This window comes from Microbacterium lemovicicum, assembly GCF_003991875.1.
Lineage (GTDB): Bacteria > Actinomycetota > Actinomycetes > Actinomycetales > Microbacteriaceae > Microbacterium > Microbacterium lemovicicum.
Genome location: NZ_CP031423.1, coordinates 1,601,822 through 1,714,268 on the forward strand (window position 1 = coordinate 1,601,822; position 112,447 = coordinate 1,714,268).

Here is a 112,447-nt window from a genome sequence, read left to right on the forward strand (position 1 = left end):
TCCAGCACGTCCTGCGGCACCTCGACGCTCTCGACGTGGTTCATGCCGTTGTACTTCGCGATGTAGGCGTCGAGCTCGGGGCCCGAGGTCCACGACGTGATGAGGCAGTAGCGCGGGTCGGTGCCGACGTGTGTCGCGGCGTGCCACAGGCGCTGGGTGTCGATGATCAGCTGCGCACCGGCCGGCAGGGCGATGCGCACCTCACCCTCGGGGTCGGTGCGGTTCTCGCGCAGCACGAAGAAGCTCTCCGTGTCGTCCGTGAGGTTGAAGAAGCCGCGGACGACCCAGCCCGTCCCATCCGGGTTCAGGCGGTTGTTGTCGTCCTGGTGGAGGTTGTAGAGGCATTCGCCGTACGGCGTCGGCTGCAGCTCGATCACGCGGCAGCGACCGACGTTGGAGCCGGGCTCCATGGCGCGACGCGTGAGGTTCGGAGCCTTCTCGACCTGCGAGTCGATCCAGACGCCGTCCTTGTCGGTGCGCGGCGGCTTGTGGTTCCAGAACCCGTTGCACTCGATCTCGCCGAAGGCGCTGGCCAGCGGCGCGAAGCGGGTGTCTCCGGAGGACTTCCAGTCGTTGTACTCGATGTCCAGCCACTCTTTCGGATCGAGCTCCTGGTTGTAGCGGTCGAGGACGACGTAGCCGGTCTCTGCGAGAGCGGCTGAGGTGATGTATGCCATGAGGTGAGTCATGCCTTTCGTAGAGGGCCAGCACGTTTTAACAGGCCCGACTTAGGCAAGCCTACCTCGGGGTGTTTTCGCATCTTCGGAACGCCGGGCGCACGCCCGGTGCCGCCCGGAGGCGTCGGTTAGAGTGAGGCGTCCGCCGGACCCGTCGGGTCGCTGGGCGGGCGGACGGCGACACGGAACGAGAGCATGGGCACGGCCACGAACATCGATGCGACCGCGGTCAACACCATCTCGTGGCTGGCGGCGGCGGAGACCACCATCGTCGTCCCGGTCTACCAGCGCCAGTACCGCTGGGACATCGGCGCCTGCGAGCAGCTGCTCTCCGACATCCGCGACGTGGCGGACTCGGATGACCGCCACATGCACTTCATCGGGTCGATCCTCTCGTCGGCGAGCGTGTCCGACGGCGAATCGGAACTCGTGCTCATCGACGGCCAGCAGCGCATCACCACGCTCATGCTGCTGATCGCCGCTCTGCACCACACGGTCGCCGACAGCGACCCTCTGCTCGCCGCGCAGCTGCACACGGTGCTCGTGCGCTCGTCGGATCCGGAGCGTACGAAGCTCCGCCCGCACCGGGCATGGGCAGAGGTGTTCGAGGACGTGGTGCTCGCGCGCCGACCGGCCGATGCGGCCGCCGGCGGCTCGAGGTTCGACGACAACTACGCGTTCTTCCGCAGCCAGGTCTCACGCGAGGAGGTGTCACGCATCTGGGGCGGACTGCAGCGCCTGGAGCACGTCGCCATCACCCTCGGCGCGGGGGCGGACGCGCAGCAGATCTTCGAAAGCCTCAACAGCACCGGAGAGCCGCTGCGTGACCACGAGCTGATCCACAATTACGTGCTGATGGGCTTGTCGCACCGGGAGCAGACGCTCATCGAGGACGAGTTCTGGTCGGTGATCGAGCGCAGCACCGGGGAGAGCATCGGCGGCTTCTGGCGCCATTACCTGGTGCTCCGCACGGGCCGCGAGGTGGTCGCCGCGGGCGGCCGCGACGTGTACGAGGCCTTCCGGCACGAGTTCCCGCGGCTCACCCCCGAGACGCTGCGGGCGTCCGCGCGGGAGTGGCGTGCCTACGCGGAGATCTACGCCGTGCTCCTCGATCCCTCGCGCGAAGCCGACGCGGACGTCGCGCGACGGCTGGTGCACCTCAACACCTTCGGCCGCGACGCGTATCCGCTGGTGATGAAGGCGTGCCGCGATCACGCCGAGGGCGACCTCGATCGTGCGGGCCTCCTTCAGGTCCTCGATGACGTGCAGTCACTCCTCCTCCGTCGCACCCTCGTCGGCCTGCCCGTCGACCGTCTCGTGGCGCGCCTGTGCCGCGCGCAGGCGCTGGGCCCGCAGGCGCTCACCCAGGCGATCGCCCGCATCATGCCCTCCGACGAGCGCGTGCGCGCGGCGCTGAAGTTCGCCCCGCTCCCCCACGCGGCCTTCGTCCTGGGCCGGATCGCGGGCGACGTGGACGTCGCAGAGTTCGGCGTCGACCACATCGTGCCGCTCACACCTCCCGACACGTGGACGGGCGACGGGGTACGCCCGTGGTCGGAGTACTCCGAGGACGAGCAGAACAGCCACCGCGCCCTCGCGGAGACGATCGGCAACCTCGCGCTGCTCGAGGACGAGTCGGCGATCGCGGTCGCGGACCGGTCCTTCCCCGAGAAGCGCGACGGCGCCTACGCGCGCAGCGCCGTGCCCGAGACGCGGGCGCTGTCGTCGGTCGACGCGTGGAGCACCGCATCGATCTCGCACCGCACCGCCGAGCTCGGCCGGCGGTTCGTGGAGGTCTGGCGGCGACCCCTGGTCACGGGGATCGACGACGACGGATTGACTCCCATCCTCGACGCGCAGCGTCGACGCGGCTGGCCACGGGGCTGGGAGCGGGAGTTCGCCTACGTCGAATACCGCGGCGAGCACTGGGAGGTCTACGACGTCAAGTACCTCTTCAACCGCATCTTCCGCCGGCTCTGGGTCGACTCGCCGGAGAGCGTCATCGCCTTCAGCCGCCGGCGCGGCGGGCCGATCTACCCGGCTCCGTCCTGGAACGGACAGTGGGACCGCCTCGACGACGACAACCACCTCTACATGGGCTGGGACGCGAAGTACATGCTGACGGCGCTGCAGGAGGCGCTCGAGGAGGCCGGAACGGCATCAGAGGTCTTCGTCAAGTACTCCTACCTCGCGGAGCACATGGCCACCTGAGCCCCGACGTCCGTCGCACGCACGAAGGGCCGCCCGGAGGCGGCCCTTCGTCGCGTAGGGCGGGTGGGACTTGAACCCACGATCGTCGGGTTATGAGCCCGCTGCCTTGACCAGCTTGGCCACCGCCCCCTGCATGGCGAGTGTACCGGGGACGCGTCCCCGGCTCAGTGGCGCGGCGGACGGTCGTCGTCGACGGGCGGGTTCGGCCACACCTTCGCCACGGCCTCGTCGAAGCGCGGCGTCGTCGATTTCGGCTTCGCGGCAGGCGGCTCATCCGCATCGCTGCCGCGGGTGATCGGGAGCCCGCCGCTGTCGCTCTTGATCTGCGGGTGGTTGCGCGCCAGGTCGTAGACGCCGATCACCGCGATCACCCCCGCGATGCCGAAGCCGATGTACGCCCACAGCGGCGCGTTCTGGGCCTCGCCGAGCACCAGCAGGCCGATGAGGATCGCGACAATCGGGTCGATCACCGTGAGGCCCGCGATCACCAGGTCGGGCGGACCGGAGGAGTACGCGGTCTGCACGAAGTAGGACCCGATGCCCGCAGCGAGGAGGAGCGAGACGATGCACAGGACGGTGAACCACTCGACGTCGCCGGTCTGGATGCGGCTGATGACGACCTTCGCCAGCGTGGCGACGAACCCGAACATGACGCCGGCGGCCACGATGTAGAACAGCGCGCCGATGCGCGAGCGCAACCAGAACCACAGTGCGGCCAGCACGACCGTGACGACGCCCAGGATGATGAGCACCGTGACCAGCTGGGGGGTGGTGACGGGCTCGTCGGTGGCGACGAGGGCGGCGATCGTCACGAAGATGAAGATGCCGCCGACGCATTCGATGATCGCGCGGATGGAGCGCTTCGTCGGATTGAGGCCGCTGATGCGGGCGTTCAGCAGCGTCGTGATCACGAGCGCGATGGCGCCGAGCGGCTGGACGACGATGAGGGGCGCGAACGAGAGCGCGCCCAGCTGGCAGACGATCGCGAGGCCGAGCATGACCGTCCCCAGCACCCAGGACGGGCGGGTCACGAGACGGCCGAGCTGGGTCAGCGACAGACCGCCGGAGGCGGCTCCCCCGGACATCGCCTCGACCTTGGTGACGCCGCGGTGCTGGTACTGGGCGCCGAACGACATGAACACCGCGCCCAGCAGGGCCAGCGGGATGCCGATCAGCAGCGAGGGATTGTCGAAGACGCCGACCAGGGCGTCACGGACGTCGCCGAGATTGTCGATGTCGCCGCGCACCCAGATCACGCTCCGACACTAACCGCACAGTGCGCTGGATAGGCTCAAGGCATGGCCGTTCTGCCGATTCGCATCATGGGAGATCCCGCCCTCCACTCCCACGCCGCCCCCGTCGAGGAGATCACCGCCGAGGTGCGGGCGCTGGTGGCCGACATGTTCGAGACGATGGATGCCGCGCCCGGCGTGGGCCTCGCGGCCCCGCAGGTGGGGGTGTCGCTGCGGCTCTACACGTACAGCTATGCGGACGACGACGGCCTCCCCTGGCGTGGGGTGATGATCAACCCCGAGCTCTGGATGACGCCGCCCGAGCCGGGCGACCCCGACCCCGACGACGAGTCGGAGGGCTGCCTCTCCTTTCCCGGCGAGCGCTTCCCGCTGCGTCGCTCCGACCGCGTCCGCGTGACGGGGACGGATCTTGACGGGGCTCCGGTCACCATCGACGTCGACGGATGGCGCGCCCGCATCATGCAGCACGAGTTCGACCACCTCGACGGCATCCTCTACATCGACCGTCTCGACGACGGCGACTGGAAGACCGTGCAGAAGATCGCCCGCAAGCGCGGCTGGGGGCGCCCGGGTCAGGCCTGGATGCCGGGCGTCGACGACATCGACGCCTGACCGCCCACCGCCGGCGCATGTCCCCCGGAAATGAGGAACGGCCCCGGGGTGGAGCCCAGGGCCGTTCGCTCCCCGGCTTGGACTCGAACCAAGAACCTATCGGTTAACAGCCGATTGCTCTGCCAATTGAGCTACCGAGGAAGAGCCCGGCTGACGCCGGGCAACCACACCATGTTAGCAAACGCCGACGGGTGCTTCTGACATCAGGAGGCGATGAGGCGGTGTCCGGCGTCGGCGCTGGGCGACCACATGAGGTCGGTCGCCGTCGGACCGTAGGCGATCGGATGCCCGGCCCGCAGCACCAGGACGGCGGCGCCCAGCTCGACCGCGACATCCTTCTCGTTCGTCACCACGAGCGTCGACATGCCGTAGGCGTCGCGGCGGCGGATGATCGCCTCACGCGCCGCCGTGCGCACCTCGACGTCCATGTTCGAGAACGGCTCGTCCGCGATGAGGACGCGCGGCTGCAGCACGAGTGCGCGCGCGAACGCGACGCGCTGCCGCATGCCGGCGCTCAGCTCGTAGGGGTACTTCGCCGCGGCTCCGAGCGGGAGCTGCATCTCGTCGAGGAGCGTGGCGACGCGGACGGCCAGGGCCCGCGCGTTCACGCGCCGGTCGCGGCTCGTGATCGGTTCGGAGATGACCTCCGAGACCGTCTGGCGGGCGGGGAGGTGCGCGCCGGCCGATTGCGCGAGATAGCCGGTCACGTAGGTGAGGGTGCGGTGCGCGCGTCCCGGGCGCCGCACGGGGATGCCCTCGACGTGTGCCTCGCCGCCGACGACGGCGAGTCCCGGCTCGTCGGCCCCGGCCAGGACCGCCGCCAGGCTCGACTTGCCGGCGCCCGTCGGTCCCATCACGGCGAGCGAGGCGGCGTGGGGCAGCTCGAACGAGACGCCGTCGACGACCCGAGCGGTGGAGCCGCCGCGGCCGGATGCGCGCGCGACCGACAGATCGGTGCTGCGGATGGCGACGTCGGCATCTTTCTGGCGTGACACCTGTTCATCCTGCCCCGTGGGGTGCGCCGGGCGCTACTCCGCGTCGATGATGGCCTGGCGCTCCAGGTCGATCTCGCGGAGGCGCAGCCGCACCGTGCGGCCCTCTTCCGAGTCGGGCGCCACACGCTGGATGTGCCCGAGAAGCTCGCGCTTCTTCCCCTCGAGCTCCCGCATGATCAGGCCCTTCGCGAGAGAGGTCGTCGAGGCCACGGCGTGCTCGTCGTCGCGCGCGGGGAACGACGCCGTGAGCAGCTCGGCGCCGAGCGAGCGGAACGGCTCCCGGACGGCGGTGACGGCGGCTGCGGCCCATCCGGGGCGCGACATGTCGGCAGCGACGATGCTCTGACGGACGGCCTCGAGGGCGGGGTGGCGGAACGGCAGCCCGAGCGCCCGGGTCAGGAGCGTCCCGTCGATGCGGTGCCCGAACTGGAGGAAGCCCATCAGCGCATCCCGCTCGAGCGCGGCGTCGGCCGAGCGCGGCAGGGTCGCGATGGTGACGCGGAGCAGGCTCTCCCCGGGCGTCTCATCCGGCGAGGCCGCGTCGGAACGGCGGTCGGAGGATGACGCGCCGGTGCGTGCGTCCGCGGTGGCGGCCTCCTTGCGGTCGCGTCCGGCGGCGGCGCGAGCCGCCTGCTGCACCGCCTTGTCGACTTCGGGGAGGTCGAGCCCGAGACGGCGGGCGAGCACGCGGGTGTACCCGGGGCGCAGCGCGGGGTCGCGGATGTCGGCGACGATGGGCGCCGCCGAGCGCAGTCCACCGGCGCGGCCCTCCACCGAGGCCAGGTCGAAGCCCTTCAGCCGCTGGTCGATGACGAACTCGAACATGGGCACCTTGGTGTCCATGAGGGTGCGCACCGCGCCGTCGCCGCGCTGGAGGCGCAGGTCGCACGGGTCGAGACCTCCCGGCGCCACGGCGACGTACGTCTGCGCCGCGAAGCGCTTCTCGTCGGCGAAGGCGCGCAGCGCCGCCTTCTGGCCCGCGGCATCCGGGTCGAAGGTGAAGACGACCTCGCCCGCGGCCGTGTCATCGCCCATGACGCGCCGCAGCACCGTGATGTGGTCGGAGCCGAAGGCGGTGCCGCACGTGGCGATGGCGGTCGTGATGCCCGCCAGGTGGCAGGCCATGACGTCGGTGTAGCCCTCCACCACGACGACACGGTGCTCGCGGGAGATCTCGCGCTTGGCGAGGTCGAGCCCGTAGAGCACCTGCGCCTTCTTATAGATGGCCGTCTCGGGCGTGTTCAGGTACTTCGGGCCGTTGTCGTCGTCGAAGAGCCGGCGGGCTCCGAACCCGATGACCTGCCCGGTCACGTCGCGGATGGGCCAGACGAGCCGCCCGCGGAACCGGTCGTAGACGCCGCGCTGACCGGAGGAGACGAGTCCGGCGGCCATCAGCTCATCGCGGGTGAAGCCCTGCGGGAGGAGGGCGTCGGTGAGTCCCTGCCACCCCTTCGGCGCGTAGCCGACGCCGAAGTGCGCGGCCGCGCCGGCGTCGAATCCCCGCTCCCCCAGGAACGAGCGCGCGACGCCCGCCTCGGGGGCGAGCAGCTGCGCGCGGTAGAACTCGGCGGCCGCGGCGTTCGCGGCGTAGAGGCGCGCGCGCCCGGCCGTCTCGGGCGCGGAGCCGCCGTCCTCGTAGTGCAGCGTGAACCCGATGCGCCCGGCGAGGGACTCGACCGCCTCGGTGAACGAGACGTGGTCCATGGCCCGCAGGAACGAGTAGACGTCGCCCGACTCGCCGCAGCCGAAGCAGTGGTAGAAGCCGACCTGCGGACGCACGTTGAAGCTGGGGCTGCGCTCGTCGTGGAAGGGGCAGAGGCCCTTGAGCGAGCCCACGCCGGCCGTCTTCAGGGCGACGCGCTCCCCGATGATGTCGCCGATGTTGGTGCGGGCCTTGACCTCGTCGACGTCGGCCTGACGGATGCGCCCCGCCATCAGCCGGCGTCCGTCCGCACGGGCGGCCGCGAGCCCGGGGCCCAGATGCCGAGGGACGCCGCATCCACGTCGCCCACGAGGCGCCCGTGCCACGCGATGGCGTGCTGGTCGGTGAGGCTGGCGACCTGGTCGACGACGACGCGGCGCTTCGCGGCCTCGGTGCCGGCGGCCGCGTAGTCGGCGGCGTGGATGCCGTCCAGCGCCTCGGGGCGCTCCCACAGCGCCGACGCGAGGCGCTTCAGCACGGTGCGCTGCTCCTTGTAGAGCGCCTTCCGTCCATCGATCGACACGACGAAGGCGCCGATGATGCCCTTCAGCACGGCCATCTCGGCCTCCACGACCCGCGGTACGACGACGTGCGCACGGTAGCGCGTGAGGACGGTCGCCGGGTAGGCCTCGCGCGTCGCCGTGGTCGCCGCGCGGGCGAAGCGGCCGATCAGGTCGGAGGTGAGGTTCTTGAGCCGGGCGAGCGAGGTGCGCGTGCCGTCGAAGCCGTCGAGCCACTCGGGCAGCCGCATCACCCGGAAGAGGGCGTCGGCCAGCTCGTCGCGCGCGAAGTCGAACCCGACCCACGTCTGGATGGCGTTGAGGAGGGAATCGTGCTCGGCCGGGTCGGCCAGCCGCGCCGGGTCGAGGTAGCCGTTGACGATGGCGTCCTCGAAGTCGTGCACCGAGTAGGCGATGTCGTCGGAGAGGTCCATGACCTCCGCCTCGATGCAGCGCACGCGACCGGGTGCGCCCTCGCGCATCCAGCGGAAGACCGGCTCATCGTCGGGATACACGCCGAACTTCAACCGTCCACCCGGATCGGGCACCGGGTTCTCGGCGGTCCAGGGGTACTTGCACGTCGCGTCGAGGCTGGCGCGGGTGAGGTTCAGACCGAAGCTCCGGCCCTCGGCATCGTGCACCTTCGGCTCGAGGCGCGTGACGATGCGCAGCGTCTGGGCGTTGCCCTCGAAGCCGCCGATGGACTCGGCCCAGTCGTTCAGCGCGCGCTCCCCGTTGTGACCGAACGGAGGATGCCCCAGGTCGTGGTTGAGGCAGGCGGTGTCGACCACGTCGGGCGACAGCTGAAGCGCCGTCGCGAGCTCCCGTCCCACCTGGGCGACCTCGAGCGAATGCGTGAGGCGGTTGCGGGCGAAGTCGGCCGGGCTGGCGGGCGAGAGCACCTGCGTCTTGGCGGCCAGGCGGCGCAGCGCGGCCGAGTGGAGCACCCGCGCGCGGTCGCGCGCGAAATCGTCGCGCTGCGAGCGGTGCTGCTCGCGGTGGAAGCGGGCCGCGTCGGCCTCCCCGTAGCCCGCGGGGCGCCCGGGGAGTGCGCCGACCGCCGAGCCGTCAGCCGCCACTGTGGTCGAGTTCCGCGTCGGCGAGGGCGGTGGATGCCGCGGCACCCAGATCACGGGAGTCCAGCCACCCGTCGGGCAGAGCGGGACGCTTCGGCGTGCCTGCACGGCCACGCTGTCCTTCCGCGGCGGCACCGGGATAGGGCGCGTCGAGGTCGAGGGTGGCCAGGAGCGCGTCGATCTCCTCCAGCGTCGACACCGTGGCCAGCGCCGCGCGGGTGTCGCCGCCGACGGGGTAGCCCTTGAAGTACCAGGCGACGTGCTTGCGGATGTCGCGGCATCCGCGGCCCTCGTCCTCGAAGAACTCGACGAGCAGCTCGGCGTGACGGCGGAAGGCGTCGGCGACGAAGCCGAGAGTGGCGTCGACCACCGGGGTGGCGGCGGCCTCCGGGCCGCCCAGGGCGCGGGCGAGGTCGCCGAAGAGCCAGGGTCGTCCGAGGCAGCCGCGGCCGACGACGACGCCGTCGCACCCGGTCTCGGCCATCATCCGCACGGCGTCGTCGGCCGACCAGATGTCGCCGTTGCCGAGCACGGGCACGTCGGTGACGGCCTCCTTGAGCGCGGCGATCGCCGACCAGTCGGCGGTGCCGGAGTAGAACTCCGACGCGGTGCGGGCGTGGAGGGCCATGGCCGCGACCCCGGCGTCCTGGGCGATGCGGCCCGCGTCGAGGTAGGTCAGGTGGTCGGAGTCGATGCCTTTGCGCATCTTCACGGTGAGGGGCACGTCGCCGGCGGCCTTCACGGCGCCCTCGACGATGTCGCGGAACAGGCCGAGCTTCCACGGGAGCGCGGCGCCGCCGCCCTTGCGCGTGACCTTGGGCACGGGGCATCCGAAGTTCAGGTCGATATGGTCGGCGTGGTCTTCGGCGACCAGGATGCGCACGGCCTCCGACATGGTGTGCGGGTCGACGCCGTAGAGCTGGATGGACCGCGGCGTCTCGGACTCGTGGTGGCGGATGAGGCGCATCGTGGTGTCGTTGCGCTCGACGAGCGCGCGCGAGGTGATCATCTCGCTCACGTAGAGGCCGGCGCCGTACTCGCGGCACAGACGGCGGAAGGCCGTGTTGGTGATCCCGGCCATCGGTGCCAGGACCACGGGCGCGTCGAGGCCGAGGGGCCCGATGCGCAGCGCGGGGGCGGGAGACAGGACGGTGGTCATCCCTTCATTCTCCCAGATGCGGGGCGCCGTCCGCCCGCCGTGACCGGCTCCGTGCGCGGGCGTCTCCGCGGCGTCGCCGGGGAGGCGTCGATGTGACCGCGGAGCCGTCCGACGCGGAGCCCGCCCCGAAGATGCGGTCGTAGGATCGCCCCATGACCGCCCCCGCTCAGACCTCGCTCCGTGACATCCCCTTCACCACCTCCGACGGCGCCCAGGCGTCGCTCGCCGACTACGACGAGAAGGTGGTCCTGATCGTCAACGTGGCCTCGCGGTGCGGCCTCGCGCCGCAGTACGAGCAGCTCGAAGAGCTGCAGCGCACGTACGGCGACCGCGGCTTCACGGTGCTCGGCTTCCCCTGCAACCAGTTCATGGGTCAGGAGCCGGGGTCGATGGAGGAGATCCTCGAGTACTGCTCCGCCACCTGGGGCGTGAGCTTCCCGATCGCCGACAAGGTGAAGGTCAACGGTCCGGGGGCCGCGGAGCTCTACAAGGCCCTCAAGAAGGCCAAGGACGAGGAGGGCAAGAAAGGCCCGATCCTCTGGAACTTCGAGAAGTTCGTCCTCACGCCGGGCGGAGCCGTGCATCGCTTCCGCCCGACCACGAAGCCCGACGACCCCGCGGTCGTCGCCGTGATCGAGGAGAACCTCCCGCGCTGACGGCGGCCCTCCCCCGCTGATGCCGGGGCTCAGGCGACGGCGTCTGCGTCGGCGTCCGCGTGCCGCTCGGCCCACACCTGGCGGGTGATCTGCGTGAACGCCTCGGCGGGCTGCGCGCCGCTGACGCCGTAGCGCCCGTCGATCACGAAGAACGGCACCCCGGTGATTCCGTACGACGTGGCCTGGGCCTGGTCTGCGCGCACCGCGTCGAGGTACCGACCCGAGCGGAGAGCCTCCTCCGCCTCCGCGGAGTCGAGTCCGGCATCGGCGGCGAGGGCTGCGAGCTCCTCGATCCTGCCGAGGTGGCGTCCTTCGGTGAAGTAGGCCGACATGAGGCGCTCCGCGAGTTCGAGCTGGCGGCCCTTCTCCTTCGCGAAGTGCAGCAGCTCGTGCGCCTTGACGGTGTTGGTGTGCTGCAGCAGGTCGAAGCGGTACTGCAGCCCTGCCTCGGCCGCGACGCCGGTCACGCGCTCGAGCATCTGCCGGGCCTGGTCGGGGGTGATGCCCTTGTGCTGCGCGAGGTAGTCGTACTCGCCGCCCTCGAAGTCGACCGGGGTGTCGGGCGACAGCTCGTAGGAGTGGTAGGTCACCTCGACGACGGGGGCGTCCTCGTCACCGGATGCCGCGGCGAGCCCCGTCTCCAGGTTCCGCTTGCCGATGTAGCACCAGGGGCAGGCGATGTCGCTCCACACGTCGATCTTGATGGCATCCGTCATATCCCCTGCAACCGCCGAGGAGGCGCGGTCTATTCCGGATGCGCCGAGCGGGCTCAGCCGGCGACGTCGGGGAGGAAGCGATAGCGGATGCGGACGTCCTGGTCGTCGGGGATTACCAGCGTCGACGCGTCGGGCGACCAGACGTCGGGCACGAGGTACAGGGCGCCGTCGCCCCGAACGAGGAGTCGGAGTCCGCTGTACCGGTAGCGATGCGTCGTCTCCGCGGGCACCGACGGCTCCTCTGCGCCCGCCGGCGGCGTGGTCGGCGCGAGATCCTGGAAGCCGATGGCGTCGTTTCCCGGATAGAGCCGTTCCTGCGAGTCGAGCACGACGGCCGGAAGAGATCGCAGATCGGCCGCGAGGGTGCGGGCCTCCCCGCGCCCCCACCACTGCGCCACCGTGGCGGTCGTCCAGAAGGTCGCGGCGACCATCACCAGGACGAGGAGGACGGCCACGGCGCGCCCGTCGCGCCGGCCGGCCAGGACGCGCGCCGTACTCACCGCGTAGGCGGCCAGTCCCGCGCCGGCCGCGAGTGCCAGCGGTGCGACCAGCGGCCACGGGCCGCCGTCGTCGAGCGCCGGCAGCAGAACGGCGAAGACGAGACCGCCGCCCGTGAGCGCGACCCCGGCGCCGGCGAAGGCGGCGACGACGCGGCGTCGAGCGCCCGACGTCGACCGCAGGAGGGCGACCCTCAGCATCCGGTGTCCGATCAGGAGGGCGGCGGTGGCCAGGAGGAGCGCCGTCACCGGGACGAACAGGGCGCCGGGACTGCGCATCACGAACTGCTGCGAGCTGAACCCGAGGATGTCGACGTCGATGCCGAAGGAGCGGAAGTACTCCCGCGACGAGACGTAGCCGAAGTAGAACAGCAGCGTCGTCACGAGCGTCAGCGGCGCGACGAACGAGGTGAGCAGTCCCAGCCACCGCTCGAAGCCGAGACCGGCCGGTGCGGCCTCATCGGTGGGCGCGGGCGCAGCGGCGTCCTGCGCGACCGGGGCGGTGCGGCGGCTCATGACGCGGGTTCCGGGGTGGTGACGAGGATCGGAGCGCTCGGATCATGGGTCCGTGCCGCGACGGCGTCGCACGCCTCGGCGCGGAGACACCGCAGGGTGCCCGACAGGGCGACGGCCGTCCCCTCGACGAAGTCCGCCCCGGGTCGGAGCACGAGGCTGCAGAAGAGGCCGGTGTCGTCGGCGGCGACCACGAGTCCGAGGCACGAGCGATCCGCGCCGCGCGTGCCGCAGACTCCCCCGTCGACGGCGAGGCCGGGGGCGTCGGCGGTCGCCGCGTCGACGGTGAAGGTCACGTCCGCGGGGATCGGCGCATCACCGCCCCAGAACACCGCGAGCGTGTCGCACCAGATCCCCGGTCCGGTCTCCTCGATGCCCTGGTCGCCGTAGGCGGGTCCGCCGTACAGCGCGATCGGTCCGGTGCGGACGGTCGATTGGGACGCGTCCGCCTCGCCGTCGCTGGTGGGAACCGATGAGGGCGCGCGGTCGGCGGTCGCCGTCGCGGTGCGCGTCGACGACGGCGCGCTCGCGGCCGGCGCCCCGGACGGAGCAGAGGGAAGGCAGGCCGCGGTGAAGCCGACGACGGCGACGCAGAGCGCGAAGACCGGGATGCCGCGGCGGACGCGGTGCGGATGATGACGGCGCGTGCGCATGGGCCGGCGCTCCCCTCTGGATCACAGCGCACGTCGCGCCCGGTCCGGGAGCGACGTGCGTGCTCACCAGGGAAGAGGCGACGGTGGCGCGGGTGATACGTCCGGCGGCGATCGGATGCGCCGCCGGGCCCCGGAACACCCCTCGGTCAGAGCGCCGGCGGCTCGGGGGTGTCGACGGCACCGCCGAAGCGGCGATCGCGGTCGAGGTAGATGCCGATCGCGTTCCACAGATCGGCGCGGGTGAAGTCTGGCCAGAGGGTGTCGAGGAAGACGAACTCGGCGTACGCCGACTCCCAGAGCAGGAAGTTCGACGTGCGCTGCTCGCCGCTGGAGCGGACGAACAGGTCGACGTCCGGCATGTCCGGCTGGTACAGGCGGCGCTGGATGAGCTTCTCCGACACGGCGGACGGCCGCAGGCGCCCGGCCGCGACGTCGTCGGCGATGGAGCGGACCGCGTCGGCGATCTCGACCCGTCCGCCGTAGTTGACGCACATGGTCAGGGTGAGCACGTCGTTGCCCTCGGTGAGCTTCTCGGCGTACTGCAGCTCCTTGATGACCGAGTTCCACAGGCGCGGCTTGCGTCCCGACCAGCGGATGCGCACGCCCCACTCGTTGAGCTGATCGCGCCGCCGGTGGAGCACGTCGCGGTTGAAGCCCATGAGGAAGCGCACCTCCTCGGGCGAGCGCGCCCAGTTCTCGGTGGAGAACGCGTACACCGACAGGTGCGTCACGCCGGCCTGGATCGCGCCGGCGACGACGTCCAGGAGCGCGGCCTCCCCCGCCTTGTGACCTTCGATGCGGGTCTGGCTGCGCCGGTTGGCCCAGCGCCCGTTGCCGTCCATCACGATCGCGACGTGTCGGGGCACACCCCCGCGCGGGAAGGCGGGCGGATACACGCCGGTCCAGTCGAGCGGCCGGTAGGGGACGGCGTCGCGATGCGTGTACGGACGGGGGCTCATCGCAGACCCTCCACGTGTTCGAGCGAGCGGATGCCGCGCTCCAGGTGCCACTGGGCGTAGGCCGCGATGAGACCGGATGCCGCGGCCTCCGCCCCGGGCGGTGCGGCGTCGACGTCGTCCCAGTCCCCCGCCATCAGCGCGTTCAGCAGGCCGATGGTGGTGCCGTCCAGGCGGGCGGCTCCGGTGGGCGCGCAGGACGAGCAGACGATGCCGCCGAGCTGCGCGACGAACGCGTCGTGGGGTCCGGGGGCGCCGCAGCGGGCGCAGTCCGCCAGGCCCGGGGCCCACCCCGACAGCGCCATCGCGCGGAGGAGATAGGAGTCCAGGATGCTGCGCGACGCGTGCTCGCCGCGCGACAGCGCTCGCAGCCCGCCGACGAGCAGCAGGTACTGCTCAGGGGTGGACTCCGCCTCGTTCAGCCGGTCGGCCGTCTCCACCATGGCGCTCGCGGAGGTGTAGCGGTCATAGTGCACGGCGATGTCGGCGCCGTACGCGCCGAGCGACTCCGCCTGCTGCACGATGTCGAGGTTGCGACCCTGATACAGCTGCACGTCGGCGACCATGAACGGCTCGAGGCGCGCGCCGAAGCGCGAGGAGGTGCGCCGGACGCCTTTCGCGACGGCACGGATCTTGCCGTTCCGTCGGCTGAGCAGGGTGAGGATCCGGTCCGCCTCACCCAGCTTGTGGGTGCGCAGCACCACGACCTCGTCGCGGTAGGTGGGCACGTTCCATTATCTCTCGCCGACCCTCCTCCCGGCCGGTGGCGTGCCGTGTCCGACCGAGCGGGAACGCCTCTCGCGCGGCGTCCTGTGCCGCGGCGCGCGGGCGGCCACAATGGTGGGGTGGACGGACAAGGGCTCATCATCCCGCTCTGGGCGGACCTGATCGCCGTCGGGCTGGGCGGGGTGCAGGGCGCGCTGTTCGCCTCCGGTTTCCGAGGAGAGGACAGGCGGCTCGACCTCCTCGGCGTCGCCATCATCGGCATCGTGATGGGCATGGGCGGCGGCCTCATCCGCGACCTGCTGCTCAACGTCCCCGCGGCGACGCTGCAGAGCAACTGGTACCTGCTGACCGCCACGGGCGCCGCGCTGATCGGGATGCTGCTGGCCGGGCTGTTCCAGCGGCTCAACGCCGCGATCGTCGGCCTCGATGCCGTCGTCATCGGGCTCTTCGGCGCCTTCGGCACCACCAAGGCCCTCACGCTCGGGCTTCCCGTCGTGCCCGCGATCTTCGTCGGCGTCTGCTCGGCGGTCGGCGGCGGCATCCTGCGCGACATGATCATGGGGCTCCCCGTCGCCATCATGCACGTCGGGTCGCTGTACGCCGTCGCCGCACTCGTCGGCTGCGCAGTGCTGGCCGGGGCGCAGTCGGCCGGCGCGCCGTCGCTCGCCGCGTCGCTGATCGCCATCGTGGTGACGGCCGTCATCCGGCTGCTCGCGGTCGTGTTCGACATCTCGCTTCCCGAGCAGCGCGCCCTGCACAGGCGGAAGGTGGCCGTGGAGACCTCGGCCATCCCGATCATCAAGCCGTAGCATCCGTCAACGTCGGACCCGCGTTCGCGCGAGACTCGCGCGTTCCCGCGAGACTGCAAGGGCACGACGAGACAGCGGGTCAAGCCCTACGTCTCGCCGTGCCGCTGCAGTCTCGCGGGTCCTGTCGCCGTGCTCAGCCGGTCGCGATGATCTCTCCGTGCGGCAGGAGGATCCAGGCGTCCGGGTCGGCCGCCCACGTGCGCCAGGCCGCCGAGATCCGCTCGAGCGTCGCCGCGTCGGCCACATTCAGGCGCACGGCGTGCGCGGCGAAGTCGGACGACACGGCGCGGTCGGCCCACATGCCGCCCCACCACTCCCGCTTGTCCTCGGTCTCGAAGAGCCACACGCTGGCCGACGAGATGACCGACGTGAAGCCGGCCTGCCGCGCCCAGTGCTTGAGGCGGCGTCCGGCATCCGGCTCGCCGGAGACGCCGCGGTGCACGGCGAGGTAGATCGTGATCCACTCGTCGAGCTCGGGCAGCCTCGGATACCAGATCACTCCCCCGTAGTCGACGTCGCGGGCGGCGACGAGTCCGTCCGGGCCTGCCACGCGCCGGAACTCGCGCAGCGCCGCGACGGGCCGTTCGAGATGCTGGAGCACCTGGTGCGCGTGGACGACGTCGAACGAGCCGTCGGGCTCGTCCAGGGCGTACGCGTCGCCGACACGGAAGGCGAGGTTGCCGCGCTCGCCCGCGATCGACTCCGCCCGCGCGACGACATCGGGTGAGGCATCCACGCCGACGACCTGCCCGGGCTGGACGCGGTCGGCGAGGTCGACCGTGATGGTGCCGGGGCCGGCGCCCACATCGAGGATGCGGACGCCGGGCCGGAGGTGCGGGATGAGATAGGCCGCGGAGTCGGCGACCGAGCGTGCGGCGTGCGACCGCAGCACGCTCTCGTGGTGACCGTGAGCGTAGGCCATGGCCGTGCTCAGACGGACGCGAGGGCGCCGCGGCGCGTGCGGATGGCGCGGTTGACGCCCGACACGATGGCCTTGAGGCTGGCCGTCGAGATGTCGCCGTCGATGCCGACGCCCCACAGGCGGTCGCCGTCGACCTGCAGCTCGACGTAGGCCGCAGCCTGCGCGTCGCCGCCGGCGCTGAGCGCGTGCTCGACGTAGTCGTAGACCGTGACGTCGAAACCGTGCTGGGCGAGGATGTCGACGAACGCGGCGACGGGTCCGTTGCCGCGGCCGGTCGCGGGCGCGGAGGCCTCGCCGTCACGCAGGGTCACCGACAGCTCGATATCGCCGGACATGTCGCTCGACGTGCGCGTGGAGAGCAGCTCGAAGCGTCCCCAGCGCTCGTCCTCCACAGGGGACGGCAGGTACTCGTCGGTGAAGATGTCCCAGATCTGGCTGCTGGTGACCTCTCCGCCCTCGGCGTCGGTCTTGCCCTGCACGACGCCGGAGAACTCGATCTGCAGCTTGCGCGGCAGGTCGAGGGCGTGGTCGCTCTTCAGCAGGTACGCCACCCCGCCCTTGCCAGACTGCGAGTTGACGCGGATGACCGCCTCGTACGAGCGGCCCAGGTCCTTCGGGTCGACCGGCAGGTAGGGCACGGCCCACTCGATCTCGTCGACCGACACGCCTTCGGCGGCGGCGCGGGCCTCCATGGCTTCGAAGCCCTTCTTGATGGCGTCCTGGTGGGAGCCGCTGAAGGCCGTGAAGACGAGGTCGCCGGCCCAGGGGCTGCGCTCGTGCACCGGCAGCTGGTTGCAGTACTCGGCAGTGCGCTTGACCTGGTCGATGTCGCTGAAGTCGATCTGGGGGTCGATCCCCTGCGTCAGCATGTTGATGCCCAGGGCGACGATGTCGACGTTGCCGGTGCGCTCGCCGTTGCCGAAGAGGCATCCCTCGATGCGGTCGGCCCCGGCCATGTAGCCGAGCTCGGCCGCTGCGATCGCCGTGCCGCGGTCGTTGTGCGGGTGCAGCGAGATGATGACGTTCTCGCGGTGGTCCAGGTGCCGCGACATCCACTCGATCGAGTCGGCGTAGACGTTCGGGGTCGCCATCTCGACGGTGGCGGGCAGGTTCAGGATGACCTTGCGCTCCGCCGTCGGGACGAAGATCTCCATGACCTTGTTGCACACCTCGGCGGCGAACTCGAGCTCGGTGCCGGTGTAGCTCTCGGGCGAGTACTCGTAGTACACGGCGGTCTCGGGGACCGTCTCCTCGTACTGCTTGCACCAGCGGGCGCCCTGCTGGGCGATGTCGATGATGCCCTGCTTGTCGGTGCGGAAGACGACCTCGCGCTGCAGCACGCTCGTGGAGTTGTAGAGGTGCACGATCGCCTGCTTGGCGCCGCGGATCGACTCGAACGTGCGGGCGATGAGCTCCTCGCGGGCCTGCACCAGCACCTGGATCGTGACGTCGTCGGGGATGACGTCCTCTTCGATCAGGTGGCGCACGAAGTCGAAGTCGGTCTGGCTGGCCGACGGGAAGCCGACCTCGATCTCCTTGTAGCCCATGCCGACCAGCAGGTCGAACATGATGCGCTTGCGCTCGGGGCTCATCGGGTCGATCAGGGCCTGGTTGCCGTCGCGGAGGTCGACGGCGCACCAGCGCGGGGCCGCGGTGATGCGGGCGTCGGGCCAGGTGCGGTCGGGCAGATCGACCCGCAGCTGCTCGTGGTACGGACGGTACTTGTGGATCGGCATGCCGGACGGCTGCTGGGTGTTCTTCATGATTCGTCGCTTCTTTCATCGCCCGATCGGGCTGGCAGAGTGCCTGAGGATGGCGGGCCGAACGACGAGCTCCGCGACGAGGGAGGCCCTAGAACGAGGACTCGTCGCGGCAGCTAAGAAGGAGCGAGGCCGCACGCATGGCTCGATGGTAGCAGGATGCCGCGGCCCGGTCAGGTCGCGCCGGCATCACGTGACGGGTGCCGGCGTGGCGTCCGCTCCGCTCCCGGCGAAGCTCGTTGCGGCATCCGGTCGGCGTCTGCGTGTTCAGCTGACGGCTGTCGTGGCATCCAGTCGGCGTCTGCGTGTTCGGGTGACGCTTGTCGCGGCATGCAGCCGGCGTCTGCGTGTTCAGGTGACGGTTGACGCGGCATCCGCCGGCCCGTTGCCGCATAAGCCGTCGACCGAATGGCCGGCGACCCGGATGCCGCGGACACCGGACACATCGGTGCGCAACTCCACGCGATCGCGCAGAAGCGGAGCCGCAGCATCCCCCACCGGCGCATACCGCTCCAATCCGTGGAGTTGCGCACGTGCGGATGCTGCGGCCGGCTCGGGCCGGTCGGGCGTCACCTCGCGGGAGCCGGGGTGGCATCCGGTCGCTTCAGGTGACGCGTGCTGCGGCATCCGGCGCTTCAGGTGACGCGTGCTGCGGCATCTGGTCGCTTCAGGTGACGGCTGTCGCGGCATCCGGTCGCTTCAGGTGACGCGTGCTGCGGCATCCGCCGGCTCATTCCCGCCGCAGCCGTCGACCGAGTCCCACGCGAGAACGGCGGGGCGGCGAGACAGCCGCGTCGGCGATGTCGCGCCTCTCGCGGCGCGTCGCTGCGCGACTCGGCATGCTCGGGTGACGCGGGCTGCGGCATCCGCCGGCCCGATTCCGCAGAAGCCGTCAGTCCAACCTGCCGGCGGGTGGACGAACACCCGCGGTCGCGCCTGCGCGGCGCGCGCGCCACTCGTCGGCGAGGATCGCCGTGTCGACCTCGTCGGCCCACCGCCCGTTGAACCAGGAGGCCTGGATGAGGTGCGCCTCCTCGCGCATGCCGACGCGTGCGGCCAGGGCTCGCGAGGCGGTGTTGTCCCCGTCGATCCTCGCCACCAGCCGCCGCAGGCCGTAGACCTCGAAGGCGGCGTCGATGAGGGCGGTGACCGCCTCGGTGGCGAGGCCGTGGCCCCGCGCCGCGGGGTGGGTCACCCAGCCGAGCTCGGCGGTGCCGGAGTCGGCGTCGAGGTGGAAGAGCACGAGGTCGCCGATGAGCACGTCGTCCGCTGCACGGACGACGGCCAGTGCCACGCCGCCGCGCTCTCCGTCCAGGGCGGTGCTGCCGAGGAGGTGGCCGATCCGCCCGCGGATGTCGTCCGCGCTCTGCGGATCGAACGGCAGGAAGCGGCACACCTCGGGGTCGCCGCGGTACGCGGTCATGGCGGGGATGTCCGCCTCCTCGAGGAGGCGGAGCACCAGGCGCGGGGTCTCGAGGCGCAGCGCCGACGGCGCGGGCGGCAGCGTGAAGGGTGTCGTGGCCATGACCGCCGGCCGTCAGAAGCCGAGGCGTCCGAGCTGCTTCGGGTCGCGCTGCCACTCCTTGGCGACGCGCACGTGCAGCGAGAGGAACACCCGCGTGCCGAGCAGCGGCTCGATCTCCGCGCGGGAGCGACGCCCGACGTCGGCGAGACGCGAGCCCTTCCGGCCGATGATGATCGCCTTCTGGCTGTCGCGCTCCACGACGATGTTCGCGAAGACGTCGGTGAGGTCGGAGTCCTCACGCGGCGAGATGTCCTCGATGGTCACGGCGATCGAGTGCGGCAGCTCGTCGCGCACACCCTCGAGCGCGGCCTCGCGGATCATCTCCGCGATGCGGTCCTCGGTCGACTCGTCCGTCACGACGTCCTCGCCGTACAGCGCGGGACCCGTGGGCATGAGGCGGAGCAGCTCGTCCGTCAGCACGTCGAGCTGCTCGGCGGTGAGGGCGGAGATCGGGATGACCGCGGCCCAGTCCTCGCGGAGGGCGTCCACCTCGAGCAGCCGCTCGCCGATCTGGTCGCGCGAGGCGGCATCGGTCTTGGTGACGATCGCGACCTTCTTCGCGCGGCCGTAGCCGTCGAGCGACTGGGCGATGCGCCGGTCTCCCGGGCCGATCTTCTCGGTCGCGGGCACGCAGAAGCCGATGACGTCGACATCGCCGAGCACCTGCTCGACGAGGCTGTTCAGCCGCTCGCCGAGGAGGGTCCGCGGCTTGTGGATGCCGGGGGTGTCCACGATGACGAGCTGGCCGGCCGGGCGATTGAGGATGCCGCGGATCGCCCGCCGCGTGGTCTGCGGCTTGTCGCTGGTGATCGCCACCTTCTCGCCGACGAGCGCGTTCGTCAGCGTGGACTTGCCGACGTTCGGCCGCCCCACGAAGGTGACGAAACCGGACCGGTGGTCCTCGGGGGTGTCAGACATGGGCGTCGCCCTTCCTGGAGAGCTGGATCTCGCCGGTCCGAGGACCGCGCGAGCGGGTGGAGACGTCATCGTCCTCGTCGTCGACGCCGGGCGTCTCGGCGCGCTCGACGATGACGGTGGAGATGCCGCGTCCGCGACCGCGCGAGGCGCCGCCGGTCATCAGCAGACCGGCGTACTCCGTCGTCGCGCCGGGCTGCGGCACGCGGCCGAGCGCTTTGCCGAGGAGCCCGCCGATCGAGTCGACGTCCTCGTCCTCGATGTCGAGGCCGAAGAGGTCGCCGACCTCGTCGAGGGCGAGGCGCGCGCTCACGCGGTACTTGCCGTCCGCGAGCTCGGCCACCTCGTCGGCGCGCGGGTCGTACTCGTCGGCGATCTCGCCCACGAGCTCCTCGATGAGGTCCTCGAGGGTCACGAGGCCCGATACGCCGCCGTATTCGTCCACGACGAGGCACACGTGCACCGCGTCCCGCTTCATCTGCTGCAGGAGCGTCTCGGCCTTCATCGACTCGGGCACGAACACGGCCGGCCGGGCGACGCGGGTGAGGGGCGCATCGCGCCACCCGGCCTCGTCGCTGAACCCGAACTGCACGAGATCCTTGAGGTACAGCATCCCGGTCACGTCGTCGGCCTCGTCGTCCACGATCGGGATGCGCGACACGCCTTTGTCGAGGAAGATCGCCATCGCCTCGCGGGTGCGTGCCGAGGAGTCGACCGTCACCATGTCGGTGCGCGGCACCATGACGGCGCGGACGAACGTGTCGGTGAAGTCGAACACCGAGTGGATGAGCTCCCGGTCGTCCTCCTCGATGAGGTCCTGCGAGGCGGCCTCGTCGACCATGCTCAGCAGCTGCTCCTCCGAGGCGAACCCGGTGCCCCGCGCGACACCGGGCGTCACGCGGTTGCCCAGCGCGACCAGACCGTGCGCGAGCGGGCCGAGGATGAGCCGCACGAAGCGGATCGTCGGAGCCGAACCGCGCAGCAGGCCCTTGGCGTGCTGCCGGCCCACGGTGCGGGGGCTCGCCCCGACGACGACGAACGAGATCCCCGACATCAGCACGGCCGCGGCGAGCACCGCCCAGCCGATGCTGTCGAACAGGAGCATGAACGCGACCGTCACCAGCACCGCGGCGGCGGTCTCGGCGACGATGCGGATGAACACCACGGCGTTCTCGTGCACGTCGGGATCGGCGGCGATCCGCGTCAGCGAGCCGGCGTTGCGTCCCTCTTCGCCGAGCTCGGCGAGGTCCGCGCGGGAGGTGACCCCGAGCGCGGCGTCGATCGCCGCCATGAGGCCCCCGAAGGCCACGAGCAGCAGCGCGGCGATCAGGAGCAGGGTCGCGGTCATGCTCTGCGTCGTCGGCGTTCGGAGTGCTGGAACCCGATGATGAGGTCGCGCTGCAGGGCGAACATCTCCTTCTCGTCGTCCGGCTCGGCGTGATCGAAGCCCAGCAGGTGCAGCAGACCGTGGGTGGTGAGCATGATGAGCTCGTCCATCATGGAGTGCTGCGCGGCGGCCGCCTGGGTCTCGGCGACCTGGGGGCACAGCACGATGTCGCCCAGCAGACCCGCGGGGGTGGGCATCTCCTCGGTGCCGGGACGCAGCTCGTCCATCGGGAAGCTCAGCACGTCGGTCGGACCGGGCTCGTCCATCCACTGCACGTGCAGCGCCTCCATGGCGCCCTCGTCGACGAGCACGATGGCGACGTCGGCGTCGGGGCTGACGTGCAGCTCGGCGAGATCGTGCTCCACCAGCCGCAGCAACACCGTCTCGTCGATGGCGATGGCGGACTCGTTGTTGATCTCGATCGTCATGAACGTGCCTGCTTCGGGAAGTGGTCGCGCGGACCGCCGCTGCGGGGCGGACCGCCACGGCGCTCGGTGCGGTTGGCGAACTCGGCCGCCTCGTCGCGTTCGCGACGGGCGACGAGCCGGCGCTCGTCATACTCGCTGTAGGCGTCGACGATGCGCCCCACGAGGTTGTGCCGCACGACGTCCTCGCTCGTGAGGTACGAGAAGTGGATGTCGTCGATGTGGTCGAGCACCCGTGTGACCAGGCGGAGGCCCGACGCGCCCTGCGGCAGGTCGATCTGCGTGATGTCGCCCGTGACGACCATCCGCGTGCCGAAGCCGAGACGGGTGAGGAACATCTTCATCTGCTCGGGCGTGGTGTTCTGGGCCTCGTCGAGCACGACGAACGAGTCGTTCAGGGTGCGGCCGCGCATGTAGGCGAGCGGCGCGACCTCGATGGTGCCCGTCGCCATGAGCTTCGGCACCAGCTCGGGGTCCATCATCTCGTTGAGCGCGTCGTAGAGCGGGCGGAGGTACGGGTCGATCTTGTCGGTCAGCGTGCCGGGCAGGAAGCCGAGTCGCTCGCCCGCCTCGACGGCGGGCCGCGTCAGGATGATGCGACTCACGTCTTTGCGCTGCAGCGCCTGCACGGCCTTCGCCATGGCGAGGTAGGTCTTGCCCGTTCCCGCCGGCCCGATGCCGAAGACGATCGTCGACTCCTCGATCGCGTCGACGTAGGCCTTCTGTCCCAGCGTCTTGGGGCGGATGACCTTGCCGCGCGACTGCAGGATGGCCTCGCCGAGCACCTCGGAGGGACGGGGACCGCCGCCGGCGTCCGCGGAGCGGCGCAGGATGCGGTTCGAGCTCGTGACGTCGGCGGGGTCGAGCCCCTGGCCGGCACGGGTCATCGCGAGGAGCTCCTCCACCAGCGAGCGGGCCGCGGCCACCGCGGCGGCCTCGCCGGTGAGGGTGATCTCGTTGCCGCGCACATGCACATCGACGCCGGGGTGCTCCTTCTCCACGACCCGCAGCAGGCGGTCCTGCGGACCCAGCACCTGCACCATCGCGACACCGTCGGCGTAAATGCGTTCGGTCACCGACTCCCCTCGTGCGGACTCGTCGTGGCGATCAGGCACCTGTGCTCTTTTCCTCGAGGCTCCCCGCGAGCACATGGGCGTGCACGTGGAAGACGGTCTGACCCGCGTTCGGGCCGGTGTTGAAGACGAGCCGGAAGTCGCCGTCGGCGTGCTCCCGGGCCATCCGGCCGGCGAGGGCCACGATCTCGGCGAGCAACGCGGGGTCTCCCTCGGCGAGCTCGACGACCGTGCGGTACTGCGGGGTCTTCGGAATGACGAGGAGATGCACCGGCGCCTGCGGCGCGATGTCGCGGATGACGAACGCGTTCGGCGTCTCCGCGACGATCTCGGCGGGGATCTCGCCCTCCAGGATGCGCGTGAACACGCTCGGCTCGTTCATGCCGCCATTCTATCGAGCGACCCGGTCGCCGGGTCGGCGACGGCGGCGGAACGACGGGCCGCTCGAAGACCCGGGCGGCTACCAGCGACCGAGGGCGGCGCTGACGACGGCGATCGCCGCCGGCCCCGCCGTCGACGTGCGCAGCACCGTGTCGCCGAGCCGCACCTCCTGCGCACCCGCCGCCCGCAGGGCGGCGAGCTCGGACGGGTCGATCCCGCCCTCGGGGCCGACGACGAGCACGACGTCGAGGGTGTCGGCGGCATCGAGCTCCACCCCGGTGAGGGCGAGCTCCGCGGTGGGCTCGAGCACCAGCATCCGGGATGCTGCGGCCCGTGCCGTGAGGCCGCTCGTCGTCTCGACCGGCTCGACCTCGGGCAGCCACGCGCGGTGGGCCTGCTTGGCGGCCTCCCGGGCGATCGTCGCCCAGCGCGTGCGGCCCTTCTCCGCCTTGGCGGCGTCCCAGCGGGAGACGCTGCGGGCGGCCCGCCAGGGGACGATCGCGTCGACGCCCAGCTCGGTGGCGGCCTGGACGGCGAGCTCGTCGCGGTCGCCCTTGGCTAGCGCCTGCACGAGCACGATGCGCGGCGCGGGGGCCGCGGCATCCGTCCGCTCGGCGACGCGCACGACGACCTCGCGCGGCGACACGCTCTCGCACGTTCCTCGGAGCCAGGCGCCGCGGCCGTCGCCGAGAGTCACCTCTTCGCCGACGCGCACGCGCCGGACGACGGCGGCGTGGTGGGCCTCGGTGCCGGAGAGCGTCACCGTGTCACCGGGCCGGGCCTCCCCCGCCTCGTCGACGAGGAAGTGCAGCGCCACGGATCAGCCGTTCCGGAAGCGGTCGCGCAGCTTGGAGAAGAGTCCCTGGTGGAACTCCGACAGGTGCGGCGCCGGCGCCTTCATCTTCTTCGCGAGGTCTTCGACGAGCGCGCGCTCCCGGCCGTCGAGCCGCGTGGGCGTCACCACCTGCACGCCGACGCGGAGGTCGCCGCGCTGCGAGCCGCGGAGCGGGGTGATGCCGCGGCCCTTGATGGTCAGCACGTCGCCGGCCTGCACTCCCGGGCGCACCTCGAGCTCCACCGGTCCGTCGAGCGACTCGATCGTGGTGCGCGTGCCGAGGATGGCGTCGGGCATCGACACCTCGAGGGTGGCGAGCAGGTCGTCGCCGTCGCGGCTGAACCTGTCGTGCGAGGTCACGGTGACCTCGAGGTACAGGTCGCCGTTCGGGCCTCCCGCCGGTCCGACCTCGCCGGAGCCGGGGAGCTGCAGGCGCAGCCCGGTCTCGACGCCGGCGGGGATGTCGAGCGAGACGGTGCGGCGGGCGCGCACGCGACCCTGACCCTGACAGGTGCCGCAGGGGTACGGGATCGTGGTGCCGTAGCCCTGGCAGACGTTGCAGGGCTGGTTGGTGACCACGTTGCCCAGCAGGCTCCGCACGGTGCGCTGCACCTGGCCGGAGCCGTGGCAGATGTCGCAGGTGACGGGTGACGTGCCCGGCTGGCAGCACGAGCCCTCGCAGGTCTCGCACAGCACGGCCGTGTCGACCTCGAGGTCGCGGTGCACGCCGAAGACGACGTCCTTGAGATCGAGCGTGACGCGCACGAGGGCGTCCTGACCGCGCTCGGCGCGCGAGCGCGGACGGCCCGCGCGCTGGCCGCCGCCCGCGCCGAAGAAGGTCTCGAAGATGTCGCCGAAGCCGCCGAACCCGGCGCCGCCCCCGCCGCCGAAGGGCGAGTCGCTGCCGCCCATGTCGTAGCGGCGGCGCTGCTCGGCGTCGCTCAGCACGTCGTAGGCGTGGGTGACGAGCTTGAAGCGCTCGGATGCCTCTTCGCCCGGGTTGACGTCGGGGTGCAGCTCGCGCGCGAGTCGCCGGTACGCCTTCTTGATCTCGTCGGGGGTCGCCTCGCGCGAGACGCCGAGGACCTCGTAGTGGTCAGCCACAATCGCCTTCCTGCCCGCGGTGGCCGCGGGGATCGTTCGTGACGGATGCCGTCGGCGCCGCTCAGTGAGCGGCGTCGTCGTCTTCGAGCATCCGGGTGAGATAACGCGCGACGGCTCGCACCGCCGCGAGGTTCTGGGGGTAGTCCATGCGGGTCGGGCCGAGGACGCCGACGCGCGCGCGGGCGCGGGTGGCGTCGTAGTCGCTCGCGAGCACCGACGCCTCGGACAGGCCGAACGGCTCGTTCTCGCGGCCGATGCTCGTCGCCAGACCGTGCTCGTCGGCGACCATCTCGCTCATGAGGCGCAGCAGCGTCACCTGCTCCTCGATGGCCTCCAGCAGCGGGTAGATGCTGCCGCGGAAGTCGGACTCGCGCCGCGCGAGGTTCGCGGTGCCGGCGAGCAGCATCCGGTCCTGACGGAACTCGTCGAGCTCCTCCGAGATGACGGCGGCGATGGTGCGGACGGCGTCGGACTCGCCGGGGCGGGCGTCGACCGGTGGCCCGGCGATCATCTCCGCGACACGGGCGACGGCGGTCTTGACGGACAGGCCGACGACGAGCGCCGACAGCCGCGTGCGGATGCGGGCGACGGCCTCGTCGTCGAACTCGCGGCCGACGACGGCGATCCGCTGCGACACGCGGCCGGTGTCGGTCACGACGATGACCAGCATCCGTCCCGAGCCGAGGCTCACCAGCTCGACGTGCGTCACGGAGGCACGCGCGAAGGAGGGGTACTGCACGATCGCCACCTGGCCGGTCAGCTGGGTGAGCGCGCGGACGGTGCGCGCCAGCACGTCGTCGAGGTCGGCCGGTCCGTCGAGGAAGGCCGAGATCGCGGTGCGCTGCGCCGGGGTCAGCGGCCGCAGCTCGGCGAGGTGGTCGACGAACACGCGGTAGCCCTTGTCGGTGGGCACCCGACCCGACGACGTGTGCGGAGCGGCGATGAGCTCCTCGTCCTCGAGCAGGGCCATGTCATTGCGGATCGTCGCGGCCGACACCCCGAAGGCGTGACGCTCGACGATGGTCTTGCTGCCGACGGGCTCGTGGGTGTCGACGTAGTCCTGCACGATCGCTCGCAGCACCTGCAGTCCGCGCTCGGTGACCATGTCGACTCCTCCCCACGGTCTGGCACTCGTTGGTCTGGAGTGCCAATTCTACCGGATGCCACGGCTGCCAGCCGGGAGCGCGGTCAGGGTGTCAGCGCCCGCACGACGGCGTCGGCCAGCAGCCGTCCGCGAAGGGTCAGCACCACCCGGCCCTGGAAGGCCGCCGGCCCGTCGACGAGACCGTCGGTGATGAGGGCGGCGATCGCGTGCCGGCCCTCGCCGAGGAGCTCCGACACGGGCAGGCCGTCGCGGATGCGGCTGCGCAGCAGCACGTCCTCCAGGCGCCGGGCCTCGGCGTCGGGACGCTCGCGTCCGGCCGCGGGCGACTGCCCGGCGTGCAGCCGCTGGGCGTACGCCGCCGGGTGCTTGACGTTCCAGAACCGGAGGCCGTCGATGTGGCTGTGCGCCCCCGGGCCGAAGCCCCACCAATCCGAGCCCCGCCAGTACGCGAGGTTGTGGCGGGAGCGGTGGGCCGGACTCCGCGACCAGTTCGACACCTCGTACCAGTCGAACCCGGCGGCATCCATCCGTGCGTCGGCGAGCTCGTACATGTCGGCCTGCAGGTCGTCGTCGGGAGCGGTGACCTCGCCGCGGCGGATGCGGCGGGCGAGCTTCGTGCCCTCCTCGATGATGAGCGCGTAGGCCGAGACGTGGTCGGGCTCGAGGGCCAGCACCGTCTCGAGCGAGCGCCGCCAGTCGTCGAGCGACTCCCCCGGCGCGCCGTAGATGAGGTCGAGGCTCACCTCGAGGCCGGCCGCACGTGCGGCGGCGACCGCCGTGTCGACGTTGCGGGGATCGTGCGTGCGGTCCAGCACGGCGAGCACATGCGGCACGGCGGACTGCATGCCGATCGACATCCGCGTGACCCCGGCCTCGGCCAGCTCGGCGGCCGCGGCATCCGTCACGGTGTCGGGGTTCGCCTCGACGGTGATCTCCGCACCGGGGGCGAGGCCGAAGGCGTCGCGCACCCCCTGCAGCATGCGGCCGAGGTCGCCGGGCGGCAGGAGGGTCGGCGTGCCGCCGCCGAAGAACACCGTCGCGGCCGGTCGCAGGGAACCGGCCTGGGACAGGATGCCGCGGGCCAGGGCGACCTCGTCGAGCAGGGTGTCGGCGTACTGGTCCTGGCGCGCGCCGCGCAGTTCGTCGGACGTGTAGGTGTTGAAGTCGCAGTAGCCGCAGCGCACGCGGCAGAACGGCACGTGCAGGTAGACCGAGAAGTCCGTCTCGGGACGGGCGCGGACGTCGTCCGGCAGCCGGCCGTCGAGGGGTGCGGGATCGCCGAGCGGAAGGGCCGCGCCCATCAGGACGTGTACAGCGGCGAGATGGCCCGCAGGTACCGCTGGAAGAGGGCCTTGCGGCGGCGCCGCACGAGGGCGGGGAACACCCGGTAGGCGAGGGCGACGGGCGCGTCGAACGCGCGGACGGTGAACCACACCTCGTCGTTCGGGTACCACTCGATGAGGAAGGACTCCTCGCCGCTGACGACCGAGCTGCCGACCGTGCCGAGCGCGAAGCCCACACGCCGGGCCTCCTCGATGGCGAAGATCACGCGCAGCTCCGCGTCGGCGTTCATGCCGTCGACGCGTCCGTGCAGGCGGATGGTCGTGCCGGGGCCGACGTACGGCGTGCCGTCGGTGTCGAAGCGCTGGTCGGCCTCCAGCCGGCTCGGCGAGACGGCGTTGCCCTCCTCGTCGAAGCTGACGCCGGAGTACATGGGGCCCGCCGCGGGGCGCACGTCGCTCAGCCGGAGGTCGCCGCCGCGCTGCGCGGACCACGACAGCAGGGCCTCCCCGGCGGTCTCGAAGCGCGCCTGCCCGCTGCCGATCCGCCATGACTCCTCGGCCGGGATGCTGCGCTCCGGCGGGTACTGCATGAGGTCGCTGGCCTGCGTGCCGCCGACGGCGGCATAGTCGACGGTCTCGTCCCTGAACGTCCCACGGCGCATGCCATCAGCCTACCGATCCGCCCTGTGTGACTTCTCGGGACGTGTCGCCGGTGCGTGCGAGACTGCGCGCATGCGCGCCTCCGACTTCCGCCAGCAGCCCGTGGTCGCCGTGCACGCGCGGCCGCCGGCCGACCTGCAGGACAGCCGCCCCGACCCGCAGCGGTGGCCCGTCACCATCCCCGCCGTCGCACAGCTGCTGTCCGACGGCCTCGAGCTCGATCCCGGCGTGACGTTCCTCGTGGGCGAGAACGGCTCGGGCAAGTCGACGGTGCTCGAGGCGATCGCCATCGCCTACGGCTTCGGCGCCGAGGGCGGCTCCGCCTCCTCGCAGCACCGCACACGCGTGTCGGAGTCCGACCTGTCGAGGTGGCTGCGACTCCAGCGCGGGGTCGGCGCGCCGCGGTGGGGCTACTTCCTGCGCGCCGAGACGATGCACTCGTTCTACACCTACCTCGAGCAGAACCCCTCGTCCGTACCCGAGCCGAGGTTCCACGAGATGAGCCATGGCGAGTCGTTCCTCGCGATGTTCCAGTCCCGCTTCGACTCCCCCGGCTTCTACTGCCTCGACGAGCCCGAGGCCGCGCTCTCGTTCTCCTCGACGCTGGCGCTCATCTCGACGCTCACGGGCATCGTCGCCGACGGCGGACAGGTGCTGTGCGCGACGCACTCGCCGATCCTGGCGTCGCTGCCGGGCGCTCGCATCCTCGAACTCGGGCCGTGGGGCCTGCGCCCGGCGCACTGGGACGACCTCGAGCTCGTCGCCCACTGGCGGTCCTATCTCGCCGGTCCGCAGCGCTACCTGCGGCACCTGCTGTCGGACTGAGCGGATGCTGCGGCCCGCGGCATCCGGCTACTTCTTCTCTTTGCCCTCGACGTCGCCGGAGAGCGCGGCGATGAAGGCCTCCTGGGGGACCTCGACGCGGCCGACCATCTTCATGCGCTTCTTGCCCTCCTTCTGCTTCTCCAGCAGCTTGCGCTTGCGGGTGATGTCACCGCCGTAGCACTTGGCCAGGACGTCCTTGCGCATGGCGCGGATCGACTCGCGCGCGATGATGCGGGCGCCGATCGCGGCCTGGATGGGCACCTCGAACTGCTGGCGCGGGATGAGCTTGCGCAGTCGCTCGGTCATCATCGTGCCGTAGGCGTAGGCCTTGTCGCGGTGGACGATCGAGCTGAACGCGTCGACCTTGTCGCCCTGGAGCAGGATGTCGACCTTCACCAGATCGGCCTCCTGCTGGCCCGAGGGTTCGTAGTCGAGGCTGGCGTAGCCCTGGGTCTTGGACTTCAGCTGATCGAAGAAGTCGAAGACGATCTCGCCGAGCGGCATGTTGTAGCGCAGCTCCACGCGCTCCTCGCTGAAGTACTCCATGCCGAGCAGCGCGCCGCGGCGCGACTGGCACAGCTCCATGACGGTGCCCACGTAGTCCTTGGGCAGCAGGATCGCGGCCTTCACCATCGGCTCGGTCACCGAGGCCACGCGGCCGTCGGGGTACTCGCTCGGGTTGGTGACGGTGACGTGGGCGCCCGTGTCGGTGGTGACCTCGTAGATCACGCTGGGCGCGGTGGTGATGAGGTCGAGGTCGAACTCGCGGGCGAGGCGCTCGGTGATGATCTCGAGGTGGAGGAGACCGAGGAACCCGCAGCGGAAGCCGAAGCCGAGCGCCACCGACGTCTCGGGCTCGTACTGGAGGGCGGCGTCGGACAGCTTGAGCTTGTCGAGCGCCTCGCGCAGCACCGAGAAGTCGCTGCCGTCGATCGGGTAGATGCCCGAGAACACCATCGGCTTCGGGTCGGTGTAGCCCGGGAGTGCCTCGGTCGCCGGCTTCCGCAGGTTCGTGACGGTGTCGCCGACCTTCGACTGGCGCACGTCCTTCACACCCGTGATCAGGTAGCCGACCTCGCCGACGCCGAGGCCCTTGGTGGGCGTGGGCTCGGGGTTGGAGACGCCGATCTCGAGGAGTTCGTGCGTCGCCTTGGTCGACATCATCTGGATGCGCTCGCGCGGCTCCAGCTTCCCGTCGATCATGCGGACGTAGGTGACGACGCCGCGGTACGCGTCGTACACCGAGTCGAAGATCATCGCGCGCGAGGGTGCGTCGGGATCGCCGGTGGGGGCGGGGATGTCGCGGACGATCCGGTCCAGCAGCTCCTCGACGCCCATCCCGGTCTTGCCCGAGACCCGCAGCACATCGGCGGGGTCGCCGCCGATGAGGTTCGCCAGCTCGGCCGCGTACTTGTCGGGGTCGGCGGCGGGCAGGTCGATCTTGTTGAGCACCGGGATGATGTGCAGGTCGTTCTCGAGCGCCAGGTAGAGGTTCGCCAGCGTCTGCGCCTCGATGCCCTGAGCGGCGTCGACGAGGAGGATCGCCCCCTCGCACGCGGCCAGTGACCGGCTCACCTCGTAGGTGAAGTCGACGTGACCCGGGGTGTCGATCATGTTGAGGGCGAACGTCTGGTCGCCGGCCGCCCACGGCATGCGCACGGCCTGGCTCTTGATCGTGATGCCGCGTTCGCGCTCGATGTCCATGCGGTCGAGGTATTGCGCGCGCATGTCGCGGTCGGACACGACGCCGGTGATCTGCAGCATGCGGTCGGCCAGCGTCGACTTGCCGTGGTCGATGTGGGCGATGATGCAGAAGTTGCGCAGCTGTGCAGGAGCCGTCGCGGCGGGCTGCAGGGGCGTGGAGGCACGAGGTGACATGTCCCCTCGATCCTACGCGGCCGGTCCGTGCGGCTCCTGCGCGCGGATCAGCCGGGGCCGCGGCATCCGTCATCCCGGATTCACCCGCCGTTCGCCCGGCGGCCTTGTCATGACGGATGCCGCGGGGCAGGGTGGAAGGCGGGGAAGCACCATCGGGGACCGTACGCCATCGACCGACGCACGACACGATCAAGGAGTCCACCCTCGTGAACCCTCCCGACGGCGCCACGCGCGCCCGCCGCATCCGCACCAGATCCGCGCTCGCGGCGATGACCGCCGCAGCCGTGGCGATCACCGGCTTCGTCCTCCCGACGGCCGCCTCCGCCGCCCAGCCCGCGACGATCCGTCCCGCGGCGGTGTCGCCCGACGCGGCCGTCGTCATCACGGAGGTCTACGGGGGCGGCGGCAACAACGGCGCGGCCTACAACCGCGACTTCGTCGAGCTGCGCAACGTCGGGACGACCCCGGCAGACCTGGGCACCTGGAGCGTGCAGTACGGCCCCGCGTCGTTCGGCGCCTCCACCGCGTGGGCGATCACTCCGCTTACCGGCGTCGTCGTCGCCCCGGGTGACGCGCTGCTCATCGGACAGGCCACGGGCGCCAACACGACCCTCCCGTCGTTCACCGCCGACGTCGACGGGCGGATCGCGATGAGCGGCACCGGCGGCCGCGTCGCCCTCGTCGCCGACCAGACCGCGCTCCCCGGAGGAGCAGCCGGCACCGGCATCGCCGCACTCCCCCAGGTGATCGACTACGTCGGCTGGGGTGCCGCCACCGATTTCGCCGGCTCCGCCGCCGCTCCCGCCACCACGAACGCGACCTCCGTCTCCCGTTCGGCGACCGCAGCGAACACGGGCGACAACCGCGCCGACTTCACAGCCGGAGCCCCGACGCCCGTCGGCAGCGCCGACCCGGGACCCGACCCGGATCCCGACCCGGAGCCCGAGCCCCAGGATCCGATCGTCATCGCGACCATCCAGGGCACGGGCGCCGCTTCGACGTACCTGGGCCAGACCGTCACCACCACGGGAGTCGTGACCGCGTCATACCCGACCGGCGGTCTCAACGGCTACGTCCTTCAGACGCCGGGCACCGGCGGCGCGCTCGACCTCGCCGTCCACACCGCGTCCGACGCGATCTTCGTCTACGCGCCCGCCGCGGCCGGTGAGGTCGCCCTCGGCGACACCGTCCAGGCGACGGGAGTGGTCGGCGAGTTCAACGGACTGACGCAGCTCTCGGTCTCACCCGGCGCCGCGACGAAGATCGCGGACGCGCCGGCGCCGAGCCCGGCATCCGTCTCCTGGCCCTCCTCCGAGAGCCAGCGCGAGAGCCTCGAGTCGATGCTGGTCGCCCCGCAGGGCACGTACACGGTCAGCAACACGTACTCCACCAACCAGTACGGCGAGGTGGGGCTCGCGCTCGGCGACGAGCCGCTGCGCCAGCCGACGGATGCGGCGCGCCCGGGTTCGCCGGAGGCGGCGGCCATCGCCGCCGACAACGCGGCCCGTGCCGTGGTGCTCGACGACGGAGCGACGACGAACTACCTCAATGCGGCCAACAGCGCGCTGACGCCCCCGTACGTCTCGCTGGTCGAGCCGATCGTGGTCGGCGCGACGGCGACCTTCACGGCACCGCTCATCGTCGACTGGCGCAACAACGCCTGGAAGCTCAACCCGACCGCCCCGCTGACCGGTGACGGCTCGGGCGTGGACGAGGTGCAGTTCTCCAACCCGCGCACGGCGGCCCCGGCCGCGGTCGGCGGCGACGTGAAGGTGGCGTCGTTCAACGTCCTCAACTACTTCACGACGCTCGGCACCGACACGGCGACCTGCGTGGCGTTCCCCGATCGGACGGGCGACGGCAACACGGTGCGCGACGGCTGCGGGCAGCGCGGAGCGTGGGACGCGCAGGACCTCGCCCGCCAGCAGGCGAAGATCGTCGCGGCGATCTCCACCCTCGACGCGGACGTGGTCGGTTTGATGGAGATCGAGAACAGCGCGGCGCTGGGCGAGACGCCCGACGAGGCGACGGCGACGCTCGTGGCGGCGCTGAACGCGGCGGCGGGCGAGCAGCGCTGGGCCTACGTGCCGTCATCGACCGAGCTGCCCGACCCGGCGGAGCAGGACGTCATCACCAACGCGATCATCTACCAGCCCGCGGCCGTCACGCCCGTCGGCGCCTCCCGGGCGCTGGGCACGCAGTCCGGTGACGACCAGGCCTTCGGCAACGCCCGCGAGCCCCTCGCGCAGGTCTTCCGTCCCGCCGCCGGCGGCGAGCGCTTCCTGTTCGGCGTGAACCACTTCAAGTCGAAGGGATCGGCGGGCCCCTGGCCCGGAGACGCCGACACCGGCGACGGCCAGGGTGCGTCGAACGAGTCGCGCGTGCGTCAGGCGACGGCCCTCCGCGACTGGATCACGTCGATCCAGGGCGACGTGGACTCGGTCTATCTGGTCGGCGACTTCAACTCCTACGGCGAGGAGGATCCGCTGCAGGTGCTCTTCGAGGCGGGATACGTCGACGCCGAGAAGGCGCTGGGCATCGACTCGTCGTCGTACTCCTTCTCGGGTCTGTCGGGATCGCTCGACCACATCCTGATGAGCGGAGCGGCGCGCGAGCGCGCCGTGGGCGGCGACATCTGGAACATCAACTCCGGGGAGTCGGTCGCGCTGGAGTACAGCCGCTACAACGTGCACGGCACGCTGTTCTCCGTGCCCGACCCGTTCCGCTCCTCCGATCACGACCCCGTGCTGGTGGGCATCACCGCCGGCGCCGATGAGCGGGTCGTCACGCGCACGGGCCTGATCGCTCTGCCGCCGGTGCACATCAACCGGGTGCTCCCGGCCACGCTGCTCGCCACGGTGAGCGGCACGAGCGGCGTCGCCGGCACGGTCGAGTTCCGTGAGGGTGCCACGGTCGTCGGCACGGCTTCGGTGAAGGGCGGCTACGCGACGCTCCGTCTGCCGTCGACGCTGAGCCGCGGCATCCATCGCTACACGGTGGTGTTCGTGCCGGCCGACCCCGAGACCGCCCTCGGGTCGACCAGCCGCACCGCGGCGGTCGCCGTGCTGTTCTGACCGACAGCCGACCTCGGGCGACGGGGCGCCGCACGGGAGACCGTGCGGCGCCCCGTCGTATTCTGAGGGCGTGACGGTTCAGGTCGTGCTCGTGCACGGCATCCGCACGTCCGCGAGCATGTGGCGAGCGCAGGTCGAGCACCTCCGGGCCCGCGACATCCCCGTCACCGCGGTCGATCTGCCCGGCCACGGCACGCGGATGGCGGAGACCTTCGCGCTCGATGGCGCCTTCGCCACGATCGACGGAGCCGTCCGGGCCGCCGCCGAGCGCGGACCGGTGCTGCTGGCATCGCACTCGATGGGCGGGCTGCTCTCGATCGAGTACGTCGGCCGCGACGACCCGCCGCCCGTGGCGGGGTTCATCGCGGCATCCTGCACCTCGATCCCCCGCGGCGTCGGACTCGCCACCTACCGCGTGCTGGCGGGCGGCTTCAACCGTCTGCCCGGGCGGGGGCAGCGCATCACGGATGCCGTACTCGACCGCACCCTGCCGCCCGAGACGCGCGCCGACTTCGGCGCCGGCGGCTATGCCTACGACGCGCAGGACACCGCCCTGCGGAGCCTGTCCGTGCTCGACCTGCTCACGGCGCTGCACCGCATCGATGTGCCGCTGTGGTTCATCAACGGCCAGTACGACCAGCTCCGCGCCAACGAGCGGCTCTTCCTGCAGGTCGCGCGCGATGCCGAGCTGATCGTCGTGCCGCGCACCTCCCACCTCGTCACGGCGATGCGCCCGCGGGTCTTCAACGCCCTGCTCGACGTCGCCGTCGCGACCGTCACGGCGCGCGCATCAGCGGACGACGGCGCCCCGGGGCCCGCGATCACGGCACCCGGGGCGACCTGATAGACTCATGAGTCGACCTGCGTGCCGGGTCCCACCCCTGCACGACGTCGCGAGCGGCCCCTCTACCCGTAACGCGGCACGTCCATCGAATCCTCCGAACGAAAGATACGTCGAACGTGGCGAACATCAAGTCGCAGATCAAGCGCAACAAGACCAACGACAAGGCGCACGAGCGCAACAAGGCCGTCAAGAGCCAGCTCAAGACCGAGGTGCGTCGCACCCGCGAGGCCGTTGCCTCCGGCGACAAGGCCGCGGCTGAGAAGGCTCTCCTGACCGCGTCCAAGAAGCTGGACAAGGCCGTCAGCAAGGGCGTCATCCACCAGAACCAGGCGGCGAACCGCAAGTCGGCCATCGCCAAGCAGGTCGCAGCTCTCTGAGCTTCACCTTCTCTCGAATGCCCGTCCCTTCTCGGGGCGGGCATTCGGCATTTCCGGGCCCGGGCACGGCGGGGTGATGTGCGGCAGTGACCGGATGCTGCGGCTCAGCGCTGCGGTCGCTCGGCGCCGACGGCTCAGCGGTGCGGTCGCTGGGCGCCGAACGGGGCCTTCGTCGCGATGACGGTGATGAGGCGCTCGAGGGCGAACACCGGATCGCGGGATGCGCCCTTCACCTCTGCGTCTGCGCGGGCTGTCGCCTGGATCGCCATCCCGAGGGTGAGGTCGGACCAGCCGACGAGGTCGCGTCGCGCGCGGTCGACCTGCCAGTCCTTCATGCCGAGCCGCGCCGCGAGGGCGCCGGAGGACTCGCGCGTGCCCGCCACCTTCGCCATGGAGCGCAGCTTCGACGCGATGGCGGCCACCAGCGGCACGGGGTCGGATCCGGATGCCAGGGCGTGGCGGAGGGCGATGAGGGCGTCGCCGTAGCGCCCGGCGATGGCGGTGTCGGCCACGGTGAATGCGCTCGTCTCCACCCGCCCGCCGTAGTACCGCTCCACCACCTGATCGGTGATGTCGCCGGGGACGTCGGAGATCAGCTGCTGGCACGCGGCGGCGAGTTCGGTCAGGTCGTCGGCGAAGGCCGAGACGAGTGTGCGCAGCGCGGACGGGGCGATCCGCTTCTTCGCCGCGGAGAACTCCCCCGAGGCGAAATCGAAGCGGTCGGAGTCGCGCTTGACCGCCGCGCAGGGCACCTCCACCCCGCCGCCGGTTCCGGCGCGCACCGCGTCGAGGAGCTTCTTGCCGCGGACGCTCGCGCCGGTGTGCCGCAGGATCACGGTTGCGCCGTCCTGCGGGTTGTCGAGGTAGGAGACGGCCTCGGCGAGGAACGCGTCGCTGCACTTCTCGACGCCGGTGACGCGCACGAGCCGCGGCTCGCCGAAGAGCGAGGGCGACGTGAGCGCGAGCAGTGTGCCGGCGGCGTAGTCATCGGCGCGGACGTCGGAGACCTCGAGGCTCGGGTCCTCCGCCCTCAGGTATTCGCGGATGGCGGCGGTCGCCCGCTCGGCCAGCACGTCCTCCGGGCCGGAGATCAGCACAACGGGCGCCGGCTGCGGCGTGCGCCACGACAGCTGCGGGATGCTGGGCCGCTTCGCGGGTGCGCGGCGTGCGGTCGTGGCCATCACCCCAGACTACCGAGCGGGTGGGACGTCGCCCGGCGGGTCCGTCTCCTCGCCGGTGGTCCGGCACCCGTCGCGGGGCCGGACGCGGGGAGACCGCGCCGAGCGCGCTCCCGTCACCCGCCGCGCTCGCGCCAGACCTGGAGCACGCCGTCGGCACTCCAGACGCAGATCATCCCGTTCCGATCGCTGCGTGCGACGGCCATGCGCGTGTCGGACAGAATGGCCAGCGTCTCGGCCCGGGGATGCCCGTAGTCGTTGTCGAGCCCCACCGGGATCAGCGCGACGGCGGCGCCGAGCGTCCGGTAGAGAGCCGGGTCCTGGTCGCCGCTGCCGTGGTGGGCCACCTTCACGACCTCATAGGGCGTGTCGAGCGTGCCGGCCCGCGCGAGGGCGCGCTGCGCGAGTCCGGAGAGATCGGCGAGGAAGAGCGACGTGGGCACGCCGCCGCCGCGGATATCGACCACCACGCCCGCGTCGTTGCCCGGCGGGAACGCCTTGCTGCCCGCTCGCGGCCACAGCACCCTCCACATCGCGCCGCCCAGCACGCCGCGGGATCCGGCGTGGACCTCGCTGACGACCGCTCCTCCGCCGCGCAGATCGGTGAGCAGCCGGGAGTCCGCCGCATCGGCCGGCGGGCCGTGCACGACCAGGCCCACCCGTCCGGCCAGCGACGCCGCCCCGCCCGCATGGTCGAGATCGAAGTGGGTGAGCACCAGGAGGTCGATACGGGCGATGCCGAGGCGGTCGAGGCAGACGGCGAGCGGCGTCGGGTCGGGCCCGGTGTCGATGAGGGCGGTCGCCTCATGCGATCGGACCACGACGGCGTCTCCCTGTCCGACGTCGCAGACCGCGATCGCCCAGGCTGCCGGCACGGTGAGACCGCCCACCGGCCCGCTGAGAGCCGCGCCCCCGGCGGTGGTGCCGACCACGACGGCGAGAGAGGTCGCGGAGAGCGCGCTCACGATGCGATGCCACCGTGCGGCATCCGTCCGTCGTCCGACGATGACGATCCCGAGAGCGAGCCCGAGGAGGGCGAGGGCCGCCACCCCGGCCCAGCCGCCGAGCCAGGGCACGGCGTTGCCGGGGAGGGCGGCGAAGGTCTGAGCGGTGCCGGCGATCCAGGCGGCGGGCAGCCACGCGAGGGCGGCGAGCCCGGACTGCACGAGGGGCAGGGGTGCGCTCAGGCACGCCGCCAGGCCGATCACGGTCGCGAGCGGCGCGGCCGGCGCGGCGAGGAGGTTGGCCACAACGCCGTAGAGCGGCACCACGGGAGTGATGAGCACGAGGAGCGGTCCGCACGCGAGCTGGGCCGCCAGCGGCACGGACAGGGCGAGAGCCACGGGCCGCGGCATCCATCGTCCGAGACCCGTCGCGAGCGGGCGCGCGAACAGCAGCAGCGACGCCGTCGCCACCGTCGACAGGGCGAAACCCAGCGAGCCGGCCAGCCAGGGGTCGAGCACGAGGATGATCGCGACGGCCAGCGACACCACGGCGGTGCCGGCACCCGTGCGCCCGACGAGCACCGCGATCATCGCCACGGCCGCCATGGCTGCGGCCCGCACCACGCTGGGCTCGGGGGTGACGAGCAGCACGAAGCCGGCCAGCACGGAGAGCCCGGCCGCCACTCGCAGACCGCGCCGCAGACCCAGTGCGGACGCCGCGGCGAAGGCCAGGCCGACGACGAGCGCGCAGTTGGCGCCGGATACCGCGGTGAGGTGCGACAGGCTCGACGCCTTCATCGCGACGTCGAGATCGGCGTCGACGGCGGAGGTGTCGCCGACGGCGAGGCCGGGGAGGAGCCCCGCACCGGGCGGGGGCAGCCCGTCGGCCGCAGCGACCAGCGAGGTCCGCAGGTCGGCCGCCGCGCCGACGGCACCCTCGGGCGGGGAGCGCACCTCCAGCGGCCCGGCGGCCGTTACGTCCAGGACCGCCCGGTCGCCGGGATCGGCGGGTCGCACCGTGCCGCCCACCTCGACCACGGCCCCCACGTCGGTCAGCCCGCCCGGATCGAGGTCGTCCGCCGCCAGGATCACGGCGACCGGCACGTCGACCGCGAACCGCTGCGCGCCGATGGCGACGCGCTGCGCCTGCGCGTCGAACGCGAGGCGGTCGCTCCCCCAGCGCTCCACCTTCCCGGTGACGGTCACGAGCACGCTGACCGCGCGTCCGCCCGAGATCGGCAGCGCGGCCGCCGCGTCGCGCGCGGGCTGCGCGAGCACGACGGAGGATGCTGCGGCGGCAGCGGTGCTCAGAGTCACCACGACGAGGACGACGGCGATCCGGCGTCGTCGCTCCCCCGCCGAGTCGATGACGTCCCGGTCGCCCCGCGGCCTGCGGGCGATACGCAGCGCCAGAACCCCGAGGGCCACCAGCGCCGACGCCCACAGCGTCAGGGCCACCCCGGGCCCTGCAGCGGGCTCGATCGTCGTCCAGCCCGCGACCGCCCACGTCGTCAGCGCCACCGGGGCCGTGCGCAGCGCCCGCAGCGTCCGCCGACGACCACGGGCCACGGCCGGGACGGCGTGCGCAGGCGTCGTCACACCGTCACCAGCTCACGCAGGCTCTCGAGCATCTTCTCGCCGATCCCCGGCACGGCGAGGAGGTCCTCGACGCTCGTGAAGCGCCCGTTGTCGTCGCGCCATCGGATGATGCGCTGCGCCATCGCCGGCCCGATGCGCGGCAGGGTGTCGAGCGCCGCCTCGTCCGCGGTGTTGAGGTTCACCCGCCCATCGCCCGGCGCTCCGGCACCCGCGCCCCCGGAGCCGCCGCCCGACCCGACCACGCCCGTCCCGCCGGCGGCGGGCACCTCCCCCACCGCGGGAATCCTCAGCTGCTCGCCGTCGCTCAGCGGTCGCGCCAGGTTCACCCCCGTGCGGTCGGCCGTCGGGAGGAACCCGGATGCCGCGGCCACCGCATCCACGACCCGGCTCCCCGCCGGCAGCACGAACAGTCCCGGCTGCCCGACGGCTCCCAGGACGTGCACGTACAGCGAGCCGGTCATGACGTCAGCGCCGACCGCAGCCGGGCCGTCTTCGACGATCGCCACCGTCTCGATGGGCGCACCGGCCGCGCGCAGGATGCCGATGCCCACGGTGGCGGCGAGCGCCACGAGGACGATGACGACGGCCGCCCCCACGCCGAGCCGGCGCCGCGCGGCGGCGCGGGGCGGCTCGGCGGGGGTGCTCACCGATCCAGGCTAGGAATGCCCGGACGATCAGCTCCTCGGCGCCGAGGCGATCAGCGCGCTGGCCCCCGAAGGCAGGCCCTGGGGAGGAGCGTCACCGCGCGGGCAGCCTGGAGACGGAGGTCGCCGTTCAAGCCGGAGACGGAGGTCGCCGCCCGCGCAGGCCGCGGCCGGGGTCAGCGTGTGCTGAGGCTGACGACCTTCGGCGGTCGCACGACGGCGCGGACGACTTCGCGGTCGCCGAGCGACCGCTGCACGCGCGCATCCCCGCGGGCGAGACGCTCGAGCTCCGCCGCGTCGATGCGCGCCGACACCTCGAGGGTCGCGCGCACCTTGCCGTCGATCTGCACGACGGCGGTCACGGTGTCCTCGACCAGCAGGGTCGGGTCGGCGGCACGCCACGGCACGAGGCCGACGAACGGCTTGTAGCCGAGGATCTCCCACATCTCCTCCGCGGTGTGCGGGGCGAAGAGGTCGAGCACCATGGCGGTCACCTCGGCGGCCTCGCGCACGGCGGGGTCGGCGGGGCCGGCGCCGGAGTCGATGGTCTTGCGGGTGGCGTTGACCAGCTCCATCAGACGCGCCAGGACGACGTTGAACTTCGTCTGCTCGACCAGGCCCGGGGCGTCGGCGAGCAGACGGTGCGTGACACGGCGGAGCGCAGCATCCCCCTCCGCCCAGATCACGTCGGGGTGGCTGGTGACGTCCGAGGCGACGCGCCACGCGCGGGCCAGGAACTTCTGCGCACCGGTGGTCGAGACGTCCTCCCACTGGATGTCGTCTTCGACGGGACCGGCGAAGGCGATCGCGACGCGCACGGCGTCGGCACCCGGGTCCTTCATGCTCGCGGCGAACTCGACGAGGTTGCCCTTGCTCTTGGACATCTTCGAGCCGTCCAGCAGCACCATGCCCTGGTTGATCAGGCTCGAGAAGGGCTCGGTGAACTCGATCAGCCCCATGTCGAACAGCACCTTGGTGATGAAGCGCGCGTACAGCAGGTGCAGGATCGCGTGCTCGACGCCGCCGATGTACGAGTCGACCGGAGCCCACTTGTCGGCCTCACGGGGCGGGAAGGCCTGATCGGCGCTCCGAGGCGCCAGGAAGCGCAGGAAGTACCAGGAGCTGTCGACGAACGTGTCCATCGTGTCCGCGTCGCGCAGCGCCGGCTCGCCCGTCTCGGGGTCGACCGTCTCGACCCACTCGGTGGCTGCCCCCAGGGGCGACGTGCCCCGCGGCGCGAGGTCGAGGCCCTGCGCGTCGGGCAGCATCAGCGGCAGCTGGTCGTCGGGCACCGGCACGATGCGGCCGTCCTCGGTGTGGATCATCGGGATCGGCGTGCCCCAGAACCGCTGACGCGAGATCAGCCAGTCGCGGAGGCGGTACGTCTTCGAGGCGCGCCCGGCGCCCTTGGACTGCAGCTGCTCGATGATCCGCGTGATCGCGTTGCGCTTGGAGAGTCCGTCCAGCGACCCCGAATTGATCATGCGACCCTCGCCCGTGAGGGCGATCCCGGTGCGGGCGGGGTTCAGATCGTCGATGGATGCGTCGTCCCCGTCCGTCGGATCGATGGGGTCGCCGTTCTCGTCCAGTTCGATGACGGGGATCGCCCCAGTGATCGGAGCCGTCGTGTCGACCACCACACGGACCGGCAGGTCGAAGGCGCGCGCGAAGTCGAGGTCGCGCTGGTCGTGGGCGGGGACCGCCATGACCGCGCCGTGGCCGTAGTCGGCCAGCACGTAGTCGGCCGCCCAGATCGGCAGCCGCTCGCCGTTGATGGGGTTGACGGCGAAGCGGTCCAGGAACACGCCGGTCTTCGGGCGGTCGGTCGCCTGACGGGCGATGTCGGTCTCGCGCTGCACGCCCTCCAGGTAGGTCTGGAAGCGTGCCTGCACCTCCGGCGTGGAGCCCTCGGCGAGCTCGGCGGCCAGGTCGCTGTCGGGGGCGACCACCATGAACGTGGCGCCGTACAGCGTGTCGGGGCGGGTGGAGAAGACGGTGATCTTCTCGTCGCGGCCCTCGATCTCGAAGTCGATGTCGGCTCCGACCGAGCGGCCGATCCAGTTGCGCTGCATCCGGATGACCTTCTGCGGCCACGAGCCCTCGAGCTGGTTCAGGTCGTCCAGCAGGCGGTCGGCGTAGTCGGTGATCTTGAAGTACCACTGGGTGAGCTTCTTCTTCACGACCTCGGCGCCGCACCGCTCGCAGTGGCCGTCGACGACCTGCTCGTTGGCGAGCACCGTCTGGTCGTTCGGGCACCAGTTGACCGGGCTCTCCTTGCGGTAGGCCAGGCCCCGCTCGTACAGCTTCTGGAACAGCCACTGGTTCCAGCGGTAGTACTCGGGGTCGCTGGTGTGCAGCACCCGGCTCCAGTCGTACGACGTGCCGAAGTTGCCCAGGCTCTCGCGCTGCTGGGCGATGTTCGCGTAGGTCCACTCGCGCGGATCGGCGCCGCGCTGGATGGCGGCGTTCTCGGCGGGGAGGCCGAAGGAGTCCCAGCCGACCGGGTTCAGGACGTTGTAGCCGCGGTGGCGCCAGAAGCGTGCGACCGCGTCGACGTAGGCGTAGTTCTCGGCGTGGCCCATGTGCATGTCGCCCGAGGGGTACGGGAACATCCCGAGCACGTACTTGCGCGGACGCGCGTCGTCGTCGCCGCCGGTGCGGAACGGGTCGGCGTCCCGCCAGCGGGACTGCCACTTCTCCTGGATGGCGTAGGCGTCGAAGCCGGGGCCGTCCGGAGTGGGCACGGCGGAGGTCGAGGAGTTCTGCGACAAGGGGGGAGGCCAATCGTGTGGTGCGAGAAGATGCGCACGGGACGCGCCCTCCAGGCTACCGCGCCGCGCTCCTCACCATCCCGCGGGCAGTGCGGCGCCCAACGCTGTGAGCGGACCGCGGGCCTTGATGCCCACCTCCGCGACCTCGGCGGCCGGGTCGGACCCCCAGGTGATGCCCCCGCCGGCGCCGACGAACGCACCGCCCGGATACGTCACGATCGACCGGATGACCATGGCGAGGTCGAGCGCGCCGTCGTCGCCCACCCAGCCGAAGCATCCCGCGAAGACGCCACGGGGCGCGCCCTCGAGCCCGTGCAGCAGCGTCATGGCGGAGAGCTTCGGGGCGCCCGTCATGCTGCCGGCCGGGAAGGTCGCATCGAGGAGGTCGCCGACCGTCGTACCGGGCTGCAGCGTGCCCGCGACCGCGCTCACGAGCTGGTGCACGGCGGGATAGGACTCCACCGCGAACAGCTCCGTCACGGCGACCGATCCGGGCTCGCACACGCGCGAGAGGTCGTTGCGCATGAGGTCGACGATCATGACGTTCTCGGCGCGCTCCTTCGCGCTGGCGAGCAGCTCGTCGGCGAGCGCGACGTCGGCCGCCGCGTCCGCCGAGCGCGGACGCGTGCCCTTGATCGGACGGGTGCGCACCCTGCCCGCCTCGACCGCCAGGAACTGCTCGGGGCTGGCGCTCGCGAGCGCGACGTCACCCGAGCGGATGAACCCGGCGTGGTGGGCGGGCGTCGCGGCGCGAAGGGCGAGGAAGGATGCCACGGGGTCGACGTCGCCCGTGACGGAGAAGCGCGTCGTCAGGCACAGCTGATACGCGTCGCCCTCACGGATCGCGTCGCGGCAGCGGCTCACGAGCGCGGCGTACTCCGCGGGGGTGTGGCGGGCCTCCGCCTCGCCCGCGGCGATCCGCACCGGCTGCGGACCGGAGGCCGCGGCATCCGCCCATGTCATGACGGTCTCGGCGTATGCGGCGACCTCGCCCTCCGGCGCGACAGCCCAGACGGCGCGCGCGGCGTGGTCGAACGCGACGAAGCGGTCCACGCGCAGCCACAGCTCCTGAGGGGCGCGCGGATCCCCCGCCGCCACCGGCGCACCCGCACGCGCCGCTCCCCCCTCGTAGCCGAGCCAGCCGACCCAGCCGCCCCGGAAGGGTCCGGAGGCGGCGTCCGCCCGCTCACGTGCGCAGCGCACCGCGCTCACGCGGGTCGGATCGGCCTCCGGCACGCCGATGCCGAGCCAGCTCCATCCGGCGTCCGATGCCGGTCCCGCGTCGAGCCAGAAGGCGTGCGGATGCTGCGCCGGGCCCCCGCGGAAGACCGCCTCCGGATCCCGCCAGCCGTCGAGGAGGACGGCGGACGGTGCGGCGATCACGTTCACAGGCTAGACGGACCCCGGCGCCCTAGGCTCATCAAGGTGAACGAGATCCTCACCTGGCTGCTGGACGCGGTGCAGAGCGTCGACCCTGTTCTGCGCACCGTGCTGGCCGGTGTCGCGATCATGCTCGAGACCAGCGTGCTCATCGGACTCTTCTTCCCAGGCGACACGGTCGTCATCGTCGCCGGCACCGCCGTCGGCAGCGTCGGAGAAGGCGTGCTGCTCGGCGTCGCGGTCGTGCTCGGCGCGCTGGCCGGCGAGAGCATCGGCTTCCTGCTCGGGCGTCTGCTCGGCCCCCGCATTCGCGCGTCGCGGCTCGGGAGGCGCATCGGCGAGGCGAACTGGGTGCGCTCCGAGCGCTACCTCGAGCGGCGCGGCGGGCCGGCGATCTTCCTGTCGCGGTTCCTGCCGGTGCTGCACTCGCTCGTCCCCCTCACCGTCGGCATGAGCGGATACTCCTACCGCCGCTTCATCGCCTGGACCCTGCCGGCGTGCATCGTGTGGTCGTCGCTCTACATCGGCGTCGCGTCGCTGGCCGCCGGGACGTACCGCGAGCTCGCCGACCGGATCCACTACGCGGGGTACATCTTCGTCGGCGTCATCGTGCTCTTCCTCGTGCTCATGGTGCTCAGCAAGAGGATCATCCAGCGGGTCGAGCGCTCGCACCTCGACGAGGAGCCGCCGCCCGCCATCGGACCGGATGGGACCCCGCTCGACGTGAAAGACTGAAGCGGATGCCCCCCACCGCTGACGCGTCCGTCAATCCCAAGGTGCTCTGGATCGCGCGCCTCGAGTACCGCTTCCAGACCTGGCGAGAGCGCCGCGCCCGCGCGCGCGGACTCGTGCCCGCCGTCACGCCGTTCCCCGGCTACGGCGGACCCGACTGGGTGCGGGTGCTCGGCCGCGTGCTGATCGCCCCGCCCGCCCGCACGACCTCCCCCGGCGAGTACGCCAGCGTGCGGGGATGGCGCAGCTTCGTCGCGGTGCCCGTGGGCTACGCGCAGGTCACCGTCGTCATCGACGGGGTGTCGCACGACGTCGTCGCCGACCGCGGCGGCGTCGTCGACGTGCGGCTCCCGGCGTCGCTCCCTCCGGGCTGGCAGACGCTCACTGTCGCGGTGAAGGGCGGCAAGCCGGTCGAGACCCGCGTCTTCATCGTCGGAGCCGAGACGCGCTTCGGCGTCGTGTCCGACATCGACGACACCGTGATGGTGACCGCGCTGCCGCGTCCCTTCCTCGCGGCCTGGAACTCCTTCGTCGTCGACGAGCACGCCCGTCAGCCGGTCCCCGGGATGGCGGTGCTGCTCGAGCGGATCATCCGGGAGAACCCGGGGTCGCCGATCATCTACCTCTCGACGGGCGCCTGGAACATCGCCCCCACGCTGCTGCGCTTCCTGCACCGGCACCTGTTCCCGTCCGGCTCGGTGCTGCTGACCGACTGGGGCCCGACGCACGACCGCTGGTTCCGCAGCGGCAAGGTGCACAAGGAGTCGAACCTCCGACGCCTCGCCGAGGAGTTCCCGCACATCACGTGGCTGCTGTTCGGCGACGACGGCCAGCACGACGACGAGCTCTACACGAACTTCACCCGGAGCCACGCCGACCACGTGACGGCCGTCGCGATCCGGCGACTCTCCCCCGCGGAGGCGGTGCTGGCGGGTGGGCGCACGGTGGTCGTCGAGGACCACACGACGGCGGGGGTGCCGTGGGTGACGGGTTCCGACGGCGCGAGCCTGCAGGAGCGGCTCGAGGACGTCGGCATCCTGGAGCACGGCAGCCGTCCCTGACGACGACCGTGTCGGAGGTCGCGCGTACGCTGAAGCGCATGTGCGGTCGATTCGTGGTGGCCAGTGTCGGTTCCGAGCTCGTGGGCGTCCTGCGCGTCGACGTCGAGGGCGATGAGCTGCCGGCGCCCTCCTACAACGTCGCTCCCACCTCGCAGGTCGCGATCGTGCTCGACTCCGCGAAATCCGAGCCGCCGACCCGTCGTCTGGAGTCGGCCCGCTGGGGGCTCGTGCCGGGATGGGCGAAGGATCTGTCCGTCGGGTCCCGCGCGTTCAACGCCCGCTCAGAGGAGCTGGAGAACAAGCCGATGTTCCGCACGGCGCTGGAGAAGCGTCGCGCCGTGATCCCGGCATCCGGCTACTACGAGTGGAAGAAGGTCGGCGACACGAAGGTGCCCCACTACATCCACCCCGCCGACGGCTCGCCGCTGTTCTTCGCCGGTCTCTACGAGTGGTGGAAGAACCCGGCCGTCCCGGAGGATGACCCGTCGAAGTGGGTGCTCAGCTTCACGATCTGCACGCGGGACTCGATCGGTCGCCTGGGCTCGATCCACGACCGGATGCCGCTCTTCCTCGATCCGGACTTCGCGGACGCCTGGCTCGACCCGACCACGGAGAACGTCGGAGACATCCTCGACGCCGCGATCGACGCCGCTCCCGATGTGGCCGAGACCCTCGAGGACCACGTGGTCTCGTCGGAGGTCGGGAACGTCCGCAACAACGGCCCCGAGCTGATCGAGCCGGTCGAGGGCGACTGAGACGACGCCCGGGCCGACGTCGAGCCCGGCCGCCGGCGGAACCGGCATCGGTCATGCGATTGAATGTGAGCGAGTCGTCTCCGAGCGAAGGACCCGCCATGTCGAACACCGCATCTCCTGCCGCCGGCTGGTATCCCGATCCTGCCGGCGACGGCCTGGAGCGCTGGTGGAATGGACTGGCGTGGACGTCCACGACGCGCGTGCCCGCCGCCAACCTCGCCCAGACGCTCGTCCTGCCCCCTCTGCCGGTCGGGGCGGCCGGAGCACCCGCCGGTCCGTACGCCGCGAGTGCGGGGCCGTCCGGTGCGGCCGCCACTCCCCCGAACCCCTACGGCACGGTTCCCCCATTCCGGGCGGTCGCCCCCTACGCCCCTGATCGCCGCGCCGTGCAGCCCGCGTACGGCGGCGCCTACGGCTTCGGGGCAGGCCGGCAGTACGCGGCGCCTCCCGTGTCCACCATCGGCCAGGCGGTCCGCGCCGTCTTCATCCGGTACGCGACCTTCGAGGGCCGGGCGTCGCGCTCGGAGTACTGGTACTGGGCGCTGTTCAACGCCATCATCTCGGTCGGTGCGGTGTTCGTGATGCTGTTCGGCCTGTTCACGGGCATCTTCGCGATCCTCAGCATCGCGATCTACCTCGGCCTCATCGCCTGGTCGCTCGCGATCTTCGTGCCGACGCTCGCCGTGTCGGTGCGCAGGCTCCGTGACGCCGGTCAGCCCTGGCCGCTCATCTTCCTGTCGCTCGCGCCGTTCGGGAGCATCGTCCTGCTCGTCCTGCACTGCCAGCCGAGCAGGGACTGACCTCGAGCCGCGCCGTCCGCCGGAGGCGCGCGGGCGGCTCAGTGTCGCGCGACGATCGCCGCGGCGTCCGTCCCCGCCGGCAGCACGCCGTACTGCGACGACCGGTCCTCCCCCAGCCGCGCATGCAGGAAGGTCTCGGCGTCCAGCGACGGCGCATGCCGGAGCATGAGCGAGCCCTGGAGGGCGAGCGCGAGGTCCTCGGCGATCCGGCGCGCCTGCGCGGCCGCCGCATCGTCGTCCTCGAGACCCCTCAGGCGGGCCATCGTGCGCTCCACATGCGCGTCGAGGAGCGTGGATGATCCCCGCGTGCTCTCCAGCTCGTCGGCGAACGCCTCGGCCGCCTCCGCGTCGCGGGTCAGGGCACGGATCACGTCGAGGGCGATGATGTTGCCGGCGCCCTCCCAGATGGCCATGACGGGCTGCTCGCGGAAGCGGCGCGCGAGCGGGAACGTCTCCGTGTAGCCGTTGCCGCCCAGGCACTCCATCGCCTCGTAGGCGTGGTTCGGTCCGCGCTTGCACACCCAGTACTTGGCCACCGGCGTCGCCAACCGGCGGAGGGCGACGTCGCGATCCGTCGCGTCCGCGTCGAACAGCTGGGCGAGGCGCAGCCCCGTGAGCATCGATGCCTCGGCCTCCATGCCGAGGTCGGCCAGAACGGAGGTCATCGCGGGCTGATCGACCAGGGTGCGGCCGAACGCCTCCCGGCCGCGCGCATGCCACACGCCCTCGGCGATCGCCTGACGCATGCCGGCCGCCGTGCCCAGCACGCAGTCCAGCCGCGTGCGCTGGACCATCCCCATGATCGTCCGCAGACCGCGACCCGGCTCGCCCAGCAGCACGCCGATCGTGCCGTCGAGCTCGATCTCGGCCGACGCGTTCGAGCGGTTGCCGAGCTTGTCCTTGAGCTTCTGGATGCGGAACACGTTGCGCATCCCGCGGGGCAGCAGCCGCGGGACGAACAGGCAGCTGAGTCCCTCGTCGACCGGCCCGCGCCGCGTCTGAGCGATCACCAGGAAGCCGTCGGACATCGGCGCCGAGCAGAACCACTTGTGGCCGGTCAGCTGGTAGGTCTGCCCGCCCATGTGCACGCCGGTGGTCGTTCCGGCCCGCAGATCCGACCCGCCCTGCTTCTCGGTCATGGCCATGCCGATGAGGGCGCTCCGCTTCTCCTCGTTCGGAAGGAGCCGAGGATCATACTCGCGGGAGTAGAGGCGCGGAAGCCACCCGTCGGCCACCCAGGGCGACCCGGCGATGGCGTCGACGGCGGCGTGCGTCATCGACACCGGGCAGGCGTGGCCGGGCTCGATCTGCGTGAACAGCATGAACATCGCGGCGCGCGCCACGCCGGCGCCGGGACGCGGGTCCGCCCACGCGGAGGTGTGGGCGCCACGGGCCACGGCGGCGCTGAGGACGCGATGGTAGGCCGGATCGTATTCGACCTCGTCGAGGCGGAAGCCCCAGCGGTCATGGGGGTAGGCGACGGGCGGATGCCGGTCGGCGAGGTGGGCGTCCTGCTGGAAGGTCCGCGACCCGACGAGCGCGCCCGCCTCGCTCAGCGCGTGCTGAGCCCAGTCCGCGCCGAAGGCGTCGACCGCGGCGACCAGCGGCGCGTTGAGCGCGTACTCGTCGATGTCCCACCGGATCGTGGGCTGATTGGTGACGTAGTGCGTCGACGCGCCGATGACGCGGCGGCCGCGGGAGAACGAGGTCATGCGCGCTCCAGCTCCTCGGGCACGGCGAGGGCTTCCTGCTCGCGGCTGAGCACGGGGGCGCGCGTGACGATGTGGTGGACGAACTCGAACTTGCTGCGCACCGCCGGCACCAGTTCGAACGGATACAGATCGCCGAAGCCCATGGAGCGGTTGATGCGGTTGAAGGCCTGGGACATCCACTCCCAGTCCGACAGCAGGAGCTGCACGGAGGCGTCCTCGTACGATTCCCGCGGCACGACGTCGGTGTCCCGGATGCCGCTGGACGCGGCATCCAGTCTGATTCCGATCGCGGCCGCCGTCTGCAGGGTCCCCGTGATGTGCAGGTAGTGCGCGAAGGTCTCGGCGAAGTCCTCCCACGGGTGCATGGTGGCGTACTCGGAGATGTAGGAGGCCTGCCAGTGCTCGGGAGCTCCCGCGCGGTAGTGCCGTTGCAGCGCCTCGCGGTAGGTCGCGCGCTCGTCGCCGAAGATCTCACGGCACCTCGTCCACGCGTCATCTCCGACCACGAGGACGTTCTGGAAGTAGTGGCCGACCTCGTGCCGCAGATGGCCGAGCATCGTGCGGTACGGCTCGCCGAGGCGCACGCGCAGTGCTTCCCGCCGGTCGTCGAGACTCTCGGCGAGGTCGATCGTGATGATGCCGTTGGCATGGCCGATGGTGACCCTCTCGCCGTGCGACAGGCTCGAGATGAGATCGAACCCCAGACCGCCCGGCCGGTCGTACCAGGCGACGAGCGGCAGGCCGAGATCGGCGAGCTGCAGGACGAGCCGGCGCTTGGCCTCCTCGGTCTTGGCGAGCTTCTCCAGGGCGACGGTGTCGGCCGCATCCGGCTGTCGTCTTGTCAGCCGACACGACAGGCACCGCCCCGACTCGGCGTCGTCGCGCACGAGCCAGTTGCACTTCCACCCGCGGTTGGAGCAGGTGTGCCACAGCTCGCCGTCGATGCGCACCTGGCCGTTGCGGTGCCCGAAGAACTGGCGGCTGGGCATGTGGTACGCCAGCGCCGCACCGCACTCCGGGCAGTCGAGCGTGTCCAGATAGACGAAGTGTCGGCAGTGCGGACACCGCGGCTGTGTGCTCACAGGTTCACCGTAGTGCTGCGGGTGGTCGCCCGGCGTGCCCGTCGCAGGGCCGGTGTCCGTGTCGGTGTCGGTGTCGCTCAGGACGGTGCGAGCGCGAGGCGCAGCAGCACGTCGTCGCCGTCGCGCGGCGAGCCCCGGCCGTCGGTGTTGCCCGTCAGCACCCACAGGCTGCCGTCCGGTGCGGCGACGGCGTCGCGCAGACGCCCCTGCTCACCGGCCAGCAGCGCCTGCGGCTCGCCCGTGAGGGCGCCGTCGGCGGTGTCGACCGCCCACAGGCGCTCCCCGCGGAGGCCGGCGACGAAGACGGTGCCGCCCACGGCCGCGACCCCGCTCGGGCTCGACTCGTCGGGCGTCCAGACGGTCACCGGGTCGACGTAGCGGTCATCGCCCGCCACGCCCTCGACCTCGGGCCAGCCGTAGTTGCCGCCCGGACGGATGGCGTTCAGCTCGTCCCAGGTGTCCTGTCCGAACTCGCTCGCCCACATCGCGCCGTCGGCCGTCCAGGCGATCCCCTGCACGTTGCGGTGGCCGAGCGTGTAGACGGCCGTGCCGAAGGGGTTGCCGGGCGCCGCGCCACCGTCGGGGGTGACGCGGAGGATCTTCCCGTTGAGGGATGCCTCGTCCTGCGCGCTCGCGCGGTCGCCCGCGTCGCCGGTCGTGATGTAGAGCAGCCCGTCCGGGCCGAAGGCGATCCGCCCGCCGTTGTGGGTGCGGGCCCGCGCGATGCCGTCGAGCACCACCTCGGGCGCGCCGAGCGCACGGGATCCGGCGGCGCCCGTGAGCGGCATCCGCACGACCCGATTGTCCTGCTCGGTGCCGTGGTAGGCGTACAGCCAGGTCTCTCCACCGGTCTCGAGCACGGCGAGTCCGTGGAGGCCGCCCTCGCCGCCGCTCACGACGTCAGGGACGACACCCGCCGCGCGGCTCGAGCCGTCGGGCGAGATCTCCCGCACGGTACCGTCGTCGCGCTGGCTGACGAGTGCCCCGCCCTCACCCAGCGGCACCACGGACCAGGGCGCGGACAGGCCCGTGGCCAGTGCCGTCGCCGCTGCCGACGGGCGGAACCACCCTGCGGGCGCCGCCTCCGCCGTGGCCGTCGGGGTGCCGGTCGGAGCGACCGCCGACGAGCTCTCGCGCGTCGGCATGGGGGCCGTCGGCGCGGAAGCGGCGCACCCCGCGGTGACGATGGCGACCGCGAGGGCCAGCGCGGCTGCAGCCGCACTGCGGCGTGGACGACGTGCGGAGGGCATGGCTCTCGCTTCAGTCGGACGTGCTCCGGACGGGATCAGCCACGATACGCGAGACCGCGGATGACCGGCCCTGATCAGTGCGAGGTCACGGCCGACGGCCAGGAATCACGGAAGGAGAAAGGCCCCCGACTCGCGTCGGGGGCCTTCTTCCGGTGGACCTGAGGGGACTCGAACCCCTGACCCCCTGCATGCCATGCAGGTGCGCTACCAGCTGCGCCACAGGCCCATCTTCTGCCGCCCGGCTCTCACCGGGCAACTCGACTAGATTACTACATCCCGAGCCGTGCGAAGAACCGCGGCGGGTTCAGGAGCCGGCGTGGGCAGCCGTCTCGATGGGCACGACGGGGCAGTCCTTCCAGAGGCGCTCGAGTCCGTAGTACATGCGCTCCTCCTCGTGGAAGACGTGCACGACGAGGTCGCCGAAGTCGAGCAGCACCCAGCGCGCCTCGGAGCGGCCCTCACGGCGGAGGCGCTTGTGCCCGGCGGCGTTGAGCTGGTCCTCGATCTCGTCGGCGATCGCGGCGACGTTGCGCTCGCTGCGACCGGTGACGATGAGGAAGATGTCGACGAGCGGCAGCGGGCCGGAGACGTCGAGGGCGACGAGATCCTCCCCGCCCTTCGCGTCGCGGCGGCGGCGGCGATCGCGAGCATCTCGCGGGACTGGTCTGTGGCGGTCATGCGAATACTCCTGTGGCGACGGCGACGATGAGGACGCCGACGACGGCGATCGCCAGGACGCCGGCGGTGATGGCGAGGGCGAGCATCAGACGGCTGCCCTTCTCGGGGGCCGGCGGACGGATGATGTCGCCGGTGGTCTTGATGGTGCTGACGGCGGCGCTGGCCGCGATCGGCGTGGGTGAGGAATGGGCGGGGAGCTCGCCGTCGATCAGGACGGCGTCGGCTTCGCGGCCGTCGGCGGTGCCGGGCGCGTGGCCCTGCGAGCCGAGCCCCTCCGGCAGTGCGAAGGTGCCGGTGATCAGCACCTCGCCGGTGGCGGCGACGGGGCCCATGATGGCGCCCTCGGGCGTCTGGGTCAGGATGAGCGCGTTCGGGGTCGACACGGCGCCGGTCGCCGCGGATCCGCGCGCCAGCAGCTGGTCGAACGATGCTGCGGTCGCCGTCGGTGCTGCCTCGCCGACGAGGAGCTCGGAGCCGAAGGACGGGCTGAGCGTCACGCGCTCCGCGTCGTCGTCGGCGGATGCTGCGACCGCGGATGCTGCGACCTCGGGCTCTGCGGCGGCGTCGGCTGCAGCATCCGGAGTCTCGGTGTCCGCGGTATCCGAGTCGGTGGGTTCTGCGACCTCGGCGGGCGCGTCGTTCACGGTCTCGGCGGCGGGCGCGCTCTCGGCGGAGTCGTCCGTCGACGAAGCGGCGGCCTCTTCGGCCTTCAGCCGGGCGGCCTCGGCATGCGCGGCGGCCATGTCGGGGGTGATGACGGGCACCGACGCGGTGCGGATGCGCTCCTGCTGACGGGCCTGGCGGCGGGTCAGCGGGGTGACGCCCAGGTCGACGCTGGCGTCGGGCACCGGCGCAGGCGCGACCTCGACAGGCGCGGCGGGCCGCGGAAGCGGTGCGGGCGCGGCGGCGACCGGCGCGGCGGGCTGCTCGGCCTGCGGAACCTGGTCGGCCGACACGATCGGCGTCGAGGAGGTGTCGCGGATCTGGCGCATCTCCTTGCGGGTGAGGGTGCGCTGTTCCGGCTGCTCGGGTGTGGTCATTCCTTGCTCCGGTAGAGGTGATGCTTCGCGATGTACTGGACGACCCCGTCGGGGACGAGGTACCAGACCGGTCGGTCGGTGTTGACGCGGTCCCGGCAATCCGTGGACGAGATCGCCAGCGCGGGGATCTCGAGCTGGCTCACCTTCTCGACGGGCAGTCCATCCGTGCTGAGCACGTGCCCCGGACGGGAGACGGCGACGAAGTGGGCCAGGTCCCACAGTTCATCATGGTCCCTCCAACTGAGAATCTGCGCCACGGCGTCCGCACCGGTGATGAAGAACAGCTCGGAGTCGGGTCTCCGGTCCTTCAGATCGCGGAGCGTGTCGATCGTGTAGGTCGGCCCCGCGCGGTCGATGTCGACGCGGCTCACGGTGAACTGCGGATTCGATGCCGTGGCGATCACCGTCATGAGATAGCGGTGCTCGCTGTCGGTGACCTCGGATTTCTGCCACGGACGACCGGTGGGCACGAAGACGACCTCGTCGAGGTCGAAGTACTGCGCGACCTCACTGGCGGCGACGAGGTGTCCATGATGGATGGGATCGAACGTCCCACCCATGACCCCGATCCTCGGGGCTCTCGTCACCGACATCCGGTCGACCTAGTGGCCGTGTCCCGCCTCGGGGGCATCGTCGGCGTGCGCACGCGCGTAGGCCTCGGCCTTGTGCGCGTGACGGTTGGCGACGTTGCGGTAGGACGCGGTCACGAGGGCCAGGGCGGCGAACGCGACGATGGCGACGATGCCGTAGCCGACGGTCTCCAGAGCGACGCTGCCGTGCTCCTCGGCTCCTTCGGCGGCGAAAGCTACCAGCGTGGCGAAAGTCATCGGGGCTCCGTTCGGGATGCTGCGGCTCGGGCCGCTGGTCCAGTTTAGGCGGTCAGGCGCGGACTTGTCCGGTGCCGCGCGCGAGCCACTTCGTGCTCGTCAGCTCGGACAGGCCCATCGGGCCGCGGGCGTGCAGCTTCTGCGTCGAGATGCCCACCTCGGCGCCGAAGCCGAACTCGCCGCCGTCGGTGAAGCGCGTCGAGGCGTTGACCATCACGACGGCGGAGTCGACTTCGGCCAGGAAGCGCTCGGCACTTCCGTCGTCGTCGGTGATGATCGACTCGGTGTGGTGGGTCGAGTAGCGGCGGATGTGCGCCAGAGCGTCGTCGAGGTCGTCGACGACGCGCATCGACAGGTCGAGGCTCATGTGCTCGGTCGCCCAGTCGCCCTCGACGGCCGGCACGGTGCCCGTCGTCAGCGCGCGGACGGCGTCGTCGGCGTGGACGGTGACGCCCGCAGCCTGCAGCGCGGCCACGACCGGCGGCACGAGCCGCTCGGCTGCCGCCCGGTGCACCAGCACCGTCTCGACGGCGTTGCAGACGCTCGGGCGCTGCACCTTCGCGTTGACCACGATGTCGCGTGACCACGCCTCGTCGGCGGTCTCGTCGAGCACGATGTGCACGACGCCGGCGCCGGTCTCGATGACGGGCACGGACGACTCGGTGACGACCGTCTCGATGAGCTGGGCAGAGCCCCGCGGAACGAGCACGTCGACGATGCCGCGGGCGCGCATGAGCTCGCGGGCGCCGTCGCGGCCGAAGTCGTCGACGGTCTGGATCGCCTCGGGGTCGACGCCGCGGTCGGCGAGGGCGCCGCGCATGGCGGTGACGAGTGCGCCGTTGGTCTCGAGGGCCGCGGATCCGCCCCGCAGCACGACGGCGTTGCCGGAGCGCAGCGCGAGCGCCGCGATGTCGACCGTGACGTTCGGGCGGGCCTCGTAGATCGACCCGACGACGCCGAACGGCACGGCCACCTTCGTCAGGCGGAGGCCGTCGGGTGTGACGCGCTCGTCGAGCACGCGGCCGACCGGATCGGGCAGCTCCGCGATCTCGCGCACCGCGGAGGCGAGGGCCGCCACGCGCGGCGCGTCCAGCCGCAGCCTGTCCTGCAGTCCGGACGACAGACCCTCGGAGCGTCCCCGTTCGAGATCGCGCTCGTTGGCGGCGATCACATCGCCGGCCGCGGCGTCGATGGCGTCGGCGATGGCCAGCAGGATGCCGCGCTTGTCGTCGTCGGAGAGAAGACCGATCCGGCGGGCGGCGTCCTTGGCCCGCAGCATCCGCTCGCGGGGAGACGTCGCAGTGGTGGTCATCGGCCCAGTGTATCGACGGCCGCCACGGACTCCGGCGCGCGCACGGTGCCCGTGGTCGCAGGCGCGGGGGCGGACGGATCGGGGTCGAACCACGTGCCGATGTCGGCGCCGCGCAGGGCCTCGCTGACGAGGTCGGCACTGGTCACCAGCACCCCGACACCGGCTGCCGCCGCGACCCGGGCGGCGGAGACCTTGGTCGCCGCTCCCCCGGTGCCGACGCTGTTGACCACGACCGAGCCGAACTCGTGCTGCGAGAGATCGTCGCCGAAGCGGACGTGGCGGATCGGCTGGGCCCCGGGCTCGTCCGGCGGCCGCGTGTAGAGGCACTCGATGTCGCTGAGCAGCACGAGCGCGTCGGCGCCGATGAGCTCGGCCACCAGGGCGGCGAGCCGGTCGTTGTCGCCGAAGCGGATCTCGTGCGTGGCGACGGTGTCGTTCTCGTTCACGATCGGGAGGATGCGCAGCCCCAGCAGCCGCTCCATCGCGCGGCGCGCGTTCGAGCGGTGGGCGGGGTTCTCGAGGTCGCCCGCGGTCAGGAGCACCTGTCCGGCGACGATCGCGAACGGGCGCAGGGCCTCCTGGTAGCGGTAGATCAGGATGTTCTGACCTACCGCCGCGGCGGCCTGCTGGGTCGCGAGGTCGGTGGGTCGGGCATCCAGCGCGAGGAACGGCATGCCGGTCGCGATCGCACCCGACGACACCAGCACCACCTCTGTGCCCCGGCGGTGCGCCTCAGCGAGGGCCTCGACGATCGGCTGGATGCGCGCGGCGTTGTCACCGCTGATCGAGGAGGATCCGACCTTCACGACGACCCGGCGGGCGCCGGCGAGCTCCCCGCGGGCGCGCGCGGTCATCCCCGGTCCTCGGACCCGCCGTCGGGGTCGGCGATGCGCTCGGCGTCGAGCTCTGCGCGGGCGTCGGCCTTGGCATCCATGAGGTCGTGGTAGCGCTCGCGTCGCTCGGAGGTCGTGCGGCGCGTGCGCTGCTCGATGCGCGGATCGGTGCCGCGCGGCGCGGTCATCAGCTCGGCGACCGAGCTGAGGGTCGGCTGCCAGTCGAAGACGACGCCGTCGCCCTCGCCGATGACGACCGTGGAGCCGGCCGTCGCGCCCACCTTGTACAGGCCGTCCTCGACGCCCAGCTTCTCGAGCCGGTCGGCGAGGAAGCCGACGGCCTCGTCGTTCTGGAAGTCGGTCTGCTGCATCCACCGCACCGGCTTCTCGCCGAGGATCCGGTAGAAGGTGCCGTACGTGCCGCCCTCGACCCGGATCGTGAACTCCTTCCCCGCGCCGCGGGGACGGATGACGATGCGCTCGGGGGCGGGCTTGTCGGCCTCGGCCCGGCGATGCTGCATCACGAGGTCGGCGAGCGCGAAGGACAGCTGACGCAGTCCGTCGTGGCTCACCGTGGAGATCTCGAACACCCGGAAGCCGCGGGCCTCCAGATCGGGGCGCACCATGTCGGCCAGATCGCGGGCCTCCGGGACGTCGACCTTGTTCAGGGCGATGACCTGCGGGCGATCCAGCAGCGGCACCTGGCCCTCGGGCACCGGGTAGGCGCCGAGCTCGGCCAGGATGATGTCGAGGTCGGTCAGCGGATCGCGTCCGGGCTCGAGGGTCGCGCAGTCGAGCACGTGCACGAGGGCGGTGCACCGCTCCACGTGACGGAGGAACTCCAGGCCGAGGCCCTTGCCCTCGCTGGCGCCCTCGATGAGTCCGGGGACGTCGGCGACGGTGTAGCGCACCTCGCCCGACTGCACGACGCCGAGGTTGGGGTGGAGGGTCGTGAAGGGGTACTCGGCGATCTTGGGCCGCGCGGCGGAGATCGCCGCGACGAGGCTGGACTTGCCGGCGGACGGGAAGCCCACCAGTGCGACGTCGGCGACGGTCTTGAGCTCGAGGAGGAGGTCGCCCTCCCAGCCCGGGGTGCCGAGGAGCGCGAAGCCGGGCGCCTTGCGCTTCGGGTTGGACAGCGCGGCATTGCCGAGGCCCCCCACACCGCCGGGGGCGGCGATGAAGCGCATGCCCGGCTCGATGAGGTCGACGATGGTCTCGCCCGACGGGTCCTTCACGACGGTGCCGACGGGGACCGGGAGCTCGAGGGTCTCGCCCAGCGCCCCGGAGCGGTGGTCGCCCATGCCGAAGCCGCCGTTGCCGGCGCTGCGGTGCGGCGAGTGGTGGTACGACAGCAGCGTGGTGACCTGCGGGTCGGCCACGAGCACGACGTCGCCGCCGTGTCCGCCGTTGCCGCCGTCGGGGCCGGCCAGCGGCTTGAATTTCTCGCGGCGGACGGACACGCAGCCGTTGCCGCCCTTGCCCGCCCGCAGGTGCAGCGTCACTCGGTCGACGAACGTGACCATGCGCTTCCTCCTTGGTTCCGGGCAGTTGCTGCCGTTCCATGCGAAAAGGGGCGAGCCGAAGCCCGCCCCCTCGCTGATGCTTACGAGCTGCGGATCACTCCGCCGCTGCGACGATGTTGACGACCTTGCGGCCGCCCTTCTGGCCGAACTGGACAGCGCCGGCCTCGAGGGCGAACAGCGTGTCGTCGCCACCGCGGCCGACGTTGGCGCCCGGGTGGAAGTGCGTGCCGCGCTGACGGACGATGATCTCGCCGGCGAGGACCTGCTGGCCGCCGAAGCGCTTCACGCCGAGGCGCTGAGCGTTGGAGTCACGACCGTTGCGGGTGGAGCTTGCGCCCTTTTTGTGTGCCATCTCTGCGTCTCCTGGTGCTTACTTGATGCCGGTGACCTTGACGCGCGTGAGGTCCTGACGGTGCCCCTGGCGCTTCTTGTATCCGGTCTTGTTCTTGAACTTCTGGATCACGATCTTCGGGCCGCGCTCCTCGCCGAGGACCTCGGCGGTCACGGCGACCTTCGACAGCGCGTCGGCGTCCGTCGTGACGGCGTCGCCGTCGACGAGGAGGACGGCGGGCAGCTGGATGCTGTCACCGATCTTCGCGCGCTGACGATCCAGAACGACGATCGTGCCGACCTCGACCTTTTCCTGCCGACCACCGGCGCGCACTACTGCGTAGACCACTTCATACCTGTTTCTTCGGGGAGCGCGCGGCTCCGGGATGCCTGAGCATAAGACGTGGTGCGGAAGCTATGACGCCCTCGACGCACCAAGGGTCGAGTTTAGCCGATGTGCGGCGAGATGACCAAAAGCCCGTCCCGGTGTGTCGGACGGCTCCGTAGGATCGAGCCATGACCGTGCTGATCGACGACCCGCGCTGGCCGGCCCACGGCCGCCTGTGGGCGCACCTGGTCAGCGATTCCGACCTCGACGAGCTGCACGCCTTCGCGGCGGTGAACGGCCTGCCTCGGCGCGGCTTCGACCGCGACCACTACGACGTGCCCGAAGAGGCGCACGCCCGGCTCGTGGCCGCCGGCGCACGTCACGTCGACGGTCACACGCTCGTCCGGGCGCTCATCGCGTCAGGGCTGCGCGTGACGGCTCGGCAGCGCAGAGGCCGGTGAGCGAGACGCCGCGACCCGTCTCCGGGTCGCGGCGCACGGCTCAGTCCTCGGTCGTGTGGCTGACCGGCGTGCCGGTGAGGGCGGCGGTGGTGACGCGCCGGCGTCCCCTCCCCTGGCCCGGGGCCTTCGGCTCGGGAAGGGCGTTCAGCACGGTGTCCAGCAGCGACTCGGCTTCGCTCCGCGGAGCACCGCCGTTCTGCGCCGGACGCTTCTTGCGCTGCTTCTTCGCCCGCTCCGGACGCTCGCCGCGCTCGGGTCGCTCCGCGAACGTCGCGCGCTCATCGGCCTGATCGTCCACGACGACGGATGCCGCAGCATCCGTCTCCACGACGACCGGCTCCGCGCCCTGGACCGGGTGGATCGTCGAGGCGGCGATCTGCGCGAGAGCCGACTTTGCGCCCTCGGTGATGACGTGCGTGCCGCCCACGGGTCCACCGGCCGGCTGGCTGGTGCTGCGGGGGCGACGGCCCATCGGTGCCGCTCCCGGTCCGCCGCTGCGGTGACGGGCGACGGGATCGTGGTGCACCACGACGCCGCGGCCGGCGCACACGTCGCAGGGCTCGCTGAAGGTCTCGAGCAGGCCGAGGCCGAGCTTCTTGCGCGTCATCTGCACGAGTCCGAGCGACGTGACCTCGGCCACCTGGTGCTTCGTGCGGTCGCGGCTGAGGCACTCCACCAGGCGGCGGAGCACGAGGTCGCGGTTGGATTCGAGCACCATGTCGATGAAGTCGACGACGATGATGCCGCCGATGTCGCGCAGACGGAGCTGGCGGACGATCTCCTCGGCCGCCTCGAGGTTGTTCTTGGTGACCGTCTCCTCGAGGTTGCCGCCGGTGCCGACGAACTTGCCCGTGTTGACGTCCACGACCGTCATGGCCTCGGTGCGGTCGATGACCAGCGAGCCGCCGGAGGGCAGCCAGACCTTGCGGTCGAGCGCCTTCTCGATCTGCTCCGTGACGCGGTAGTCGTCGAACGGGTCGCCGTCGCCCTCGTACTTCTCCACGCGCTCGAGGAGGTCGGGTGCGACACCGGCGAGGTAGGACGAGATGGTGGACTGCGCGTCCTCCCCCTGGATGAGCATGCGCGTGAAGTCCTCGTTGAAGACGTCGCGGACGATCTTCACCAGCAGGTCGGGCTCAGAGTGCAGCAGCGACGGGGCCGGGATCGACTCGATCTGGCGGCTGATGTGCTCCCACTGCGCCGTGAGACGCTGCACGTCGCGGGTGAGCTGCTCCTCGGTGGCGCCCTCGGCGGCCGTGCGCACGATCACGCCGGAGGACTCGGGGAGCACCTCCTTCAGGATGCGCTTGAGACGGGCGCGCTCGGTGTCGGGGAGCTTGCGCGAAATGCCGTTCATGGCACCGGCCGGCACGTACACGAGGTAGCGGCCGGGCAGCGAGATCTGGCTCGTGAGTCGGGCGCCCTTGTGACCCACGGGATCCTTGGTCACCTGCACGAGGACGCGGTCGCCCGACTTGAGGGCGAGCTCGATGCGGCGCGGCTGGTTGCCGGTCTCGACGTTGTCCCAGTCGACCTCGCCCGAGTACAGCACGGCGTTGCGTCCCCGGCCGATGTCGACGAACGCGGCCTCCATCGACGGCAGCACGTTCTGCACGCGGCCGATGTAGACGTTGCCGATGAGCGAGGCGTCCTGGTTGCGTGCGACGTAGTGCTCCACGAGCACGTTGTCCTCGAGCACCGCGATCTGCACGCGGTTGTTCTTGGAGCGCACGATCATGACGCGGTCGACGGACTCGCGGCGAGCGAGGAACTCCGCCTCGGTGACCACGGTGCGGCGGCGTCCGGCTTCGCGGCCGTCGCGACGACGCTGCTTCTTCGCCTCGAGGCGCGTCGAGCCCTTGATGCGCTGCGGCTCGGTGATGAGCTCCACGGCGCGCTGGCGCGGCGGCGCGGGCGGGGTGTCGGATGCTTCGTCCCGGCCCTCGCCCCCGCGACGGCGGTTGCGGCGGCGTGCCGACGAGGCGGACTCCTCGTTCGCCTCGAAGGTCGGCTCCGGAGCAGGCAGCGGCGGCAGTGCCGCGATCTCCGGTGCGTAGAACATCAGCTGCGTGGAGACGGAGGAGACGAACACCTCCGGAAGCAGCCCGAGCGAGACGGCCGTCGGGAGGGCTTTCTCCTCCGCGGCCTCGGGTGCCGGCGCCTGCTCGGGCGAGGATTCAGCGGCGGGCGCGGAAGCCGCGGTGGAGGCGGCCTCCGGCTCGGCCGGTCCTGCGGCCTGGTCGGTGGCCCCCGCATCGGGAGAGTCGGTCGATGCCTGCTCGGCGTCGTCCGCCGTGTCGGCGGGCGGCGCGGCTTCGGGCTCGGCGGGCGCCGCGGCCTCAGGCTCAGCCGATGCCGCGGGCTCGGACGCCTCGGCTTCTGCCGAGGGCGCTTCCGCGTCGCTGCTCTCCGGTGCCGGGTGCTCCTGCGGACTCAGCTGCCCGTCCTGCGCCGCGTCGTCGTGGTGGTGGTCTGTTCGGTCGGTGTCATCAGCCATCTCTGGCGCACTCCCTGCGGGGCGACACCGCGCGTCGCCCGGCGAAACTCATGCGGGGCCTCGTCGTGAGGTCCGCTCGCTTTCACGGTCTGCAGCGGGTCCGTGACTCGCGCTGCAAGGGCTCTGTCGCCCGAAGTCTTCTGCGATGCGGGTCACGGCGCGGCCGTGGTGCATCGACGTGTCATTATCGCACTTCCGCCCGGATAATGCGCGCGGGCGCGCTCCGCGTCGTGCGGCGGGCGCTCCCAGCGGGCACCGGGGCGGGCGGTGACATAATCCGAGACATGTCTTCCGCCCCCTCCCGCACGCGTCCCGTCATGCTGGCGGTCTGGCTCATCATCGCGGGCCTCATCGGCTGGTCGGCGGCGTTCGCGCTGACCCTCGACAAGCTGAACTCCCTCGCGAATCCCGGGGCCGCGGCATCCTGCGACTTCAGCGTGCTCGTGCAGTGCTCGACGAACCTCGAGGCGCCGCAGGGCTCGCTCTTCGGCTTCCCGAACCCCCTCATCGGACTCGGAGCCTGGATCGCGCCGATCGTGGTGGGGGCGGCGATCCTGGCCGGAGCACGCTTCGCACGCTGGTTCTGGCTGCTCTTCGAGCTCGGGATGCTGCTGGCCTTCGTCTTCGTGATCTTCCTCATCATCACGAGCATCTTCGTGCTCGGCACCCTGTGCCCGTGGTGCATGGTGACGTGGCTGGTCGTCATCCCGTCGTTCTACGCCGTGACCCTGCATGTGCTGCGCACCGGGATGCTCCCGGCGCCCGCCGGCGTCCGCCGCGCCGCGGGGTCGCTCATGACGTGGGTGCCGCTCATGGCCGTCCTGAGCTACGCGGTCATCGTCGTCCTGGCGCAGATCCGCCTGGATGCGCTCACGAACATCTTCGGCAGCCTCGCCGGCTGAGACGCGGAACGGCCCCCGGGATCGGATCCCGGGGGCCGTCGCACGCTCGCCGAGCTCAGGCGAACCAGATGCCGAGCTCCCGCGCGGCCGACTCCGGGCTGTCGGAGCCGTGCACGAGGTTCTGCTGGACCTTCAGGCCCCAGTCGCGGCCGAGGTCGCCGCGGATCGTGCCGGGTGCCGCGGTCGTCGGGTCGGTGGTGCCGGCCAGGGAGCGGAACCCCTCGATGACGCGGTTGCCGGCGAGGCGGATCGCCACGGACGGTCCCGACATCATGAACTCGATGAGCGGCTCGTAGAAGGGCTTGCCCTCGTGCTCGGCGTAGTGCCGGGCCAGGACGTCGCGGTCGGGCTCCGCGAGGCGGATGTCGACGAGCGAGTAGCCCTTCGCCTCGATGCGGCCCAGGATCACTCCCGTCAGCCCGCGGGCGACGCCGTCGGGCTTGACCAGGACGAGGGTCTCTTCAGTGGACATGTCATTCTCCGTTCGGGGTGTCGCGGCCCTGCGAGAGTCGCGCGTTGCGCCTGTCGAGGGACGCCCCCTTGATCGTGGCATACGCCCACATGCCGCCGAAGATGATCGCCACGAAGGCGATCGCCGGCACCAGGAAAGAAGCGAGCGCGACGATGATCTGCAGGACCCAGCCGAGGATGATCCCCCAGCGGTGTCGCAGCACTCCCGAGACGGCGATCATGAGGATCGCCATGACGGCGCCCCCGACGATGCCCCACCAGGCGGGGATCGACTCGGGCAGGGCCTTCAGCCCGAAGACGACGAGTCCGGCGAGGAACACGACGACCGACTCGAAGGCCAGGACGATGGAGCCGAGCGACTCCGCCGCGCCGCGCGCGCGACGCGGTCGGGGCGTGCGGCCGGGACGACCGGCGGTGTCGGCGGTCACTCCGTCCACCCCGCCTTCCAGTCCTCGGCGGTCGCGAGGGCGAGCGCCTCGCCCGCCAGCACGACCGACCCGGCGATGACGACGGCGCGGCGGTCGGCGGACGCGGCCCACGCGCGGGCGGCTTCCGCGGCATCCGCCAGCTCGTCGTGCACCGTCACGGGCACCTCGCGATCCTCGGCGATGTCGGCCACGGCGTCGGCGGTGGCGGCGCGCTCCGAGTGCGGGGCGGTGGCGAAGACGTGCGCCGCGATCGGGGTGATCTCCGACACGATGCCGCGCACGTCCTTGTCCTCGAGGGCGCCGAGGACGACCCCCCACTCGTCGAAGTCGAAGGCCGTGCGCAGCGCCTGCACGAGCGCGCGGACGCCGTGCGGATTGTGCGCGGCGTCGACGACGACCGTCGGCGCGATGCCCACCAGCTGCAGCCGGCCGGGCGACGTGGCCTCGGAGAGCCCCTGGGCGACGATGTCGGCGGCGATGGCACGCTGCCCGCCTCCGATCAGCGACTCGACCGCGGCGACCGCGAGGGCGGCGTTGAAGGCCTGGTGCTCGCCGTACATCGGCAGGTACTCGTCCTCGTAGGTGCCGGCGAGTCCGCGCACCGAGATCGCCTGGCCGCCGACCGCGAGCCGGTCCGCCGCGAGGGCGAACCCCTCGCCCTCGAACGCGATGGTCGCGCCCCGGGCGGCCGCGGCATCCCGCAGCACCTGCTCCGCCTCCGCGTTCTGACGGGCGGAGACGACGGCGGCGCCGTCCTTGATGATCCCCGACTTCACGGTCGCGATCTCACGGATCGTGTCGCCGAGGCGGTCGGCGTGGTCGAGGTCGATGGGCGCGAACACCGCGACGTCGCCGTCGGCGGCGTTCGTGGAGTCCCACGATCCGCCCATCCCGACCTCCAGCACGAGCACGTCGATCGGCGCGTCGGCGCAGACGACGAACGCGAGCACGGTCAGCAGCTCGAAGAAGGTCAGCGCCGCGTCGCCCGACGCCGCGAGCTCCGCGTCGACGAGATCGACGAAGGGCGAGATCTCCTCCCACGCGTCGGCCACGGCGCCGTCGGCCACCGGCTCGCCGTCGATCATGATCCGCTCGGTGAAGCGCTCCAGGTGCGGGCTGGTGAACAGGCCCGTGCGCAGCCCGTGGGCGCGCACGAGGCTCTCGATGATGCGGCTCGTGGACGTCTTGCCGTTCGTGCCCGTCACATGCACCACGCGGTACGTGCGCTGCGGGTCGTCGAGCAGCTCCAGCACCCGGCGGGTGCGCTCGACCCGCGGCTGCACCCACCGCTCGCCCTGGCGCTTCAGCAGCTCCGCGTAGACGGCGTCGGCGCGATCCCTGTCGTTCATGCCGGAGCCTCCGCTCGGGTCACGGCGACGTGGAAGCCGCCGGTGTTGGCATAGGTGCCGGCCGGCACGAAGGTGACGTGCTCGGGCAGGTGGCCGAAGACGACCGGATGCCACGTCTCGGCCGGTGCGTCGGCGGGGACGTGCACGTCGCGTCCCGCGACGGACACCGCGTGGTCGACCGCGAGGGTCTCCCCCGCGACATCCGCGATCTCGAAAGCCGACGCCACCGCGTCGCCGTCCACCTCCGCTGTGAAGAGCAGGTGCAGACGGATGCGGTCGCTCACGTCGAAGCCGGCGTTCTTCCGGGTGTCCTGGACGGCGCGGATCACGTCGCGCGCAAGGCCCTCGGCCTCGAGCTCGGGTGTCGTGGTCGTCTCGAGGAGCACGAACCCGCCGCCGGGGATCAGCGCGAGCGCCTCGCCCTCCGGCCGCCCGGTCGTCTCGAGCACGAGGTCGTACTCGCCCTCCTGCAGGGGCAGTCCGCCGGCGACGACGACCCCGTCGACCTCGCTCCAGTCCCCGGCCTTCGCGGCCTGGATGGCCTGCTGCACCTGGCGCCCCAGGCGGGGACCGGCGGCGCGGGCGTTGACCGACAGGCGGGAGGTGATCCCGTAGTCGGTCGCCGTGGACTCCTCGAGCTCGATGAGCTCGACGCTCTTCACGTTCAGCTCGTCACGCAGGATCTCGTCGAACTGGGCCAGGGCCGCGGCATCCCGGATCACGACGCTCAGGCGGGCGAGGGGAAGGCGCACGCGCTTGCCCTCTCGCTTGCGCAGCGCGTTGGCGACGCTGGAGACCACGCGGACGGCGTCCATGGCCCGGCGGGTGTCGCTGGAGGCCGGGAAGGCGTCCGCGTCGGGCCAGTCCTCCAGGTGCACGCTGCGGCCGCCGGTGAGTCCCTGCCAGATGCGCTCGGAGACGAGCGGCAGCAGCGGGGCGGCCACGCGCGTCAGGGTCTCGAGCACCGTGTAGAGCGTGTCGAACGCCTCGGTGCTGCGGTCGTCGCCCGGCACGACGCCGCGCCAGAAGCGATCGCGCGAGCGGCGGATGTACCAGTTGGTCAGCGCCTCGCCGAAGTCGCGCAGGCGCTCGGCGGCCGTGGTCGAGTCGAGCCCCTCGAGGTCAGCGGCGACGTCGCGGACGAGGTCACCGGTCAGGGCGAGGATGTAGCGGTCGAGGACGTCGGTCGAGTCGGTGCGCCACCGCGCCTCGTAGCCGCCGTCGGAGGCGTTGGCGTAGGTGGCGAAGAAGTACCACGAGTTCCACAGCGGGAGCATGAACTCCCGCACGCCCGCGCGGATGCCCTCCTCGGTGACGACGAGGTTGCCGCCGCGCAGCACGGAGCTGGACATGAGGAACCAGCGCATCGCGTCGGAGCCGTCGCGGTCGAACACCTCCGAGACGTCGGGGTAGTTGCGCAGCGACTTCGACATCTTGAGTCCGTCGTTGCCGAGCACGATCCCGTGGCAGCTCACGCCGGTGAAGGCCGGGCGGTCGAAGAGCGCCGTCGACAGCACGTGCATGAGGTAGAACCAGCCGCGGGTCTGCCCGATGTACTCGACGATGAAGTCGGCGGGCGCGTGGGAGTCGAACCACTCGGCGTTCTCGAACGGGTAGTGCACCTGCGCGTAGGGCATGGAGCCGGAGTCGAACCAGACGTCGAAGACGTCCTCGATGCGGCGCATGGTGCTCGCGCCGGTCGGGTCGTCGGGGTTCGGGCGGGTGAGCTCGTCGATGAACGGACGGTGCAGGTCGACCTCGCCCTCCGCGTTGCGCGGCAGGCGGCCGAAGTCCTGCTCCAGCTCCGCGAGGGAGCCGTAGACGTCGACGCGAGGGTGCGCGGGGTCGTCGCTCTTCCACACCGGGATCGGGGAGCCCCAGTAGCGGTTGCGGCTGATCGACCAGTCGCGCGCGCCCTCGAGCCACTTGCCGAACTGGCCGTGCTTGACGTTCTCGGGCACCCACGTGATCTGCTCGTTGTTCGCGAGCATGCGGTCCTTGATCGCGGTCACGCGCACGAACCAGCTCGACACGGCGCGGTAGATCAGGGGGTTCCGGCAGCGCCAGCAATGCGGGTAGGAGTGCTCGTAGCTCGCCTCGCGGAGCAGCCGGCCGCTCTCGCGCAGCAGGCGGATGAGCGGACGGTTCGCGTCCATCCACAGCTCGCCCGCGACGTCCTCGACCTGCGGCAGGAAGCGTCCGCCCTCGTCCAGGCTCATGATGAGAGGGATGCCGGCGGCCTCCGTGACGCGCTGGTCGTCCTCGCCGTAGGCCGGCGCCTGATGGACGATGCCCGTGCCGTCGGAGGTCGTGACGTAGTCGTCGGCGAGGATGCGCCACGCGCGCTGGGTGCCCCAGGTCGCGGCATCCGCGTAGTAGTCGAAGAGGCGGTCGTAGGTGACGTCGACGAGCTCCGAGCCGAGGATCGTGCGCTCGACCGCCGCGGTCGCCTCCTTCGCGGAGGCGTAGCCGAGGTCTTTCGCGTAGTTCGGCAGCAGGTCCTCGGCCAGGAGATACTGGTGCGACTCGGCTTCTGCCAGCGGGTCGTCGCGGTGCACGTCGGCGGCGCCGCCGGGGCCGGCCGACACGACCGCGTAGCGGATGTCGGGGCCGACGGCGAGCGCCAGGTTGGTCGGCAGGGTCCAGGGGGTCGTCGTCCACGCGAGCGCGCGGACGGCGGTGAGGCCGAGGGCCTCGGCCTTCGCGCCGGTGAGGGGGAAGGTGACCGTCACGGAGGGGTCCTGGCGCATCTGGTACACATCGTCGTCCATGCGCAGCTCGTGGCTGGAGAGCGGCGTCTGGTCGCGCCAGCAGTACGGCAGCACGCGGTGGCCCTCGTAGGCGAGACCCTTGTCGTGGATGGTCTTGAAGGCCCAGAGCACCGACTCCATGTACGTGGTGTCGAGGGTCTTGTAGCCGCGCTCGAAGTCGACCCAGCGCGCCTGGCGGGTGACGTAGTCCTGCCACTCGTGGGTGTAGGCCAGGACCGAGGATCGCGCCTTGGCGTTGAACGCGTCGATGCCCATCGACTCGATCTCGTGCTTCTCGGTGATGCCGAGCTGCTTCATCGCCTCGAGCTCGGCGGGCAGGCCGTGGGTGTCCCAGCCGAAGACGCGGTCGACCTTCTTGCCGCGCATGGTCTGGAAGCGGGGGAAGAGGTCCTTGGCGTAGCCGGTGAGGAGGTGTCCGTAGTGGGGCAGGCCGTTCGCGAACGGCGGGCCGTCGTAGAAGACCCACTCGGGGGCACCGTCGCGCTGATCGATCGACGCGCGGAACGTGCCGTCGGCGGCCCAGTAGTCGAGCACCTCGGCCTCGATCTGCGGGAAGCGCGGCGAAGGGACGACGTCGGCGGCCGGGCCGAAGGCGCTCGCGGCGGCCGAGGAGGCGGGGCGGGGGTAGGTCATGTCACTCCAGCAGGTTGCGTCGCTTCCTGCGAGGACGACCCTCCCGTCGGAAGGACCGCGGTACCACCCCGCGTACCCGCCGCGCGCACGCGCCGGATCTCTCGTTCTGCGGCTGTGACGGGCCTGCCCCGTTCGGTTCTACTGAGCCCGTGAGGGCTGTTCTTCCGAAGACTCCCCGGTGATGGCCGGATCGGTGTCTGTGCCTTCATCGTACCGCGAGCGGAGGCAGCGGGGGATGCTGCGGCCCGCGCCGTCGCGGGCGACAGGTCGCGGGAATGCCGGCGGGACGGACGCGGTTGGGCGCGGGGTACCTGCACCGAGTCCATCAACGACCCGGCTGCGTGAAAGGATGGACCTCCGTGACCACGGCTCAGACTCTGAACGCTCCCACCGACCGCCCCGCTGCACCCCGCAAGGTCGCCTGGGCCTCCATGGTCGGGACGTCTCTCGAGTCGTTCGACTTCTACGTCTTCGCCTACTTCTCGGCCTACTTCGTGGGCCCGCTGTTCTTCGAGCCCCTCGGCGAGATCGGCGGCACGGCGCTGGCCTTCCTCACGATCGCGATCGCCTTCGTGGTGCGCCCCATCGGTGCGGTGATCTTCGGCTACATGGGCGACCGCCTCGGCCGCCGCACCACGCTGCTGTGGACGATCGCCATCATGGGCATCTCGACGGGCCTCATCGGCGCTCTGCCCACCTACGCCCAGGCAGGCTGGCTCGGCGCGGTGCTCCTCATCGTGCTGCGCGTCGCACAGGGACTCAGCCTCGGCGGCGAGTGGGGCGGATCGATCCTCATCGCCACGGAGCACGCGAGCCCGGTGAAGCGCGCCTTCTACGCGGCGATCCCCCAGATCGGCTCCCCTGTGGGCTCGATCCTGTCGGCCGGTCTGTTCATCGTCATGACGGTGGCCCTGCCCGCCGAGGAGCTGGCCGCGTGGGGCTGGCGCATCCCGTTCCTCCTCGCCCTCCCCCTGCTGGCCGTCTCGCTGTACCTGCGTCTGAGCATCACCGAGACCCCGGTGTTCCGCGGCGTCGTCGCCGAGGGCCGCCGCGACCGCACGCCGTTCGTGACGATGTTCCGCGAACGTCCCGCGGCCCTCGCCATCGCCGTCGGCGCGGCTCTGCTCGGCATCGGCTCGTATTCGCTGATGAACACGTACACCGTCAACTACGGCGTGACGCAGCTCGGCTTCAGCTTCCAGGACCTCCTGATCGCGACCACCGTCGGCGGCCTGCTGCAGCTCATCACCATCCCGCTGTTCGGCGCGTGGGCGACGCGCATCGGCTCGGCGCGGGTGGTCGCGTGGGGCGCGCTCGGCACCCTGCTGATCGCCTTCCCGATGTACTTCCTGCTGCAGTTCGCCACGTTCCCGATCCTCGTGGCGACGATGATCGTCGGCGGCATCCTGCCGACGATGGCGTGGGCGGCGCTCGGCGGCCTCATGAACGACCTGTTCCCCGACCGGTTCCGCTACTCCGCGCTCTCCTTCGCCTACGCCCTCGCGGCGACGGTGAGCGGCTTCGTGCCGATCATCACCCTGCAGCTGGGCACGGCCACGGACTTCGCGTGGTGGCACCCGGGCGTCATCCTGGTCGTGATGTCGGCCGTCACCCTCGTCGCCGCGCTGGCCGCCGGCCGCCGGACGACCCCGGCGGTAGGCCTTTCGCCGGAGGCGGGCGCTGCGGCCTGATGCGGGGGCCGCGGCCGGAGGCGGGCGCTGACTCCAGCGCGTGAAGCCGGGCCTATCACCACCGGAATGGTGTGCCGAAAGTCAGGGATGTCGCGAAAGTCAGGCGGTTCTCGGCGCCCTCCCCTGACTCTCGTGCCTCCCCTGACTCTCGTGCCTCCCCTGACTCTCGCGCCTCCCCTGACTCTCGCGCCCCACCTGACTCCGGTTCCGGTTCCGGTGGCGCACAGGCCCAGCCCCGGCTCCGGTGGCGCACAGGCTCGGCCCCGGGGCCGAGTGCGGGTGCACGCCCACGCCCATCATCACGCCGCGCGGTGCAACCCCTGGGCGACAGCGCGCATGATGAGATCCTGCACCTCCGGCCAGCGATGGATGATCTGCTGATATCCGACGCGGATGACGTGGTAGCCGCGCAGCATCAGCTCGGCGTCGTGGCGGATGTCCTCCGTGCGCTGCGCACCCACATGTTGCCGACCGTCGATCTGGATGACCAGTCGGTCGCCGATGAGCAGGTCCACGCGATGTCCGACGATCCAGATCTGCGCGCGGATCGGCAGCCGCAGCCACGCCAATCGCACCCGGAAAAGAGTTTCCAGGCCCGAGTCGGACCACGGTGACGCCGCAGCCACGAGAGACCGCATCCGGGCGCTGAGCGGCAGACGAAGGAGAGACTCCCGTTCCGCGAGTCCCTGCTGGAGAGCTGACTCGATCGTGGCGAGCGCCGACTCCGCGGGTTGACACACGCAGATGAGCGCGAGCACGTTCTCGACGGAATCGAAGAGCGCGTGCGGTTCACGGGGGACGACGGGTCTGCCCCAGTGGACCACCGTCCCCCGCGCGACGTCGATGCGCGCACCGTCGGGCGGAGCCGCGACGTGGGGCGGGCCCCCGCCGAGGACCCACATCCCCATCCTTCGAGCCTGCGTTAAGCATGAGACCACGACGTTGCCGCGCGCCGCCGCGAGGGCGAAGGGATCCGCATCCGGGGCGGCGAGCCACACCCGACGCACGCGCATCAGTGCGCCCGTCTCGACGAGCGCCGCGATCGCGCGTGGACGGTGGCCTGCCGACGTGAGGATCGTGCCGCGCACGACGCCGCCGGCTGAGCGCACGGCCGACAGGATCGACGGCTCGTCGCTTCGATGCTGCCCCATCCCTCCAGCGTGGCGCCGCGGTCCTATCCATGCGTGACTCGACCTCGAGTGATGGGGTCGCGCTTGCTCCGACGGCCTCTGGGGAGGAAAGGCTCTCGCCGTGGAGGTCAGGGATGTCGCGAGCGGCAGGAAGGATGCCGCGACGCCGCCTGACTTTCGCGGGATCCCTGATTCTCGTGGCAGGGCAGGGCAGGGCAGGGCAGGGCAGGGCGGGGCGGACGACGCTCGATGGCGGCGCGGGAGCGTCCCCGCGCCGCGCGGTAGACCCGTCGCCATCGCCGGCACGTGACCCCGGCGGTAGACTGACGGGGCATCCCACACTCAGGCACGCTCACACAGTGCCGCACATATCGCAGGAGAACCTCATGGCCGACGCCACCCACGCCCCGGGACAGATCCCCGACAAGCCGGCCCTCGAGGGGCTCGAGACGAAGTGGGATGCCGCGTGGTCGGCGCAGGGCACGTACCTGTTCGACCGCCTCCGCGCCGCCGACGCCGGTCGCGCCGGCGTGTACTCGGTCGACACTCCCCCGCCGACGGCGTCGGGAAGCCTGCACATCGGCCACGTCTTCAGCTACACGCATACCGACGTGAAGGTGCGCTTTGAGCGCATGCGCGGCAAGACGGTCTTCTATCCGATGGGCTGGGACGACAACGGACTGCCCACCGAGCGCCGCGTGCAGAACTACTACGGCGTGCGCTGCGACCCGACACTGCCCTATGACGCTGACTTCACGCCTCCGTTCGAGGGCGGCGACAACAAGAGCAGCAAGGCCGCCGACCAGGTGCCCATCAGCCGCCGCAACTTCATCCAGCTGTGCGAGAGCCTGACGCTGGAGGACGAGAAGCACTTCGAGTCGCTCTTCCGTCAGCTCGGCCTCAGCGTCGACTGGACCCAGTCGTACCGCACGATCTCCGACGACACGATGCGCACCAGCCAGCTGGCCTTCCTGCGCAACCTCGAGCGCGGCGAGGCCTACCAGGCGCTCGCCCCGACGCTGTGGGACGTCGACTTCCGCTCCGCGATCGCCCAGGCCGAGCTCGAGGACCGCGACCAGCCCGCCGCGTACCACCGCGTGGCCTTCCACAAGACCGACGGCAGCGGTGACGTGCACATCGAGACCACCCGGCCCGAGCTGCTGGCCGCGTGCGTGGCCCTCGTGGCGCACCCCGACGACGAGCGCTACCAGCCGCTGTTCGGGACGACCGTCCGCACCCCGCTCTTCGACGTCGAGGTGCCGGTGCTCGCGCACCCCCTCGCGCAGAAGGACAAGGGCTCGGGCATCGCCATGATCTGCACCTTCGGCGACGTGACCGACATCATCTGGTGGCGCGAGCTCGACCTGCCGAACCGCACGATCCTGGGCAAGGACGGCCGCGTGCTCGCGGACGCCCCCGACGTGATCGTGACGGATGCCGCCCGCGCCGCGTACGCGGAGATCGCGGGCAAGACGGTGTTCAGCGCCAAGAAGACGATCGTCGACCTGCTCCGCGCCTCGGGAGAGCTCGACGGCGACCCGAAGCCGTTCACCCACGCGGTGAAGTTCTTCGAGAAGGGCGACCGCCCGCTCGAGATCGTCTCGACGCGCCAGTGGTACATCCGCAACGGCGCGCGCGACGGCGCGCTGCGCGAGAAGCTCACCGCACTCGGGGCGGGCATGTCGTGGCATCCGGACTTCATGCGCGTGCGCTACGACAACTGGGTCGGCGGCCTCACCGGCGACTGGCTCGTCTCGCGCCAGCGGTTCTTCGGCGTGCCCATCCCGGTCTGGTACGGGCTCGACGAGAACGGCGACCGCGACTTCGGCGTCGTGATCACCCCCGATCTCGCCGCGCTCCCCGTCGACCCGACGATCGACGTGCCGCCGGGCTACACCGCGGATCAGCGCGGCGCCGCGGGCGGATTCGAGGGCGAGAAGGACATCTTCGACACCTGGGCGACCTCGTCCCTCACCCCGCAGCTGGCCGGCGGCTGGCAGCGCGACGACGAGCTGTGGAACCTGGTGAGCCCGTTCGACCTGCGCCCGCAGGGCCAGGACATCATCCGCACGTGGCTGTTCTCGACGATGCTGCGCAGCGCCCTCGAGGACGACCGGTCGCCCTGGACGGACGCCGCGATCTCCGGCTTCATCGTCGACCCCGACCGCAAGAAGATGTCCAAGTCGAAGGGCAACGTGGTGACGCCCGCCGACATCCTCGACCAGCACGGCACCGACGCGGTGCGCTACTGGTCGGCCTCGAGCCGCCTCGGCGCCGACGCGGCCTTCGACCCGCAGAACCCGACGCAGGTCAAGATCGGCCGCCGGCTGGCCATCAAGGTGCTCAACGCCGCGAAGTTCGTGCTGTCGTTCCCGGTGCCCGAGGGTGCCCAGGTGACCCACGCGCTGGATGCCAGCATGCTGGCCGCCCTCGACACGGTGATCCGCGACGCGACGAAGGCCTTCGAGGGCTACGACCACGCGCGGGCGCTGGAGATCACGGAGTCGTTCTTCTGGACCTTCTGCGACGACTACCTCGAGCTCGTCAAGGAGCGCGCCTACGACCAGACCGACGTCGGTCAGGCGTCGGCCGCGCTCGCGCTGCGCCTCGCGTTGTCGCGCCTGCTGCGCCTGTTCGCCCCCGTGCTGGCCTTCGCGGCCGAGGAGGCGTGGTCGTGGTTCGAGGAGGGCTCGGTGCACACCGCCTCGTGGCCGGAGCCGTCGGGAATCGACGGCGACCCGGCCGTGCTGCGCGCCGCGAGCGCGGCGCTCATCGGCATCCGCCGCGCGAAGACCGAGGCCAAGGCCTCGCAGAAGACGCCCGTCACGAGTGTGACGATGAGCGCCCCCGCCGAGACCATCGCGGCGCTGAAGAGCGCCGAGGGCGATCTCACAGCCGTCGGGCGCATCGCGCGCATCGACTTCGTCGAGGGTGAGACCCTCGCCGTGACCGACATCGAACTCGGAGAGGTCTGACATGCAGCTCGGAACACGCTGGCCGGCCCGCACCACCCCGCCCCGCGCCGTGCCGGAGGTGCTGCACGCGCAGATCGCCGCGGTCGAGGGCCTCATCGACGAGCGGCAGTTCGCGCTGCAGCCGACGCCGTCGTGGACCCTGACGTTCCTCGAGGGACGCGCCGTCGCCGAGCTCGACACCGGGGTGATCGTCACGACGAACGCCTCGGGCGAGGTGGTCGTGCGCCACGACGAGGACGACGAGTTCGCCTGAGCCGGGCTTCTGGTGCCCCCGGCCCGTTCACCTGACGCCTGTTGCGGGAACGGCGCCCCGATTTCCGCGGTTCTCGTCAGGTCGACCGGGTTGAGGCGGCGCGGACGAGGCTCAGCGCCGCAGCAGGCCGAGTCGCACGGCGTCGGCGCGCATGCGCTCGCGCTCGAGGTCGGCGAACGCGTAGCCCGCGTCGCGGCGCTCCGCCCGCCGCCGGGCACTGTCCGCCGCGGCCGAGATCAGCAGGCGACCGGCGCCGAGGAGCGCGCGCTCGATGCGCGTGCCGTCGGCCGCGGCATCCGTCCACGAGGTGGTGGCGATGGTCAGGGTGGTCATGGGGTACTCCTCACTCCGGGAGGGGGAACATGTCGGTGCGGATCGTGACGGGGCGGACGCCCTCGCCGGTCTGGTCGCGGTGGCGACGGACGTAGTCGTCGACGAGGCTCGCGACCGATGCCACGAGCTCCGTGAGCTGCTCGGGCGTGAGGCGGGTGGTGGCCGTCGAGATGACCGCCGCGTCCTCCCAGCCGTCCGGCGCGTCGGCGTCGAGCCCGCCGAGGGCGAACTCCATGAGCTGCTCGTGGCGACGGTTGAGCGTCTCGGTGAGCACGATCTGCGAGGCCGCGCGACCGGACGGGGTGCGCGTCGCGCTCGGGTTGTGCAGCGAGACGGAGCCCCGCGGGCGCTCCCACCAGCGCTCGCGCGCCGTTCCGCGATCGGGCATCTCGCGGATGAGGTCCTGCGCCGCGAGAGCCCTCAGGTGGTAGCTGGTGGAGCCGGACGACTCCCCCAGCCGCTCGGCCAGCGAACTGGCCGTCTGCGGGCCGTACTGGCTGAGGATGTCGTAGATCCGCACGCGGATGGGATGCGCCAGTGCGCGCAGCGCGCCGGCATCGAGCACCCGGTCGGGCGTCTGCGGTGCCCCGGCGTCGACAGGGCCCTGTGCGTCTTCGGTCATAGTGCAAAGATACCTTTGCGAAGAGTTCTTTGCAAGAGTCACTTTGCAAAGGTCGGTCTGCACCCTGATGCCCGGGGCTAGCCTGGATACCATGACGGATGCTGCAGCCAACCCCCTTCTGACCCCCAGCTCGCTCCCCTACGCCCTGCCGCCCTACGCCGAGATCCGCGCGGAGCACTACCTGCCCGCGTTCGGGGCCGCTTTCGCCGAGCATCGCCGGGAGGTGGATCACATCACGCGGGTGCGGTCGATGCCGACCTTCGAGAACACCATGGTGGCCCTCGAGGCGAGCGGGTCCGCCCTGGACCGCGTCGCCCGGACGTTCTACACCGTGTCATCGGCCGACGCGACGGCGGAGGTCCAGGAGATCGACGAGACGCTCGCGCCGCTCATGTCGGCGCACCACGACGCGATCCAGCTCGACAGCGCGCTGTACTGGCGGATCAGCACCCTGCACGACCAGCTCGAGAGCCTCGGCCTCGACCCCGAGCAGGAGCGGCTCGTGCGCCGTCACCACCGCGAGATGACGCTCGCCGGCGCCGGCCTCGACTATGACGCCAAGGCCCGTCTCACCGACCTGAACCAGCGGCTGTCGACCCTGACCACGACCTTCGAGAAGAACCTCCTCGCCGACACCAACGACCTCGCCGTCGTCTTCGACGATGCCGCGGAGCTCGACGGTCTCACCGACGGCGAGCTGTCGGCTGCGGCACGGGCCGCCGAGGATCGCGGACTGCCCGGACGTTACGTCGTCACCCTGACCCTCTTCACCGGTCACCCGTACCTGTCGGTGCTCACCGATCGCGAGAGCCGACGTCGCATCATGGCGGCCTCGCGCTCGCGCGGCTCCCGCGGCGACGAGAACGACAACCGCGGCGTCCTGCGGGAGATCGTCCGGCTGCGCGCCGAGCGCGCCGAACTGCTCGGCTACTCCTCGCACGCGGCCGCCGTCACGGCCGATGAGACGGCGGGAACCCCGGAGGCGGTGCACGACCTGCTGCGCCGGCTCGCCCGACCCGCCGCCGCCAATGCCGTGCGCGAGCAGCAGGCGCTGCAGGCGCTCATCGACCGCGGCGACGCCCCGTTCCCGCTGGAGGCGCACGACTGGGCGTTCTACACGGAGAAGGTGCGCGCCGCGGAGTACGACCTCGACCGCTCCGCGCTGCGGCCGTGGTTCGAGGCGGAGCGCGTGCTGCAGGACGGCGTGTTCGCCGCGGCCACCGCGCTCTACGGCATCACGTTCGCGGAGCGCGCCGACCTCCGGGCCTACCGCGCGGACGTGCGCGTGTTCGAGGTGTCCAACGAGGACGGCTCTCCGCTCGGGCTGTACATCCTCGACCTGTACACCCGTGACACGAAGCGCGGCGGTGCGTGGATGAACTCGCTCGTCACCCAGTCGCACCTGCGCGGCACCGACCCGGTCGTCGTGAACAACCTCAACGTGCCCCAGCCGGCACCCGGGCAGCCCACGCTCCTCACCCTCGATGAGGTGACCACCCTCTTCCACGAGTTCGGTCATGCGCTGCACGGTCTGTTCGCGACGGTCACGTATCCGCACTTCGCCGGGACGGCGGTGTTCCGCGACTTCGTGGAGTTCCCGAGCCAGGTCAACGAGATGTGGATCTACTGGCCGGAGGTCCTGACGGCGTATGCGCGCCACGTCGAGACGGACGAGCCGCTGCCGGCCGACGTCATCGAGAAGCTCACCGCGTCGGAGGCGTTCAACCAGGGCTTTTCGACGAGCGAGTACCTCGCGGCATCCTGGATCGACCAGGCCTGGCACGGCCTCAGTCGTGCCGAGGCCGAAGCCGACCTCGACGTCGCCGCCTTCGAGGCCGCCGCACTGGCCGACATCGGACTCGACAACCCCGTCGTGCCCACGCGCTACTCGTCGACGTACTTCGCGCACGTCTTCTCGGGCGGATACAGCGCCGGCTACTACTCCTACATCTGGAGCGAGGTGCTCGACGCCGACACGGTGGAGTGGTTCCACGAGAACGGCGGCCTGACGCGCGGCAACGGCGATCGCTTCCGCGACCGTCTGCTCGGCGTCGGGGGGTCGAAGGACCCGCTCGAGGCGTACCGCGACTTCCGTGGGCGGGATGCTGCCATCGAACCGCTGCTGGAGCGTCGCGGTCTCACCGGCTGACCCGCGCCGCCGCCGCCCCGCCTCCGCCAGCCCGTCGGAGCAGGCGTTCCGGCCGCGGCAGGACGTTCCTCGCTGGATCGTCCTGCCGCGGCCGGACCTCTCTTCCCGGCGACAGCCCGTGGTCGACATCGGCATCGCGCCGTGGCCGGCATCCGGTCAGTCCGCCGCCGCTGCCACCTCGTAGATGAGCCGCGCGAAGGGGCCCACGGCCTCGGCCGACACCAGCCGCAGGCGGTCAGACTCGAGCCGCCGCGGAAGGAGCGGCGCTCCCCCGGTGAGCAGCACGGGTGCGATCGATAGGGCGATCTGGTCGAGCAGTCCCGCATCGAGGAACTGACCGGCGAGGTCGCCCCCGCCGACGACCCAGATGTCGCGCTCCCCCGCCGCCGATCGGAGAGCGGGCATCACGTCGGCGACGGAGCCCGAGACGAATCTGACGTCCGCTCCCTCCGGCACGGGGAGCTCGCGGGTCGTGAAGACGAACGTGGGGCGATCGCCGTGGAACTCGGACCACTTCTCGGGGTGCGCGAGGATGTCGGACTCGGCGAGCACCCACTCGTAGGTCGTCGAACCCTCGACCAGCAGCCCGGCGTCGGGCGGCAGCAGGGAGTCGTCCGGGGTGGCCCCGCCGTCGACGGCGAAGAGCCAGGCGAGCGAGTTCTGCTCGTCGGCGATCCAGCCGTTGAGCGAGGTTGCGGTATCGAAGAGGACTCGTGACATGGCTCGGACGCTACCGGCGGCCACCGACGCTTCCGAATGAGGCGCGCTCGTCCTGTGTCGGGTCTCATCCGAGCACCCGAGATCACGTGATTCGACGGCCCCAGCTGCTGACCACCCCGGACGTCGGAGGGCCCGCGGCGATGCCGCGGGCCCTCCGACGTCCACAGCGTCAGGCGCTCTTGCGCTTCTCCCGCAGGATGACGGTCGGAGCGGCGCCGTCATCGACCGCGGCGCGGGTGATGACGACCTTGGCGACGTCTTCGGCCGAAGGGATGTCGAACATGATCGGCCCGAGCACGTCCTCGAGGATCGCCCGGAGGCCGCGGGCGCCGGTCTTGCGCAGCACGGCGAGGTCGGCGATCGCCCGCAGGGCGTCGTGGTCGAACTCCAGCTCGACGCCGTCGAGCTCGAACATGCGCTGGTACTGCTTCACCAGCGCGTTGCGCGGGGCCGTCAGGATCTCCATCAGCGCATCCTGGTCGAGCGGCGTCACCGAGGCCACGACGGGCAGGCGGCCGATGAATTCGGGGATGAGGCCGAACTTGTGCAGATCTTCCGGCAGCACCTCGGAGAAGAGGCTCTGGTCGTCGTCCTTGTCATGCAGCGGAGCACCGAACCCGATCCCGTGCTTGCCGACGCGGCTGGAAACGATGTCTTCCAGACCGGCGAAAGCGCCCGCCACGATGAACAGCACGTTCGTCGTGTCGATCTGGATGAACTCCTGGTGCGGATGCTTGCGCCCGCCCTGCGGCGGCACGGAGGCGACCGTTCCCTCGAGGATCTTCAGGAGAGCCTGCTGCACGCCCTCCCCCGACACATCACGCGTGATGGAAGGGTTCTCGGCCTTCCGCGCGATCTTGTCGACCTCGTCGATGTAGATGATGCCGGTCTCGGCGCGCTTGGTGTCGAAGTCGGCAGCCTGGATCAGCTTCAGAAGGATGTTCTCGACGTCTTCGCCGACGTAGCCGGCCTCGGTGAGCGCCGTGGCGTCCGCGACGGCGAACGGCACGTTGAGCCGCTTCGCGAGCGTCTGCGCGAGGTAGGTCTTGCCGCAGCCGGTCGGGCCGATGAGCAGGATGTTGCTCTTGGCGATCTCGACCTCGTCAGCCCGCTGCTCGGCGGTCTGGAGGGTGCCGTGGGCGCGGATGCGCTTGTAGTGGTTGTAGACGGCGACGGAGAGGGCGCGCTTGGCCGCCTCCTGCCCGACGACGTACTCCTCGAGGAAGGAGAAGATCTCGCGCGGCTTCGGCAGATCGAAGTCGGAGACGACGCCGGTCGTCGACTCGGCCATGCGCTCTTCGATGATCTCGTTGCACAGCTCGACGCACTCGTCGCAGATGTAGACGCCGGGACCGGCGATCAACTGCTGCACCTGCTTCTGGCTCTTGCCGCAGAAGGAGCACTTGAAAAGGTCGGCGCTCTCACCGATGCGTGCCATCAGGCTCCTCCTCATCGCCGGGGCTTCCCCGACCACTCCGATGAGCCTAGCCTCTGGTGTCGACATCGGCCGGATTGCGGCGCGCGTTGTGAAGAGCGCCCCGCACGACGAGCGCCCCGCCTCCAGGGAGACGGGGCGTTCGCGGCATCCGATCAGCTGGTGAGCGCCGCCGGCACGCGCTTGCGCGTCGTGAGGACCTGGTCGACGAGACCGTACTCGACGGCCTCGACGCCCGACAGGATCTTGTCGCGGTCGATGTCGCGGTTGACCTGCGCCACGTCGCGGCGGGAGTGCTTGGCCAGCGTCTCCTCGAGCCACGTGCGCATGCGCAGGATCTCCGCCGCCTGGATCTCGATGTCCGACGCCTGACCGTGGCCCGCCTCGCCCATGGCGGGCTGGTGGATCAGGATGCGGGCGTTGGGCAGCGCCAGGCGCTTGCCGGGGGCTCCGGCGGCCAGCAGCACGGCGGCGGCCGACGCGGCCTGGCCCAGCACCACGGTCTGGATCTGGGGGGAGATGTACTGCATCGTGTCGTAGATCGCCGTCATGGCCGTGAACGAGCCGCCGGGCGAGTTGATGTACATGATGATGTCGCGGTCGGGGTCCTGGCTCTCGAGCACGAGGAGCTGCGCCATGACGTCATCGGCCGAGGCGTCGTCCACCTGCACGCCGAGGAAGATGACGCGGTCCTCGAAGAGCTTGTTGTACGGGTCCTGGCGCTTGAAGCCGTAGGCCGTGCGCTCCTCGAACTGGGGCAGGATGTAGCGGCTGCCGGGCATCTGGATGCCGCGGGCCTGCGGTGCGCCGAAGGTAGGGGTTTCCATGTGTCGTTCCTGTCTTTCGCCTTCGGGTCAGTCCGCGTCGGTTCCGCCGCCGCCGACGACGTCGGAGAGGTGGGCGCGGATGTGGTCGACGAAGCCGTACTCGAGGGCTTCCTCTGCGGTGAACCAGCGGTCGCGGTCACCGTCCTCGTTGATCTGCTCGACCGGCTTGCCGGTCTGTGCGGCGGTGATCTCCGCCAGGCGGTTCTTCATCGAGACGATGAGCTGGGCCTGGGTCTGGATGTCGCTGGAGGTTCCGCCGAACCCGCCGTGGGGCTGGTGCAGCAGGACGCGGGCGTTGGGCGTGATGTAGCGCTTGCCCTTGGTGCCGCTGGTCAGCAGCAGCTGTCCCATCGAGGCGGCCATGCCGATGCCGACCGTGACGATGTCGTTGGGGACGAACTGCATGGTGTCGTAGATCGCCATGCCGGCGGTGATGGATCCACCGGGCGAGTTGACGTAGAGGAAGATGTCCTTCTCCGGGTCCTCGGCGGCGAGAAGGAGGATCTTGGCGCAGATCTCGTTGGCGTTCTCGTCGCGCACCTCCGACCCGAGCCAGATGATGCGGTCCCGCAGCAGGCGGTCGAAGACGCTTGTCGCGATAAGGGGTTCAGCGGCCATGTGTGCTCCTGAATTCGTGGTCGTGGGAACGAATCTACCGGCGCGCATCCGCCGCCCCGGCCGTGTTCGCCCTCGGCAGATCAGCCCCGCGGGTCGAGCAGTTCCCGCGCGTATCCGGTCACGGAACGGATATAGCGCGGGAGGTGCGGAGCGAGGGCGAGGAGCGCGACGGAGACCGCCTCGCGGTCACGGCCGACGCTGCTGAGCGCAAGCGCGTAGAACGCCGCCGCCGCGTCGTGGAAGCCGTCGTCGCCGCCGCGCGCGTACTCCTGCTCGAGCAGCGCGAGCGCCTCGCCGGTCTTCCCCAGATTGCGGATCGTGCTCGCCAGCTGGATCACCGCCTGCACCCGGTGCTCGGGATCGAGGCCGGCCTCCAGCGCCCGGCGGTAGAGCGTCTCCGCCTCGCCCTCCCGGCCGGCGGAGTCGCGTGCGCCGGCACGCTCGAACAGCGCGCGGGCGTCGTCCTCCGCGCGTTCGGCCGCGAGGGCGTCGACGGCGGCGATGCGCTCGTCGTCGCCGAGGGTCTCGTCCGCCCAGACGGCGGCCATCCGGTCATCCCACGTGTCTGTCATGCGTCCCTCCCGGACAAGGCGAAGGGGACGGATGCCGCGGCATCCGTCCCCTTCGTGCGTCCGTCGTTACTCGGCTGCCTTCTTGGTGCTCTTGCGGGCCGGCTTCTTCGGCGCCTCGGCCTCGTCGGCCGCGGGCGCGGCGTCCTCGGCGGGGGCGGCCTCGGCGGCGGCCTTCTTGGTGCTCTTGCGGGCCGGCTTCTTCGGCGCCTCGGCCTCCTCGGCGGCGATCACGTCGTCGGCGTCGGCTGCGGCATCCGCGATCTCCTGCGCCTCCTCGACGACCTCGTCCTCGGCCTCGAGCTCGGGGTCGTCGGTGGCGACGAAGCCGGCGAGGTCGACCGACTTGCCGGCCGTGTCGACGACGGTCACCTTGCCGAGCGCGACGGCGAGGGCCTTGTTGCGGGCGACCTCGGCGACGAGCGCGGGCAGCTGGTTGTTCTGCTGGATCGCCTCGACGAACTCCTGCGGCGCCATGCCGTACTGCGCGGCGGACTGGATGAGGTACTGGGTGAGCTCCTCCTGGGAGACCTGCACCTCGAACTTCTCGGCGATGGCGTCCATGAGCATCTGCGTCTTGAACTGCTTCTCGCTGGCCTCGGTGACCTCCGCGCGGTGCACGTCGTCCTCGAGGCGGTTCTCGCCCTCGAGGTGGCTGTGCACCTCGGCCTCGATGAGTGCGGCCGGCACCGGGATCTCGACCTGCGTGAGCAGCTCCTCGATCAGCTTGTCGCGTGCGGCGGAGCCCTGCGTGAACGCCGACTGCTGGCCGACGCGCTCGGACAGGCTCTCGCGGAGCTCCGCGATGGTGTCGAACTCGCTCGCGATCTGCGCGAAGTCGTCGTCGGCCTCGGGAAGCTCGCGCTCCTTGACGGCGGTGACGGTCACGACGACCTCGGCCTCTTCGCCGGCGTGGTCGCCGCCGACGAGCTTCGAGCGGAAGGTGGTCTCCTCGCCCGCGGTCAGCGAGTCGATCGCCTCGTCGATGCCCTCGAGCAGCTCGCCGGACCCGACCTCGTAGGACACGCCCTCGGCGCGGTCGATCTCGGCGCCCTCGATGGTCGCGACGAGGTTCAGCTCGACGAAGTCGCCCGTGGCGGCGGGGCGGTCGACCGTGATCAGCGTGCCGAAGCGGCTGCGCAGTCGGTCGAGCTCCTCGTCGATGGCCGCGTCGTCGACCTCGACGGCGTCGACGGTGATCGTCTGGCCCTCGAGCTCGGGCAGGTCGAACTCGGGACGCACGTCGACCTCGACCTCGACCTCGAGATCGCCGGAGAAGTCCTTCTCGTTCGGCCATTCCTTGACGTCGGCGTTGGGGCGGCCGAGCACGCGCACGTTGTGGGCGCTGACGGCCTCGCGGTAGAACGTGTCGAGACCCTCGCTGACGGCGTGCTCGAGCACGGCGGTGCGTCCGATGCGCTGGTCGATGATCGGCGCGGGAACCTTGCCCTTGCGGAAGCCGGGGATCTGCACGTCCTGCGCGATGTGCTCGTACGCGTGCGCGATGCTCGGCTTGAGCTCGTCGGGCGTGACCGTGATGTGGAGCTTGACCCGCGTGGGGCTGAGCTGCTCGACGGTGCTGTTCACCATGTGTTCGTTCTCCTCTGTGTTCCGCGCATGCGCGCGGCGGCTGAAGGTCGGGGGTTCGGAGGGTCTCGTGGTCGGGGCGACAGGATTTGAACCTGCGGCCTCCCGCTCCCAAAGCGGGCGCTCTACCAAGCTGAGCTACGCCCCGGGCAGGACCCGCGCGCGCGCGGACACGAAACGACCGTCGAGAAGTCTAGCCGACGGAGGTGTGCGTCCTCCTGAGCGTCGCGCGCGCCGTTCAGGCGTGCGACGCCGATCGGCTAGACTCGGGATGCTGCACCGCGCGATCGCGAGGGGCGGCCACATCGGGGCTGTAGCTTAGTGGTAAAGCCTTAGTCTTCCAAACTAATGATGCGGGTTCGATTCCCGTCAGCCCCTCCGATATCCCGCCCGACTCCCCGCCTCCCGAGGTGGAGGGCCACCCTCCTCAGAGGGCGCGCGCGTCGGCGTGCGCGGCCAGGTGCTCGCGGTAGATCCGCGCATTGCGGAGGATCTTCTCCCGCTCCTCCGCCGTCAGCTCGCGCCGCACCTTCGCGGGGACGCCCGCCACCAGCGACCCGTCGGGCACGACCGTCCCCTCGAGCACGACCGCTCCCCCGGCGACGAGGCATCCGGCTCCGATGACGGCGCCGGAGAGGATGACGCTGCCCATGCCGATCAGCGAGCCGTCGCCGACCGTGCAGCCGTGGACGACGGCGTTGTGCCCGACGGACACGTCCGCTCCGATCACGACCGGGTGACCGGCGTCGACGTGCACCGAGACGTTGTCCTGCAGGTTGCTGCCCGCGCCGAGCGTGATGCGGTCGCTGTCGCCGCGGACGACGGCGTTGTACCAGATGCTCGAGGACTCCCCCATGACGACGTCGCCCACCACGCGGGCCCCGGGGGCGACGAACGCGCTCTCCGGCACCGAGGGCGCTCTCCCGGCGACGGACAGGACGGAGGCACCCTCGGCGATCGGCATGGTCCGACCCTAATCCGCGGGCCCGACCCGGCGCACGCTAGGGCGCCCGCGCCGCCAGCGCGTCCTGGATGGCGCGGGTGTACTGCGGTGCGAGCGAGTCGGCGAAGGTGACCGTGAGGTGGTCCTGGTCGCGGTACAGGTTGGCCCCGCCCACGACGGGGAAGCACGTGGTGTCGTCGCAGAAGACGTCGGTGAAGTCGAGCAGCGTGACGCCGTCGAGCCCGGTCGCGGCCTCCCGCAGCGGATCCTCCGCGACGAGCACAGCCGATCGCGCACCGTCGCACTGCGACTCGTCGCGCGTGCGGAGGCACTTGTTCGGGTCGGTCTCCCACACCGGGTTGTCGACGACGGTGACGACCGGGATGCCGCGATCCAGCATCCGTCCCCACGCGTCGCGGTAGCCCGCGACGGCGGCGGCGTACGACGAGTCGTACCCCGCGGAGGCGTAGGGCGTCGTGGCGATCGCGGCGGTGAAGACGGCGTCGATGTCACGGTCGTCGAGGGCCGCCGTCACACCCGAGCGCCATTGCGTGCAGGCGTCGCCGAACGCGCCGGGCGTCGACAGGGGCGTGTCGTTCCACGGGCAGGCGCCCTTGAAGTAGGTCACGAGGTGCCAGCCGTTGTCCTGCGCCATGCGCTGGAAGGTCGTCAGGAGCTGGAACGCGTGGCTGTCGCCGATCAGGGCGACCGTCGGCGCGGCGGGGTCGTCGGAGCCGAAGTCGCACGACACCGGGCGCGCGTCGTTCAGCTGCACGAAGCACTGCGAATCGGCCGGCCTGTCGACTCCCGCGAAACCGGGCGCGGGCAGGATGGTGTCGCCGAAGTCGGTGCCGGCGCAGCCGTCCTCCAGCACCGCCGCGGCGCCGAAGCAGTCGGGCGGATCCTCCCGCAGCTGCGCGAGGGCCTGCACGCCGTCGCGATAGGCGGGGGCGTTGACGGCCCAGGCCGCGCCCGCGGTGCCGGCGACGAGGAGCATCGCCGCGAGCGACGCCCACAGGCTGAGCCGCGCAGGACGCGAGGTGAGCGCCTTCCACTGCCGGGCGGGGTCCTCGACGAAGCGCTTGGTCAGCCAGGCCAGCACGAAGCAGATGCCCAGCAGCGCGACGCGGTGATAGATCGTCAGCCCCCAGAACGGCACCGACGGCGCGATGACGATGAGCGGCCAGTGCCAGAGGTAAAGCGAATACGAGATGTCGCCCGTGAAACGCATCGGCCGGACCGCCAGGATCCGCGTCGGCTGCCACCACCGCTCGGTGTTGGAGGCGGCGATGACGGCGGCCGCGCCGATCGTCGGCAGCGCGGCGGCGTAGCCGGGGAACGGCGTCTGGCCGTCGAAGCGGAACGCCGTGTACAGCAGCACGAGGATGCCGCCCCAGCCGAGCACGAAGCTGAGCAGCGGGTTGCGCACGCGGAGGGCGGGGATGAGGGCGACGAGCGCGCCGACGCCGAACTGCCACATGCGCCCGAAGGTCACGAAGTATGCCGGGGCGGGGTTCGTGAGGGTGAACACGACGCAGAAGAGGAAGGATGCCGCGGTCACGGCCCCGATCGCGATGAGCACCGCCCGCCGCCGGTCGCCGCGGAAGTACTTCACGGCGATCCAGGCCGCCAGGAGCAGGATGAGCGGCCACATCACGTAGAACTGCTCCTCCAGCGACAGCGACCAGTAGTGCTGGACCGTGGTCGGGTCGCCGGAGTGGTTGAGGTAGTCGGCGGAGTTCAGCGCGAGGAACCAGTTCTCGACGTAGAACGTCGAGGCGACGATCTCCTGCACCTCGTCGGGCAGTGCGGAGGTCGGCGTCAGATAGGGCGACATCGCCGCCAGCGCGCAGAAGAGCAGCACGAGCAGCGATGCGGGAAGGAGGCGGCGGGCCCGGCGGGCCCAGAACTGGCCGAGCCGGATCGAGCCGGTGGCGACCATCTCTCGCATCAGGTGCGCGGTGATCAGATAGCCGGAGATGACGAAGAAGATGTCGACGCCGACGTAGCCGCCCGGCAGTCGTGCCGGCCAGAAGTGGTACAGCACGACGAACAGCACCGCGATCGCGCGCAGGCCCTGCACGTGCGGCAGGAACCGGGACGGCTCGGCGTGCTCCGGCGAGCGGCGCGTCGGCTCGCGGCGCACGGTGCGGGCGGGGGCGTCGAGGTCCTGCGGGCCCAGGTCGGCGTCTGCGGATGGCACCCCTCGACGGTAGCCGCTGGGGCGCGACATCCCGTGCATTCGACGGTGCCCGGCGCCGGGTGCCGTCCGGCGCGGAGTGCCGGATTAGCCCAGCCTCAGCTTGCTTGCGGAGTGATGCGCGCTGAGTACCGTTGGAAACGTCAGAGATAGCTCGCCGCAGACGGAGGACACCATGAGCAAGATCCACACCATTCCCGCGACTGCCGCCGACCCCACGGTCGCCGCCGGCACCGCCCAGTTCCTCACCCCCGTCGTGCTCGGACTCCAGGCCCTCGTCGTCAACGGCAAGCAGGCCCACTGGAACGTGCGCGGCACGAACTTCCTCCCCATCCACGAGCTGCTCGACAGCGTCGTGACGCACGCACAGGACTGGTCCGACACGGCCGCCGAGCGCATCGTCGCCCTGGGCCTGCCGATCGACGCGCGCCTGGCCACCATCTCGGCGAAGGTCAAGGACACCGCGGTGCCCGCCGGCTTCGCGCAGTGGGATGAGGTCGTGAGCGACGTCATCAGCGACATCGACGCCGTCCTCGTCGACATCCGCGCTGCCGTCGAAGGCCTCGGCGAGGTCGACGCCAGCAGCCAGGACGTTGCGATCGAGATCCAGCGCGGCATCGAGAAGGACCGCTGGTTCCTGGTGGCGCACCTCTCCTCCTGACACGCGCACGACGACGCCCCCGGCACCAGGCGGTGCCGGGGGCGTCGTCGTGTCGGCGCGGTGCCGGCCTCAGCCGCGCTGCAGGAACGCGAGGACGGCGAGCACGCGCCGGTGGTCGGAACCCGACTCCTCCAGGCGCAGCTTCTGGAAGATGGCGGTGACGTTCTTCTCGACCGCTCCGACCCCGATGTGCAGCCGCTGCGCGATGGTCATGTTGCTGCGGCCCTCGGCCATCAGCTCGAGCACGTCGCGCTCGCGCGGCGTCAGAGCCGAGAGCGGATCGGGTCGGGCGGCCAGAAGCTGCCGCACGACGACCGGGTCGAGCACGGTGCCGCCCGCGCGCACGCGGCGGATGGCATCGGTGAAGTCCTCCAGCGACGTGACGCGATCCTTCAGCAGGTAGCCGACGCCGCCCTCCCCCTCGGCCAGCAGCTCGCGGGCGTAGACGCCCTCGACGTACTGGCTGAGCACGAGGATCGCGACGCCGGGAGCCTCCGCGCGGAGACGGAGCGCCGCTCGGATGCCCTCGTCGCGGAACGTCGGCGGCAGCCGGACGTCGAGAACGGCGACGTCGGCACGGGCGGCCGTCACGCGCGCCACGATGTCGTCCGCGTCTCCGAAGGCGCCGGCGGTGACGTATCCGGCCTCGTCGAACAGCCGCACCAGGCCCTCCCGCAGGAGCACCGAGTCCTCGACGAGGATCAGCCGAGTCCGGTCGTCGGTGTCGGGGTCGGTCGTCACGGGTTCAGGATAGGCGGCGATCCGCGCGCTCACGCCGGCATCCCGGGGAGCGGGATGTGGACGCCGACGGTCGTCGGGCCGCCGACGGGGCTCTGCACCACCAACTCGCCGCGCAGTCCCGCGACCCGCTCGGCGAGTCCCGCGAGGCCGTGGCCGGCGACGGTGCGCGCGCCGCCCCGTCCGTCGTCGGTGACGACGACGTCCAGCATCCCCATCGTCTGCGGCGTCGGCTCACGCAGCGAGGCGTGCAGGCTCGCCGCCGTCGCGCCCGCGTGCTTGATCGTGTTCGTGAACAGCTCGGACACGGTGAAGTAGACCGTGCGGGCGATCTCGGGACTGACCGCCCCGTCGATGCGCGGATCGATGCGGATGTCGACCGACAGCGGCACACCGGCCGCGACGGCGCTCAGCGCGGCGGAGAGACCCCGATCCTGCAGCAGGGGCGGCGCGACGCCGCTGGAGAGGGCGCGCAGCTCGTCGAGGGCGGCCTGGGCGTGCCCGCGGGCCTCGCGGGCGAGCTCGGCGGCGGCGTCGCCGTCGCCCGCCGCGGCGCGGCGTTCGAGCGCGGCCAGATCGAGCTGCAGACGCACCAGCCGCTGCTGCGGCCCGTCGTGGATGTCGCGCTCCAGGCGTCGCAGTGCGACGTCCTCCGCATGCACGGCCGCACCGCGGGCCGCGGCCTCGGCGCGCACCTCGGCCGCGAGGTCGTCTGAGCGCCAGCGTCCGAGCATCGACTCCGCGATCGAGTGGTGGGCGATCGTGAGGCCGCGCAGCACCCACGGGAGCGTGAAGGCGAAGATGACACCCGCGATGACGCTGAGCAGGATCTGCACGGCCACGGGCGCCGCGCCTCCGACCAGCCCGGGGATGCCGTCGGTGACGACCCTCCCCCAGCGCCCGCCGCTGCCGCGCGGCGCGATCAGCAGCCACACCCACGAGGTCAGTCCGCCGACGGCGACGCTGATCCATGTGACGGTCACGGTGAAGGAGACGATGCTCAGCAGCGGGCTCACGATCATCCCGTGCGCCAGGTAGGCCCAGTAGTGCGCGACGCGCAGCGGCCGCGTCAGCGTCATCCAGAAGCCGTTCTGGTCGGGGCGGTCGCGCGACCACTCCGGCTCGGGGATGTCGCGCAGGCCGGTGAGCTTCAGCAGGAACCGGTCGCCCAGGCCCAGCCCGCGCGCGACGAGCAGGGCGGCGACGATGATCGGGAGCCCGACGACGAGGATGATGAGCGCCACTCCCGTCCAGAACAGCGACGCCAGCACGCCCACCGCCGTCATGGCCAGGGCGAAGACGGCGATCAGGTAGACCGCGTTGCCCGGCACGCGTCGCCACTGCTCGCCGTAGGTGCGCCACCACCTGTTCGCTGGGGTCGGCGGCGCCGCAGAGGCGTCCAGAGGAGGGAGGGAGGTCATCGTCGTGTCCATGATCCCAGCCTTCTCGCCGGGGCGGGGATGCGGCATCCCACCCGCTCCCGAAGGCACACGGGGGCTGTCCCCCCTGCCGGTCTCGGGTCGTCCGGGCACACGGGCGCGGTGCGTGAGCCGTCCGTGCGGCGCTCAGGCGCGGTGCGTGAGCCGCCCGCCGAGGAGCGTCGCCGCGACGGCCATCGACCGCAGCTGCGGACCGGTCGCGATCACGGGGTCGCTCGCGGTCAGGGCGAGGTCGGCGCGGGCGCCCGGTTCGATGCGCGCGCCATCGGTGGAGCCGCCCGCCGTCGATGCGGCGAGGGCGGTCGCCGCATCGAGCCCCTGCTCGGCATGCCACTCCTTGCGGCCGTCCTTGGAGCGGTGCGTCGCCGCGGCCATCGTCGCCCACGGGTCGAGGGCGGCCACGGGGGCGTCCGAGCCGAACGTCACGGTCGCTCCGGCGTCGGCGAGGGCGCGCAGCGGGTAGGGCAGCGCCGTCTGCGTCGCCCAGATCGTGTCGGACATGTCCCGGTCGTCGAGCGCGTGCTCGGGCTGCACGCTCGCTCCGACTCCCAGCCGCGCGAATCGCGGGATGTCGGCGTGCGCCACCAGCTGGGCGTGCTCGATGGTCCCCCAGGCGCCCGTCACGGCGAAGGCGTCGAGCGCCTCGGTGTTGGCGACGTCGCCGATCGCGTGGATGGCGCACGCGAGACCGCCGGCGGCCGCCTGCGTCATCAGCGCCCGCAGGTCGTCGCGGGCGACGGTGAGCATCCCACGGTCGCCGGGATGGTCGGGGTACGGATGCGAGCACGCGGCGGTGCGCGTCCCCAGCGAGCCGTCGGTGATGACCTTGAACGGCCCCACGCGCACGAGCTCCGATCCGCCGTCCCGCACGCGGTCTCCGGTGCGCATCCCCTCGGCCAGCGCGCGGTCGAGGTGCTCCGGGTAGATGCCGAAGGACACGCGGAGCGCGTCGAATCCGCCGTCCACCCGCCGCGCCCAGGCGCCCGCGTTCCACGCCATGTCGAGGTCGACGAGCCCGACGACGCCGCGGGCCGCGGCATCCTGCGCCATCTGCGCGATGAGCGCGTCGGCGACCGCATCGTCGACCGCGTTGAGGCGGCGGCCCACCTCGAACGCGGGCGTCTCGCGGAGCATGCCGTCGGGGGCATCGGTGATGCCCTCGCGGCGCAGCGCGGCGGAGTTCAGCCACATGCTGTGCAGGTCGGCGTTGTAGAGGTAGGCCGGCACCTCGCCCGTCGCGGCATCGAGGAGCGCGAGATCGGGCCGATCGGACCAGAGCGCGTCGCGGAGCCCGACGCCGACGCGACGCCCGTCGACCAGGACGGGAGACTCGGCGATGAGACGGGCGGCGTGGGCGGCGGATGCCGCGGCACCGAGATCCGCTCGCTGTGAGACGAGCGCCCACGGCAGCGCGTGCACGTGGTGGTCCCACAGGCCGGGGATGAGCCAGGTGCCGTCCGCGTCGAGCACCTCGCCGCGCGGCCGCAGTGCGCCCGCCGGCGCGATGTCGGCGATGACGCCGTCGGAGAGGAAGACGTCGTAGGCGATCGTGTCGTCGGGGAGCACTTCGCGGCCCGCCCCGGCGATGCGCGCGCGCCGGATGGTGCCGACGGTCGCACCGACGCCGGCGCTCACGGACGCGTCCGGGCGTCGGCCGCGCGCCGCATCTCGGCGGCGAGCTCGGCACTCGCGTACGGCCCGTCGCCCGACAGCTCGGCGATCACGTTCTCGACCACCTCGGGGGTCTTGTTCTGGCTGAGCTTGCGCTTGGCGACCACGCGGGTGGGCGTGAGGCGGAAGCCCACCGTGCCGCGCTCGAGCCGCTCGATGAAGGCGGCATCGTTCGGGGTCTCCCACATGAGGCGGGGGTCGGTCTTGCGCGACTCGAAGCGGGCGACGAGCCGGTCGAGCACGGCCAGGTTCTCCTCGGTGCTCAGCAGCTCCGGAACCCCGCTCAGGTGCACCGAGACGAAGTTCCACGTCGGCACGGATGCCGCGTCCCCGTACCAGGACGGGGAGATGTAACCGTGCGGACCTTGGATGACGACGAGCAGCTCGCGGGAGCCGAGGCCGTGGATGAGGTCGTCCGGCTTGCCGACGTGACCGACGATCGTGAGGTCGTCGCGCTCATCGTCCAGCAGCACCGCGTAGTGCGAGGCGATGAGTCCGTCCTCCGTGCTGCTGACGAGGGTCGCCCAGGGGTGGAGGTCGACGAGCCGGCGGAGCTCCGCGACATCCGTCATCGCGAAGGAGGGGTTCTGACGCATCCCCCCAGCCTAGAAGTCAGGCCTGGCAGGACGGACACCAGTAGAGCTTCCGCCCCGCCGCCTCCTCCATCACGATCTCCGTGCCGCACACCCGGCAGGGCAGCCCGGCACGGTGGTAGACCCAGTGCCGGTCGGCACGCCGGGCCATCGCGCGGCGGCGGGCCGCAGCATCCAGTCCGTCCATCGTCATCATCTGACCGGTCTCGACGCCGATGGCGAGGAGCTTCACCCAATCCCGCCAGATGTCGCGGACGGTCTCCTCGGGCACGTCGCGGCCCGGCGTGTGCGGATTCAGGCGGGCGCGGAACAGCAGCTCGGCCCGGTAGACGTTGCCGATGCCGCTGATCACGCTCTGATCCATCAGCAGCAGGCCGATGGGAGTGGGCTTGCGGCGGATGACCGAGACGACGCGCTCCTCGCCCTCGGCGAGATCGTCGACGAGCGGATCGGGACCGAGCTTCGCGATCGTCGCGGCCACCTCGTCGGGGGTCTGGATGACGCAGGCGGTCGGTCCGCGGAGGTCGGCGCAGGTGATCTCGGTGAGCAGCCGCAGGCGCACCTGCCCGACGACGGGCGGCGGCCACGGCTGCCCCTCGTCGTCGAGACCGGACGTCTGCTCCGACATGCGCACGCGGGTCCTGGTGCGGCGCGGGGCGCCGATCGAGTCGAGCGAGTTCTCCCCCGCGGCATCCATCACGGCGTCGTCCACGACGGTGCCGCGCTGATTGGTCTGCCCCATGCGCCCGTTGGCGGAGGCGATGGTGGGATCGACCACGATCTCGCCCGCGAAGTCCCAGGCCCCGTACATGCCGAGGTGCACGCGCAGCCAGAGGTCGTCGTCGAACTCGAGGAACATCTGCTTCGCGACGGCCTTCACCGACGTCGCGGTGCGGCCGTCGATCATCGACGCGCCTTGGACGAACCTTCCCTGCGGACTGGATGCCGCGACCCGCCGACCCACGATGTTGCGGTCGAACTGCCGGGCGATGCGATGGACGGAGTGTCCCTCCGGCATCAGCCCGCCTCGGGATCCACGGCGTCCACGTCCTCGCCGCCGGCCACGACACCGCCGCCCGCCGCCGCGCGCGGGTCGGGCTGGAGCGAGCCGTCTGCCTCGAAGGCGGCGATCTGCCCGATCCGCCGCACGTGTCGCTCCTCCCCGGAGAAGGGCGTCTCGATGAAGCGGTCGATGAAGCTCGCCGCCTCCTCGAACGTGTGCTGACGTGCGCCGATCGCGATGACGTTCGCGTCGTTGTGCTCGCGGGCGAGCTCGGCCGTCGCGATGTTCCAGACGAGCGCCGCCCGCACGCCCCGCACCTTGTTCGCGGAGATCTGCTCGCCGTTGCCCGAGCCGCCGAAGACGACACCGAGGGCCTCCACACCGGCCTCCTGATCGCGTACCACGGCCTGCGCCGCGCGGATGCAGAACGCCGGGTAGTCGTCGAGCGGCTCGTAGTCCAGCGGACCGTGGTCGATCACGTCGTGACCGGCCTCGGCAAGGTGGTGCTGCAGCTGCGTGGAGAACTCGAGACCGGCGTGATCGGTGGCGATGTGGATGCGCATGGGGCCAATCCTAGGGAGCGTCGGAGCCGCCGCCGCAGGGCGGGGTCGGCTCAGGGCAGGATGCCGGATGCCGCGGGCTTGAAGCCCGCGCGGATGTTCTCGCAGCAGCCGGGGCGGCATACGTCGAACCACGGACCGAGCGAGGTCACGTGCGGGCGCTCGGCCGCGGGAGTGCCGTTCAGGCGCTCCTCGACGAGGTCGACCAGCCCCGACACATACGCGGGGTCGACACCGGGCGTGGGAGTGCGCACGGCGCGGATGCCGGCGGCCTCCGCCGCCTCCATGGCTTCGGTGTCGAGGTCCCAGAGCACCTCCATGTGGTCGCTCACGAAGCCGAGCGGCACGATGGCGAGGGCCTGCACGCCCGCGTCGGACAGCGTCTCGATGACGTCGACGACGTCGGGCTCGAGCCAGGGCTGCGTGGGCGGGCCCGAGCGCGACTGGTACACGAGGTCCCAGGTGACGCGGTCGGCGCCGGGCACGACGCGGGCCACCTCGTCCATCACGTACGACGCGACCGCGCGGTGCTGTGTGGCGTAGGCGCCGCCCTCACCGAGCTCGGGGCGGTCGGGGTCGCCCTCGCGGGGACCGGAGCGCTCGGCGTCGGCGGTCGGGATGCTGTGGGTGGAGAACAGCACGCGAACGGCCGACGGGTCGACGCCGTCCTGGAGGAAGGTCGCGATCGCGTCGCGGACACCAGCGACGAAGGCGGCGACGAAGCCGGGGTGGTCGAAGAACTGGCGCACCTTGTCGATCGTGACCGTGCCGCCGAGTCCCGTCTCGGTCAGCACGCGGGCGAAGTCCTCGCGGTACTGACGGCAGCTCGAGAAGGAGCTGTACGCGCTCGTAGCGATCGCCAGCAGCGTGGTGTGACCGGCGCCGTTCGCCTCGGCGACGGCCTCCTCGAGATAGGGGGCCCAGTTGCGGTTCCCCCAGTAGACCGGCAGGTCGAGCCCGCGGCGGGCGATCTCGGCCTCGAGGGCCGCCTTCAACTCGCGGTTCTGCGCGTTGATGGGGCTCACCCCGCCGAAGTGGCGGTAGTGGTGGGCGACCTCTTCGAGGCGCTCGTCGGGGATGCCGCGCCCACGGGTGACGTTGCGGAGGAACGGGATCACGTCGTCCTGACCCTCGGGACCGCCGAAGCCGGCGAGGAGGATGCCGTCGTAGGCGACGGGGACCTCGACGTGCGGAGCGCCGGAGGATGCGGCCGGCGAGGCGAAGAGAACCTGAGGCGTCTGGTCGGACGAGGAGGCGGGCAGCTGCTGCTCGAGTGAACTCACCCCTCGATTCTCACACCCGTGCGAGACGCGGGGCGCGTCCGGAGGCCGGATGGCCGCTCGGACGCGCCTGGCATAGGCTGGGACGGTTGTCGCCGGCGCCAGCAGCGCCCGTCCGCGGCATCCGAACCCCTCACCCCTGGGAGCAATTTCGTGCCTGGAGAGAACCTCACCCGCACCGAGGCGCAGGAGCGTCGCGACATCGTCGACACCCGCGCATACGAGGTCGAGCTCGACCTCACGAGGGGCGCCGAGGTCTTCGGCTCCCGCACCGTCGTGCACTTCGCCGCGACCCCCGGCGCCGACACCTTCATCGACCTGATCGCCGGCGACATCCGCTCGATCACCCTCAACGGCCGATCGCTCGACCCGGCCGAGGCGTACGCCGACTCGAGGATCGCGCTCGACGATCTCGACGCCGACAACGAGCTCGTCGTCGACGCCGACTGCCTCTACACCAACACCGGCGAGGGCCTGCACCGCTTCGTGGACCCCGTCGACGACGAGGTGTACCTGTACTCCCAGTTCGAGGTGCCCGACTCGCGCCGCATGTTCACGGTGTTCGAGCAGCCCGACCTGAAGGCGACCTTCGCGTTCCGCGTCACCGCTCCGGCGCGCTGGAAGGTCATCTCCAACTCGCCGACCCCCGAGCCGGCCGTCGACGGAGAGACGGCGACGTGGACCTTCGAGCCCACTCCCCGCATCTCCTCGTACATCACGGCGCTCATCGCCGGCCCGTACGAGTCGACGTTCTCCGAGCTCACCAGCGCCTCGGGCCGCGTGATCCCCCTCGGCGTCTACGGACGCAAGAGCCTGTGGGAGCACCTGGACGCCGACTACATCTTCGACAAGACGCGCGAGGGCTTCGCGTACTACGAGGAGAAGTTCGACTACCCCTACCCGTTCGCCAAGTACGACCAGCTCTTCGTGCCGGAGTTCAACGCCGGCGCCATGGAGAACGCGGGCGCGGTGACCTTCACCGAGACCTACGTCTTCCGCTCCAAGGTGACCGACGCCGTGAAGGAGCGACGCGTCGTCACGATCCTCCACGAGCTCGCCCACATGTGGTTCGGCGACCTCGTCACCATGAAGTGGTGGGACGGCCTGTGGCTGAACGAGTCCTTCGCGGAATGGGCGTCGACCATCGCGACGGCCGAGGCGACGGAGTGGACCGAGGCCTGGACCACGTTCAACGCCATGGAGAAGACGTGGGCCTACCGCCAGGACCAGCTGCCCTCCACGCACCCGGTCGTCGCGACGATCAACGACCTGGAGGACGTGCAGGTCAACTTCGACGGCATCACCTACGCCAAGGGCGGATCGGTGCTCAAGCAGCTCGCCGCCTGGGTGGGCATCGAGCAGTTCTTCGCGGGCGTCGCGGCGTACTTCAAGAAGAACGAGTGGTCGAACACCGAGCTGTCCGACCTGCTCTCCGAGCTCGAGGTCACGAGCGGCCGTGAGCTCTCGGGCTGGTCGAAGAAGTGGCTGGAGACGGCGGGCGTGAACACCCTCACGCCGCTGATCGAGGAGTCCGGCGACGGCACCGTCTCGCGCTTCGCGATCGTGCAGACCGCGCCGGCCGACTACCCGACGATCCGTCCGCACCGTCTCGGCGTCGGCTTCTACAGCCTCCGCGACGGCGCGCTGGTGCGCGTGCACCACCTCGAGCTCGACGTCGACGGCGACCGCACCGACGTCCCCGAGCTGAAGGGCGTTCCGCGGCCCGACCTGGTGCTGCTCAACGACGACGACCTGGCCTACGCCAAGATCCGGCTGGATGACCGGTCGCTCCGGACCGCGATCGATCACCTGGGCGCGATCAGCGACCCCCTCGCCCGCTCGCTCGTCTGGGGTGCGGCCTGGGATCAGACGCGGGATGCCGAGGCCTCGGCCGGCGACTACATCGAGCTCGTGCTGCGCAACATCGGCGCCGAGACCGAGTCAACCACGGTGCGCACCACGCTCGGACAGCTCGTGCTGGCGGCCAACTCCTACGTCGCCCCGGAGAAGCGCGAGGCCACGCGGGAGCGCGTCGCCGACGCCCTGTGGGACCTCGCACAGGCCGCCGAGGCCGGGAGCGACAGCCAGCTGCAGTTCGTGACCGCCTTCGCGGGCGCGGCGGCGACCCCGGCGCAGTGGGAGACCGTCCGCCGCCTGCGCGACGGCGAGCTCACCCTGCCCGGCCTGCAGATCGACACCGACCTGTCGTGGCAGCTGCTCGCCTCGCTCGCCGCCGGCGGAGTGGTGTCGGCGCAGCAGATCGACGACGCCCGTGCGGCCGACAACACGGCGAAGGGCGGAGAGTTCGCCGCGCAGGCGAAGGCCGCGCTGCCGGATGCCGCGTCCAAGCGGATCGCATGGGACTCGCTCATCGGCAGCGACGACCTGCCGAACACGATCGTGCGCTCGACCGCGATGGGCTTCACCCACCCGGCCGGCCGCGAGGTGCTCGCCGAGTTCGTCGGACCGTACTTCGAGATGCTGCTGCCGGTGTGGGAGTCGCGAAGCTACCAGATCGCGCAGTACCTCATCGTGGGGCTGTACCCGGCGGCTCTCGCCGACCGGTCGCTGCGTGACGCGACCCGCTCGTGGCTGGCCGCGAACGCGGACGCCGCTCCCGCGCTCCGCCGTCTGGTGCAGGAGAACCTCGCCGGAGTCGAGCGCGCCCTGGCCGTTCAGGAGCGCGACGCGCAGTAGTCGCCGCGCGCGGTGTCACGGATGCCTCGTCCTGCGGGACGGGGCATCCGTCGTCTCCGGCACCGTGGTACCACCCGCCGCGGTCGGAATCCGCCGTCAGGGGGACGCGGCGCGCACGTCGCTGTCCCTACGGTGAAGACATGATCGTTGCAGAACAACTCACCAAGCGCTTCGGCGACAAGACGGCCGTCGACGACGTGTCGTTCACGGTCCGCCCCGGGAAGGTCACCGGCTTCCTCGGACCCAACGGCGCGGGCAAGTCCACCACGATGCGGATGATCGTCGGGCTCGACCGCCCCACGTCCGGCTCCGTGACCGTGGGCGGCGCGCGCTACGCGACGCTCCGCTCGCCTCTGACGGAGGTGGGCGTGCTGCTGGACGCCAAGGCCGTGCACACCGGGCGCACCGCGCGCGATCACCTGCGCGCCATGGCCGCCACGCACGGTCTCGGCCGGAGCCGTGTCGACGAGGTGATCGAGCTCACCGGCATCGGCTCCGTCGCGGGCAAGCGGGCGGGCAAGTTCTCCCTCGGCATGGGGCAGCGCCTCGGCATCGCGGCGGCACTCCTGGGCGACCCGCACACGCTGATCCTCGACGAGCCGGTGAACGGCCTCGACCCGGAGGGCGTGCGCTGGGTGCGGCAGTTCGTCCGCCATCTGGCCTCCGAGGGCCGGACGGTGCTGCTGTCCAGCCACCTCATGAGCGAGATGGCCCAGACCGCCGACCACGTCATCGTGCTCGGCCGGGGGCGGGTGCTCGCCGACGCGCCGCTGTCCGACCTCGTGCGCGCCTGGACGACGACCACCCTCGTCGTCCGCTCCCCGCGTCTCACCGAGCTCACCAACGCCCTCGCCGGACCCGACATCACCGTCACCGCCGTCGAGCCGGGTGCCGCCTCCGTCACGGGCACCGCGGCCGTCGCCGTCGGCGACCTCGCCGCTTCCCTCGGCATCCCCCTGCACGAGCTGAGCCCTCGCTCCGGCTCGCTGGAAGACGCCTATCTCGCCCTGACCGGCGACGCCGTCGAGTACAAGACCAAGGAGATCTCATGACCGCCGTCACCTCGGAGCCCGCGCTCCGCACCCGTTCGGCGTCGACCTCGCCGTCCCGCCTCACCTTCGCCCGCCTGCTGAGCTCCGAGTGGATCAAGCTGGTGAGCCTCCGCTCCACCTGGTGGTCGCTCGCCGTCGCGGCCGTCCTGTCGATCGGACTGTCGGCGCTGATCGCCGCCGTGACGAGAGACCTGGGCGCCGGGCCCGGCGGCGGTCCGTCGCTGGCGGCCGTGAACGTGATCCTGCTGCCCACGCAGTTCACGATGCTCGTGGCGGGCATCCTGGGGGCGATCGCGATCACCGGCGAGTACTCGACCGGCATGATCCGCTCGACCCTCACCGCGCAGCCCCGTCGCGGTGCCGTGCTCGCCGCGAAGGCCATCGTCGTGTCTCTCGTGCTGGCCGCGACGACCGTCGTCATCTACGCGATCGCGATCCTGGTCACCGCCCCCCTGGTGACGACCGGCGTCGACTGGTCCGACGCGTCCCAGTCCGTCATCCCGCTCGCCTTCGGCGTGTTCGCGATGGTGGTCTACGCCCTCATCGGTCTCGGCTTCGGGTTCGTCGTGCGCAACGGCGCCGGCGCCATAGCCGCCACGGTGGGCGTGCTGTTCGTCCTGCCCATCGTGTTCAGTCTCTTCTCGATCGCGGGCGAGAGCTGGCAGTGGCTCGTCGACGCGGCCCAGTACCTGCCGTCGAACGCCGGAGGCACGCTCGCCTCGACCGGCGGCAGCGATAAGCTGCCGGCGTTCCTGGCCATGGTCGCCTGGGCCGTCGTGCCGCTCGGCCTCGGCTGGACGGTGCTGCGCACGCGCGACGCGTAGAGTCGGCCGGATGCCGCGCCAGGCCCGCACGATCGTCGTCGACGCCCCCACGGGCGTCGACGACGATCTGCTGCTGCCGCGGCCTCCCGGGGTGTTCCGCCGCTTCTGGTCGCGGCATCCCCGGCTGGCCGACGTCGTGATCGCCCTGAGCGCGGTCTTCTTCTCCCTGCCCTCCGCCGCCCTCCGCGCGGGTGCGCCGGAGGAGACCACGCCCGAGCAGATGTGGATCGCCCTGGCGATGATCGTCGCCGGTGGCGTCGCACTTCTGTTCCGCCGCCGGCATCCGTTCGCGGCCCTCGTCGCCGGCACCGCTCCGCTCCTGCTCCTGCCGCCCAGCCTCGGACCCGCGGTCCAGCCGCTGCCGGCCTTCGCGATCTACGCGGTCGCCGTCTACGCCTCGGCGCGGGCCTGCTGGATCGCGTTCGGCGTCGTGGGGACGGCGCTGGCGCTGTACGCCGTCGGCTTCGCCGTGGCCGAGCCCGCGCAGCTCGGGTACCACATCTCGTCCTTCGTGTCCGCGATCCTGGCGCTGCTTCTCGGCAGCCTGCTGGGCGTCAACGTCGGCAACCGCCGCCGCTACCTCCAGGCGCTCATCGACCGTTCGCGTCAGCTCGCCGTCGAGCGCGACCAGCAGGCGCGACTCGCGGCCGCCGCCGAGCGCACCCGCATCGCCCGCGAGATGCACGACATCGTCTCGCACTCGCTGACGGTGATCGTCGCGCTGTCCGAGGGCGCCGCGGCCGCCGCCGACCTCGACCGCAGCCGTCAGGCCAGCCTCAGCGCCGCCGACACGGCGCGCGGCGCGCTGGAGGAGATGCGCGCCATGCTCGGCGTGCTGCGCGATACGTCGGATGCGCCGGCGACGGCCTCGGCCTCGGTGTCGCCGCGCGATCCGCTCGAGCCCGTCGACCCGGCGGCCGTGGTGGCGGCGGCTCAGCACGCCGGGTTCCCGGTCGTGTCCGAGTTCACCGGCAGCCTCGCGGACGTGCCGCGCTCCGTCCGCTTCGCGCTGGGGCGCATCGTGCAGGAGGCCCTCACCAACGCGATGCGTCACGCTCCCGACGCCCGCGCCGTGCGCGTCACCGTTCGTCGCACCGGCGACGAGATCGTCGTGCGCGTCCGCGACGACGGCGCCGGTGCCGCGACGTCGGCGGACTCGGGCGGGTTCGGGTTGCGCGGCCTGCGTGAGCGGGTCGACCTGGTCGGCGGCTCGATGACGGCCGGCCCCGCGTCCGGAGGAGGATGGGAGGTCCGCGCGCGACTGCCGATCCCGCGCGACGACGGAAGGGCAGGGACATGACCGAGCCGATCAGGGTGCTCATCGTCGATGACCAGCACCTCATCCGTCTGGGGTTCCGGCTCGTCCTGGAAGCCGAACCCGACATGGAGGTGGTGGGCGAGGCCGCCGACGGCACCGAGGCTCTCGCTCGGGCGGCGGAGCTCCGACCCGACGTGATCCTCATGGACGTCCGGATGCCGCGGCTCGACGGCATCGGAGCGACCGAGCAGATCGTCCGCGCGTGGCCGGACGCGCGCATCCTCATCCTCACCACGTTCGACCTCGACGATGACGCCTTCGCCGCCCTGCGCGCGGGTGCCAGCGGGTTCCTGCTCAAGGACGCCCAGCGCTCCGAGCTCGTCGGCGCCGTCCGGGCCGTCCATGCCGGGGATGCCGCTCTCGCCCCCCGCATCACGCGGCGGCTCATCGATCTCGTGGGGGCGCTTCCTGGACCGGCGGCGCCCACGACCTTCGATGCGCTCACCGACCGCGAGCACGAGGTCTTCACCGCGATCGCCGGCGGGCTGACCAACGCCGAGATCGCCGCGAAGCTGTTCCTCAGCGAGTCGACGGTCAAGACGCACGTCGGACGCGTGATGGCGAAGGTCGGCGCGCGCGATCGCGTGCACGCCGTGATCCTCGCCCATCAGGCCGGGATCACCCCCGCCGGTCCCCCTCCGGACTCGCCGGCGTCCTGAGCACCGCCCAGGATCGGCAGAGGGTGCCTCGTTAGAATCGGGGGGATGCCTGATTTCACGAACCCCGAGTGGTGGGCCCAGGTGGGCCAGTTCTTCGCGTCGGTCGGCTGGAACCTGCTCACGGTCGCCGGCATCATCGTCGGCGCGATGGTCGTGGCCTGGATCTTCCAGCGCATGATCGCCCGCATCGTCACGCGGATCGTCTCGGGTGCGAAGGACAAGGCGAACGTCGACGACACGATGGCGCTGGATCGCTCCCCGCTCGCGGCCGTGCGACTGGTCCAGCGCACCCGCACGCTCGGGTCCATCCTGCGCAACATCGTCAACGTGTCGATCGTCGTCATCGCGGCGCTCATGATCGTCAACCTCCTCGCGCCGACCGCATTGGGCTCACTCACGCTCCTGACCGCGGCCGTGGGCGCCGGGCTGGGTTTCGGTGCGCAGAACATCGTGAAGGACATCCTCAACGGCATCTTCATCGTCGCCGAGGACCAGATCGGCATCGGAGACGTCGTCGATCTCGGCCTCGCCACCGGGATCGTGGAGTACGTGAGCGTCCGCGTGACGCACGTGCGCGACGTGAACGGCACGCTCTGGTTCGTGCGCAACGGCGAGATCCTCCGCATCGGCAACATGTCGCTCGGCTGGTCGCGCGTCATCATCGACCTCGCGGTGCCCGCCGACGCGGACATCCCCGAGGTCGAGGGCGCCATGCTCGAGGCCGCCCGAGGCCTCGCGAAGGACCCCAAGTGGCGCACGCGCATCCTGGAGGCGCCCGAGGTCTGGGGGCTGGAGTCGGTGTCGGGCGACGCGCTCGTCATCCGTCTCGTGATGAAGACGCGGGCGGGCGCGAAGGACGACGTCGCGCGCGAGCTGCGCATGCGGCTCAAGAACGCCATCGACGGGCTCGGGCTCACCCTGCCGCAGCTCAACTCGATCATGCTCACCGGACTCGAGGGTGCGAGCCGCGTCCGCGGCGCGAACCCGCCCAAGACCAAGCCGACCCAGATCGCTCCGCAGGCAGCCGCGGGCGCCGTGTGGAAGCCGAAGAAGAAGCCACGGGGCGCGGCGCATCCCGCTCCGGCACCGGAGGACGAGACGCCGTGACCGACGAGCCCGCGATCGACCCGGCCAGCATGTACGAGCAGATGGGCGGCCACGCCGCCTTCGTCCGGCTCGTCGACGTCTTCTACGCCGGTGTCGCCGGCGACGACGTGCTGCGCCCGATGTACCCCGAGGAGGACCTCGGCCCCGCCAAGGAGCGTCTCACCGGGTTCCTCGAGCAGTACTGGGGCGGACCGACCGCGTACAGCCGGGAGCGCGGCCACCCGCGTCTGCGGATGCGCCACATGCCCTTCCACGTCGACCCGGAGGCACGGGACCGCTGGCTGCTCCACATGCGGGCGGGAGTCGACGCCCTCGCCCTTCCACCACTCCTCGAGGCGACGCTCTGGGACTACCTCGAGCGGGCGGCGCACGCGATGGTCAACACCTTCGAGCCCCGCGGCATCGGCCCGCAGTCGGGCGGACGCGATGACGCGGCGGCCGCGGCATCCCTCCCCCTCACCATCCGCCGCGCACCGGACGCACCCTGAACCCACCGGACCCGACGCGGGAGTCGCCGGGCGGCATCGCGACCGAGCTGCGGGAGCGGTCCTTTCACGGCGCCCGTGCGCTCAGGAGGCCGGCGGACGACCGGTGGTGCGCACCTGCGTGAGCCCGGCGCGCACGGGACGACGCACGATGATGTGGCCTCGGGTGAGCGACAGCCGGGTCCATGCCCCGGAGGTCAGCACGCGCGCCGACTCCTGCCCGACGATGAACCCCAGGGCGAAGGCGGCGAAGGCCGCCCCGCGCGGAAGATCGGCGATCGCGGCGTCCGACTCCCCCCACACCGCCGCGCGCACCGTGTGCACGATCTCCTCGCCGGCGTCGGCGGGCATCGCCTCGGCGACGGCTGCGATCCCCCACTGCGCGCGGGCGGCCAGCTCGGACGCCTCGATCTCGGTCGATGCGGTCCAGCCGGCCCGCGGCGCGGAGATGCCGGCCCACATCGCCGAGAGCGCCGTCTCGGGCAGCAGCACCGCCCGGTCATCGAGCGGATCGCGCAGCAGAGCGGATGCCTCGACCACGAGATCGCACTCGAGTTCGGGATCGACGGGCAGCGCCCGCAGCGCGAGGATCGTGGGCGTCGGATCCATGAGGGTCTTGGGCGCGAGAGGAGCCGAGGACATCGCCAGAGTCCCGCGGCGGGCCTGCAGCCGCACGGCGCCGTCGCCCAGTCGCGCCGTGCGTCCGGCGAAGGTCAGGGCGTCGACGACGGCGTCGGCATCGGGGAACAGGATGCGTTCGGCCATCCGCCTAAACTACCAAGCGCGGCATCGGCCGCCGGAACGGGAGACGCTGTGAGCTCGATGGACCACGCCTCCGCCGAGGCCGATTCGCTCACGCCCCTGCGGGCAGTGCTCGACCTGTCCGGCTCGCAGGCCCGCACCACCGAGGACATCTTCACGGGCGAGAGCCAGCCGATGCCGACGGGTCGCATCTACGGCGGGCAGGTGCTGGCGCAGTCGATCGTGGCGGCATCGCGCACGCTGCCCGAGGGCCGTGCGCCGCACTCCATGCACGGGTACTTCCTCCGCCCCGGAGATGCGTCCCGCGGTCTCACGTTCTCCGTCGACCGGATCCACGACGGCCGGTCGTTCTCGACCCGCCGCACGCAGGCCTTCCAGGACGGCGTGCCGATCTTCTCGATGATCGCGTCCTTCCAGGACGAGGACCCGGGGCTGGAGCACCAGGGCGCGATGCCCGAGGGCATCCCCGGCCCCGACGGTGTCCGCGATTCGACCGACGTGCTGCGCGACGCGCCGTCGTCCGCGTGGCGTCTCATGCGCAACAGCCCCGTCGACGTCCGCCACGTGACCTCGCCGGTGTACGTGAGCGTCGAGGGCGACCGGGTGCCGGCCCAGGCGGTGTGGCTGCGCGTCCGTGGCCGGCTGCCCGACGATCCGGCGATCCACCGCGCGGCGCTCGCCTACCTCAGCGACCTCACGATCCAGGAGCCGGTGCTGCGCGCGCACGGTGTGGCCTGGGCGACGCCCGGGCTCAAGGTCGCGAGCCTCGACCACGCGATGTGGTGGCACCGTGCGGGCCGGGTCGACGAGTGGATGCTGTACGTCCAGGAGTCCCCGAGCGCACGCGGCGGACGCGGGCTGTCGACCGGCCGGATCTTCAGCCGCGACGGCGTGCTGCTCGCGAGCGTCGCTCAGGAGATCACGGTGCGGGTGCCGGCGGGCGCGGTCTGACCCGCAGGCTCAGCGCCGGTGGCCGTAGACGATCGGCGCGCCGACGAACGGCTCCCATGCGGCCCGCTCCTCGGCGGTGATCCGCGTCGGCCGGCCGGTCGCGGCGTCGACCTTCACCAACACCGCCGTCGAGCGCGCGTACACGATCTGCTCCGCGCCCGGCGCGGTCGTCTGCACCGGCCCGCGCACCTCGTAGCAGACCTCGACGCTGGAGCCGCCGAGGGCGCCGAACCAGAGCTGCACATCGAGGGGATGCCGCTGGTACGGCACGGGCGCGAGGTACTCGATCTCCTGGCGGGCGATGAGGGTCAGGATGCCGCTGTGCATGCCCGAGTCGAGCACGGCGGTCGGCGGAGCATCCTCCCCCTCGCCCGGCAGCCAGAAGGCGCGGACACGCGCCTCCTCGAGCAGCTTGAGCATCGAGGTGTTGTTGACGTGGTTGAACGCGTCGAGGTCGCCCCAGCGGAGGTGGATCGGCACGTGGACGCGCCGCTCCTCCCCCGCCGGAGCCGGCTCGTCAGTCACGCGTGAGCTTGCGGTACGTCGAGCGGTGCGGGTTGGCCGCATCGGCGCCGAGGCGCTCGATCTTGTTCTGCTCGTAGGCCTCGAAGTTGCCCTCGAACCAGTACCAGTTCGCGGGATCCTCCTCGGTGCCCTCGTAGGCGAGGATGTGCGTGGCGATGCGGTCGAGGAACCACCGGTCGTGCGTGATGACCACGGCGCAGCCGGGGAACTCGAGGAGTGCGTTCTCGAGGCTGCCGAGCGTCTCGACGTCCAGGTCGTTCGTGGGCTCGTCGAGCAGCAGCAGGTTGCCGCCCTGCTTGAGCGTGAGCGCGAGGTTCAGACGGTTGCGCTCCCCACCCGAGAGGACTCCGGCCTTCTTCTGCTGGTCGGGGCCCTTGAAGCCGAACTGCGAGACGTAGGCGCGCGACGGGATCTCGACCTTGCCGACCTGGATCCAGTCGAGGCCGTCGGAGACGACCTCCCACAGGTTCTTGTTCGGGTCGATGCCGCCGCGGCTCTGATCGACGTAGGAGATGTCGACGGTCTCGCCGATCTTGACCTCTCCGCCGTCGGCGGGCTCGAGTCCGACGATCGTCTTGAACAGCGTGGTCTTGCCGACGCCGTTCGGGCCGATGATGCCGACGATGCCGTTGCGCGGCAGCGAGAACGAGAGGTCCTCGATGAGCACCCGCTCGCCGAAGCCCTTGCGGAGCTTCTTCGTCTCGAGCACCTGCTGTCCGAGGCGCGGACCGGGCGGGATCTGGATCTCGTCGAAGTCCAGCTTCCTCGTGCGGTCGGCCTCGGCCGCCATCTCCTCGTAGCGCGCGAGACGCGACTTGGACTTCGTCTGACGGCCCTTCGCGTTGCTGCGGACCCACTCGAGCTCGGACGCGAGGCGCTTGGCCAGCTTGGCGTCCTTCTTACCCTGGACCTGCAGTCGCTCCTGCTTCTTCTCGAGGTACGTCGAGTAGTTGCCCTCGTAGGGGTAGAGGCGACCGCGGTCGACCTCGCAGATCCACTCGGCCACGTGGTCGAGGAAGTACCGGTCGTGCGTCACGGCCAGCACGGCGCCGGCGTACTTGGCGAGGTGCTGCTCGAGCCACTGCACGCTCTCGGCGTCGAGGTGGTTGGTGGGCTCGTCGAGGAGCAGGAGGTCGGGCTTCTGCAGCAGCAGCTTGCAGAGCGCGACGCGGCGCTTCTCACCACCGGAGAGGTGGGAGACGATGGCGTCCGGCGGCGGGGTGCGCAGGGCGTCCATGGCCTGCTCGAGCTGCGAGTCGAGGTCCCAGGCGTCGGCGGCGTCGATCTCCTCCTGCAGGGTGCCCATCTCGGCCAGGAGCGTGTCGAAGTCCGCATCGGGATCCGCCATCAGTCCGGAGATCTCGTTGAAGCGGGTCAGCTTGCCCATGATGGGGCCGACGCCCTGCTGGACGTTCTCCAGCACGGTCTGGTCTTCATCGAGCTCCGGCTCCTGCATCAGGATGCCCACGGAGTAGCCCGCGCTCAGCTTCGCGTCGCCGTTGCTGGGCTGGTCGAGCCCGGCCATGATCTTGAGGATCGTCGATTTTCCGGCACCGTTCGGGCCGACCACGCCGATCTTCGCTCCGGGGAGGAACGACATCGTCACGTCGTCGAGGATCACTTTGTCGCCCACGGCTTTGCGCGCGCGGACCATCTGATAGATGTACTCAGCCATATCCGCTCCAGTCTACGCGGCGGCGCGCTGCTCGCCTTCCGGCGACGGCGCGCGCAGCACGGTGACGGCAGCCGCCGATGGAGCTGGTCACCAGTCGATCGCGCGCGTCTCCCCCAGCAGGCATCCCCCGGACGGCAGTCCGGGCAGCACGGCGGTGACGGGGCTCGGCGTGGTCGGCCCGACCTGGCCCGTCAGGCACTCCTCGCCCCACCGCACCGCGAACTGGATCGCCTCGGCCGGGTTGCCGATCGTGGTCGCGTCCTGGGTGACCTGCATCGCGGCCTTGTCGAAGCCGGCGGTGGAGAGGGCGTCGACGTAGCTGCGGCCCGTCACGGGCGCCCCGTTCGCCCACACGGTGTCGACGACCGACGCGAACAGTGGGAGGTTGTCACTCGCGGACCCCGTCGGGATCAGCGCGGGCGGCAGCGTCGGCTCGGCCGTCCCCGGTGCCGACGCCGTCGCGGACGGCGACCCGCCGTCGCCGGTGGGTGCAGGCTCCGCGGGCGCCGGATCGGAGGGTCCGGCTGTGCATCCGGCCACGAGCAGGGCGATGACCGCTCCGATGAGCAGCGGGGCCGTCGCACGGCGGATCCGAACCGGAACGGCATCGATGCTCCGACGCGGGTCGGGGACGACGCGTCGACGAAGCACGGGCCGAGTCTACGGCGGACGCACCTGTGCCCGCCGTTCGACGCCCTGTGGCCACCTCGGACGCCCGCCGACTCAGAACGGCGTGGGAATCGGCTCCTGCGCCGCGGAGCGCTCGTCCGCTTCGGTCCAGGCCTCCCCGGCGATCTCGGATGTCCCGTCCGAGCCGTCGCCACCGGGAACAGCCCACTCGTCGGTGCGGGCGGCGCCGGTGGAGCCTGCCGCGGCGCCGTCGCCGGAGGTCTGGCCCTTCTCGTAGACGGTGGTTCCCCACCGCAGATCGTGTCCGATCGCATCAGCCTCGATCTCGGCCGTCAGTCCCTTCTTCGTCCCGTTGTCCCACTCCCGGAGGCGGAGGCGTCCGGTCAGGAGGACGCGGTGCCCCTTCTGGAGGGATGTGTAGGCGTGCTCGGCGAGGCCTCGGAACATCGAGACCGTGTACCAGTTGGTGGGTCCGTCCACCCAGGCGTTCGTGCTCCGGTCGAAGCGCCGCTGGGTGCAGGCCAGACGGAAGCTCGTGACCGCCCCCGCCGAGGTCTGTTTGAGGTCGGGTTCGGTCGCGATGTTGCCGGTGACCGTGATGACGTCGCTCATGATGTGTTCCCTCTCCGCTCGGAGACCTTCTCCGAGTCGCGCCGGCATCCGGGTGCCCACCGGACGCCGGCGCATCTCCAGCGTGCGTGCGCGCGTCGCGTCGGTGGAAGCGCCCGCGTTCATCAGTTGGCAGAAGAGCGCGGAATGACGTTGGGGAGGAGCCGTGCAGGCGCGAACTGCCCGATCGGATCGGCGTTTCGCCGGTGGAACGGAATGTCCGAGGTCGAACTTATGTTCTATCCATCAGACGAGAGGAAGACACCATGCGCACGCCCCTGACGACACCGAAACGGACGATCGACGCGCCGCGCGAGCTCTCCTCTCCGACGCTCGATGCGGCGGAGGCAGTGATCACGGCCGCACGACGCGCGCTCCTCACGGCCGTCACAGCGGCTCCCGGCCTCTGGCGGATCACCGGTCGGGACGGCCGCGTCATCGGGCACATCCGGGCGACGGGTCAGGGGGCGACGCTGCGCTACGGCGCGCTGCGCTATCAGCCGCTGTCGCGGGCCTTCCGCGATCTCGGTGACTTCTGGTCGTGCGAGCAGGCGCTCGACACCCTGCGACTGTCCCGCTGAGCCGCGCCGGCGATAAGCGGCGCCGGCGATAAGCGGCGCCGGCGACAACCGGCGACAACCGGCGACAACCGGCGATGCGCGACGACACGCGGCGACACGCGGAGATGCCCGCGCCACCACAGGCACCGGTGACACGTATCAGACGACTGCCTCGAGTCGCGGCGCCGTCGTCGCCGGCGCGGCGCGTCGCACACGATCCCACGACGCGGCCAGGATCTCCGCGCTGCGCTCCAGGCTCTCGGGCGTGGCCGTGAACGGGATGCGGAGGTGTCTGTCGTGTCCGCCGTCCACGGAGAAGCGCGGGCCCGCCGACAGCAGCAGTCCGCGTGAACGGGCCTCCATCACGACCGCCGCGCTGAGCGGCTCATCCAGTCCGACCCACAGCGACACCCCGCCGTGGACGTGCGGCACCGACCATTCGGGCAGCTCCCGCCCCAGCGCGGCGACCAGGGCGTCGCGGCCCTGACGGAGCACGTGCGACCGCTGCGCGACGATCTCCGGCATCCGCGGGAACAGCTCGGTCACGATGGACTGCTCGAACTCCGGCGTGCCGAGGTCGTGGGTCGAGCGGGCGGCGGCCAGACGGCGGATCAGGGCGCCGTCTGCGCGGATCCACCCGACCCGCAGTCCGCCCCAGACCGTCTTTCCGACGGACCCGATGCGCACCACCGTCGACGGATCGTCCGACACCAGCGCCGTCGGATCGTCGGGCCGGTCGATGTCGAGTTCGGCGGTGGTCTCGTCCACCACGAGCGTGCAGCCGACGCGCTCCGCCGCAGCGACGACGGCCGCGCGCTCCTCACCGCTCATGGAGCGGCCGGTCGGGTTCTGGAAGTCGGGCATGAGATAGGCCATCACCGGGAGGGCGCGCGAGAAGGCCTGCTCCGCCCGATCGAGGTCCCAGCCGTCGCCGGTGGTCACCGGCACCCCGACGAGGCGGGCACCGGCCTGGCGCAGCGCGTCAGCGGCGTGCGGGTAGGTCGGCGTCTCCACGAGCACGCGGTCGCCCCGGCTGAGCAGCACGGTCGCCGAGAGATGGATGGCGGCCTGTGCCCCGGTCGTGATGAGCACCTGGTCCGCCGACGTCGGGATGCCGCGCCGCGCGTACCCGGCCGCGATGGCGGTGCGCAGCTCCGGCCGGCCGACCACGTCGTACCCCACCCGCGAGACGAGCGACGCGGCGGAGCCCGCCACCCCGGCGATCACGCCGGCGAGCCCAGGCCACGCGGGCGGGCTGGCCTGCTGGAGGTCGATGGTGTCGGCGTCGGGATCCACCCGGCCGGGCTCGCGGCGTCCCAGCGGCAGTGTCACGCTGCCGGAGCCGCGCGTGCTCTCGATGTGGCGGGTGTCGCGGAGGCTGCGGTAGGCCGCCGCCACGGTGGTGCGGCTGACCTTGAGCGTCGCGGCGAGCTCGCGCTCGGCGGGCAGTGCCGTGCGGGGCGCGAGCCGGTTGTCGAGACACAGGAGTCGGATGCCGTCCGCCAGGGCTTCGTACGCGGGCTCCCGCGTGCGCCATCCACCCAGGGAGAGAGCGAGCATCCGAGCCGAGATACGGGAGTCCACGAGTCCAGGCTATCCCCATTGGACTGGCCGGTTATGGCCAATCGTGCGATTGGATGGACCCATGACCCGCCGCGTTCTCCAGCTCCTCATCGGTCTCGTCCTCTACGGCACGGGCTGCGCCCTCACCGTCGAGGCAGGACTGGGTGTGGACCCGTGGACCGTGTTCGCGCAGGGTGTCTCGATCCACACGGGACTGGGCATCGGTTGGGTGACGAACATCATCGGCTTCCTGGTGCTGCTGGTGTGGATCCCGCTCCGGCAGAAGCCGGGCCTCGGCACGATCGCGAACATCCTCCTGGTGGGCACCACCATGCAGATCGTCCTGGCCATGGTCCCGCCCGTCGCGGGTCTCGTCGCTCAGCTCCTCGTACTGGTGGCGGGCATCCTGCTCGTGGCCGTGGCATCCGGGCTCTACATCGGCGCGCACTTCGGACCCGGTCCCCGTGACGGGCTGATGACCGGCATGCATGCCCGACTCGGCTGGCCCGTGTGGCTCTGCCGCCTGACCGTGGAGGCCACGGTGCTCGTGCTCGGCTGGCTGCTGGGCGGCACCGTCGGCATCGGCACGGTGCTCTTCGCCGTGTCCATCGGCCCGCTGGTGCATCTGGCTCTGCCGCTGCTGGACGCACGGCGCCCCGCGTCTCGCCGGCGGGTCGTCAGCGCGGTCTGACGATCTAGTCCGAGCTCAGTGCTGGCGGAATTCCGGCCAGTCGCTGTTCGGCTTCATGTGCGAGCGGAGCGCACTCTTGGCGATGTCCATCGACGGGTACGTGCCGGTGACCTCGTCGGCACCCGCCATCGTCACCGTGTAGCCGTCGCCGTCCTTGCGGATCGAACCGACGACGCCGCCGGTGCCGTAGGCCACCCACAGGGCCTGGGGGGTTTCGGTCGTGCTCATGGTGGCACTCCTTCCGATGGAGCGAACGCTACGCTTCGGCGCGGACTTCGCCAACCCCCTCGACGGGAGGCCCTCGGGTGCCCCCGGCTGGACTCGAACCAGCAACCGTCGGATTAGAAGGCCGATGCTCTATCCATTGAGCTACGAAGGCGGACTCCTCCAGGCTAGCGCGTGACCGCACGGCCGCCCATGCCGGCCGTCGCCCGCGCCCGCGGGGCCGCTGTCCTCCCCCGTCGATAGACTGACGACATGGTGGGGGCTTCTGAGAACGACCGGCTCGTGTGGATCGACTGCGAGATGACCGGGCTCGACCTGGCCGTCGACGAGATCGTCGAGATCGCGGTGATCGTCACCGACTTCGAGCTGCGTCCCCTCGATCCCGGCTTCCAGATCGTCGTCAAGCCCGATGCCTCCGCCCTGGCGAACATGGGCGATTTCGTCACCGAGATGCACCGTACGTCCGGGCTCCTCGAGGAGATCCCGAACGGCGTCAGCGTCGCCGAGGCCGAGTTCCTCGCTCTCGAGTACATCCAGCGGTTCGCGCCGCTCGAGGGCAAGGCGCCGCTGGCCGGCAACACCATCGGCACCGATCGGATGTTCCTGGCCAAGTACATGCCGCGCATCGACCGCTGGCTGCACTACCGCAACATCGACGTGTCGAGCGTCAAGGAGCTGTCCCGCCGCTGGTACCCGCGCGCGTACATCCACGCTCCCGCGAAGGACGGCGGTCACCGCGCCCTGGCCGACATCCGCGAATCGATCCGCGAGATGGCCTATTACCGCGAGGCGGTGTTCGTGCCGCAGCCCGGCCCGACCAGCGACTCCGCACGCACCGTCGCGGCCTCCGTCGTGTCGTCGTACGCGGCGGACGTGTAATACAATCGAGGGGTTGACCGCGCGAGCGGATCGGCGATGGTGGGTATAGCTCAGTTGGTAGAGCGCGGCCTTGTGGTGGCCGATGTCGCGGGTTCGAGCCCCGTTACTCACCCCAATCAGAGCGGGGACATCGGGCCCGGCTCGATCGCGTCCCCGGGTTCGCGCCGGTGGGGAAGAGCGGGCCGCGTCGTCCGTCAGCCCGCCCCGCGCTCAGGGAGGCGACACTGATGGAGATGGATGCGGCATCCTTCGAGTCCCTCGTGATCGCCGAGCTCGATGCGCTCCCCGATGACATGATCGACGGTCTCGACAACGTCGTCTTCGTCGTCGAGGACCGGCCCGAGGACGGCAGTCTCGACCTGCTCGGTCTGTATGACGGCTGGGCGCTCACCGAGCGCGACAGATACGGCGTGGGCGAGCTCCCCGACCGGGTGATCGTCTATCGCGAGCCGCACCTCGCGGTGTGCGAGGACGAGGACGAGCTGCGTGACGAGATCCACACGACGCTCGTGCACGAGATCGCCCACTTCTACGGCATCGACGACGAGCGCCTCCACGAACTCGGATGGGCCTGATGTCCGCCGCCGTTCTGCCCGTGCCCGACCTCGACATCGAGGACGCCCTCGTCAGGGAGGCGTCGCCACCGTGGGAGACGGTCGTCTGGAACGACCCCGTCAACCTCATGAACTACGTCGTGCACGTGTTCCGCGAGTACTTCGGATACTCCCTCGAAGAGGCGACGCGGCTGATGCTCGCGGTGCATCACGACGGGAAGGCGATCGTGGCCCAGGGGGCGCGGGAGCAGATGGAGCTGCACGTGCAGGCGATGCACGACTACGGCCTGTGGGCCACCGTGAGGA

104 protein-coding genes, 7 tRNA genes and 1 pseudogene (2 of these 112 cut by a window edge) are annotated in these 112,447 nt (G+C 71.3%); 34 read left to right on the forward strand and 78 right to left on the reverse strand.

Features of this window, described 5'->3' with window-relative positions; translation table 11 throughout:
• A protein-coding gene (locus CVS47_RS07420) for a hypothetical protein (RefSeq protein ID WP_127095511.1) crosses the window boundary here: on the reverse strand, window positions 1–677 show its 5' portion. The gene continues 97 nt to the left of window position 1, outside the view; the window shows 677 of its 774 coding nt (coding positions 1–677); its start codon is at window positions 675–677; its stop codon lies beyond the left edge, outside the window.
• 195 nt (window positions 678–872) lie between these two features.
• Here CVS47_RS07420 and CVS47_RS07425 point away from each other — a divergent pair, with 195 nt between their 5' ends.
• Complete coding sequence (locus tag CVS47_RS07425) at window positions 873–2,888, forward strand: DUF262 domain-containing protein (protein ID WP_127095512.1); 2,016 nt, start codon at window positions 873–875, stop codon at window positions 2,886–2,888.
• A 55-nt stretch (window positions 2,889–2,943) separates the two neighbouring features.
• Here CVS47_RS07425 and CVS47_RS07430 read toward each other — a convergent pair.
• Both CVS47_RS07430 and CVS47_RS07435 read right to left on the reverse strand, forming a co-directional pair.
• Window positions 2,944–3,017 (reverse strand) — tRNA-Ile (locus CVS47_RS07430).
• Between the two features lie 35 nt (window positions 3,018–3,052).
• On the reverse strand, window positions 3,053–4,144 hold the full coding sequence (locus CVS47_RS07435; protein ID WP_378790792.1) for a DMT family transporter: 1,092 nt from the start codon (window positions 4,142–4,144) through the stop codon (window positions 3,053–3,055).
• 42 nt (window positions 4,145–4,186) lie between these two features.
• Between CVS47_RS07435 and def the strand changes: the two genes are divergently transcribed.
• Window positions 4,187–4,753, forward strand: coding sequence for a peptide deformylase (gene def, locus CVS47_RS07440; protein WP_127095513.1), 567 nt, complete (start codon window positions 4,187–4,189; stop codon window positions 4,751–4,753).
• 68 nt (window positions 4,754–4,821) lie between these two features.
• On the opposite strand, the gene CVS47_RS07445 is transcribed toward def, so the two are convergent.
• The 5 genes from CVS47_RS07445 to dusB form a co-directional block, all read right to left on the reverse strand.
• Window positions 4,822–4,894: transfer RNA gene (locus CVS47_RS07445), tRNA-Asn, on the reverse strand.
• Window positions 4,895–4,956: 62 nt separating this feature from the next.
• Complete coding sequence (locus tag CVS47_RS07450) at window positions 4,957–5,748, reverse strand: ATP-binding cassette domain-containing protein (RefSeq protein ID WP_127095514.1); 792 nt, start codon at window positions 5,746–5,748, stop codon at window positions 4,957–4,959.
• A 33-nt stretch (window positions 5,749–5,781) separates the two neighbouring features.
• On the reverse strand, window positions 5,782–7,683 hold the full coding sequence (gene dnaG, locus CVS47_RS07455; RefSeq protein WP_127095515.1) for a DNA primase: 1,902 nt from the start codon (window positions 7,681–7,683) through the stop codon (window positions 5,782–5,784).
• Window positions 7,683–9,029: a deoxyguanosinetriphosphate triphosphohydrolase gene (locus tag CVS47_RS07460; protein WP_127095516.1), complete on the reverse strand. Its 1,347-nt coding sequence runs from the start codon at window positions 9,027–9,029 to the stop codon at window positions 7,683–7,685. Before CVS47_RS07460 ends, dnaG begins: the two co-directional genes overlap by 1 nt.
• The gene (gene dusB, locus CVS47_RS07465) at window positions 9,019–10,185 is read right to left on the reverse strand and encodes a tRNA dihydrouridine synthase DusB (RefSeq protein WP_127095517.1); all 1,167 of its coding nucleotides are present in this window, start codon (window positions 10,183–10,185) and stop codon (window positions 9,019–9,021) included. Before dusB ends, CVS47_RS07460 begins: the two co-directional genes overlap by 11 nt.
• Window positions 10,186–10,337: 152 nt before the next feature.
• Here dusB and CVS47_RS07470 point away from each other — a divergent pair, with 152 nt between their 5' ends.
• A complete protein-coding gene (locus CVS47_RS07470; RefSeq protein ID WP_127095518.1) occupies window positions 10,338–10,841 on the forward strand; it encodes a glutathione peroxidase in 504 nt (167 codons plus the stop codon).
• A 29-nt stretch (window positions 10,842–10,870) separates the two neighbouring features.
• On the opposite strand, the gene CVS47_RS07475 is transcribed toward CVS47_RS07470, so the two are convergent.
• From CVS47_RS07475 to recO, 5 genes are all read right to left on the reverse strand, one after another.
• The gene (locus CVS47_RS07475; protein ID WP_127095519.1) at window positions 10,871–11,557 is read right to left on the reverse strand and encodes a DsbA family oxidoreductase; all 687 of its coding nucleotides are present in this window, start codon (window positions 11,555–11,557) and stop codon (window positions 10,871–10,873) included.
• A gap of 53 nt (window positions 11,558–11,610) precedes the next feature.
• Window positions 11,611–12,570, reverse strand: coding sequence for a hypothetical protein (locus CVS47_RS07480; protein WP_127095520.1), 960 nt, complete (start codon window positions 12,568–12,570; stop codon window positions 11,611–11,613).
• A complete protein-coding gene (locus CVS47_RS07485) occupies window positions 12,567–13,220 on the reverse strand; it encodes a hypothetical protein (protein WP_127095521.1) in 654 nt (217 codons plus the stop codon). Before CVS47_RS07485 ends, CVS47_RS07480 begins: the two co-directional genes overlap by 4 nt.
• 146 nt (window positions 13,221–13,366) lie before the next feature.
• Window positions 13,367–14,179 carry an isoprenyl transferase gene (locus CVS47_RS07490; protein WP_127095522.1) on the reverse strand — a complete coding sequence of 271 codons (813 nt, stop codon included), beginning with the start codon at window positions 14,177–14,179 and terminating at the stop codon, window positions 13,367–13,369.
• Complete coding sequence (gene recO, locus CVS47_RS07495; RefSeq protein WP_127095523.1) at window positions 14,176–14,904, reverse strand: DNA repair protein RecO; 729 nt, start codon at window positions 14,902–14,904, stop codon at window positions 14,176–14,178. The genes CVS47_RS07490 and recO overlap by 4 nt, the downstream gene beginning before the upstream one ends.
• 117 nt (window positions 14,905–15,021) lie before the next feature.
• On the opposite strand from recO, the gene CVS47_RS07500 reads away from it, so the two are divergent.
• Window positions 15,022–15,711, forward strand: coding sequence for a trimeric intracellular cation channel family protein (locus tag CVS47_RS07500; protein WP_127095524.1), 690 nt, complete (start codon window positions 15,022–15,024; stop codon window positions 15,709–15,711).
• Between the two features lie 133 nt (window positions 15,712–15,844).
• Here CVS47_RS07500 and CVS47_RS07505 read toward each other — a convergent pair whose 3' ends face one another.
• From CVS47_RS07505 to CVS47_RS07570, 14 genes are all read right to left on the reverse strand, one after another.
• On the reverse strand, window positions 15,845–16,633 hold the full coding sequence (locus CVS47_RS07505) for a methyltransferase domain-containing protein (protein WP_127095525.1): 789 nt from the start codon (window positions 16,631–16,633) through the stop codon (window positions 15,845–15,847).
• An 8-nt stretch (window positions 16,634–16,641) separates the two neighbouring features.
• Window positions 16,642–18,396, reverse strand: a complete 1,755-nt coding sequence (leuA, locus tag CVS47_RS07510) for a 2-isopropylmalate synthase (RefSeq protein ID WP_127095526.1) — start codon at window positions 18,394–18,396, stop codon at window positions 16,642–16,644.
• Window positions 18,397–18,744: 348 nt separating this feature from the next.
• A complete protein-coding gene (locus CVS47_RS07515; RefSeq protein ID WP_127095527.1) occupies window positions 18,745–19,020 on the reverse strand; it encodes a hypothetical protein in 276 nt (91 codons plus the stop codon).
• 265 nt (window positions 19,021–19,285) lie between these two features.
• Entirely contained in the window at window positions 19,286–19,918 is a 633-nt protein-coding gene (locus tag CVS47_RS07520; RefSeq protein WP_127095528.1) for a GNAT family N-acetyltransferase, read from the reverse strand.
• A 12-nt stretch (window positions 19,919–19,930) separates the two neighbouring features.
• Window positions 19,931–20,836, reverse strand: a complete 906-nt coding sequence (era, locus tag CVS47_RS07525; RefSeq protein WP_127095529.1) for a GTPase Era — start codon at window positions 20,834–20,836, stop codon at window positions 19,931–19,933.
• Window positions 20,829–22,181 carry a hemolysin family protein gene (locus CVS47_RS07530; protein ID WP_127095530.1) on the reverse strand — a complete coding sequence of 451 codons (1,353 nt, stop codon included), beginning with the start codon at window positions 22,179–22,181 and terminating at the stop codon, window positions 20,829–20,831. Before CVS47_RS07530 ends, era begins: the two co-directional genes overlap by 8 nt.
• Complete coding sequence (gene ybeY / locus CVS47_RS07535; RefSeq protein WP_127095531.1) at window positions 22,178–22,648, reverse strand: rRNA maturation RNase YbeY; 471 nt, start codon at window positions 22,646–22,648, stop codon at window positions 22,178–22,180. Before ybeY ends, CVS47_RS07530 begins: the two co-directional genes overlap by 4 nt.
• Window positions 22,645–23,688 (reverse strand): PhoH family protein, encoded by a 1,044-nt coding sequence (locus tag CVS47_RS07540; protein WP_241240334.1) that lies wholly within the window; start codon window positions 23,686–23,688, stop codon window positions 22,645–22,647. The genes ybeY and CVS47_RS07540 overlap by 4 nt, the downstream gene beginning before the upstream one ends.
• A 64-nt stretch (window positions 23,689–23,752) precedes the next feature.
• Entirely contained in the window at window positions 23,753–24,100 is a 348-nt protein-coding gene (locus CVS47_RS07545; RefSeq protein WP_127095533.1) for an HIT domain-containing protein, read from the reverse strand.
• Between the two features lie 78 nt (window positions 24,101–24,178).
• The gene (locus tag CVS47_RS07550; RefSeq protein WP_127095534.1) at window positions 24,179–24,916 is read right to left on the reverse strand and encodes a 16S rRNA (uracil(1498)-N(3))-methyltransferase; all 738 of its coding nucleotides are present in this window, start codon (window positions 24,914–24,916) and stop codon (window positions 24,179–24,181) included.
• Between the two features lie 3 nt (window positions 24,917–24,919).
• Entirely contained in the window at window positions 24,920–26,038 is a 1,119-nt protein-coding gene (gene dnaJ / locus CVS47_RS07555; protein ID WP_127095535.1) for a molecular chaperone DnaJ, read from the reverse strand.
• A 61-nt stretch (window positions 26,039–26,099) separates the two neighbouring features.
• A complete protein-coding gene (hrcA, locus tag CVS47_RS07560; protein ID WP_127095536.1) occupies window positions 26,100–27,143 on the reverse strand; it encodes a heat-inducible transcriptional repressor HrcA in 1,044 nt (347 codons plus the stop codon).
• Between the two features lie 83 nt (window positions 27,144–27,226).
• Entirely contained in the window at window positions 27,227–28,444 is a 1,218-nt protein-coding gene (gene hemW / locus CVS47_RS07565; protein WP_127095537.1) for a radical SAM family heme chaperone HemW, read from the reverse strand.
• On the reverse strand, window positions 28,444–29,088 hold the full coding sequence (locus CVS47_RS07570) for a DUF1990 family protein (protein ID WP_127095538.1): 645 nt from the start codon (window positions 29,086–29,088) through the stop codon (window positions 28,444–28,446). The genes hemW and CVS47_RS07570 overlap by 1 nt, the downstream gene beginning before the upstream one ends.
• A 70-nt stretch (window positions 29,089–29,158) precedes the next feature.
• Between CVS47_RS07570 and CVS47_RS07575 the strand changes: the two genes are divergently transcribed.
• Window positions 29,159–29,911, forward strand: coding sequence for an AAA family ATPase (locus CVS47_RS07575; protein WP_127095539.1), 753 nt, complete (start codon window positions 29,159–29,161; stop codon window positions 29,909–29,911).
• 27 nt (window positions 29,912–29,938) lie between these two features.
• Here CVS47_RS07575 and lepA read toward each other — a convergent pair whose 3' ends face one another.
• The gene (lepA, locus tag CVS47_RS07580; RefSeq protein ID WP_127095540.1) at window positions 29,939–31,789 is read right to left on the reverse strand and encodes a translation elongation factor 4; all 1,851 of its coding nucleotides are present in this window, start codon (window positions 31,787–31,789) and stop codon (window positions 29,939–29,941) included.
• Between the two features lie 269 nt (window positions 31,790–32,058).
• Between lepA and CVS47_RS07585 the strand changes: the two genes are divergently transcribed.
• From CVS47_RS07585 to rpsT, 3 genes are all read left to right on the forward strand, one after another.
• A complete protein-coding gene (locus CVS47_RS07585) occupies window positions 32,059–34,863 on the forward strand; it encodes an ExeM/NucH family extracellular endonuclease (RefSeq protein WP_127097245.1) in 2,805 nt (934 codons plus the stop codon).
• Between the two features lie 70 nt (window positions 34,864–34,933).
• Window positions 34,934–35,707 (forward strand): alpha/beta fold hydrolase, encoded by a 774-nt coding sequence (locus CVS47_RS07590; RefSeq protein ID WP_127095541.1) that lies wholly within the window; start codon window positions 34,934–34,936, stop codon window positions 35,705–35,707.
• A gap of 116 nt (window positions 35,708–35,823) precedes the next feature.
• Window positions 35,824–36,084 (forward strand): 30S ribosomal protein S20, encoded by a 261-nt coding sequence (rpsT, locus tag CVS47_RS07595; protein ID WP_127095542.1) that lies wholly within the window; start codon window positions 35,824–35,826, stop codon window positions 36,082–36,084.
• 134 nt (window positions 36,085–36,218) lie between these two features.
• On the opposite strand, the gene holA is transcribed toward rpsT, so the two are convergent.
• The 5 genes from holA to CVS47_RS07620 form a co-directional block, all read right to left on the reverse strand.
• The gene (gene holA / locus CVS47_RS07600) at window positions 36,219–37,265 is read right to left on the reverse strand and encodes a DNA polymerase III subunit delta (RefSeq protein WP_127095543.1); all 1,047 of its coding nucleotides are present in this window, start codon (window positions 37,263–37,265) and stop codon (window positions 36,219–36,221) included.
• Between the two features lie 113 nt (window positions 37,266–37,378).
• Window positions 37,379–39,805: a ComEC/Rec2 family competence protein gene (locus CVS47_RS07605; protein WP_241240313.1), complete on the reverse strand. Its 2,427-nt coding sequence runs from the start codon at window positions 39,803–39,805 to the stop codon at window positions 37,379–37,381.
• On the reverse strand, window positions 39,802–40,452 hold the full coding sequence (locus CVS47_RS07610) for a ComEA family DNA-binding protein (RefSeq protein ID WP_241240314.1): 651 nt from the start codon (window positions 40,450–40,452) through the stop codon (window positions 39,802–39,804). Before CVS47_RS07610 ends, CVS47_RS07605 begins: the two co-directional genes overlap by 4 nt.
• A gap of 173 nt (window positions 40,453–40,625) precedes the next feature.
• A complete protein-coding gene (gene leuS, locus CVS47_RS07615; protein ID WP_127095544.1) occupies window positions 40,626–43,220 on the reverse strand; it encodes a leucine--tRNA ligase in 2,595 nt (864 codons plus the stop codon).
• A 72-nt stretch (window positions 43,221–43,292) separates the two neighbouring features.
• On the reverse strand, window positions 43,293–44,603 hold the full coding sequence (locus CVS47_RS07620) for an anthranilate synthase component I family protein (RefSeq protein WP_378790778.1): 1,311 nt from the start codon (window positions 44,601–44,603) through the stop codon (window positions 43,293–43,295).
• Window positions 44,604–44,645: 42 nt separating this feature from the next.
• On the opposite strand from CVS47_RS07620, the gene CVS47_RS07625 reads away from it, so the two are divergent.
• From CVS47_RS07625 to CVS47_RS07640, 4 genes are all read left to right on the forward strand, one after another.
• Complete coding sequence (locus tag CVS47_RS07625; RefSeq protein ID WP_127095546.1) at window positions 44,646–45,335, forward strand: DedA family protein; 690 nt, start codon at window positions 44,646–44,648, stop codon at window positions 45,333–45,335.
• A gap of 5 nt (window positions 45,336–45,340) precedes the next feature.
• Window positions 45,341–46,393, forward strand: coding sequence for an App1 family protein (locus CVS47_RS07630; protein ID WP_127095547.1), 1,053 nt, complete (start codon window positions 45,341–45,343; stop codon window positions 46,391–46,393).
• Between the two features lie 38 nt (window positions 46,394–46,431).
• A complete protein-coding gene (locus CVS47_RS07635) occupies window positions 46,432–47,148 on the forward strand; it encodes an SOS response-associated peptidase (RefSeq protein ID WP_127095548.1) in 717 nt (238 codons plus the stop codon).
• Between the two features lie 98 nt (window positions 47,149–47,246).
• Window positions 47,247–47,948: a DUF805 domain-containing protein gene (locus CVS47_RS07640; protein ID WP_164734616.1), complete on the forward strand. Its 702-nt coding sequence runs from the start codon at window positions 47,247–47,249 to the stop codon at window positions 47,946–47,948.
• Window positions 47,949–47,986: 38 nt separating this feature from the next.
• Here CVS47_RS07640 and CVS47_RS07645 read toward each other — a convergent pair whose 3' ends face one another.
• From CVS47_RS07645 to rplU, 13 genes and pseudogenes are all read right to left on the reverse strand, one after another.
• On the reverse strand, window positions 47,987–49,660 hold the full coding sequence (locus CVS47_RS07645; protein WP_127095550.1) for an acyl-CoA dehydrogenase family protein: 1,674 nt from the start codon (window positions 49,658–49,660) through the stop codon (window positions 47,987–47,989).
• A complete protein-coding gene (locus CVS47_RS07650) occupies window positions 49,657–50,742 on the reverse strand; it encodes a zinc-binding metallopeptidase family protein (RefSeq protein WP_241240315.1) in 1,086 nt (361 codons plus the stop codon). The genes CVS47_RS07645 and CVS47_RS07650 overlap by 4 nt, the downstream gene beginning before the upstream one ends.
• A 77-nt stretch (window positions 50,743–50,819) precedes the next feature.
• Window positions 50,820–51,992 (reverse strand): PQQ-dependent sugar dehydrogenase, encoded by a 1,173-nt coding sequence (locus tag CVS47_RS07655; RefSeq protein WP_127095551.1) that lies wholly within the window; start codon window positions 51,990–51,992, stop codon window positions 50,820–50,822.
• A gap of 153 nt (window positions 51,993–52,145) precedes the next feature.
• A tRNA-Ala gene (locus tag CVS47_RS07660) sits at window positions 52,146–52,218 on the reverse strand.
• A gap of 78 nt (window positions 52,219–52,296) precedes the next feature.
• Window positions 52,297–52,670, reverse strand: a pseudogene (rsfS, locus tag CVS47_RS07665) (ribosome silencing factor).
• On the reverse strand, window positions 52,667–53,710 hold the full coding sequence (locus tag CVS47_RS07670; protein ID WP_127095552.1) for a hypothetical protein: 1,044 nt from the start codon (window positions 53,708–53,710) through the stop codon (window positions 52,667–52,669). Before CVS47_RS07670 ends, rsfS begins: the two are co-directional and overlap by 4 nt.
• On the reverse strand, window positions 53,707–54,303 hold the full coding sequence (nadD, locus tag CVS47_RS07675; protein ID WP_127095553.1) for a nicotinate-nucleotide adenylyltransferase: 597 nt from the start codon (window positions 54,301–54,303) through the stop codon (window positions 53,707–53,709). The genes CVS47_RS07670 and nadD overlap by 4 nt, the downstream gene beginning before the upstream one ends.
• Before the next feature lie 9 nt (window positions 54,304–54,312).
• Window positions 54,313–54,537, reverse strand: coding sequence for a hypothetical protein (locus tag CVS47_RS07680; RefSeq protein ID WP_127095554.1), 225 nt, complete (start codon window positions 54,535–54,537; stop codon window positions 54,313–54,315).
• A gap of 52 nt (window positions 54,538–54,589) precedes the next feature.
• Entirely contained in the window at window positions 54,590–55,849 is a 1,260-nt protein-coding gene (locus CVS47_RS07685) for a glutamate-5-semialdehyde dehydrogenase (RefSeq protein WP_127095555.1), read from the reverse strand.
• Window positions 55,846–56,703, reverse strand: a complete 858-nt coding sequence (gene proB, locus CVS47_RS07690) for a glutamate 5-kinase (protein WP_127095556.1) — start codon at window positions 56,701–56,703, stop codon at window positions 55,846–55,848. The genes CVS47_RS07685 and proB overlap by 4 nt, the downstream gene beginning before the upstream one ends.
• Window positions 56,700–58,208 carry a GTPase ObgE gene (gene obgE, locus CVS47_RS07695; RefSeq protein WP_127095557.1) on the reverse strand — a complete coding sequence of 503 codons (1,509 nt, stop codon included), beginning with the start codon at window positions 58,206–58,208 and terminating at the stop codon, window positions 56,700–56,702. Before obgE ends, proB begins: the two co-directional genes overlap by 4 nt.
• 94 nt (window positions 58,209–58,302) lie before the next feature.
• On the reverse strand, window positions 58,303–58,560 hold the full coding sequence (gene rpmA, locus CVS47_RS07700) for a 50S ribosomal protein L27 (RefSeq protein WP_127095558.1): 258 nt from the start codon (window positions 58,558–58,560) through the stop codon (window positions 58,303–58,305).
• An 18-nt stretch (window positions 58,561–58,578) separates the two neighbouring features.
• Window positions 58,579–58,887 carry a 50S ribosomal protein L21 gene (gene rplU / locus CVS47_RS07705; protein ID WP_206502787.1) on the reverse strand — a complete coding sequence of 103 codons (309 nt, stop codon included), beginning with the start codon at window positions 58,885–58,887 and terminating at the stop codon, window positions 58,579–58,581.
• A gap of 167 nt (window positions 58,888–59,054) precedes the next feature.
• Here rplU and CVS47_RS07710 point away from each other — a divergent pair, with 167 nt between their 5' ends.
• Window positions 59,055–59,327: a DUF4031 domain-containing protein gene (locus tag CVS47_RS07710; protein WP_127095559.1), complete on the forward strand. Its 273-nt coding sequence runs from the start codon at window positions 59,055–59,057 to the stop codon at window positions 59,325–59,327.
• Window positions 59,328–59,367: 40 nt separating this feature from the next.
• On the opposite strand, the gene CVS47_RS07715 is transcribed toward CVS47_RS07710, so the two are convergent.
• Window positions 59,368–61,824, reverse strand: coding sequence for an Rne/Rng family ribonuclease (locus tag CVS47_RS07715; RefSeq protein ID WP_127095560.1), 2,457 nt, complete (start codon window positions 61,822–61,824; stop codon window positions 59,368–59,370).
• 284 nt (window positions 61,825–62,108) lie between these two features.
• On the opposite strand from CVS47_RS07715, the gene CVS47_RS07720 reads away from it, so the two are divergent.
• Window positions 62,109–62,726, forward strand: a complete 618-nt coding sequence (locus tag CVS47_RS07720; RefSeq protein WP_127095561.1) for a vitamin K epoxide reductase family protein — start codon at window positions 62,109–62,111, stop codon at window positions 62,724–62,726.
• Between the two features lie 55 nt (window positions 62,727–62,781).
• Here CVS47_RS07720 and ndk read toward each other — a convergent pair whose 3' ends face one another.
• From ndk to ileS, 4 genes are read right to left on the reverse strand one after another with little or no spacing between them, the layout of a single operon-like run.
• A complete protein-coding gene (ndk, locus tag CVS47_RS07725) occupies window positions 62,782–63,198 on the reverse strand; it encodes a nucleoside-diphosphate kinase (protein ID WP_127095562.1) in 417 nt (138 codons plus the stop codon).
• A 1-nt stretch (window position 63,199) separates the two neighbouring features.
• Complete coding sequence (locus CVS47_RS07730; protein WP_241240316.1) at window positions 63,200–63,625, reverse strand: DUF4233 domain-containing protein; 426 nt, start codon at window positions 63,623–63,625, stop codon at window positions 63,200–63,202.
• On the reverse strand, window positions 63,622–64,974 hold the full coding sequence (locus CVS47_RS07735; protein ID WP_127095564.1) for a bifunctional folylpolyglutamate synthase/dihydrofolate synthase: 1,353 nt from the start codon (window positions 64,972–64,974) through the stop codon (window positions 63,622–63,624). Before CVS47_RS07735 ends, CVS47_RS07730 begins: the two co-directional genes overlap by 4 nt.
• The gene (ileS, locus tag CVS47_RS07740) at window positions 64,971–68,378 is read right to left on the reverse strand and encodes an isoleucine--tRNA ligase (RefSeq protein ID WP_127095565.1); all 3,408 of its coding nucleotides are present in this window, start codon (window positions 68,376–68,378) and stop codon (window positions 64,971–64,973) included. Before ileS ends, CVS47_RS07735 begins: the two co-directional genes overlap by 4 nt.
• 359 nt (window positions 68,379–68,737) lie before the next feature.
• Between ileS and CVS47_RS07745 the strand changes: the two genes are divergently transcribed.
• On the forward strand, window positions 68,738–70,069 hold the full coding sequence (locus tag CVS47_RS07745) for an MFS transporter (RefSeq protein WP_241240317.1): 1,332 nt from the start codon (window positions 68,738–68,740) through the stop codon (window positions 70,067–70,069).
• A gap of 299 nt (window positions 70,070–70,368) precedes the next feature.
• Here CVS47_RS07745 and CVS47_RS07750 read toward each other — a convergent pair whose 3' ends face one another.
• Complete coding sequence (locus CVS47_RS07750; protein WP_127095566.1) at window positions 70,369–71,220, reverse strand: endonuclease domain-containing protein; 852 nt, start codon at window positions 71,218–71,220, stop codon at window positions 70,369–70,371.
• A gap of 365 nt (window positions 71,221–71,585) precedes the next feature.
• Here CVS47_RS07750 and valS point away from each other — a divergent pair, with 365 nt between their 5' ends.
• Both valS and CVS47_RS07760 read left to right on the forward strand, forming a co-directional pair.
• A complete protein-coding gene (gene valS, locus CVS47_RS07755; RefSeq protein ID WP_127095567.1) occupies window positions 71,586–74,174 on the forward strand; it encodes a valine--tRNA ligase in 2,589 nt (862 codons plus the stop codon).
• Window position 74,175: 1 nt separating this feature from the next.
• Window positions 74,176–74,427 carry a hypothetical protein gene (locus CVS47_RS07760; protein WP_127095568.1) on the forward strand — a complete coding sequence of 84 codons (252 nt, stop codon included), beginning with the start codon at window positions 74,176–74,178 and terminating at the stop codon, window positions 74,425–74,427.
• A gap of 111 nt (window positions 74,428–74,538) precedes the next feature.
• Here the strand turns inward: CVS47_RS07760 and CVS47_RS07765 are convergent, their stop codons facing one another.
• Both CVS47_RS07765 and CVS47_RS07770 read right to left on the reverse strand, forming a co-directional pair.
• Entirely contained in the window at window positions 74,539–74,760 is a 222-nt protein-coding gene (locus CVS47_RS07765; RefSeq protein WP_127095569.1) for a hypothetical protein, read from the reverse strand.
• A 10-nt stretch (window positions 74,761–74,770) separates the two neighbouring features.
• A complete protein-coding gene (locus CVS47_RS07770) occupies window positions 74,771–75,382 on the reverse strand; it encodes an ArsR/SmtB family transcription factor (protein ID WP_127095570.1) in 612 nt (203 codons plus the stop codon).
• 91 nt (window positions 75,383–75,473) lie between these two features.
• On the opposite strand from CVS47_RS07770, the gene CVS47_RS07775 reads away from it, so the two are divergent.
• Window positions 75,474–77,531, forward strand: a complete 2,058-nt coding sequence (locus CVS47_RS07775; RefSeq protein WP_127095571.1) for a M3 family metallopeptidase — start codon at window positions 75,474–75,476, stop codon at window positions 77,529–77,531.
• 156 nt (window positions 77,532–77,687) lie between these two features.
• On the opposite strand, the gene CVS47_RS07780 is transcribed toward CVS47_RS07775, so the two are convergent.
• The 7 genes from CVS47_RS07780 to CVS47_RS07810 all read right to left on the reverse strand — a co-directional run bounded on the left by CVS47_RS07780 (window position 77,688) and on the right by CVS47_RS07810 (window position 83,435).
• On the reverse strand, window positions 77,688–78,251 hold the full coding sequence (locus CVS47_RS07780; protein ID WP_127095572.1) for a dihydrofolate reductase family protein: 564 nt from the start codon (window positions 78,249–78,251) through the stop codon (window positions 77,688–77,690).
• A gap of 169 nt (window positions 78,252–78,420) precedes the next feature.
• Window positions 78,421–79,689 (reverse strand): ATP-dependent Clp protease ATP-binding subunit ClpX, encoded by a 1,269-nt coding sequence (gene clpX, locus CVS47_RS07785; protein WP_127095573.1) that lies wholly within the window; start codon window positions 79,687–79,689, stop codon window positions 78,421–78,423.
• Between the two features lie 152 nt (window positions 79,690–79,841).
• Window positions 79,842–80,513, reverse strand: coding sequence for an ATP-dependent Clp protease proteolytic subunit (locus CVS47_RS07790; protein WP_127095574.1), 672 nt, complete (start codon window positions 80,511–80,513; stop codon window positions 79,842–79,844).
• 27 nt (window positions 80,514–80,540) lie between these two features.
• The gene (locus tag CVS47_RS07795; RefSeq protein ID WP_127095575.1) at window positions 80,541–81,131 is read right to left on the reverse strand and encodes an ATP-dependent Clp protease proteolytic subunit; all 591 of its coding nucleotides are present in this window, start codon (window positions 81,129–81,131) and stop codon (window positions 80,541–80,543) included.
• Between the two features lie 80 nt (window positions 81,132–81,211).
• Entirely contained in the window at window positions 81,212–81,703 is a 492-nt protein-coding gene (locus tag CVS47_RS07800; protein ID WP_127095576.1) for a tetratricopeptide repeat protein, read from the reverse strand.
• Window positions 81,704–81,769: 66 nt separating this feature from the next.
• Window positions 81,770–83,287 carry a trigger factor gene (tig, locus tag CVS47_RS07805; protein WP_206502859.1) on the reverse strand — a complete coding sequence of 506 codons (1,518 nt, stop codon included), beginning with the start codon at window positions 83,285–83,287 and terminating at the stop codon, window positions 81,770–81,772.
• A 71-nt stretch (window positions 83,288–83,358) separates the two neighbouring features.
• Window positions 83,359–83,435: transfer RNA gene (locus tag CVS47_RS07810), tRNA-Pro, on the reverse strand.
• A 159-nt stretch (window positions 83,436–83,594) separates the two neighbouring features.
• On the opposite strand from CVS47_RS07810, the gene CVS47_RS07815 reads away from it, so the two are divergent.
• Window positions 83,595–83,665 (forward strand) — tRNA-Gly (locus tag CVS47_RS07815).
• Between the two features lie 49 nt (window positions 83,666–83,714).
• Here CVS47_RS07815 and CVS47_RS07820 read toward each other — a convergent pair.
• On the reverse strand, window positions 83,715–84,251 hold the full coding sequence (locus CVS47_RS07820; protein ID WP_127095578.1) for a gamma carbonic anhydrase family protein: 537 nt from the start codon (window positions 84,249–84,251) through the stop codon (window positions 83,715–83,717).
• Window positions 84,252–84,288: 37 nt separating this feature from the next.
• The gene (locus CVS47_RS07825; RefSeq protein ID WP_127095579.1) at window positions 84,289–86,433 is read right to left on the reverse strand and encodes an acyltransferase family protein; all 2,145 of its coding nucleotides are present in this window, start codon (window positions 86,431–86,433) and stop codon (window positions 84,289–84,291) included.
• Between the two features lie 172 nt (window positions 86,434–86,605).
• Between CVS47_RS07825 and CVS47_RS07830 the strand changes: the two genes are divergently transcribed.
• Window positions 86,606–87,091 (forward strand): Dps family protein, encoded by a 486-nt coding sequence (locus CVS47_RS07830; protein WP_127095580.1) that lies wholly within the window; start codon window positions 86,606–86,608, stop codon window positions 87,089–87,091.
• 69 nt (window positions 87,092–87,160) lie between these two features.
• On the opposite strand, the gene CVS47_RS07835 is transcribed toward CVS47_RS07830, so the two are convergent.
• From CVS47_RS07835 to CVS47_RS07865, 7 genes are all read right to left on the reverse strand, one after another.
• Complete coding sequence (locus CVS47_RS07835; RefSeq protein ID WP_127095581.1) at window positions 87,161–87,832, reverse strand: response regulator transcription factor; 672 nt, start codon at window positions 87,830–87,832, stop codon at window positions 87,161–87,163.
• Between the two features lie 29 nt (window positions 87,833–87,861).
• The gene (locus CVS47_RS07840) at window positions 87,862–89,262 is read right to left on the reverse strand and encodes a sensor histidine kinase (protein ID WP_127095582.1); all 1,401 of its coding nucleotides are present in this window, start codon (window positions 89,260–89,262) and stop codon (window positions 87,862–87,864) included.
• Window positions 89,263–89,394: 132 nt separating this feature from the next.
• Window positions 89,395–90,903 carry an amidohydrolase gene (locus CVS47_RS07845; RefSeq protein ID WP_127095583.1) on the reverse strand — a complete coding sequence of 503 codons (1,509 nt, stop codon included), beginning with the start codon at window positions 90,901–90,903 and terminating at the stop codon, window positions 89,395–89,397.
• Window positions 90,900–91,535, reverse strand: a complete 636-nt coding sequence (locus CVS47_RS07850; protein WP_127095584.1) for an FMN-binding negative transcriptional regulator — start codon at window positions 91,533–91,535, stop codon at window positions 90,900–90,902. Before CVS47_RS07850 ends, CVS47_RS07845 begins: the two co-directional genes overlap by 4 nt.
• A 16-nt stretch (window positions 91,536–91,551) precedes the next feature.
• Complete coding sequence (locus CVS47_RS07855) at window positions 91,552–92,550, reverse strand: Fpg/Nei family DNA glycosylase (protein ID WP_127095585.1); 999 nt, start codon at window positions 92,548–92,550, stop codon at window positions 91,552–91,554.
• Window positions 92,550–93,098 (reverse strand): ribose-5-phosphate isomerase, encoded by a 549-nt coding sequence (locus tag CVS47_RS07860; RefSeq protein ID WP_127095586.1) that lies wholly within the window; start codon window positions 93,096–93,098, stop codon window positions 92,550–92,552. Before CVS47_RS07860 ends, CVS47_RS07855 begins: the two co-directional genes overlap by 1 nt.
• Window positions 93,099–93,148: 50 nt before the next feature.
• Window positions 93,149–94,378: a ferrochelatase gene (locus CVS47_RS07865; RefSeq protein ID WP_241240318.1), complete on the reverse strand. Its 1,230-nt coding sequence runs from the start codon at window positions 94,376–94,378 to the stop codon at window positions 93,149–93,151.
• Window positions 94,379–94,528: 150 nt separating this feature from the next.
• Between CVS47_RS07865 and pepN the strand changes: the two genes are divergently transcribed.
• The 7 genes from pepN (at window position 94,529) to CVS47_RS07900 (ending at window position 102,520) form a co-directional block, all read left to right on the forward strand.
• The gene (pepN, locus tag CVS47_RS07870; RefSeq protein ID WP_127095587.1) at window positions 94,529–97,072 is read left to right on the forward strand and encodes an aminopeptidase N; all 2,544 of its coding nucleotides are present in this window, start codon (window positions 94,529–94,531) and stop codon (window positions 97,070–97,072) included.
• Between the two features lie 140 nt (window positions 97,073–97,212).
• Complete coding sequence (locus tag CVS47_RS07875; protein ID WP_127095588.1) at window positions 97,213–98,124, forward strand: ABC transporter ATP-binding protein; 912 nt, start codon at window positions 97,213–97,215, stop codon at window positions 98,122–98,124.
• Window positions 98,121–98,948: an ABC transporter permease gene (locus tag CVS47_RS07880; protein WP_127095589.1), complete on the forward strand. Its 828-nt coding sequence runs from the start codon at window positions 98,121–98,123 to the stop codon at window positions 98,946–98,948. The genes CVS47_RS07875 and CVS47_RS07880 overlap by 4 nt, the downstream gene beginning before the upstream one ends.
• 10 nt (window positions 98,949–98,958) lie before the next feature.
• The gene (locus tag CVS47_RS07885) at window positions 98,959–100,248 is read left to right on the forward strand and encodes a sensor histidine kinase (protein ID WP_127095590.1); all 1,290 of its coding nucleotides are present in this window, start codon (window positions 98,959–98,961) and stop codon (window positions 100,246–100,248) included.
• Window positions 100,245–100,925, forward strand: a complete 681-nt coding sequence (locus CVS47_RS07890; protein ID WP_127095591.1) for a response regulator — start codon at window positions 100,245–100,247, stop codon at window positions 100,923–100,925. Before CVS47_RS07885 ends, CVS47_RS07890 begins: the two co-directional genes overlap by 4 nt.
• Window positions 100,926–100,970: 45 nt before the next feature.
• Window positions 100,971–102,032 (forward strand): mechanosensitive ion channel family protein, encoded by a 1,062-nt coding sequence (locus CVS47_RS07895; protein WP_127095592.1) that lies wholly within the window; start codon window positions 100,971–100,973, stop codon window positions 102,030–102,032.
• Window positions 102,033–102,061: 29 nt separating this feature from the next.
• Entirely contained in the window at window positions 102,062–102,520 is a 459-nt protein-coding gene (locus CVS47_RS07900) for a globin (RefSeq protein ID WP_127097251.1), read from the forward strand.
• Between the two features lie 81 nt (window positions 102,521–102,601).
• On the opposite strand, the gene CVS47_RS07905 is transcribed toward CVS47_RS07900, so the two are convergent.
• Entirely contained in the window at window positions 102,602–103,282 is a 681-nt protein-coding gene (locus tag CVS47_RS07905) for a DUF8185 domain-containing protein (RefSeq protein WP_127095593.1), read from the reverse strand.
• 57 nt (window positions 103,283–103,339) lie between these two features.
• On the opposite strand from CVS47_RS07905, the gene CVS47_RS07910 reads away from it, so the two are divergent.
• Entirely contained in the window at window positions 103,340–104,230 is an 891-nt protein-coding gene (locus CVS47_RS07910; protein WP_127095594.1) for an acyl-CoA thioesterase, read from the forward strand.
• 9 nt (window positions 104,231–104,239) lie between these two features.
• Here the strand turns inward: CVS47_RS07910 and CVS47_RS07915 are convergent, their stop codons facing one another.
• The 4 genes from CVS47_RS07915 to ssb form a co-directional block, all read right to left on the reverse strand.
• The gene (locus CVS47_RS07915; RefSeq protein WP_241240319.1) at window positions 104,240–104,755 is read right to left on the reverse strand and encodes an acyl-CoA thioesterase; all 516 of its coding nucleotides are present in this window, start codon (window positions 104,753–104,755) and stop codon (window positions 104,240–104,242) included.
• The gene (gene ettA / locus CVS47_RS07920; protein ID WP_127095596.1) at window positions 104,748–106,430 is read right to left on the reverse strand and encodes an energy-dependent translational throttle protein EttA; all 1,683 of its coding nucleotides are present in this window, start codon (window positions 106,428–106,430) and stop codon (window positions 104,748–104,750) included. The genes CVS47_RS07915 and ettA overlap by 8 nt, the downstream gene beginning before the upstream one ends.
• An 87-nt stretch (window positions 106,431–106,517) precedes the next feature.
• The gene (locus CVS47_RS16930; RefSeq protein ID WP_241240320.1) at window positions 106,518–107,081 is read right to left on the reverse strand and encodes a DUF6993 domain-containing protein; all 564 of its coding nucleotides are present in this window, start codon (window positions 107,079–107,081) and stop codon (window positions 106,518–106,520) included.
• 72 nt (window positions 107,082–107,153) lie between these two features.
• Window positions 107,154–107,672 (reverse strand): single-stranded DNA-binding protein, encoded by a 519-nt coding sequence (ssb, locus tag CVS47_RS07930; protein WP_127095597.1) that lies wholly within the window; start codon window positions 107,670–107,672, stop codon window positions 107,154–107,156.
• 263 nt (window positions 107,673–107,935) lie between these two features.
• Here ssb and CVS47_RS07935 point away from each other — a divergent pair, with 263 nt between their 5' ends.
• Window positions 107,936–108,250, forward strand: a complete 315-nt coding sequence (locus CVS47_RS07935; RefSeq protein ID WP_127095598.1) for a hypothetical protein — start codon at window positions 107,936–107,938, stop codon at window positions 108,248–108,250.
• Window positions 108,251–108,388: 138 nt separating this feature from the next.
• Here the strand turns inward: CVS47_RS07935 and yczR are convergent, their stop codons facing one another.
• Complete coding sequence (gene yczR, locus CVS47_RS07940) at window positions 108,389–109,813, reverse strand: MocR-like transcription factor YczR (RefSeq protein WP_127095599.1); 1,425 nt, start codon at window positions 109,811–109,813, stop codon at window positions 108,389–108,391.
• A gap of 61 nt (window positions 109,814–109,874) precedes the next feature.
• On the opposite strand from yczR, the gene yczE reads away from it, so the two are divergent.
• The gene (yczE, locus tag CVS47_RS07945) at window positions 109,875–110,483 is read left to right on the forward strand and encodes a membrane protein YczE (protein ID WP_127095600.1); all 609 of its coding nucleotides are present in this window, start codon (window positions 109,875–109,877) and stop codon (window positions 110,481–110,483) included.
• Window positions 110,484–110,498: 15 nt separating this feature from the next.
• On the opposite strand, the gene CVS47_RS07950 is transcribed toward yczE, so the two are convergent.
• Window positions 110,499–110,711, reverse strand: coding sequence for a methyltransferase (locus CVS47_RS07950; RefSeq protein WP_127095601.1), 213 nt, complete (start codon window positions 110,709–110,711; stop codon window positions 110,499–110,501).
• 78 nt (window positions 110,712–110,789) lie between these two features.
• Window positions 110,790–110,862, reverse strand: a tRNA-Arg gene (locus tag CVS47_RS07955).
• Between the two features lie 98 nt (window positions 110,863–110,960).
• Here CVS47_RS07955 and orn point away from each other — a divergent pair.
• The 4 genes from orn to clpS form a co-directional block, all read left to right on the forward strand.
• Window positions 110,961–111,587, forward strand: a complete 627-nt coding sequence (gene orn / locus CVS47_RS07960) for an oligoribonuclease (RefSeq protein ID WP_127095602.1) — start codon at window positions 110,961–110,963, stop codon at window positions 111,585–111,587.
• Between the two features lie 39 nt (window positions 111,588–111,626).
• Window positions 111,627–111,702 (forward strand) — tRNA-His (locus tag CVS47_RS07965).
• A gap of 112 nt (window positions 111,703–111,814) precedes the next feature.
• A complete protein-coding gene (locus CVS47_RS07970) occupies window positions 111,815–112,162 on the forward strand; it encodes a metallopeptidase family protein (protein WP_127095603.1) in 348 nt (115 codons plus the stop codon).
• Window positions 112,153–112,447, forward strand: partial view of an ATP-dependent Clp protease adapter ClpS gene (gene clpS, locus CVS47_RS07975; RefSeq protein ID WP_127095604.1) — the 5' portion only. 11 nt of this gene lie beyond the right edge of the window; the window shows 295 of its 306 coding nt (coding positions 1–295); its start codon is at window positions 112,153–112,155; the stop codon falls past the right edge of the window. Before CVS47_RS07970 ends, clpS begins: the two co-directional genes overlap by 10 nt.

Excerpts from the sequence above, each read along its gene's own strand:
- CVS47_RS07425 (WP_127095512.1), top strand. The coding sequence starts at position 873 with ATGGGCACGGCCACGAACATCGATGCGACCGCGGTCAACACCATCTCG.
- def (WP_127095513.1), top strand. The coding sequence starts at position 4,187 with ATGGCCGTTCTGCCGATTCGCATCATGGGAGATCCCGCCCTCCACTCC.
- dnaG (WP_127095515.1), bottom strand. The coding sequence starts at position 7,683 with ATGGCGGGGCGCATCCGTCAGGCCGACGTCGACGAGGTCAAGGCCCGC.
- dusB (WP_127095517.1), bottom strand. The coding sequence starts at position 10,185 with ATGACCACCGTCCTGTCTCCCGCCCCCGCGCTGCGCATCGGGCCCCTC.
- CVS47_RS07470 (WP_127095518.1), top strand. The coding sequence starts at position 10,338 with ATGACCGCCCCCGCTCAGACCTCGCTCCGTGACATCCCCTTCACCACC.
- CVS47_RS07475 (WP_127095519.1), bottom strand. The coding sequence starts at position 11,557 with ATGACGGATGCCATCAAGATCGACGTGTGGAGCGACATCGCCTGCCCC.
- CVS47_RS07480 (WP_127095520.1), bottom strand. The coding sequence starts at position 12,570 with ATGAGCCGCCGCACCGCCCCGGTCGCGCAGGACGCCGCTGCGCCCGCG.
- CVS47_RS07485 (WP_127095521.1), bottom strand. The coding sequence starts at position 13,220 with ATGCGCACGCGCCGTCATCATCCGCACCGCGTCCGCCGCGGCATCCCG.
- CVS47_RS07490 (WP_127095522.1), bottom strand. The coding sequence starts at position 14,179 with ATGAGCCCCCGTCCGTACACGCATCGCGACGCCGTCCCCTACCGGCCG.
- CVS47_RS07505 (WP_127095525.1), bottom strand. The coding sequence starts at position 16,633 with ATGGCCTACGCTCACGGTCACCACGAGAGCGTGCTGCGGTCGCACGCC.
- leuA (WP_127095526.1), bottom strand. The coding sequence starts at position 18,396 with ATGAAGAACACCCAGCAGCCGTCCGGCATGCCGATCCACAAGTACCGT.
- CVS47_RS07515 (WP_127095527.1), bottom strand. The coding sequence starts at position 19,020 with ATGCCGCAGCACGCGTCACCTGAAGCGACCGGATGCCACCCCGGCTCC.
- CVS47_RS07520 (WP_127095528.1), bottom strand. The coding sequence starts at position 19,918 with ATGGCCACGACACCCTTCACGCTGCCGCCCGCGCCGTCGGCGCTGCGC.
- era (WP_127095529.1), bottom strand. The coding sequence starts at position 20,836 with ATGTCTGACACCCCCGAGGACCACCGGTCCGGTTTCGTCACCTTCGTG.
- CVS47_RS07530 (WP_127095530.1), bottom strand. The coding sequence starts at position 22,181 with ATGACCGCGACCCTGCTCCTGATCGCCGCGCTGCTGCTCGTGGCCTTC.
- ybeY (WP_127095531.1), bottom strand. The coding sequence starts at position 22,648 with ATGACGATCGAGATCAACAACGAGTCCGCCATCGCCATCGACGAGACG.
- CVS47_RS07540 (WP_241240334.1), bottom strand. The coding sequence starts at position 23,688 with ATGGTGCAGGTGCTGGGTCCGCAGGACCGCCTGCTGCGGGTCGTGGAG.
- CVS47_RS07545 (WP_127095533.1), bottom strand. The coding sequence starts at position 24,100 with ATGAACGAGCCGAGCGTGTTCACGCGCATCCTGGAGGGCGAGATCCCC.
- hrcA (WP_127095536.1), bottom strand. The coding sequence starts at position 27,143 with ATGGTCACCGAGCGCGGACTGCAGGTGCTGCGAGCGATCGTGCAGGAC.
- hemW (WP_127095537.1), bottom strand. The coding sequence starts at position 28,444 with ATGGGCGCGGCCCTTCCGCTCGGCGATCCCGCACCCCTCGACGGCCGG.
- CVS47_RS07570 (WP_127095538.1), bottom strand. The coding sequence starts at position 29,088 with ATGCGCCGTGGGACGTTCAGGGACGAGACCGTCGACTATGCCGCCGTC.
- CVS47_RS07575 (WP_127095539.1), top strand. The coding sequence starts at position 29,159 with ATGCGCGCCTCCGACTTCCGCCAGCAGCCCGTGGTCGCCGTGCACGCG.
- lepA (WP_127095540.1), bottom strand. The coding sequence starts at position 31,789 with ATGTCACCTCGTGCCTCCACGCCCCTGCAGCCCGCCGCGACGGCTCCT.
- CVS47_RS07585 (WP_127097245.1), top strand. The coding sequence starts at position 32,059 with ATGACCGCCGCAGCCGTGGCGATCACCGGCTTCGTCCTCCCGACGGCC.
- holA (WP_127095543.1), bottom strand. The coding sequence starts at position 37,265 with ATGGCCACGACCGCACGCCGCGCACCCGCGAAGCGGCCCAGCATCCCG.
- CVS47_RS07630 (WP_127095547.1), top strand. The coding sequence starts at position 45,341 with ATGCCCCCCACCGCTGACGCGTCCGTCAATCCCAAGGTGCTCTGGATC.
- CVS47_RS07635 (WP_127095548.1), top strand. The coding sequence starts at position 46,432 with ATGTGCGGTCGATTCGTGGTGGCCAGTGTCGGTTCCGAGCTCGTGGGC.
- CVS47_RS07640 (WP_164734616.1), top strand. The coding sequence starts at position 47,247 with ATGTCGAACACCGCATCTCCTGCCGCCGGCTGGTATCCCGATCCTGCC.
- CVS47_RS07645 (WP_127095550.1), bottom strand. The coding sequence starts at position 49,660 with ATGACCTCGTTCTCCCGCGGCCGCCGCGTCATCGGCGCGTCGACGCAC.
- CVS47_RS07655 (WP_127095551.1), bottom strand. The coding sequence starts at position 51,992 with ATGCCCTCCGCACGTCGTCCACGCCGCAGTGCGGCTGCAGCCGCGCTG.
- CVS47_RS07670 (WP_127095552.1), bottom strand. The coding sequence starts at position 53,710 with ATGACCACACCCGAGCAGCCGGAACAGCGCACCCTCACCCGCAAGGAG.
- nadD (WP_127095553.1), bottom strand. The coding sequence starts at position 54,303 with ATGTCGGTGACGAGAGCCCCGAGGATCGGGGTCATGGGTGGGACGTTC.
- CVS47_RS07680 (WP_127095554.1), bottom strand. The coding sequence starts at position 54,537 with ATGACTTTCGCCACGCTGGTAGCTTTCGCCGCCGAAGGAGCCGAGGAG.
- CVS47_RS07685 (WP_127095555.1), bottom strand. The coding sequence starts at position 55,849 with ATGACCACCACTGCGACGTCTCCCCGCGAGCGGATGCTGCGGGCCAAG.
- proB (WP_127095556.1), bottom strand. The coding sequence starts at position 56,703 with ATGACCGCGCGCGCCCGCGGGGAGCTCGCCGGCGCCCGCCGGGTCGTC.
- obgE (WP_127095557.1), bottom strand. The coding sequence starts at position 58,208 with ATGGTCACGTTCGTCGACCGAGTGACGCTGCACCTGCGGGCGGGCAAG.
- rpmA (WP_127095558.1), bottom strand. The coding sequence starts at position 58,560 with ATGGCACACAAAAAGGGCGCAAGCTCCACCCGCAACGGTCGTGACTCC.
- CVS47_RS07710 (WP_127095559.1), top strand. The coding sequence starts at position 59,055 with ATGACCGTGCTGATCGACGACCCGCGCTGGCCGGCCCACGGCCGCCTG.
- CVS47_RS07715 (WP_127095560.1), bottom strand. The coding sequence starts at position 61,824 with ATGGCTGATGACACCGACCGAACAGACCACCACCACGACGACGCGGCG.
- CVS47_RS07720 (WP_127095561.1), top strand. The coding sequence starts at position 62,109 with ATGTCTTCCGCCCCCTCCCGCACGCGTCCCGTCATGCTGGCGGTCTGG.
- ndk (WP_127095562.1), bottom strand. The coding sequence starts at position 63,198 with ATGTCCACTGAAGAGACCCTCGTCCTGGTCAAGCCCGACGGCGTCGCC.
- CVS47_RS07735 (WP_127095564.1), bottom strand. The coding sequence starts at position 64,974 with ATGAACGACAGGGATCGCGCCGACGCCGTCTACGCGGAGCTGCTGAAG.
- ileS (WP_127095565.1), bottom strand. The coding sequence starts at position 68,378 with ATGACCTACCCCCGCCCCGCCTCCTCGGCCGCCGCGAGCGCCTTCGGC.
- CVS47_RS07750 (WP_127095566.1), bottom strand. The coding sequence starts at position 71,220 with ATGGGGCAGCATCGAAGCGACGAGCCGTCGATCCTGTCGGCCGTGCGC.
- valS (WP_127095567.1), top strand. The coding sequence starts at position 71,586 with ATGGCCGACGCCACCCACGCCCCGGGACAGATCCCCGACAAGCCGGCC.
- CVS47_RS07760 (WP_127095568.1), top strand. The coding sequence starts at position 74,176 with ATGCAGCTCGGAACACGCTGGCCGGCCCGCACCACCCCGCCCCGCGCC.
- CVS47_RS07765 (WP_127095569.1), bottom strand. The coding sequence starts at position 74,760 with ATGACCACCCTGACCATCGCCACCACCTCGTGGACGGATGCCGCGGCC.
- CVS47_RS07770 (WP_127095570.1), bottom strand. The coding sequence starts at position 75,382 with ATGACCGAAGACGCACAGGGCCCTGTCGACGCCGGGGCACCGCAGACG.
- CVS47_RS07775 (WP_127095571.1), top strand. The coding sequence starts at position 75,474 with ATGACGGATGCTGCAGCCAACCCCCTTCTGACCCCCAGCTCGCTCCCC.
- CVS47_RS07780 (WP_127095572.1), bottom strand. The coding sequence starts at position 78,251 with ATGTCACGAGTCCTCTTCGATACCGCAACCTCGCTCAACGGCTGGATC.
- clpX (WP_127095573.1), bottom strand. The coding sequence starts at position 79,689 with ATGGCACGCATCGGTGAGAGCGCCGACCTTTTCAAGTGCTCCTTCTGC.
- CVS47_RS07790 (WP_127095574.1), bottom strand. The coding sequence starts at position 80,513 with ATGGAAACCCCTACCTTCGGCGCACCGCAGGCCCGCGGCATCCAGATG.
- CVS47_RS07795 (WP_127095575.1), bottom strand. The coding sequence starts at position 81,131 with ATGGCCGCTGAACCCCTTATCGCGACAAGCGTCTTCGACCGCCTGCTG.
- CVS47_RS07800 (WP_127095576.1), bottom strand. The coding sequence starts at position 81,703 with ATGACAGACACGTGGGATGACCGGATGGCCGCCGTCTGGGCGGACGAG.
- CVS47_RS07820 (WP_127095578.1), bottom strand. The coding sequence starts at position 84,251 with ATGCCGATCGCCGAGGGTGCCTCCGTCCTGTCCGTCGCCGGGAGAGCG.
- CVS47_RS07830 (WP_127095580.1), top strand. The coding sequence starts at position 86,606 with ATGAGCAAGATCCACACCATTCCCGCGACTGCCGCCGACCCCACGGTC.
- CVS47_RS07840 (WP_127095582.1), bottom strand. The coding sequence starts at position 89,262 with ATGGACACGACGATGACCTCCCTCCCTCCTCTGGACGCCTCTGCGGCG.
- CVS47_RS07850 (WP_127095584.1), bottom strand. The coding sequence starts at position 91,535 with ATGCGTCAGAACCCCTCCTTCGCGATGACGGATGTCGCGGAGCTCCGC.
- CVS47_RS07855 (WP_127095585.1), bottom strand. The coding sequence starts at position 92,550 with ATGCCGGAGGGACACTCCGTCCATCGCATCGCCCGGCAGTTCGACCGC.
- CVS47_RS07860 (WP_127095586.1), bottom strand. The coding sequence starts at position 93,098 with ATGCGCATCCACATCGCCACCGATCACGCCGGTCTCGAGTTCTCCACG.
- CVS47_RS07875 (WP_127095588.1), top strand. The coding sequence starts at position 97,213 with ATGATCGTTGCAGAACAACTCACCAAGCGCTTCGGCGACAAGACGGCC.
- CVS47_RS07880 (WP_127095589.1), top strand. The coding sequence starts at position 98,121 with ATGACCGCCGTCACCTCGGAGCCCGCGCTCCGCACCCGTTCGGCGTCG.
- CVS47_RS07885 (WP_127095590.1), top strand. The coding sequence starts at position 98,959 with ATGCCGCGCCAGGCCCGCACGATCGTCGTCGACGCCCCCACGGGCGTC.
- CVS47_RS07890 (WP_127095591.1), top strand. The coding sequence starts at position 100,245 with ATGACCGAGCCGATCAGGGTGCTCATCGTCGATGACCAGCACCTCATC.
- CVS47_RS07895 (WP_127095592.1), top strand. The coding sequence starts at position 100,971 with ATGCCTGATTTCACGAACCCCGAGTGGTGGGCCCAGGTGGGCCAGTTC.
- CVS47_RS07900 (WP_127097251.1), top strand. The coding sequence starts at position 102,062 with ATGTACGAGCAGATGGGCGGCCACGCCGCCTTCGTCCGGCTCGTCGAC.
- CVS47_RS07905 (WP_127095593.1), bottom strand. The coding sequence starts at position 103,282 with ATGGCCGAACGCATCCTGTTCCCCGATGCCGACGCCGTCGTCGACGCC.
- CVS47_RS07910 (WP_127095594.1), top strand. The coding sequence starts at position 103,340 with ATGGACCACGCCTCCGCCGAGGCCGATTCGCTCACGCCCCTGCGGGCA.
- ettA (WP_127095596.1), bottom strand. The coding sequence starts at position 106,430 with ATGGCTGAGTACATCTATCAGATGGTCCGCGCGCGCAAAGCCGTGGGC.
- ssb (WP_127095597.1), bottom strand. The coding sequence starts at position 107,672 with ATGAGCGACGTCATCACGGTCACCGGCAACATCGCGACCGAACCCGAC.
- CVS47_RS07935 (WP_127095598.1), top strand. The coding sequence starts at position 107,936 with ATGCGCACGCCCCTGACGACACCGAAACGGACGATCGACGCGCCGCGC.
- yczE (WP_127095600.1), top strand. The coding sequence starts at position 109,875 with ATGACCCGCCGCGTTCTCCAGCTCCTCATCGGTCTCGTCCTCTACGGC.
- CVS47_RS07950 (WP_127095601.1), bottom strand. The coding sequence starts at position 110,711 with ATGAGCACGACCGAAACCCCCCAGGCCCTGTGGGTGGCCTACGGCACC.
- orn (WP_127095602.1), top strand. The coding sequence starts at position 110,961 with ATGGTGGGGGCTTCTGAGAACGACCGGCTCGTGTGGATCGACTGCGAG.
- CVS47_RS07970 (WP_127095603.1), top strand. The coding sequence starts at position 111,815 with ATGGAGATGGATGCGGCATCCTTCGAGTCCCTCGTGATCGCCGAGCTC.